Consider the following 115,343-nt stretch of genomic DNA (forward strand, 5'->3'; position numbering starts at 1 on the left):
GTGATTGCGGCAGCAGGATCAGTAACGCCGCCGCCATGACCAGGCAGACGATCCCCCATAACAGCGCGGGGCGTTTACTGGGCGGCAAAACGTTGGCGTTCGTCATCGGTCAGTTGCGCTGGCGTCAGTTGATGTTGAGTGAGAGCGATATCGGTGCGGTCGCCCTGCTTATCATTAAGCTGAATGCGCTCCAGATAGGTTTGCCCGGCGAGATCGATAGTGTTGAAAATTTTATCCAGCGGCGTGGTGGTCGGCGTCAGGCGCAGCGTCCAGCGGCCTTCGCCTTTGTCAGCAAATTCGACGCGGAAGTTTTGTTCCAGCACTTTGCGATCGGCCTGGAACAGCGCGCGCAGCAGGTGGTTAAACTGGAACATCTGCGGGTTGTTTTCTGCTGTGATGATTTGCGGTGGCTGACCGTTGATCACCTGCACCATGCGTTTATCGTCGAGCAATAGCTGCATGGGGAAGGGTGAGGTTTGATCCCACAATAACCCATGGTCGCGGGCGATCAACATCTGGCCCTGCGATCGCAGCGGCTGCGGCAGAGCTTTAATCGTCCGGGTTTGATCAAAATGGGCGCGGATCACCGGTTGTTCGGTAAAGCGTTGCTGAAGATCGTCCAGGGTCAGGGCGCTCACAAACGGGCTAATCAGCAGCGCCAGCAGCGGCAAAAATTTCATGGTTTGACTCCCATGCGTTCAAACAGAATATCGGGGCTGACAAAGCACAGTTCGCGGCTTTGCTCGTCTACTGCGACCTGGATGGTGTATCCGGTGGTGGCGCGTTTTCCCGTTTCGGCATCGAAAATCTGATAGCCAATCCGCAGACGGTTTTCGAACTCTTCGATATGCGCACGCACGCGGATGCGTTGCTCAAAGGTGAGGGCGTGGCGATATTTCACCCGCGCATCGACCACTGGCCACAAATAACCGGACTCTTTCATCTGCCGATAGCCGTAATTGAACTGGTTGAGCAGCGCCTCGCGGGCCACTTCAAAGTAGCGAAAATAGTTACCGTGCCAGGCCACGCCCATCATATCGACGTCGTGAAAGGGAATGGTCAGCTCGACTTCAGCGGTAAATCGGGGATCGTTAAGCACCCTTTACTCCTTGTCCTGAATTTCCGGCAGTTGCCAGAAATCGAAAAAATTAAACCAGTCGAGGGGCGACTGGAGCGCGTAATGTTCCAGACGCGCGGCGTAGTGGTCGATAGCGTTTTGCAGCGCCTGTTGGCGTTCGCCACGCGGCAACAGCAGCGGGTCGGCAAAGGTTTCGCAGTGAATATGCAGCTTGCCGTGCTGGCGTAGGGCGAAAATCAGATTCACCGGGCAGCGCAAAATAGAGGCGAGAATAAACGGCCCCTGTGGGAAGGGCGCAGGCTGGCCCATAAACGGACTCCAGCAGACGCGCCAGTCGCCGCCGCGTTGCGGGTTGACGGCGATGCGGTCTCCGACAATCGCCACCCATTCGCCGTTATCCAGCTTCTCTTTGAGCAAGATGGCGGTTTCCGGGCCGATATCCGTCACCGGCATCAGGTTAATGCCTGCCTGCGGAGCCATCTCCTGCATTATCTGTTTAAAGCGTTGGGCGTTTTCGCTAAACACCAGCGCGTTAATGGTTTTGTAGCCCTGAATTTTTGCCAGCGCCCGGCACACTTCCACATCGCCAAGATGCGAGGCCAGCAGCAATTTGCCGCGCGGATCGCGGACGTCAAGCGCCGCTTCTGCGCCTGGCGCAAACAGCACATCGCGCCCCAGTTGTAGCTCGCCGCGCCAGCTGGCGATTTTGTCGAGCATGGCGTTACCGAAACGTAGAAAGTGCTGATAGCTGTTGAGTTTTACTGCCTGTGGTTGATGCTGGCGCACGCGGGCGAGCCAGTCTTGTGATGCTTTGCGCGCCCGGCTGGCAGTGAGCCAGTAGACGCCCACCACCGGGTAAAGCAGCGCGCTAAACGCAGTTCTTCCCAGCAGACGCCAGACCAGCAGCATCAGGCGCATTCCCCATAACCCTTTCACCTCACTCTGCCGCGCCCAGTGGCTGGAAGAGCGGCGCATCAGCAGCGAAGGAATACGCGGCAACATGCCGAAAAACAGACGCGTGTGCATTAGCGAGATGCGGACGTTATCTTTCAGGGCATCAAAATGCGAAAGCCCGTCCAGCGGATAGGTGACGCGGGTCGGCACGAAATAACTGGTATTTCCCTGCCAGTAGAGGCGCACCATCACTTCGGTGTCGAAATCCATCCGCTTGCCGATGGTGGCGTGTTTTGCCAGTTGCAGCGTTGGCGCAACCGGATAAACGCGAAAGCCGCACATGCTGTCTTTCAGTTGCAGGGAGAGCGTTTCGATCCATACCCAGACGTGGGTGACCCAGCGCCCGTACAGCCGTGAGCGGGGGATGGAGTCATCGTAAATTGGCTGGCCGGAGATCAGCGCCGCAGGGTGCTGTTCGGCAAGTGCCAGCAGTTTAGGGATATCTTCAATCGCGTGCTGACCGTCAGCATCCACCTGTACCGCATGGCTGAACCCTGCGTCTGCCGCCGCCTGTAAGCCACGCATCACCGCCGCGCCTTTACCTGCGTTTTCTGCTAAGCGAATTAAGGTCACGCCAGGCTGTTCGCTAACCAGCTTATCCAGTTGCTGTTGCGTGGCGGCATCGCTGCCGTCATCCACCACAATACAGGACAGATTAAATGGCTTAAGACGCGCCAGCACGCCCGGCATCATTGCGCCGTGGTTGTAGCAGGGGATCAACACGCAGGGAGAAAAGTTTACCGACATAGGCGGATCTTCCCGCTACTGGCGGTGTGGCGGGCGTCACCGTCGTGACGTTGATAGCTAAAGCTCAGAATCTGGCGATCTTCCTGCCAGTTAAGCGTGAGCGTGACGCGGTTATCTGGCAGCAACGGAGACTGGAATTTTATGTTCTGAATGGAGTGAAAACGCCAGCCGGGCGCGAGCAGAGTGAGCGCGTAGCTCATCGCCCAGTCGATTTGCGCCACGCCGGGGAGTAATGGTTGCACGGCGAAATGACCGCGAAACCAGAACAGATCTGCCCTGAGATGCAAAACAATCTCAAGGTGATTCGCTTGTGCCTGATGGCGCTCGATTTCATGGGGCTTCATGAAATAACTCCTGTAATTGCGCATAGACACGCTTGTTCATACTGTTTACTGGCATTTCATCAATAACGCGCCAGTAACGCGGAATGGCAACTGGCTCCAGCGTCGGGCGCAGTAATCGCCGCCAGGTCATTTCCTGGCGATGCCCGCCGCCGTTCTGCCATTGCAGATGAGCTTCGTCATCCAGCACCAGTAAAACGGCAATGCACTGACGCCCGCCGCGCATAACGGGAACTGCCGCCACCTCGCGAATACCGTCCAGCGCCAGCAGACGTTGTTCCACTTCCTGCAGAGAAATACGTTTTTCTTCAATCTTAACGATGCGTCCGCGACGCCCCATCAGATGGAACTGACCGTCTTCGGTAAACTGCAAGATATCGTCGAGTAACAGGCCGTTATCATCCGCCATCAGCGGTGAAAAGAGGCGAAAAACATCACCTTCTGCCTGGAACTGCATGCCTGGGAAGGGTAGCCAGCGGCGTTGCTCTTGTTCGCGGTAACGCCAGGCGATAACGCCGGTTTCCGTGCTGCCGTAGATTTCATCAGGCCAGACGCGCAGCCAGCTCGCAGTGTGTTGTACGTCCTGCCACGGTAGCTCACCGCCAGCAGACAGAAGCACCTGAACAGGCGGCGGGGATAACTGAGCATCCAGACGCTTCAAAAATGCCGGGCTGCTGATGAAGATATAGCGATGCTGGTGACTCAACGCGGCAAACTGTTCGACATACCAGAGCATGGCGGCGTGCAGCGGTAATCCCAGCGCCATTGGCAGGAAAACGCGAAAAGTCAGGCCGTACAAATGCTGTGGCAATACGGAACCGACCACCCGACAACCCGCCAGACGTGCGCCTAATCGTTCAGCCAGCAGTTGTGCTTCACGGTCCAGCAAATAAACAGGTTTAATCACCCGCTTCGGCTGCCCCGTAGAACCGGAGGTAAACAACTCGATATAAGCATCTGGTGCTATGGCGGCAAAGGTGAATGATTGTGTCGCGACTTGTGGGGAACTTGCTACCAACAGTAATGAACCTTGCCAGTTAAGTTCGCTGTCGCTAAGTACACCATCGAACAGTTCACGTTGCTCATTAAGCTGGTTAACACGGTTATGCCCAGGAAGCACCGGCGTTTTTCCAGCGTGTAGCGTGGCGAGCAGGGCAACGATAAACAGATAGCTGTTCTCAAAGCATAGCGCCCAGCGTTTCCCGGGCCGTTGCTGCAAACGGCAGATAAGTTGCGCGACATCGTGACGCAAATCGCCCAGCGTCCAGGAGCTTTCGTCCAGCCACGCAATGGGCGTGTCATCAGGGCGTGGCGCAGTCAGCCAGCGTGCAAGCGGTAAGGTCTGCTTCATGAGCGATCTCTTTTCATCACCTGACGGCGCACCAGCCATTCACCAGCCATTAACGTCCCCATCAACAAATAAGCAATCATGCCGTTCCATGCAGTCCATAACGACATATCGCCATGCAGCGCGGTAAAGAGGGCAATTCCGCCGTTGATGATGAAAAAGCCGCACCAGATTTGCGTGACGTGGCGGGTATAGCGCACGCCCTTTTCCGGAAGGTCTGGCTCCTGCAAACGCGCCAACCGCTCAACTATCGGCATTGCCGACCACAGCGAACCGCCAAAAACCGCCAGCATTACCGTATTAACCACTACCGGGTAAAACAGCAGTAGCTGGTGCGTTTTCAACGCAAAGCTGGCGACACACAAGGCGATGCCTACGACAGCGACGATTTGTGTGACGGCTTGTAGCGGCCCCGCCTGGCCACGGGTCTGGCGCAGGCGCAACAAAAGCAGCAGCGCCATCAGCGGCAACAGCCAATGCAGGCCGTTATGTGCCAAGCCAAGCCAAATCACAAACGGCCAGGCGAGCAGCAATAATCCGGTCAGCAGCTTAATAATCGGTAGCGAGCGAATGCCCGACATCAGATCAGGCTTCTTGTAGCAGGCGTTCTACGGCCTCTACGACATCCTGGACTGTACGCACTGCTTTAAACTCTTCCGGCTTGATTTTCTTACCGGTTTTCTTTTGCAGATGCACAATCATGTCAACGGCGTCGATGCTGTCCAGTTCCAGATCTTCGTACAGGCGCGCTTCAGGTTTGATGTCCTGCGGATCGATTTCAAACAGCTTAACCAGCAGGGCAGAGACTTCCTGATAGACGGTTTGTTGTTCTGTCATGATGGCTTTCCTCAGGCACGTTGCGCAGCAATGAAAGAGGCCAGAGTGGCGACGGAGAAAAAGTGCTGACGCATCTCTTCACTTTCCGCAGAAAGTACAACGCCATATTCATTTTTCACTGCCAGCCCCAGTTCCAGGGCATCGATGGAATCCAGCCCTAAACCGTCGCCGAACAGCGGCGCATCGGTATCGATATCATCAGGAGTCAACTCGTCGAGATTGAGGGTGCTGATGATGAGATTTTTAATTTCCAGATAAAGCGCTTGCATTATTTATTCCTGAGAGAGGTAAACAACCTTGTTGTAATTGAAGCAAAAGATGCCGGTTTAACCGCCTTGCTGCCAGCGCCGGTTCTTGTGAAGTTGCATCGTAAAATTTATTGATTTCTACCCGCCCACGGACTTCAACCGTAAAAAACGGCCTGGCAGGCGGAACGTCATACCATTTACTTTGTTTATCCAGCAGATGCTCGCTACAGCCGATCGTCACGATGCGTAAATCGCTGGCGCAGCGCACGGCAATATTCGCCGCCCCGCGCTGCAACGTCATTTTTTCACCGGGCTTCGTTCGCGTGCCTTCGGGGAAAATCAGGATAGTGTCACCCTGTGCCAGTCTCTGTTGGCAGCGGGGTAACAGGGTTTCAGCTTCGCTGTTGATTAAATAATCTGCCGCCCGCACGACGCCGCCAAGAAAAGGATTTTTTAACAGCGCGCTTTTCACCAGGCAGTCAGTTTCTGGCATGACTGACGCCAGCAGTACGTAATCGATCAGTGTGGGATGATTGGCTACGACGAGGCAACCGCGTTCCTGACGTAAGATTTCAGCCCCATTAATCCGATAATCCAGCACGCCAAGCCCTTTTGCGACTGTTAAAAACAGGCGAAAACTGGCGGCAATGCTGCGACGCGCCAAACGACGGCGGCGGGAAGTATCCCACACCAAAACCAACAATACGTTAAACCACACTACAGAGAGCAGTAGTCCGCCGAGGCCAAACAGGGCAAAACACAACCCGGTCATAACCAGTCGCCATGTCCACTCAAGGCGCGACATCAGCTTACTCATCTGCGGCTCCAGCGCCATTGCACGCGCTCGCCAGGCAGTGAAAATTTATCAACGTTTTGTAAAAAGTGCTGTAAAAACAACATGCTTTGCGGCAGTGATGTTTCATTGCCCGCAATGACTGGCTGTGTTTCACATTGCCAGTCATCGCCAGCTTCAATCACCAGCGCGACGGCGTACGGCCAGGTCGGCATTTCTGCTGGCAGTTGTGGGTGATAGAACTCAGGCAGAAAGCCATCAAAATCGACCATCAACACGCGCTGGTATCCCGCTTGTAACAGGCTAAGCACTTCACACAAACCTTGCTGGAAACTGTCGCGACCAGCCGAAAGCGATGATGAAACGATCGGTTGTTTGGCCGCAATGGTCAGGTTACCCACGGAAGAGTTGTGTACGGAGAGCGCGAAGTCTGTCGGAGAGAGTGCCTGTTCGGTTGCCAGTGCATGAACAATGCGGTAATTGCGTTCCAGTTCGCCATGACGACTGGTATACAAAACGGCGCCTGGCTGATGGCGGCGTAGCATTGCCAGACCGCACTCCACGGCCAGTTTGCTGCCAGAACTGAGACGGCGGGCGGTCATCATTGGCAATTCGCATAATTTTGCCAACGGTGCAGCAGGGTCAACCGCCCACGGCTGGCGCGACCATGCTTGCCATTGCTGGGCTTCGCTAAGTCCAGGCGCCAGTGCCTTCCAGTCGGTAATATTTAATGTAAATTTCATCAACGCGCGCCCGCGGTAAACCAAAATTATTAAGTGACGATTATTTCTTTTGGCATATCAATAATGTATGCCCAACGCCTAAATTATCGTGGCGCTCTGCTACCTGAAATCCTGCTTTATTCAGATAGTCGTAAAATTTCTCTGCGCTATAGAAACGGCTGTTACCGTTTGCCATGCAGGTGAAATAAAGTGAGGAGGCATTCAGGCTAAACGATGCCGCTTCAAACCGCTGCGCATCCCAGAACAACTCCATAATGCAAAGTTTTGCGCCGGGCTTCATTACGCTGGCAACTTTGCTGAGTATGCTAATTATTTGTTCGGGTGAAAAACAGTCTAAAAATTGACTCATCCACCAGATATCAGCCTCGCCCGGTAACGGCGCATCGCTTAGCATATCCACAGCATGGAAATCTATACGATCAGAAAAGCCTGCATTCGCGATATTTTCTTTGGCGAGCACGATTTGTTGTGGCAGATCTAATAACGTAACGGTGATGTTTTCGTTGTATTTACAGCAGCGCAAAGCCCACTTACCGGTATTGCCGCCTACATCGTACAAGGTTGTGGGGTTGTTGGCGAATACATAAGGCAGTGCGGCGTTAAATGCGCCATCTGAATAGTAATGATCAAACGCGAACCAGCTTTCACGGGCGGCATCCGGTAATTGTGAAAGTGCCGGATATATCGTCGGCCAGTCGCCAAATACTTTTAACCCGGAAGGTTTGCCTTCATTGAGTGAATCGGCGAGGAAGAATAGCCCCTGATAACAGACATCCTGGGTGAAATCCATATTCACGCGCGTCATGGTGTCATGCAGGAGGTAATGACCGATTTTCGCCAGGTAATAAATTCCCTCTTTGCAGGTAATAATTCGCCCGCTTAAGCCCATATCTAACAGAACGCTGGCAGCATATTCGTTGATATGACTATTTTCGGTGATATCAGACAGCGTTGCGCCATGTTTGCCTTGCCGATCCAGATAAGAAAGTACACCCGCATTACGCAGGCAGAGAGCTGTTTGAAAAAGCATGGGGGCAAAGGCAATGCGTTGAGCTTCGGTAATCGCATCCAGTGCGCTAAGAGAATCCTGTTCGTACATGTTGGGCACAACCTGTTAAGAGGGAATTAAATTATTATCGGACCGAAGCGGCCCGACTTTAGGGGAAATTACAAATCTGCGCCAGCCGACAAATTCAGTTGAATATCTTTGTCGAGATTGCGGACCCAGCGATTATAGTTTTTATGAATTTGTCCGCCTGATGCTTGCAGGTTCTGACTATTTTCATAATTGATATCGTAGCTGGATGCCGTGTAGTTAATGCGAATTTCTGCTGAATGATCGCGTGACTGTTGACGTGCTTTAATTACGCCTTGTCCGGCTTCGGACATAATCCATTTGCGTTCAACGCCAGCTTTCAGAATCGCTTTTTTAACTTGATCCTGAGTATGACCGGCGCTGACGGTTGAGTGAACTTGATCAATAGGCACAGTACGCGCACAACCCGCTAAAGCACCCACAACAGCAATAGCAGCAAACCATTTCATGTAGTGTTTCATTATAACCCCATTAAAGTATTGTTTTTACGAGTAAAGCAGGATTTAACTGTAATTGCTGGTCTCACTATTCTTTATTTAGCGAAAAATTTACTTATGAGATAAGTCAGTAAGTGCACATCAGAACAAATCATTTTGAGATGACTAAATTACTGCCAGCGGGGACCAACTATAAGTGAGTGAGAAAAATGAGGCAATAAAAATAACACAATATAATCAGTGCGTTCTCTGGGATGGGAATTTAATAATTATTCGGTGTTTATATATATTTGACTTAAGGAGTGGTTTTTAGAAATTAATTTTCTGAATAATATTGCATCATTTTCTCGAATCAAATGGCCACCGTTAGATAAACGGTGGCCATTGTCTGATCAGGGTGCGCTATTACCCCGGTAACCGACTTTTCGGTCTGCCTGGCCCCAGTAAAATCGCCAGTTTGCTACCGCCTTTAGTGGTTTCCATCCAGATTTTACAGACGCTGGTTAATGGCACCGAGAGTAGCATTCCTACCGGACCGAGCAGCCATCCCCAAACCAACAACGAAAGAAATACCACCATGGTGGACATCCCCAGGCGATGGCCCATCATCCGTGGTTCTAAAATATTGCCGATGACCATATGGACAACTAAAAACAATGCGCCGACCAGAATACATTCGTAAACACCATTAAACAGCAGCACCTGAATCATTGGCGGTACGGCGGAAATTACCGCGCCGATATTGGGGACGTAGTTGAGTAAAAACGCCAGTACCGCCCACATTAGCGCAAACTGCACGCCCATCAGCGCCAATCCCAGCCAGACGATAACGCCCGTCCATAAACTTAGCAGCGTTTTTAATGCCAGATAATGCGAAACCCCTTTTAATGCGCGGTGTAATCCGGCGATGTGAATCTGTGGGTTATTCAACGCAAAGCGCATTTTGTAAGGGACGTGGCGTACTTCAAACAGCATAAAAACAACGGTCATCACCAGCAGAAGTACGCTCGCCATTGCCCCGGAAAGCCCGGTCATTAAAGCGGTGGTGAAGGTAACCACTTTTTCTGAATCCATCCGCTGCAACATTCGTTCCGGTGACATATGCAAATTAAGAAAAGGTAGCATCTCCTGCAATTTAAAAAGCTTGCGCGTCAGCTCCTTATTAAACTTCGGCAGCATAGAGATGAACTCGTTAAACGATGCGGCCAGCACACCGACCAGCGCAGTAAGCGCAATCAACATCACTACGACCACAATCGTAATGGCAACGGGACGCTGAACTCCGCGACGAATAAACCAGGTCACCAGTGGATTGAGGACGATGGCGAAAAACAGCGCCAGTAACAATTGCACAATGATATCTGCCGCTGCGTGAATACCCGCGAGGATTACTACCAGTGAAGCCAGCTTGAGTAGAATGTGCATACCCGTTTTATCGGGTTGAGATGTTTCCATTGGGGCTTCCTTATGACTTTTTGTATTAAGTGTAGCGGGAGTCACGCCAGCAATATTCTGATTCTTCTTGCTGATTTACACGCCACCACGTGGTAAAAATGAAACACTGTTGTAAAAATGTGGTGCTCCTCATGCCCGTACCTGTTGCCGAACCGGCGCTTAACGGAATGCGCCTGAATTTGCGCATTGTCTCCATTGTCATGTTTAACTTCGCCAGCTATCTGACCATTGGGTTACCGCTCGCCGTGCTACCGGGCTATGTCCATGATGTGATGGGCTTTAGCGCCTTCTGGGCGGGGTTGGTTATCAGTCTGCAATATTTCGCCACGTTGCTGAGTCGTCCTCATGCCGGGCGTTATGCTGATTTGCTGGGGCCAAAAAAGATTGTCGTCTTCGGTTTGTGCGGCTGCTTTTTGAGCGGGCTGGGTTATCTGGTGGCTGGGTTAACCGCCAGTCTGCCAATTATCAGTCTGTTATTACTTTGCCTGGGGCGCGTGATTCTTGGGATTGGGCAAAGTTTTGCCGGAACGGGGTCGACACTGTGGGGCGTTGGCGTGGTCGGTTCGCTGCATATCGGACGAGTGATTTCGTGGAATGGCATTGTCACTTACGGAGCGATGGCGATGGGCGCGCCGTTAGGTGTGGTGTTTTATCACTGGGGCGGTTTGCAGGCGTTAGCATTAATCATTATGGGCGTGGCGCTGGTGGCTATTTTGTTGGCAATACCGCGTCCTACGGTGAAAGCCAGTAAAGGCAAACCTCTGCCGTTTCGCGCGGTGCTTGGGCGCGTCTGGCTGTACGGTATGGCGCTGGCGTTGGCTTCCGCCGGGTTTGGCGTTATCGCCACCTTTATCACGCTGTTTTATGACGCTAAAGGCTGGGACGGTGCGGCCTTCGCGCTGACGTTGTTTAGCTGTGCGTTTGTTGGAACGCGATTGTTATTCCCTAACGGCATAAACCGCATGGGTGGCTTAAACGTGGCGATGCTCTGTTTTAGTGTAGAGATAATCGGCCTGCTGCTGGTTGGCGTGGCGACTATGCCGTGGATGGCGAAAATCGGCGTCTTACTGGCGGGGGCGGGCTTTTCGCTGGTGTTCCCGGCATTGGGCGTAGTGGCGGTCAAAGCGGTGCCGCAGCAGAATCAGGGGGCGGCGCTGGCAACCTACACCGTATTTATGGATTTATCGCTTGGCGTGACCGGACCACTGGCAGGGCTGGTGATGAGTTGGGCGGGCGTACCGGTGATTTATCTGGCGGCGGCGGGGCTGGTCGCAATCGCGTTATTGCTGACGTGGCGATTAAAAAAACGGCCTCCGGTGGAAGCACCAGAGGCCGTTTCGTCATCTTAAAACTTACTGAATAACCAGCGTGTTAATGATGTTTTCTGCGGTGGTCTGCGCTTTTTGCTGATCGTCAGCAGGCAGTGTGATTTGCATTGTCAGCAGTTGGTTGCCCACGTTACCCAGAATGACGGAAGAGTACGCCGTCTGGCCTTTAGCAGAGATAACGCTGTCTAACTGCTGCATTTTGTGACCTTTCAGCTCAATGGCTTTGTTGGTCACCACTTGCAGCTGTGGATCGCGGCTACGTTGCTGATCTTCCAGACGCTTCGCCAGCACAGCCAGGTCTTCTTTCGGATCATCGCCCATAATAACAATCACCGCTTTCTGCCCGGTGGCGTCGGACCAGACGTGCATGTTATTGGCCTGTGTTCCCAGCTTACCGCTCTGGTCGGTCATATCCGCTGGCAGCGAGAAGCTTAACTTGCCATCAAGCAGGTTGACGGGATTCGCGGTAGCGTTACTTTCCGCGACTGTACCTTCCGCTGTAGTGTTAGTGTCTTTATCATCACAGGCCGCAAGCCCCATAACCAGCAGGCCAATTCCGACATATTTAACCAGATTGCGCATTGACATCTTCCTTTCGATAAACGGCCATAACGGCTCATTCATCCATCTTATCACAAGTCTGATAACGAACCTTTAACTGGCCTGCAAAGCGTTGATTTCGGATTTATCTGCCAGTCTTTTCAATAGCATATTGAGTAATACGCCATACATTGGCAGGAAAAAAACGATGCTGATTAACACTTTGAAACAGTAATCAACCAGCGCGATTTCCATCCAGTGTTCGGCCATAAAGGCATCCGGACTCCGCCAGAAAGCAATGAAGAAGAATGCCAGTGTATCGCTGACGTTACCAAACAGTGTGGACGCCGTCGGCGCCAGCCACCAGCGACGACTCTGACGCAGGCGGTTAAAGACATGCACGTCGAGGATCTGCCCCAGCGCGTAGGCCATAAAGCTGGCGGTAGCGATACGAGCGACAAACAGGTTGAAGTGGGCGAGAGCACCGAATCCCTGCCATGAACCCATATAGAACAGCGACGAGATGACATAGGAGATCAATAACGCCGGGATCATCACCGCAAAGATGATACGACGGGCCAGCGGTGCGCCAAAAATACGCACGGTCAGGTCGGTAGCAAGAAAAATAAACGGAAAGCTAAACGCGCCCCAGGTGGTATGAAAACCAAAAATGGAGACCGGAAGCTGAACCAGATAGTTACTGGAGGTGATCACCAGCAGATGAAATAACGATAACCAGAACAACGCCTTGTAGCGCAGTGGTTGTGTTGAAACGTTCATATTTTACCTTTTTGATTAACCATTGGGGTGAGGGAACCCAATACGTACGACACGCTATTTTACCTTGATTAAATAACGTTCTTACCCTTTTTTCGAGCCGCCGCATGATACTGCTTTACGTTGACAATGCAATGGTTAATTTTCACGCAATCGTTAACCTGGTTTGCTTACGGACTCACAGAGCGTAAACTAGCGCCGTTTTTTTATGTGATGAGAAGAAAATGACCGATCTCTTTTCCAGCCCTGACCACACACTCGACGCGCTTGGCCTGCGCTGCCCGGAACCGGTGATGATGGTGCGCAAAACCGTGCGCAATATGCAGCCTGGCGAAACGTTACTGATTATCGCCGATGATCCAGCCACGACCCGAGATATTCCTGGGTTTTGTACCTTTATGGAACACGAACTGGTTGCTAAAGAGACGGATGGCTTGCCTTATCGTTATTTGATTCGTAAAGGCGGTTGATAGGGGCTGATTGGCTTCGATGCCGCCTTTTCCTCACCCCCTAACCCTCTCCCCAGAGGGGCGAGGGGACCGATCGCGCTCAATGTTGCGGCTTGCAACTGGTTTGGTAGGACGGATAAAGCGTTCAAGCTGCATCTGCGAAACGGTGCACAATGCCTGATGCGACGCTGTCGCGTCTTATCATGCCTACGAGTTCGATGCTCTGTGTAGGCCAGATAAGGCGTTCACGCCGCATCCGGCATGCAGGTGTAATGGAATGCACAAATGGATTATTTAATTCCAGTTTGTCTGGGATTGCTGGGATTGCTCGCGATATTCGCCCCCAATTGGCTGATGCCTGTTTTTATCATCATGGGGGGATGGCTGGGGGTACTTGCCTGGGGTTGGCTCTGGCTAATGATATTTTTACCTTTACTTAACGGTGTCGGGCTTGCTTATGCCCTGTGGTTGATGTTCAAAAGGCCATCATTAGCATCCCGCCTGGTTGCTGCATTCAGTGTTATCTCCGTCATTCTGATGTTAGCGCTATATTACGCTTTCCTGACCATGCCGCCGTTCCCGCCTCAGCACTAAGCCTGATAGCCAGAGGCTATCAGGCAACACCTTTATCTCCTGCGCAACAACCTTAACGCATTCGCCGTTACCAGCACCGTCGCACCCGTATCTGCCAGCACCGCCAGCCACAGGCCGGTCATCCCTAACAGCGTCGTGACGAGGAAGATCCCTTTCAGCCCAAGCGCAATGGTGATGTTCTGGCGGATATTGGCGTGAGTGGCGCGCGCCAGTTCAATCATTTGCACCAGGCCGCGCAGGTGGTTATGGGTTAATGCAGCATCGGCGGTTTCCAGCGCCACGTCTGTGCCGCTGCCCATTGCAATCCCGATGGCGGCGGCTTTCATCGCTGGCGCGTCGTTAATACCGTCACCGACCATCGCCAGCGGCGCATGTTGATTCAGCTCGGTTACCGCTTTGACTTTATCTTCCGGCAATAGGCCCGCTTTAAATTCCAGCCCCAGTTCCCCGGCGATTGCCGCCGTTGCGCGTGGATTATCGCCAGTAAGGATCACCCCTTTGACGCCCAGCGCGTTCAGTTCATTGATAGCAGTTGCGGCATCGGCGCGCAGGGTGTCCTGCAATGCAATGACACCAAGTACGTCATCGTTACGTACCACCAGCACTACCGTTTGCCCGGCGCTTTCCAGTTCATTAATCAAACCAGCAAATGCATCAGCAGGATGTTTTCCGGCAGCGCAAATCAATACGCGCTCACCGTTAACCTGCGCTTCAATGCCAGACCCGACCAGCGCCCGCTGTGACTCGGCGGCGGGAATGGCGAGTGCAGCGACCTGCGCTTCACGAACTATGGCTTGCGCAAGTGGATGCGTGGCGCCTTGCTCGACCGCCGCCGCCAGTGTCAGCAGTTCAGATTCGCTAATACCCGTTGCCGGATGAATCGCGGTAACGCGCGGTTTACCGACGGTCAGCGTACCGGTTTTATCAAACGCCACCTGGGTAACGCGACCTAGCTGTTCCAGTGCCGCGCCACCTTTAATCAATGCCCCACGACGTGCCGCCGCCGCCAGCCCGGAGGTAATCGCCGCAGGCGTGGAGATAACTAACGCACACGGGCAACCAATCAGCAGCAGCGTCAGCCCTTTATAAATCCACTCTTGCCAGCTGGCGGCAAACAGCAGCGGTGGCACCAGCGTCACCAGCAGAGCGACAGCCATAATCGCGGGCGTATAGATACGGCTGAAACGATCGATAAACCGCTCAATGGGTGCGCGACGCTCTTCGGCCTCTTCGATCAGTTTCAGAATCCGGTCAATGGCGCTGGCACCCGGTTCTGACAGCACTTCCAGCGTCACCAGACGGTCTACGCTGGTGGCGCCTGCAGGAACTTTATCGCCCGTTGCGCGCTCCACCGGAATGGATTCGCCGGTCAGGGCGCTTTCATCAAAACTGGCAAACGGTGAGAGCAGTTTACCGTCGGCAGGCAAACGCCCACCTGCCGCAACTTCAATCACATCGCCAGGACGCAGGCTGTTTATTGCCACCTCTTCCCGCTCACCGTTACGCAGGCGCGTGGCGGTTTCTGGTTTCAGCGCCATTAACGCGCTGACCCCTTGACGTGCGCGGCTGGCGGCCCAGCCTTCCAGTCGTTCGCCAATCAAAAACAGCAGCAACACCATCGCAGCTTCAGCCGTTGCGCCAATAAACAGCGCACCAATGGCGGCTACGCTCATTAACGTTTCAATAGCAAAGTAACTGCCGGATTTGATCAGCCGTAATGCCTGACGAGCAATTGGGTACAGCCCAACCAGCGTGGTCGCGATAAACGCCAGTTGACCAAACGGATGATTGAACTGCTCCAGTCCCCAACTGATTGCCATCATCACGATAAGCGTAATCAGCGGCAGATTCTCTTTCAGGCGTGATTCTTGTGGTTCGTCGGTGGCCTGTTCATCGCGCAGGGAATAGCCTGCTTTTTGCACCGCAGATTCAACTTGTGCGCGGATGTCATTGTCGGCATCAACCACCAGCTTCTCGGTGGCAAACAACACCTGCACCTGATTCACGCCTGCAAGCTGGCGCACGGCATTTTCTACCTTGCGCGCACAGGCGGCACAGTCCATACCGCTGACTTTCCAGCTATAGCGATTGCCGGAGACGTTTTCAGAAAGGGGGGGCGTACTGGAACATGCGCCGTCGCAGCAACAGTCGTTGGCGTTCTTTACCGGTGTTAGCGGTTTGAACGCAGCAAATTGGGGGGCTTTCTTGCCGAGATTGTCAGGAGTCGACATGGCATCCTCCGGTTAAGTTTTTTCTCATTAACCGAAGGATACACTCTGGAGTTGACTCCAGAGTCAAGTTTTATCAGAGATACAGCGAGCGGACGATGAGGAAGTGACCGGCAAAGTAGCAGGCAGCAGCAATGGCGTTATCGGCCCGGAAGCGGCGGCGATAGTGGCTACCCAGCCAGACAAAGTTGCTGATAAACAGTAACGAAGCGCCGACAAACGCAGAGAGCGCCGGAGCGGTCGGACGGAAGAACCACAGTTCACCTGCCAGCCACACCATCACCAGCGTCATACCGACAAAGGTACAAATGGGCCAACGTAACTCTTCCAGGCGTGTCCAGATAATGGCCAGCAACAGCGCGCCCAGTACCAGCAACACCAGCGGCAATGGCCAGAAGAAAGAGAGCGTCATCTGGCTGGCGAAATAGATGGTGTACAGCAGGTGAGAGAGGAAAAATGCGCCAATGGCGTACATCAGACGCTGACGTGGTAATAGCGTTAGCGCATCGCCCAACAGCGACGCACATAGCCCCGCCAGTACCAGATAGCTAATGGCGTCGAACATCGGCGCTTGCCAGGCCAGTAATAGCAGGAGAAGAAGAGTTAACGGTTTAAACACCCAGCGTTGCCAGGTTGAACCACGATAGGAGGCATCCACAGATAGCCATGCGGAAAGACAGACAGCGATAAACGACCAAAGCATCTTAGTTCCTTGAATTCGTTATTATTTAGTAAGCGGAATGCCTACAGTCTTGCTATTCAGTTTAGTGGCGAGGGCGGACAGATGACAACACCATAACGGGCAGGGTATGCTTATTTCCGCATTTTCCGATAAGGTACAAAGATGAGTAAACCACCTCTTTTCTTTATTGTTATCATTGGCTTAATTGTTGTCGCTGCATCGTTTCGCTTTATGCAGCAGCGGCGGGAAAAAGTTGATAATGATATGGCACCGCTCCAGCAAAAGCTGGTGGTGGTGAGTAACAAGCGGGAAAAACCAATTAACGATCGCCGTTCGCGCCAGCAGGAAGTGACTCCGGCTGGCACCAGTATGCGCTATGAGGCAAGCTTCAAACCGCAAAGCGGTGGACTGGAGCAGACGTTCCGCCTCGACGCCCAGCAGTACCACGCCCTGACAGTGGGCGATAAAGGTACGCTGAGCTATAAAGGCACGCGTTTTGTCAGCTTTGTTGGCGAACAATAAGGTTATTTTTTAACTTTAAATTTCTTCTGCCAGGCCAGCAGTTCAAACACGCCGAAAAGGAAAATACGCACCTTTTCGGCGGTGGTAAGCTGCGGACCATCCTTCGGCAAAGTGGATTTCAATAGCGCCAGCTGCATACCATGCATCAGCACGGTAAAAATCAGCGCCACGTTAACGAAAATATTCAGCGGTCGCGGAAATGGCTGAACAAGATTGAGGATTAAAAATCCCCATACGCAAAGCATTAACAAACGTCCAATATTAATCAGCATCACTTTCTCCTTGTGTTTCACGCTGATACAACCGATAAGCAACTTGACCCGCCACTTTTTCCCGATATAACGACCAGTTTGCCGGAACTGTAGGCAGACCGTTTTCGACTTCGCTCTCGACATATATCCAGGCTTCGTCAGCCAGCCAGCCGTTGTCTTCCAGTAAATTAATGGTTTCTTCCAACAAGCCTCGGCGGAATGGCGGATCGACAAACACGATATTATGCGGTGTGCCTTTTTGCGCCAGGAATGACATTGCATTGCTGTTAACCACCCGCGCATTATCTGCTTTCAGGGTTGCCAGATTCTTGATTAATTGCTGATGCACCGCACGATCCATCTCAATCAGCGTGGCGCCCGCAGCGTAGCGAGACAAGGCTTCCAGCCCCAGCGCGCCGCTACCGGCGAAGCAATCCAGACATTGCGCATCGACGATAACCGGAGCCAGCCAGTTAAATAACGTTTCGCGCACGCGATCGGTGGTGGGGCGCAGGCCTGGGCTGTCCGGAACCGGGAGTTTACGGCCTCGCCACTGCCCGCCAATAATGCGGATTTGGCCGCTACCGGAATGATTCGGTTTTTTCATGATAAATTGCTCAATCCGCCAGATAACACATAATTGCAGGCGGTGATGTGTATTCAGTTAAGTGATAGACTATTTCATCATTTTTTTAGCTGCTATGTACATAGCGTTAACGCTGTGCCATGAAGCAACAGCGAGGAGTGTAGTCGCAGATGGCGAAAGAAAAAAAACGTGGCTTTTTTTCCTGGCTGGGCTTTGGTCAAAAAGAGCAGACCCCGGAAAAAGAGACAGAAGTCCAAAATGATCAATCGGTTGTAGAAGAAACTGTCCAGGCTGAAGAGCCTGCGAAGGTTGCTGAACAACCTGTTGAGGAGTTGCCGCAGGCCCATACTGAAGCCGAGGCGGAAACTTTTGCTGCCGAAGTGGTGGAAGTGACTGAACAGGTTGTCGAAAGCGAGAAAGTGCAGCCTGAAGCTGTTATCGAAGCGGAAGTCAGTGCGCAGCCAGAACCCGTAGTGGAAGAATCGCCAGCACCGGTAGTTGAACCTGAAGTTACGCCGGAGCCAGTGGCTATTGAACGTGAAGAGCTGCCATTGCCGGAAGACGTCAACGCCGAAGAGGTTTCGCCAGAAGAGTGGCAGGCCGAAGCGGAAACCGTGGAGATTGTCGAAGCGGCGCAAGAAGAAGCGGCTAAAGAAGAAATCACCGACGAAGAGCTGGAAGCACAGGCGCTGGCTGCCGAAGCGGCAGAAGAGGCGGTGATGGTGGTTCCTCCGGCAGAAGAAGAGCAGCCGGTGGAAGAAATTGCCCAGGAGCAAGAAAAACCGACCAAAGAAGGTTTCTTCGCGCGCCTGAAACGCAGCCTGTTAAAAACCAAAGAAAATCTCGGTTCCGGATTTATCAGCCTGTTCCGCGGTAAAAAAATCGACGATGATCTGTTTGAAGAGCTGGAAGAGCAGCTTTTGATCGCCGATGTGGGTGTGGAAACCACGCGTAAAATCATCACCAATCTGACGGAAGGCGCATCCCGCAAGCAGCTTCGTGACGCCGAGGCGCTCTATGGCCTGCTGAAAGAAGAGATGGGCGAGATTCTGGCGAAAGTCGATGAACCACTGAACGTCGAAGGCAAAGCGCCGTTTGTGATCCTGATGGTGGGCGTCAATGGCGTGGGGAAAACCACGACGATTGGCAAGCTGGCGCGTCAGTTTGAACAGCAAGGTAAATCTGTGATGCTGGCGGCGGGCGATACTTTCCGTGCGGCAGCAGTTGAGCAGCTTCAGGTCTGGGGTCAGCGCAACAATATCCCGGTGATTGCCCAGCATACAGGTGCGGATTCCGCCTCTGTTATCTTCGACGCCATTCAGGCTGCGAAGGCGCGTAATGTTGATGTTCTGATTGCCGATACCGCCGGACGCTTGCAGAACAAATCGCACTTGATGGAAGAGCTGAAGAAAATCGTCCGCGTGATGAAGAAACTCGACGTTGAAGCCCCGCATGAAGTTATGCTGACTATCGACGCCAGCACCGGGCAGAATGCGGTAAGCCAGGCCAAACTGTTTCACGAAGCGGTTGGCTTAACCGGCATCACGTTAACGAAACTGGACGGCACGGCGAAAGGCGGGGTAATTTTCTCGGTGGCTGACCAGTTTGGTATTCCTATCCGCTATATTGGTGTCGGCGAACGTATTGAGGATTTGCGTCCGTTTAAAGCGGACGACTTTATAGAGGCACTTTTTGCCCGAGAGGATTAACAATGATTCGCTTTGAACATGTCAGCAAGGCTTATCTCGGTGGGAGACAGGCGCTGCAGGGCGTTACGTTTCATATGCAGCCGGGTGAGATGGCGTTTCTGACCGGTCATTCCGGTGCAGGGAAAAGTACCCTCCTGAAGCTGATCTGTGGGATTGAGCGGCCAAGCGCCGGGAAAATCTGGTTTAGCGGCCATGACATCACGCGTCTGAAAAACCGTGAAGTTCCGTTTCTGCGCCGCCAGATCGGCATGATTTTCCAGGATCACCATCTACTGATGGACCGTACTGTCTATGATAACGTGGCGATCCCGTTGATTATCGCCGGTGCCAGCGGTGACGATATTCGTCGCCGTGTATCGGCGGCGCTGGACAAAGTCGGGCTACTGGACAAAGCGAAAAACTTTCCAATACAGCTTTCTGGCGGTGAACAGCAGCGCGTTGGCATTGCCCGCGCGGTGGTGAACAAACCTGCGGTACTGCTGGCGGACGAACCGACCGGTAACCTGGATGATGCGCTGTCAGAAGGGATTTTACGTCTGTTTGAAGAGTTTAATCGCGTTGGGGTAACAGTATTGATGGCAACACACGACATCAACCTGATTTCACGACGTTCCTATCGCATGCTCACCCTGAGCGATGGTCACTTGCATGGAGGCGTGGGCCATGAATAAGCGCGATGCAATCAATCATATCCGGCAGTTTGGCGGGCGTCTTGATCGCTTCCGTAAATCGGCTGGCGGCTCTGGCGACGGTGGGCGTAACGCGCCGAAACGCGCGAAGTCCTCGCCAAAACCGGCAAATCGCAAAACCAACGTTTTCAACGAACAGGTGCGCTATGCGTTCCACGGCGCTTTGCAGGATCTGAAAAGCAAACCGTTCGCCACGTTTCTAACCGTGATGGTCATCGCCATCTCCCTGACGCTGCCAAGCGTCTGTTATATGGTGTACAAAAACGTTAACCAGGCGGCGACGCAGTATTATCCGTCACCACAAATCACCGTTTATCTACAAAAAACACTGGATGATGACGCCGCTGCGGGCGTGGTGGCGCAGCTACAGGCCGAGCAGGGCGTGGAGAAAGTGAACTATCTTTCTCGTGAAGACGCACTGGGCGAGTTCCGTAACTGGTCTGGTTTTGGTGGTGCGCTGGATATGCTGGAAGAAAACCCACTTCCGGCAGTGGCAGTGGTAATCCCGAAACTCGATTTCCAGGGGACGGAGTCACTGAATACGCTGCGCGATCGTATCACGCAGATTAACGGCATTGACGAAGTGCGGATGGATGACAGCTGGTTTGCCCGTCTGGCGGCGTTGACCGGGCTGGTCGGGCGCGTTTCGGCGATGATCGGCGTATTGATGGTGGCGGCCGTGTTCCTCGTCATCGGCAACAGCGTACGTCTGAGCATCTTTGCTCGCCGTGACTCCATCAACGTGCAGAAACTGATTGGTGCGACGGATGGTTTCATCCTTCGCCCGTTCCTGTACGGCGGTGCACTGCTGGGATTTTCTGGCGCATTGTTGTCATTAATTTTGTCAGAAATTCTGGTACTGCGTTTGTCGTCAGCGGTGGCGGAAGTGGCGCAGGTTTTCGGAACTAAGTTTGATATCAATGGCTTATCGTTCGATGAATGTCTGCTTTTGCTGCTGGTGTGTTCGATGATTGGCTGGGTGGCAGCCTGGCTTGCCACGGTACAACATTTACGCCATTTTACGCCTGAATAATAAAAGCGTGTTATACTCTTTCCCTGCAATGGGTTCCGTAGCAGGGAAAGAGACCCCGTTGTCTCTTCCCGGTATTTCATCTCTATGTCACATTTTGTGCGTAATTTATTCACAGCGTTGCATTGAACTTGTGGATAAAATCACGGTCTGATAAAACAGTGAATGATAACCTCATTGCTCTTAAGCTCTGGCACAGTTGTTGCTACCACTGAGGCGCCAGAAGATATCGATTGAGAGGATTTGAATGACTGACAAAATGCAAAGTTTAGCTTTAGCCCCAGTTGGCAACCTGGATTCCTACATCCGGGCAGCTAACGCGTGGCCGATGTTGTCGGCTGACGAGGAGCGGGCGCTGGCTGAAAAGCTGCATTACCATGGCGATCTGGAAGCAGCTAAAACGCTGATCCTGTCTCACCTGCGGTTTGTTGTTCATATTGCTCGTAATTATGCGGGCTATGGCCTGCCACAGGCGGATTTGATTCAGGAAGGTAACATCGGCCTGATGAAAGCAGTGCGCCGTTTTAACCCGGAAGTGGGTGTGCGCCTGGTCTCCTTCGCCGTTCACTGGATCAAAGCAGAGATCCACGAATACGTTCTGCGTAACTGGCGTATCGTCAAAGTTGCGACCACCAAAGCGCAGCGCAAACTGTTCTTCAACCTGCGTAAAACCAAGCAGCGTCTGGGCTGGTTTAACCAGGATGAAGTCGAAATGGTGGCCCGTGAACTGGGCGTAACCAGCAAAGACGTGCGTGAGATGGAGTCGCGTATGGCGGCACAGGACATGACCTTTGACCTGTCTTCCGACGACGATTCCGACAGCCAGCCGATGGCTCCGGTGCTCTATCTGCAGGATAAATCATCTAACTTTGCCGACGGCATTGAAGATGATAACTGGGAAGAGCAGGCGGCAAACCGCCTGACCGACGCGATGCAAGGTCTGGACGAGCGTAGCCAGGACATCATCCGCGCGCGCTGGCTGGACGAAGACAACAAGTCCACGTTGCAGGAACTGGCTGACCGTTACGGTGTTTCCGCTGAGCGTGTGCGCCAGCTGGAGAAGAACGCGATGAAAAAACTTCGCGCTGCTATTGAAGCGTAACTGCACAACGCGTTAAGTTGTCACAGATAACCCCTGGATTTGAGTCCGGGGGTTTTTGTTTACGCTATCTTGTAGGACAAGAGATACATCCGGCATTTGTTCTTTACAGGAAATTATAGCCTTTCAACATTTCCTTGATGTCTTCAACGATCGCGTCGTTTGGCATATGAATTGGTCTACGGGTAATACCGGCCTTCACCCCCATCAGGTTTAATGCTTCTTTCATTACTGCAGGTGCGGTCATTTTCTTGATCGTCATGCGCAGTGCATCCATTTTATTACGCTCTTCCTGCGCTTTATCCAGTTCACCGGCCATGAAGTAGTTATATAAATTGACTTCAATAGTAGGCAGAACATTCGATGTTGCAGCGACAGCAGCCACAGAACCTTCTTTAAATGCATCCAGCATTAACGAGTCAGAGCCGTTTAATACCTTAAAGTTTTTATGTTTAGCGATTTCCAGATACTGTTTCTGGACTTCGAATTTACCGCTACTGTCTTTTATCGCTACGATATTTTTGATATCGGCTAAACGATTTGCCGTTTCGTATTCAATGCTTAATCCTGTCTGGCCCGGCAGGTTATAGAGAATGATGGGCGCCGTTGTGCTGAAGGCAATATCATAATAGTGACGGTATAAATCTTCCTGATTTGGTACAAGATAGTACGGCGTGACAACAGAAATATAATCGGCGCCCGCATCAACTAAACGCTTAGTCAATTCGATAGTTTGTTTTGTGCTGCAGCACCCAGCACCTGCACAAATGGTAACTTCATTACCGACCTCTTCAACGACGGCTTTTGTTAACTCAACTTTTTCGTCATCGGAAAGCAAATGAAATTCACCATTAGTTCCGCAAATGAATAAGCCATGAACACCTTTGTCAACTAACCAGCGCGCCATTTTTTTCGCCGCCGCGATATCCATTTTTTCCATTTCATCGAAAGGTGTTACCATTGCGGTAATAATCCCTTTTAGCTCTTTCATTACTCTTTCTCCAGTTCCTGTAATACGTTTTTAATAGAAATTTGCATAGTGTTATGGTCGGCCTCATCAGTAAATGAAGCGGCATGAGGGGTAATAGAGTAGTTTTTAAGTTCTGTGAGTTCTTTTGAACGTTCTTTCAGTTCAATATCTTCACTGGCAAAAGCAATTTTCTGATTGCTAAGTGCGGTATATAAACTTTCCTCATCGACCAATCCCCCCCTGGCAGTATTGATTAAAATGGATGAAGACTTCATTTTCTCAAATACAGAGTCGTTAATTATATTGCGAGTGCTGCCCAGTAAAGGTAAATGCAGAGAAATGATATCGCTGTACTGATATATTTCATCAGGTGATTTAAGTTCTATATAGGATGGAACTTTGTTTTTATCAATATAGGGATCATGAGCAGTAATTGTCATTCCCATAGAATGAGCAATATGGGCAACATGTTGACCAATTGCACCAAGTCCAATTAATCCCAGAGTTTTTTGATGGAGCTCATAACCGACAAGTCTGACGTCCTTTCCATTTCTTGCCTGACTCTCAATTTCAACATATTTTCTGGAACTGGAGAGCATCATCAGGATTGCCATTTCTGCAACAGAAATAGAGTTAGCATTAAGAGCTTTATGTACAACGATGCCTTTACTGTTTGCGTAATCGACATCTATGTTGTCTAACCCTACTCCATATTTTGAAATAACCTTCAGGTTTTTAGCCTGATCAATGACTTCTCTGTCCAGAGGATCGTTTCCGGTGATAATAGCATTTGCGTCTTTAATTTTCTCGATGAGTTCTTCCTTGCTATATCGACCTCCACTGTTATTACATTCAACGTGATAACCTGCGGATTTTAATTTATCAATATAGACCTTGCCTTTACCCACAAAAGGCCGGGGAGTGATAATTATCTTTTTCATTTTATAAAAGGCCAAAGAAAGAAAATGCCAGACTCAAAACAAGAATAGTGACCAGAATACGTAAGAAATGTGGGCCACATTTCTGTATGTAAAAATAAATACCCAACACGGCAATAAGTGGCAACATGTTAGGGACAATTTTATCTAGCATATCCTGTAAAACGATGGTATTGCCACCGCCGGTTGTGATGTGTAATGGTGTCTTAATTTTTACATATGTTGCTGAAAGTGCCCCCATCATCAACAGCCCGAACATTCCAGCACCTTCAATAATTCGATGTATGCTCCCGGAATGCAAAATTTCCAGAATTGATTCTTTCCCTTTTTTATAGCCGATATTAAGTGCAAATCGACTGGCGAAGAACATATAACTAACCTGGTAAATCAGGGGGAGAAGTGCGGCAATAACATATCCCTGAATAACAAACGGGATACAGACACCAATAACAATGGGGCGCAATGTACCAAAGTCTAACGTGTCACCAATACCCGAGACAGGCCCCATAAGACCGGTTTTTAAACCCGTAACAAGTTGTGTTGTTGATTCACGTTGTTCTTCTGATTCTTGGGCCGCTTTTTCCTCCAGCGCAATACTAATACCAGCGATAACCGAGCCCCAGTTAGCCTGTGTGTTGAACATGGTTAAATGGCGCTGTAAGGCTTTGGCGAGATCTTTTTCATCCGGGTATAGCTTCGCCAATACGCCGGTCATTGCATTGCAAAATGCCAGTGCTTGTAAACGTTCAAAGTTCAACGATGTTTCAGAGAACGCGTGCCATTTTAGCCAAACAATCTGAACATCTCTTTTCGTAATAGGGGAGGATTCTGAGTATCCTGACTCAATTATATTATCCATTTTTAGTTCCTTTTGTATTTTGTGACTGCATATATAAGAGGACGGCACACAGTCCAAAAATAGAGATGCCAATGGTATTCAAGCCTGAATAGGTCACGAGGAAAAAGCCAATAATGAACAGAGGGATGTATTGTTTCTTACCGATAACAATGATGGTTATCGCAAAACCAAGTGCGGGCAGAATATTACCGGCAATTGCCAGGCCATTCGTCGACCAGGTGGGAAGCAGGTTTACAAAAGAGGCAATGGCATCCGGGCCATACAGGCAGGCGATGAATACCGGTACAAAACGCATCGGAAAGGCTAACAGGAGAGGATATATTGTGGCTGCGCGTTGGATGCCTTTGATATCTCCTTTTTCTGCGTAGCGATCAGCCATGTGGACAAATGTGGTATTCAGTGTTTTGCGTACGTTTTCCAGAACCACGCCGAGCAATCCCAGTGGAATAGCCAAAGAGATAGCAATTTCTGGTTTAATACCTGCGGTAAGTGCAATTGGAATTGCTATACACGAGGCTAGACCTTCATCTGCAGGAGGATTTCCACCCGGGGCAATACTCCCGATATAGATCATCTGTAAGGTGGCTCCAACAGATAAAGCAGTTGGCATATCATTAAAGATTAGCCCCATAATAGGTGCTATCGATAATGGCATACGCATAATAGAAAAGCCGTACCATACTTTTGCTTGGGATATCCAATATACCAGGGCAATCATTGCTGCTGTAAAAATAGACATAAGCTCCTCTCCTTAATTAAGGTAACTTATTTTTGATTTTTTGTAGGCTGGCAGGATCTTCTTCAGGAATAGTTTGGAAATAAACTTTGATATTCTTATCTTCGATGATTTGAAGTTTGTCGGCATCTTCGTGATTGAGTGATATTTGGTTGAAAACTATTTTTCTTCCTGGAGTATTTTCAACACCACCGACTTGTAATTCTTCTAACATCAAACCACCTTGTATGGTTTTTAATGCAGAATCGATCGATTTGAAAAGAATTAGTAATTTACCTTCGTAGAAACTATTGCTGTTCCAGCGTTGTAACGTATCTTCAATGGAGGTCATTATAACTTCAACACCACTTGGCGCTGCCATCTTATAGACTTCAGCCAGGAAAGGATCGCGTGACAAGGGATCATCAATAACAATTATTTTATTTGCATCACTCCTTTTTAGCCATTTTGTTATGACTTGTCCATGAATTAAACGGTAATCAATACGGGCATGTACTATACTCATAGTTTATCATCCTTTATTAAAACAATAAGTTTGAATCATCTCTTTACCAGCATCATGTACATGCTGAATATATTCATCAAAGGACAGTTCTTCGTCAGAATCCTGTAACATGTTGGCTTCAATTAACATTGCCAGATTGACACCGCTGATGCAGCGAATGGGAAATTCTCGGGAAAGAAGGTAGGCGATATTTGAAGGTGTACCGCCATAAATATCCGTAAATATGATTGTTTCTACATCAGGATTGAGTATGGCTTTTACTTGTTGCATAAGCGTTTCAGGTGACATCCCCGGCATCAGAGAAATAGCTGTGGTATGCGGTGTTTTACCTACAATCATTTCGCTGCTGGCGAGTAAAGCATTCCCTGCCTCACCGTGTGTCAGAATTATAATATTGAACTGATTCAAATGATAAATTCCTTTTAATATATACAGAGGACAGATAAGAGATAATATTCAATATATGAATGTTTTTATCTTTCCGAAAAGTAGTCTTTGGTCTGTGATTTATATTATTTTTTCTTTGACGATAATGTTAGCAAGATCACAGTTGATAGCATTAGCGAAAATTGCTAATAAATTGTTTGTAATAAAAAAACAGGACTTATAACGTGTTATCCATCATAATTAATGATAATTTAATGTATTTATATTCATTTAATGAATGAGTTATCGTGAACCAAAAATACGTCGAATAAATAAATCAATACTTATGATTTATAAAAATTATATATAAGAAAGAGAACGTACAACGCTTAAAGAAGATAGATTTTATGCTAATTATCTATATTTAAAGCTTGTTTTAAATTTCAGGATAGGAAAAGGGATATGCTCAATCTGGAAAAAACACAATTGAGCTATAGCCGTTTCTACTAATAAATTAAATGCTATAGAGCAACATTCGGGGAGGTTATGGGTATGAGGAATATTTGAAACCAGACGACATGTCAGGGAAAAATGTTCAAGGGAGGTCCATTCCAAAACTGAGTACAGGCCAGTTATCAGCAATGTTTATTGCCGTTATTTTGTTTATTTGATTGCGGGAATTGTGATGTATTTTGCTCGGTAAGCTTTATCGTGTTCAGGTTTGAGGTATGCGTGATAGCATCATCATTTGATGTACCAGGCTATTTTTGCAGCAACGCTTGTTTAGGCGAATTTCTTCTTGTGGCAAACGCCAACCTTCCCGCAGATTGTTAATAAACTGTCAAAATAGCTATTCCAATATCATAAAAATGGGGTATGTTTTAGCAGAGTATGCTGCTAAAGCACGGGTAGTCATGCATAAAACGAAATAAAGTGCTGAATCACAACACCACAACACACGTAATAACCAGAAGAATGGGGATTCTCAGGATGAATATAAAGGGTAAAGCGTTACTGGCAGGATGTATCGCGCTGGCATTCAGCAATATGGCTCTGGCGGAAGATATTAAAGTTGCGGTCGTGGGCGCGATGTCTGGTCCGGTGGCCCAGTACGGTGACCAGGAGTTTACTGGCGCAGAACAGGCGGTTGCGGATATCAATGCCAAAGGCGGCGTTAAAGGTAACAAACTGCAAATCGTAAAATACGACGATGCTTGTGACCCGAAACAGGCGGTCGCGGTGGCGAACAAAGTCGTTAACGACGGCATTAAATACGTGATTGGTCACCTCTGTTCTTCATCAACGCAGCCAGCGTCTGATATCTACGAAGACGAAGGCATTTTAATGATCACCCCTGCGGCAACCGCACCAGAGCTGACCGCGCGTGGCTATAAGTTGATTATGCGCACCACCGGCCTGGACTCCGACCAGGGGCCGACGGCGGCGAAATATATTCTTGAGAAAGTGAAACCGCAGCGTATTGCTATCGTTCACGACAAACAGCAATACGGCGAAGGTCTGGCGCGTGCGGTGCAGGATGGCCTGAAAAAAGGTAATGCTAACGTGGTGTTCTTTGATGGCATCACCGCCGGGGAAAAAGATTTCTCAACGCTGGTGGCGCGTCTGAAGAAAGAGAATATCGACTTCGTTTATTACGGCGGTTACCACCCGGAAATGGGGCAAATCCTGCGTCAGGCACGCGCGGCAGGGCTGAAAACTCAGTTTATGGGGCCGGAAGGCGTGGCTAACGTTTCGCTGTCTAACATTGCGGGCGAGTCAGCGGAAGGGCTGCTGGTGACCAAGCCGAAGAACTACGATCAGGTTCCGGCGAACAAACCCATTGTTGACGCCATCAAAGCGAAAAAACAGGACCCAAGCGGCGCGTTCGTCTGGACCACCTACGCTGCGCTGCAATCTTTGCAGGCGGGTCTGAATCAGTCTGACGATCCGGCTGAGATCGCCAAATACCTGAAAGCGAACTCGGTTGATACCGTGATGGGGCCGCTGACGTGGGATGAGAAAGGCGATCTGAAAGGCTTTGAGTTCGGCGTATTTGACTGGCACGCCAACGGCACGGCGACTGATGCGAAGTAATCATTAATCGGCAACTTTGGGTTGCCGCCAAATTGCTAATATCGAGTACGTTGCTTCATGCCGGATGCGGCGTAAACGCCTTATCCGGCCTACAAGATCCAAAGAAATCAGTAAATTGCAACACACATTGTTGGCCTGATAAGCGTAGCGCATCAGGCAATTTCTCGTTGGTCATCACTTTTGAAATCAAACTTGACGATTAACGCTTCTCCCAGCCGCCCTTTTGCGCCGTAAACCCCAGTGCCTGCATAAACGCTGTCATCACGCCGCGATCTTCCACGCCAGCATCCGCCATCCACCAGCATGAAACGCCAGGATTGCTACGCAAAACTTCTTCCAGCAGATATTGCCCTACACCGCGACGGCGGGTGACTTCCCGCACGCGCAGGGAATCCAGTGCTCCCTCGGTGCCGCTTAAGGTTACCCGCACGGCCGCGAGCAGGCGCTCGTTAAAACGCGCGGCGTAGATACGGTGGTTATCGTCAACCTGTAACGAGGAAGGGGAATACTCCGGCCAGATCTTTTGCAGGTCAATCCGGTCCTGGTCGCTAAAGTTTTCTAATCGAATGATGGTCAGCTTCATGGGTAACCCGTGTAAATCACAAAAGTGGAACCAGTGTAGCGAAATAATTTAATCGGAGGCTTTCTCTTTTTTATTTCTTTTGGCAGGTGATTAATTTTTTTTCAGCAATAATTACAAAGTTAAAACATTAGAGAATGAAAATTGTCCAGCATAATCCCCTGAATGGTAGTGAATTATTCCGCCCTTTATGCCGTTATTTTATGCTGACAACGACGCTTTTTTCTGTTTATCTATCAGCACATTCAGAATATTATCTGTTCTTAATCGACTGAAAAATAGGGATTTTAATCGCTATTATCACAATATGCTGTGCTAAACCCTTAATCAGACAGGTAAAAACAGTGCAGTATAAAAAAAGGACAGTCTGATTTGTTAACACATAAAAACAAAGCAACACAACATTACGAGTGGGGATTTTGAATAATGAAACGGAATGCGAAAACTATCATCGCAGGGATGATTGCACTGGCAATATCACACACCGCTTTAGCCGACGATATTAAAGTTGCCGTTGTCGGCGCGATGTCTGGCCCGGTTGCCCAGTGGGGCGATATGGAATTTAACGGCGCGCGTCAGGCAATCAAAGACATCAATGCCAAAGGGGGAATTAAGGGCGACAAGCTGGTTGGCGTGGAATATGACGACGCCTGCGACCCGAAACAAGCCGTTGCGGTCGCCAACAAAATCGTTAACGACGGCATTAAATACGTTATTGGTCATCTGTGTTCTTCTTCTACCCAACCTGCGTCAGATATCTATGAAGACGAAGGTATCCTGATGATCTCGCCGGGAGCGACCAACCCGGAGCTGACTCAACGCGGTTATCAACACATCATGCGTACTGCCGGGCTGGACTCTTCCCAGGGGCCAACGGCGGCAAAATACATTCTTGAGACGGTGAAGCCCCAGCGCATCGCCATCATTCACGACAAACAACAGTATGGCGAAGGGCTGGCACGTTCGGTGCAGGACGGGTTAAAAGCGGCTAACGCTAACGTCGTCTTCTTCGACGGCATTACCGCTGGCGAGAAAGATTTCTCCGCGCTGATCGCCCGCCTGAAAAAAGAAAACATCGACTTCGTTTACTACGGCGGTTACTACCCGGAAATGGGGCAGATGCTGCGCCAGGCCCGTTCCGTTGGCCTGAAAACTCAGTTTATGGGGCCGGAAGGTGTGGGTAATGCGTCGCTGTCGAATATTGCTGGCGATGCTGCTGAAGGCATGTTGGTCACCATGCCAAAACGCTATGACCAGGATCCGGCAAACCAGGGCATCGTTGATGCGCTGAAAGCAGACAAGAAAGATCCGTCCGGGCCTTATGTCTGGATCACCTACGCGGCGGTGCAATCTCTGGCAACTGCCCTTGAACGTACCGGCAGCGATGAGCCGCTGGCGCTGGTGAAAGATTTAAAAGCAAACGGTGCAAACACCGTGATTGGGCCGCTGAACTGGGATGAAAAAGGCGATCTTAAGGGATTTGATTTTGGTGTCTTCCAGTGGCACGCCGACGGTTCATCCACGGCAGCCAAGTGATCATCCCACCGCCCGTGAAAAACGGGCGGGTTTAGAAAGGTTACCTTATGTCTGAGCAGTTTTTGTATTTCTTGCAGCAGATGTTTAACGGCGTCACGCTGGGCAGTACTTACGCGCTGATTGCCATCGGCTACACCATGGTTTACGGCATTATCGGCATGATCAACTTCGCCCACGGCGAGGTTTATATGATCGGCAGCTACGTCTCATTTATGATCATCGCCGCGCTGATGATGATGGGCATTGATACCGGCTGGCTGCTGGTGGCGGCGGGATTCGTCGGCGCGATAGTCATCGCCAGCGCCTACGGCTGGAGTATCGAACGGGTGGCCTATCGCCCGGTGCGTAACTCTAAGCGCCTGATTGCGCTCATCTCGGCAATCGGCATGTCCATCTTCCTGCAAAACTACGTCAGCCTGACCGAAGGTTCGCGCGACGTGGCGCTGCCCAGCCTGTTTAACGGTCAGTGGGTGGTGGGCCATAGCGAAAACTTCTCTGCCTCTATTACCACCATGCAGGCGGTGATCTGGATTGTCACCTTCCTCGCCATGCTGGCGCTGACGATTTTCATTCGCTATTCCCGCATGGGTCGCGCCTGTCGTGCCTGCGCGGAAGATCTGAAAATGGCGAGCCTGCTTGGCATTAACACCGACCGGGTGATTGCGCTGACCTTTGTGATTGGCGCGGCGATGGCGGCAGTGGCGGGCGTGCTGCTCGGTCAGTTCTACGGCGTAATTAACCCCTACATCGGCTTTATGGCCGGGATGAAAGCCTTTACCGCTGCGGTGCTCGGCGGGATTGGCAGTATTCCAGGGGCGATGATTGGCGGCCTGATCCTGGGGATTGCGGAGGCGCTCTCTTCTGCCTATTTGAGTACGGAATATAAAGATGTGGTCTCATTTGCCCTGCTGATTCTGGTACTGCTGGTGATGCCGACCGGTATTCTGGGTCGCCCGGAGGTAGAGAAAGTATGAAACCGATGCATATTGCAATGGCGCTGCTTTCTGCCGCGATGTTCTTTATCCTCGCTGGCGTCTTTATGGGCGTGCAGCTGGAGCTGGACGGCACCAAACTGGTGGTCGATAGCGCTTCGGATGTCCGTTGGGAGTGGGTGTTTATCGGCACGGCGGTGGTCTTTTTCTTCCAGCTTTTGCGACCTGCTTTCCAGAAAGGGCTAAAAAGCGTTTCCGGACCGAAGTTTATTCTGCCCGCGATTGATGGCTCCACGGTGAAGCAAAAGCTGTTCCTCGTGGCGCTGCTGGTGCTTGCGGTGGCGTGGCCGTTTATGGTCTCACGCGGGACGGTGGATATCGCCACCCTGACCATGATCTACATTATTCTCGGCCTCGGGCTGAACGTGGTGGTGGGGCTTTCCGGCCTGCTGGTGCTGGGGTACGGCGGCTTTTACGCCATCGGCGCTTACACCTTTGCGCTGCTCAATCACTATTACGGTCTTGGGTTCTGGACCTGTCTGCCGATTGCCGGGTTAATGGCAGCGGCGGCGGGCTTCCTGCTCGGTTTTCCGGTGCTGCGTCTGCGCGGTGATTATCTGGCGATCGTTACCCTCGGTTTCGGCGAAATTGTGCGCATATTGCTGCTCAATAACACCGAAATTACCGGTGGTCCGAACGGTATCAGCCAGATCCCGAAACCGACGTTTTTTGGCCTTGAGTTCAGTCGTACCGCCCGTGAAGGTGGCTGGGACACCTTCAGTAATTTCTTTGGCCTGAAATATGATCCCTCTGATCGCGTCATTTTCCTCTACCTGGTAGCGTTGCTTTTGGTGGTGTTTTCTTTATTCGTCATTAACCGCTTACTGCGGATGCCGCTGGGCCGCGCGTGGGAAGCGTTGCGTGAAGACGAGATCGCCTGCCGTTCGCTGGGCTTAAGCCCGCGTCGTATCAAGCTGACCGCCTTTACCATCAGCGCCGCGTTTGCCGGTTTTGCCGGAACGCTGTTTGCTGCGCGCCAGGGCTTTGTTAGCCCGGAATCCTTCACTTTTGCCGAATCGGCGTTTGTGCTGGCGATAGTGGTGCTCGGCGGTATGGGCTCGCAATTTGCAGTGATTCTGGCGGCAGTTCTGCTGGTGGTGTCGCGCGAGTTGATGCGTGATTTCAACGAATACAGCATGTTAATGCTCGGTGGTTTGATGGTGCTGATGATGATCTGGCGTCCGCAGGGCTTGCTGCCCATGACGCGCCCGCAACTGAAGCTGAAAAACGGTGCAGCGAAAGGAGAGCAGGCATGAGTCAGCCATTATTATCTGTTAACGGCCTGATGATGCGCTTCGGCGGCCTGCTGGCGGTGAACAACGTCAATCTTGAACTGTACCCGCAGGAAATCGTCTCGTTAATCGGCCCTAACGGTGCCGGAAAAACCACGGTCTTCAACTGCCTGACCGGATTCTACAAACCCACTGGTGGCACCATTTTACTGCGCGATCAGCACCTGGAAGGTTTGCCCGGTCAGCAAATTGCCCGCATGGGCGTGGTGCGCACCTTCCAGCATGTGCGTCTGTTCCGTGAAATGACGGTAATTGAAAACCTGCTGGTGGCGCAGCATCAGCAACTGAAAACCGGGCTGTTCTCTGGCCTGTTGAAAACGCCTTCTTTCCGTCGCGCCCAGAGCGAAGCGCTCGACCGCGCCGCGACCTGGCTTGAGCGCATTGGTTTGCTGGAACACGCCAACCGCCAGGCGAGCAACCTGGCCTATGGCGACCAGCGCCGTCTGGAGATCGCCCGCTGCATGGTGACGCAGCCGGAGATTTTAATGCTCGACGAACCGGCGGCGGGTCTTAACCCGAAAGAGACGAAAGAGCTGGACGAACTGATTGCCGAACTGCGTAACCATCACAACACCACTATCTTGTTGATTGAACACGATATGAAGCTGGTGATGGGAATTTCGGACCGAATTTACGTGGTCAATCAGGGGACGCCGCTGGCAAACGGTACGCCGGAGCAGATCCGTAATAACCCGGACGTGATCCGTGCCTATTTAGGTGAGGCATAAGATGGAAAAAGTCATGTTGTCCTTTGACAAAGTCAGCGCCCACTACGGCAAAATCCAGGCGCTGCATGAGGTGAGCCTGCATATCAATCAGGGCGAGATTGTCACGCTGATTGGCGCGAACGGGGCGGGGAAAACCACCTTGCTCGGCACGTTATGCGGCGATCCACGCGCCACCAGCGGGCGAATTGTGTTTGATGATAAAGACATTACCGACTGGCAGACGGCGAAAATCATGCGCGAAGCGGTAGCGATTGTCCCGGAAGGGCGTCGCGTCTTCTCGCGGATGACGGTGGAAGAGAACCTGGCGATGGGCGGCTTTTTTGCCGAACGTGATCAGTTTCAGGAGCGCATAAAGTGGGTGTATGAGCTGTTTCCACGTCTTCATGAGCGTCGTGTTCAGCGGGCGGGCACCATGTCCGGCGGTGAACAGCAGATGCTGGCGATTGGTCGCGCGCTGATGAGCAACCCGCGTTTGTTGTTGCTTGATGAGCCATCGCTCGGTCTTGCGCCGATTATCATCCAGCAAATTTTCGACACCATCGAGCAGCTGCGCGAGCAGGGGATGACTATCTTCCTTGTCGAGCAGAACGCCAACCAGGCGCTGAAGCTTGCTGATCGGGGCTACGTGCTGGAAAACGGCCATGTGGTGCTCTCCGATACCGGCGATGCGCTACTGGCGAACGAAGCGGTGAGAAGTGCGTATTTAGGCGGGTAAATTATCAATAACCCGGCAGCCTGCTTCTGCCGGGTTATTCGTCCGTTTACAGACTTGTTTCGACTGACCGGGAGGATTAAAACCAGACCACTTATTTGCCACGGAAAGGTTCCCTCCCATGCATTATGCCGTTGTCGCCATGCTTGAAATGCTTTGCTGTATCCACGCTTACCGTACCGGACAAGAGCGATATTGGTTTTTTATCATCTTCTGTTTTCCGGTGATTGGCTGCGTGGCGTATTTCGTCATGGTGATGCTGCCTGAAACGGGCGCTGACCGTCACGGGCGTACCTTTCTGATGCGCCTGCAGGACAAAATCAATCCGGAACGTCACCTGCGCAAATTAACCGAAGAGCTGGCGATTGCCGAGACCAATCAAAACCACTATCAACTTGCCAACGAGCTGGCGCGCCTTGGGCGTTATCACGAAGCCGTTCCCCATTATCAGCAGGCGTTAAGCGGGATATTCGCCCATGAAGCGGCAATGATGTTAAGCCTGGCGCAGGCGCAGTTTGCCATCCAGGAGTTCGCCGCCTGTCAGCAGACGCTGGAAGATGTGATGCGTTATAACCCCGATTTTCAGTCGGCAGACGGGCATTTGTTATTCGCCAGAACCTTAGCCGCACAAGAAAAATACGCAGATGCGGAAAGTGAGTTTGACGTGTTGGTTTCTTATTACCCTGGCCCGCAGGCGCGTATTTACTATGCGGAAATGCTGGCGAAAATGAGTCGGTTACGTGAAGCCAACGAGCAGTATGTTGCTGTAGTTGATACGGCTAAACGCTCAAGACCTCATTATAGAAAACACCACCGGGAATGGATTAAGACCGCCAATGAACGGCTGAAGCAGAGTGTGGTGCGATGAAAATCTTCTTTGCCGTTAGACCAGTGTAGCGGCAATCTATTGTTAAAATTGAAAAATGTACTTCTCATCGGGCAGCAAAACTGGACGCAGAATTTGCTGCCATTTTTGCTCTTCATGGTAAGGCGTTCTGGCGATTAGCTGGTCGTTAATCGCCTCTTTTCAGTGCATTCTCGGGATATCCGTGCCCCATCTCCCATTTTCCCTCACCCACGCCGTCACCGCCTTGTCATCTTTCTGACACCTTACTATCTTAAAAATGTAACAAAAGAGTTATTTTTCTGTAATTCGAGCATGTCATGTTACCCCGCGAGCATAAAACGCGTGAATTCGCGCATTCGGTACAACAAGAGAGATAAACGATGAAACCGTTACATTATACAGCTTCAGCACTGGCGCTCGGACTGGCGTTAATGGGCAATGCGCAGGCAGTGACAACTATTCCGTTCTGGCATTCTATGGAAGGGGAACTGGGTAAAGAGGTTGATTCTCTGGCCCAACGTTTTAACGCCGAAAACCCGGATTACAAAATTGTACCGACCTATAAAGGCAACTACGAACAGAATTTAAGCGCGGGGATTGCCGCATTCCGTACCGGCAACGCGCCGGCTATTTTGCAGGTTTATGAAGTTGGCACCGCCACCATGATGGCGTCGAAAGCCATTAAACCGGTGTATGACGTGTTTAAAGAGGCGGGGATTCAATTCGATGAGTCGCAGTTTGTGCCGACGGTTTCAGGTTACTACTCCGACAGCAAAACGGGCCACTTACTCTCCCAGCCGTTCAACAGCTCGACCCCCGTTCTCTATTACAACAAAGACGCCTTCAAGAAAGCTGGGTTAGACCCGGAACAGCCGCCGAAAACCTGGCAGGATCTGGCTGACTATGCCGCGAAACTGAAAGCCTCCGGCATGAAGTGCGGCTACGCCAGCGGCTGGCAGGGCTGGATCCAACTGGAAAACTTTAGCGCCTGGAACGGTCTGCCGTTTGCCAGCAAAAACAACGGCTTTGACGGCACAGACGCGGTGCTTGAATTCAACAAGCCGGAGCAGGTGAAACACATCGCCATGCTCGAAGAGATGAACAAGAAGGGCGACTTCAGCTACGTCGGGCGTAAGGATGAATCCACCGAGAAGTTCTATAACGGTGATTGCGCAATGACCACTGCCTCTTCTGGTTCTCTTGCCAACATTCGCGAGTACGCCAAATTCAACTACGGCGTAGGCATGATGCCTTACGACGCCGATGCGAAAGATGCGCCACAAAACGCCATTATCGGCGGGGCCAGCCTGTGGGTGATGCAGGGCAAAGATAAAGAAACGTATACCGGTGTGGCGAAGTTCCTCGACTTCCTCGCGAAGCCAGAAAACGCTGCCGAGTGGCATCAGAAAACCGGTTATCTGCCAATCACCAAAGCGGCGTATGACCTGACGCGTGAGCAGGGCTTTTACGAGAAAAACCCAGGGGCGGATACCGCGACGCGTCAGATGCTGAACAAGCCGCCGTTGCCGTTCACCAAAGGGCTGCGTCTGGGCAATATGCCGCAGATCCGCGTGATTGTGGATGAAGAGCTGGAGAGCGTGTGGACCGGTAAGAAGACGCCACAGCAGGCGCTGGATACCGCCGTTGAGCGTGGGAATCAGTTGCTGCGCCGCTTTGAGAAATCGACGAAGTCTTAACCAGTGAAATGTCGGGTGCGCTTCGCTTATCCGACCTGCCATCGTGTGTAGGCAGAATAAGCGAAGCGTATCCGGCACAGTTCAGGAATTAACCGTAATGTCATCATCCCGTCCGGTGTTTCGCTCGCGCTGGCTGCCTTATTTGCTGGTCGCGCCGCAGCTCATCATCACCGTTATCTTTTTTATCTGGCCTGCGGGCGAAGCGTTGTGGTACTCGCTACAAAGCGTCGATCCGTTTGGTTTCTCCAGCCAGTTTGTCGGCCTGGATAACTTCGTCACGCTGTTCCATGACAGCTACTATCTCGACTCCTTCTGGACGACGATAAAATTCAGTACCTTTGTCACCGTCAGCGGTTTGCTGGTGTCGCTATTCTTCGCGGCGCTGGTGGAGTACATCGTGCGCGGCAGCCGTTTCTATCAAACCTTAATGCTGCTGCCGTATGCCGTGGCTCCCGCCGTTGCCGCCGTATTGTGGATCTTCCTGTTTAACCCCGGTCGCGGGCTGATCACTCATTTTCTCGCAGAGTTCGGCTACGACTGGAACCACGCGCAAAACAGCGGTCAGGCGATGTTTTTGGTGGTGTTTGCCTCGGTGTGGAAGCAAATCAGCTACAACTTCCTGTTCTTCTATGCCGCGCTGCAATCCATTCCCCGTTCGTTGATCGAAGCTGCAGCCATCGATGGCGCAGGGCCGATTCGCCGCTTCTTTAAGATTGCGCTGCCGCTTATTGCGCCAGTGAGTTTCTTCCTGCTGGTGGTGAACCTGGTGTATGCCTTCTTCGACACCTTCCCGGTGATCGACGCCGCCACGTCCGGCGGGCCGGTTCAGGCCACTACGACGCTGATTTATAAGATCTACCGCGAAGGCTTTACCGGACTGGATCTGGCTTCGTCTGCCGCGCAGTCGGTAGTGTTGATGTTCCTCGTCATCGTGCTGACGGTGGTGCAGTTCCGCTATGTTGAAAGCAAGGTGCGTTACCAATGATTGAGAACCGTCCGTGGCTGACAATATTCAGCCATACCATGTTGATCCTCGGGATCGCGGTGATCCTATTCCCACTGTACGTGGCGTTTGTCGCGGCGACGCTGGATAAACAAGAAGTATACGCCGCGCCGATGACGCTTATTCCCGGCACGCATCTGCTGGAAAACATCCACAACATCTGGGTGAACGGGGTAGGCACGAATAGCGCGCCGTTCTGGCGGATGTTGCTTAACAGCTTTGTGATGGCGTTTAGCATTACGCTCGGCAAAATTACCGTCTCGATGCTCTCGGCATTTGCCATTGTCTGGTTTCGTTTTCCACTACGTAACCTCTTCTTCTGGATGATTTTTATCACTCTGATGTTGCCGGTTGAAGTGCGTATCTTCCCGACGGTGGAAGTCATCGCCAACCTGAAAATGCTCGACAGCTACGCCGGTTTAACGCTGCCGCTGATGGCCTCGGCGACCGCTACCTTCCTGTTCCGCCAGTTCTTTATGACGCTGCCGGATGAGCTGGTGGAAGCGGCGCGGATCGACGGCGCATCGCCAATGCGCTTCTTTTGCGACATCGTTTTTCCGTTGTCCAAAACTAATCTGGCGGCGCTGTTTGTGATCACCTTTATCTACGGCTGGAACCAGTATTTGTGGCCGTTGTTGATTATTACCGACGTTGATCTCGGCACCACTGTGGCAGGGATTAAAGGGATGATCGCCACTGGCGAAGGCACCACGGAATGGAACTCGGTGATGGCGGCGATGTTGTTAACCCTGATCCCACCAGTAGTGATTGTTTTAGTGATGCAGCGTGCCTTCGTGCGCGGCCTGGTCGATAGTGAGAAATAAGATGGCAGGACTGAAATTACAGGCAGTAACCAAAAGCTGGGATGGCAAAACCCAGGTCATTAAACCGCTGACCCTTGATGTGGCGGATGGCGAATTTATCGTGATGGTCGGGCCGTCTGGCTGCGGGAAATCGACGTTATTGCGCATGGTGGCCGGTCTGGAGCGGGTGACGGAAGGCGATATCTGGATCAACGACCAGCGGGTGACCGAAATGGAGCCGAAAGATCGCGGGATTGCGATGGTGTTCCAGAACTACGCGCTTTATCCGCATATGAGCGTCGAAGAAAACATGGCGTGGGGGCTGAAAATTCGCGGCATGGGCAAGCAGCAAATAGCCGAGCGCGTTAAAGAAGCGGCGCGCATTCTGGAGCTGGACGGCCTGCTCAAACGTCGCCCTCGTGAGCTTTCCGGCGGTCAGCGCCAGCGTGTGGCGATGGGACGCGCGATTGTGCGCGATCCGGCGGTGTTCCTGTTTGATGAGCCACTCTCTAACCTCGATGCCAAGCTGCGCGTACAGATGCGTCTTGAACTGCAACAGCTGCACCGTCGCCTGAAAACAACTTCACTCTACGTTACCCACGATCAGGTTGAAGCGATGACTCTCGCTCAGCGGGTGATGGTGATGAACGGCGGCGTTGCCGAACAGATTGGCACACCGGTTGAAGTCTACGAAAAGCCCGCCAGCCTGTTTGTGGCGAGTTTTATCGGCAGTCCGGCGATGAACCTACTGGCTGGCCGCGTGAATAACGAAGGCACGCATTTCGAACTGGATGGCGGTATTGTGCTGCCGCTAAACGGTGGCTACCGTCAGTATGCCGGGCGTAAAATGACTCTCGGCATTCGCCCGGAACATATAGCGCTAAGTTCGCAGGCAGAAGGTGGCGTGCCACTGGTGATGGACACGCTGGAGATCCTCGGCGCTGATAATCTGGCGCACGGACGCTGGGGCGAGCAGAAGCTGGTGGTGCGACTGGCGCATCAGGAGCGCCCGACGGCAGGCAGCACGCTGTGGCTGCATCTGCCGGAAAATCAGCTGCATCTTTTTGATGGTGAAACAGGACAACGAGTATGAGTAACTGGCCTTATCCCCGCATCGTCGCCCACCGTGGCGGCGGTAAGCTGGCTCCGGAAAACACCCTGGCAGCAATCGATGTGGGGGCAAAATACGGTCATAAGATGATCGAATTTGACGCGAAGTTATCGAAAGATGGCGAGATCTTCCTACTCCATGACGATAATCTCGAACGTACCAGCAACGGCTGGGGCGTTGCTGGCGAGCTGAACTGGCAGGATTTACTGCGCGTGGATGCAGGCAGTTGGTACAGCAAAGCGTTTAAAGGTGAGCCGCTGCCGTTGCTTTCGCAGGTGGCGGAACGCTGTCGCGAACATGGGATGATGGCGAATATCGAAATCAAACCCACCACTGGCACCGGGCCATTAACGGGCAAAATGGTGGCGCTGGCGGCACGCGAACTGTGGGCCGGTATGACGCCGCCGCTGCTGTCATCGTTTGAGATTGATGCTTTAGAAGCCGCACAGCTGGCGGCACCGGAACTGCCGCGTGGTTTGTTGCTGGATGAGTGGCGCGACGACTGGCGCGAACTGACCACGCGGCTGGGCTGCGTCTCTATTCATCTCAATCATAAGTTGCTCGATAAAGCGCGAGTGATGCAGTTGAAAGACGCCGGACTGCAGATTCTGGTGTATACCGTCAACAAACCCCAGCGCGCGGCAGAGTTGCTGCGCTGGGGCGTGGATTGCATCTGTACCGATGCGATTGATGTAATTGGTCCGAACTTTACGGCCCAATAGTTTTCAACGGAATGTCAGGCTGCGACGTGCTGGGCGGATTCAGCATGTCGCCGTTTTTCCTCTCTTGCAGCATATGCTGCTGATTTAGCGAACTATCCGGATTATGGTTACTGTTTAACATCCCGCCGTTGGTGTTGGGCAGCATTTGCTGCCGGGCGGGATTTAGCTCCCCCGGCTGCGACTGCAATACCCGTTGCGAGTTACTGTTAATCTGATTTTCTAAATGCTGCTGTTGCAATTGCGTCTGAGTTTTCAGTTGCTGATTCAGCATCCCTTTTTGCTGGATTTGCTGCGTTTGCATTTGAGTTTGCATCCGCTGCTGGCTGGGGATTTGATATCCCGGCTGGTTGGGGTTGTTCAGAGTATTAATGGGCTGTGCAAAGCCGACAAACGGCAGGAGTGCCGTCAAAAGCAGAAGTCGTTTCATCGCGTATCCTCCTCTGAAGATATCCTTTAAGTTTACTCGCTTCCCGGCAAAACGATGATTAATTCAGAGTTATATACCAGGCTTAGCTGGGGTTGCCCCACACATAACTGGAGAATAACGATGATAAAACCGACGTTTTTACGCCGGGCGGCGATTGCAGCTTTGCTTTCAGGATGTTGTTTTAGTGCGGCAGCCGCGCCACCTGTTTCTTATGGTGTGGAGGAAGATGTCTTCCATCCGGTACGCGCAAAGCAGGGGATGGTGGCGTCTGTAGATGCTACTGCCACTCAGGTGGGGGTGGATATCCTCAAGGAGGGCGGGAATGCTGTTGATGCTGCCGTGGCGGTGGGCTACGCGCTGGCGGTAACGCATCCGCAGGCGGGGAATCTGGGCGGTGGTGGTTTTATGTTAATCCGCTCGAAAAATGGCAATACCACGGCTATCGATTTCCGCGAAATGGCGCCGGCCAAAGCGACCCGCGATATGTTCCTTGATGATCAGGGCAACCCGGACAGCAAAAAATCACTCACTTCGCATCTGGCTTCCGGCACGCCCGGTACGGTAGCAGGTTTCTCGCTGGCGTTGGATAAATACGGCACCATGCCGCTGAACAAAGTGGTGCAGCCAGCGTTTAAACTGGCACGCGATGGTTTTATCGTTAACGACGCGCTGGCAGACGATCTCAAAACCTACGGTAGCGAAGTGTTGCCGAATCACGAAAACAGTAAAGCTATCTTCTGGAAAGAGGGCGAGCCGCTGAAAAAGGGCGACAAGCTGGTGCAGGCGAACCTGGCAAAGAGCCTGGAGATGATTGCCGAAAACGGCCCGGATGAATTCTATAAAGGCACGATAGCGGAACAGATTGCCCAGGAGATGCAGAAAAACGGCGGCTTGATCACGAAAGAAGATTTAGCGGCGTATAAAGCGGTCGAACGTACACCGATAAGCGGCGATTATCGCGGGTATCAGGTTTACTCCATGCCACCGCCATCTTCCGGCGGTATTCATATCGTACAAATCCTCAATATTCTGGAAAACTTCGATATGCAGAAATACGGCTTTGGCAGCGCCGATGCGATGCAAATCATGGCAGAAGCTGAGAAATATGCCTACGCCGACCGCTCGGAATATCTTGGCGACCCGGATTTTGTCAAAGTCCCGTGGCAGGCGCTGACCAATAAAGCCTATGCCAAATCCATTGCCGATCAAATCGATATCAATAAAGCGAAGCCATCCAGCGAGATTCGCCCTGGCAAGCTTGCGCCTTATGAGAGTAATCAAACTACCCATTACTCAGTGGTGGATAAAGACGGTAACGCGGTGGCGGTGACCTATACGCTGAACACCACCTTCGGTACGGGCATTGTCGCGGGCGAGAGCGGTATTCTGCTCAATAACCAGATGGATGATTTCTCCGCCAAACCAGGCGTGCCGAACGTTTATGGGCTGGTGGGTGGCGATGCCAACGCCGTCGGGCCGAACAAACGCCCGCTGTCGTCGATGTCGCCGACTATTGTGGTGAAAGACGGTAAAACCTGGCTGGTCACCGGAAGCCCAGGCGGTAGCCGGATTATCACCACCGTGCTGCAAATGGTAGTGAACAGCATTGATTATGGCATGAATATCGCCGAAGCGACCAATGCGCCGCGTTTCCACCATCAGTGGTTGCCGGACGAGCTGCGTGTCGAGAAGGGGTTTAGCCCGGATACGATCAAGCTGCTGGAAGCAAAAGGTCAGAAAGTGGCGCTGAAAGAGGCGATGGGCAGTACACAAAGCATTATGGTTGGGCCTGACGGTGAGTTGTACGGTGCATCCGACCCGCGCTCGGTGGATGATTTAACGGCGGGGTACTAATATCTTAAGCCCTCTCCCGGTAGGTGAGGGCTTAAATGACAAACTTAGATTGCAAATTTTCTATTTCACCCGCGCCATATAATACGCATCAACATATTCACCATTACGTAATGCGTACTTCTTGCCAGTCCCTTCAATCTCAAAGCCGAATTTTTTATAGACCTTAATTGCTGGCGCGTTATCGACGAACACCGTTAGTTCAATACGATCTACCCGCAACCAGTTGTCGCACATTTCAATCATCTCTCGCATCAGGGCGCTGGCGACGCCGCGATTCTTCCAGCGGGCGTCGACACAGATACCAAAATCGGCAACATGACTGCGGCGTGGGCGTTGCTGTACATCAATGGTGAGATGGCCTACTACAGTTCCATCAATACAGGCGACGAGTTGCTTGATGCCGGGGCGAGCGGTGAGTCGCTCCTGCCACATTGGCTCTGACGGATGAGGCACCTGTAGTGTGTTGTAATACACCTCCGGCTGGGCGTGGATATGCCGAATGGCCTCATAATCGCGCGTTTCTGCGTGGCGTATTACTATCTCACTCATTCCTCTGTCCTCTTTAGGGTAAATGTCCCTTTCAACATCATTGACTTTCAAATACGAGTCAAATGGATTTTTTTGCAAAAAGTGTTGGACAAGTGCGAATGAGAATGATTATTATTGTCCTGCGTTCAGGAAGACCCTCGCGGAGAACCTGAAAGCACGACATTGCTCACATTGCTTCCAGTATTACTTAGCCAGCCGGGTGCTGGCTTTTTTTTTTGCTTTCGTACTGGTTTGTTTGCCAGTTTGTCCACGGGAAGTGTTCCTCGTGTTGAGACAAATGCAAAATTGCCTGATGCGCTACGCTTATCAGGCCTACAAACCGATGCCATTTGGTGTAGGCAGGGTAAGGCGTTCACGCCGCATCCGGCATGAATAAAGTGCACTTTGCCAACAATCTGACGTACTGAAGCCCAGGCATAGGAACCACGTCCGCTTTGCGCTAAGGTGTAAATAACCACCTTAAAAAGGACGAAATCATGGTCATCAACTGCGCCTTTATTGGCTTCGGCAAAAGCACCACCCGTTACCATCTGCCGTATGTACTTAACCGCAAGGATAGCTGGCATGTCGCGCATATTTTTCGCCGCCATGCGAAGCCGGAAGAACAGGCCCCCATTTATTCCCATATTCATTTCACCAGCGATCTCGACGAAGTGTTAAACGATCCCGATGTTAAGCTGGTTGTCGTCTGCACCCACGCGGACAGCCACTTCGAGTACGCGAAGCGCGCACTGGAAGCCGGGAAAAATGTACTGGTCGAAAAACCGTTCACCCCGACGCTTGCGCAGGCGAAAGAGCTGTTTGCGCTGGCGAAAAGCAAAGGGCTGACCGTCACGCCGTATCAGAATCGTCGCTTTGACTCCTGCTTCCTGACGGCAAAAAAAGCGATTGAAAGCGGCAAGCTGGGAGAGATTGTCGAAGTGGAAAGCCATTTTGACTATTACCGCCCAGTGGCAGAAACCAAACCTGGACTGCCGCAGGATGGCGCGTTCTATGGGCTTGGTGTGCATACCCTGGACCAGGTTATCTCGCTGTTTGGTCGCCCGGATCACGTCGCTTATGACATCCGCAGCCTGCGTAATAAAGCCAATCCTGACGATACCTTTGAAGCGCAGCTGTTTTATGGCGACCTGAAAGCGATCGTTAAAACCAGTCATCTGGTGAAAATCGATTATCCGAAATTTATCGTTCACGGTAAGAAAGGTACATTTATTAAATACGGCATCGACCAGCAGGAAACCAGCCTGAAGGCTAATATTATGCCGGGCGAACCTGGATTTGCGGCGGATGATTCGGTCGGTGTGCTGGAGTATGTCAATGACGAGGGCGTGACGGTCAGAGAACAGATGAAGCCGGAGATGGGCGACTATGGACGTGTGTATGATGCGTTGTACAAAACCATCACCAGCGGTGCGCCAAATTACGTCAAGGAATCTGAAGTTCTTACTAATCTGGAAATCCTTGAACGCGGTTTTGAACAAGCCTCTCCCTCCACAGTGACTCTCGCGAAGTAAGTTTGATGGCCCCTCGAATAGTTCAATTTTTTTGAACAGAGGGGTCAATTTTCACCCTCTATCATCCCAGGCAGATCGGGTCCACACTAAGCCCATCGAAATCATTCAGGGGGCGAATACAAATGATCTACTTACGCAAAGCAAATGAACGTGGTCATGCTAATCATGGCTGGCTGGACTCCTGGCATACTTTCTCTTTTGCCAACTATTACGATCCGAACTTTATGGGCTTCTCCGCGCTGCGCGTGATTAACGACGACGTGATTGAAGCAGGGCAGGGCTTCGGCACTCATCCGCATAAAGATATGGAAATTTTGACCTACGTGCTGGAAGGTACTGTTGAGCACCAGGACAGCATGGGCAATAAAGAACAGGTTCCGGCAGGCGAGTTCCAGATTATGAGTGCGGGTACGGGTATTCGTCACTCAGAGTACAACCCAAGCAGCACCGAGCGTCTGCATCTGTATCAGATCTGGATCATGCCGGAAGAAAACGGCATTACGCCGCGTTATGAACAGCGTCGCTTCGATGCCGTGCAGGGTAAACAACTGGTGCTCTCGCCGGATGCGCGTGACGGTTCGCTGAAAGTGTATCAGGATATGGAACTGTACCGCTGGGCGCTGGTAAAAGATGAGCAGTCGATACATCAGATTGCCGCTGAACGCCGCGTCTGGATCCAGGTGGTGAAAGGTAATGTCACTATTAACGGCGTAAAAGCCTCGACCAGCGATGGTCTGGCGATTTGGGATGAGCAGGCGATTTCCGTCCACGCTGATAGCGACAGTGAAATCCTGCTGTTCGATTTACCGCCAGTCTAAATTTATCTCACAAACCTTCCTGAGGAATCAGGAAGGTTGTGATGCGTCCGTGGTAAACTAAAGGAATCTATCCCTTTTGTACCTTTCAGGACGATGAAAAAGAAAAGACCCGTACTTCAGGATGTGGCTGACCGTGTAGGCGTGACCAAAATGACGGTCAGCCGCTTTTTGCGTAACCCGGAGCAAGTTTCCGTCGCTCTACGTGGCAAGATTGCCGCCGCTCTTGATGAACTGGGTTATATTCCCAATCGTGCGCCCGATATCCTCTCTAACGCCACCAGCCGGGCGATTGGCGTCCTGTTACCTTCTCTCACCAACCAGGTTTTTGCGGAAGTATTACGCGGTATCGAAAGCGTCACCGACGCGCACGGTTATCAAACCATGCTGGCGCACTACGGTTATAAGCCGGAAATGGAGCAAGAACGCCTTGAATCGATGCTCTCCTGGAATATCGATGGCTTGATCCTTACCGAACGCACCCACACGCCACGCACCTTAAAGATGATTGAAGTGGCGGGTATTCCGGTGGTGGAGCTGATGGACAGCCAGTCGCCGTGTCTCGATATCGCTGTCGGTTTTAATAACTTTGAAGCGGCACGCCAGATGACCGCTGCCATTATTGCTCGCGGGCATCGTCACATTGCTTATCTCGGCGCACGTCTCGACGAACGTACTATCATCAAACAGAAGGGATATGAGCAGGCGATGCTGGATGCAGGCCTGGTGCCATATAGCGTGATGGTTGAACAATCTTCTTCTTACTCTTCCGGTATTGAACTGATTCGTCAGGCGCGGCGGGAATATCCACAGTTGGATGGCGTGTTCTGTACCAACGATGACCTGGCGGTCGGCGCGGCGTTTGAATGTCAGCGTCTGGGGTTGAAAGTTCCTGACGATATGGCGATTGCCGGTTTCCACGGTCATGACATTGGCCAGGTGATGGAGCCACGGCTGGCAAGTGTGCTGACGCCGCGTGAGCGGATGGGCAGCATTGGCGCTGAACGCCTGCTGGCGCGTATTCGTGGCGAAGCGGTGACGCCGAAAATGTTAGATTTAGGTTTCACCTTGTCACCGGGTGGATCTATTTAAGCCTACAAATTTGAAGTAGCTCACACTTATACACTTAAGGCACGGATGGATATTGCTTCTGTTTTTGTCCGGCTGGAGAATGTTACCGATAACAGTTACCCGTAACATTCTTAATTCTTGTACTGTGGGGGCACCACTTTGAGCACGACTAATCATGATCACCACATTTACGTCTTAATGGGCGTATCGGGCAGCGGCAAATCTGCGGTCGCCAGTGAAGTGGCGCATCAACTTCATGCCGCGTTTCTTGATGGCGATTTCCTCCATCCGCGCCGCAATATCGAAAAAATGGCGTCTGGTGAACCGCTGAATGACGACGATCGCAAACCGTGGTTGCAGGCGCTGAACGACGCCGCGTTTGCCATGCAGCGTACCAATAAAGTGTCGCTGATCGTATGTTCTGCACTGAAAAAACACTATCGCGACCTGCTGCGTGAAGGTAATCCGAATCTCTCTTTCATCTACCTGAAAGGCGATTTTGATGTGATTGAAAGCCGCCTGAAAGCGCGCAAAGGCCATTTCTTTAAAACCCAAATGTTGGTGACGCAGTTTGAAACGCTGCAGGAGCCGGGTGCGGACGAAACCGATGTACTGGTGGTGGATATCGATCAACCGCTGGAAGGTGTTGTGGCAAGCACCATTGAGGTTATTAAAAAAGGCAAATAAGTAGTGACTACATTAACGCTTGTTTTAACAGCAGTAGGGTCTGTTTTACTGCTGCTGTTTTTAGTCATGAAGGCGCGTATGCACGCTTTCCTGGCTTTGATGGTGGTGTCTATGGGGGCTGGCCTTTTTTCCGGTATGCCGCTCGATAAAATCGCAGCGACGATGGAAAAAGGGATGGGAGGCACCCTCGGCTTCCTGGCGGTGGTTGTCGCCCTGGGAGCCATGTTTGGCAAGATCTTACATGAAACCGGCGCAGTCGATCAGATTGCCGTCAAAATGCTCAAATCCTTCGGTCACAGCCGCGCGCATTATGCCATCGGCCTTGCGGGGCTGGTCTGCGCGCTACCGCTGTTCTTTGAAGTGGCGATTGTTCTGCTGATTAGCGTTGCTTTCTCAATGGCGCGCCACACCGGCACGAACCTGGTGAAACTGGTAATCCCATTGTTCGCGGGCGTGGCGGCAGCGGCGGCATTTCTGGTGCCTGGACCAGCGCCGATGCTGCTGGCATCGCAGATGAATGCCGACTTTGGCTGGATGATCCTGATTGGCCTGTGTGCGGCAATTCCGGGGATGATCATCGCCGGGCCGCTGTGGGGTAACTTCATAAGCCGTTACGTTGAGCTGCATATTCCTGACGACATCAGCGAACCGCATCTCGGCGAAGGCAAAATGCCGTCTTTTGGATTCAGCCTGTCGCTGATCCTGCTGCCGCTGGTGCTGGTAGGTCTTAAAACCATTGCTGCGCGTTTTGTACCAGAAGGATCAACTGCTTACGAATGGTTTGAGTTTATCGGTCATCCGTTTACTGCGATTCTGGTTGCTTGTCTGGTAGCGATTTATGGCCTGGCAATGCGTCAGGGCATGCCAAAAGACAAAGTGATGGAGATTTGCGGTCACGCGCTACAACCAGCGGGGATTATTCTGCTGGTGATTGGTGCAGGCGGCGTGTTCAAACAGGTGCTGGTTGACTCTGGCGTAGGTCCGGCGCTGGGCGAAGCGTTAACCGGCATGGGCCTGCCGATTGCTATCACCTGCTTCGTGCTGGCAGCTGCAGTGCGCATCATTCAGGGGTCTGCCACCGTTGCCTGTTTAACGGCGGTGGGGCTGGTGATGCCGGTCATTGAACAATTGAATTACTCTGGTGCGCAAATGGCGGCACTGTCGATTTGTATCGCCGGTGGTTCGATTGTCGTCAGCCACGTTAACGACGCTGGTTTCTGGTTGTTCGGTAAATTTACCGGCGCGACTGAAGCCGAAACGCTGAAAACCTGGACCATGATGGAAACCATCCTCGGTACTGTTGGTGCCATCGTCGGGATGATTGCGTTCCAGCTGTTGAGTTAAGTTTGTTCGCCCGGTAGTTCTGACGCTACCGGGCTCCTTCCTGGTAATGCCTCTCGTTACCCCTTCATCCACATCCGAATGCCGTCGAGGAACATCTGGGTTGCCATCATCACCAGAATCAATCCCATCAGGCGTTCAAGTGCATTCACTCCTTTCTCGCCCAGCAGACGTAAAAATAGCGAAGACTGAAGCAGGATGACAAAGGTGCCGCCCCAGGCCAGCAGCAGAGCAATTACCAGATGTCCCATCTGATTCGGGTACTGGTGAGACAGCAACATTAATGTGGCGAGAATAGTCGGCCCTGCTACTAATGGGATTGCCAGCGGCACAATAAATGGCTCTTCACCTGCCGGAAGCCCACTGCTATTGCCTGAAGCACTGGGGAAAATCATCTTAATGGCGATCAGAAAGAGAATGATGCCGCCAGAAATGGAGACGGTTTCCGCCCGCAGGCTAAGAAATGCCAGAATTTTCTCACCCGCAAACAGGAACACCAGCATCACCATGAGAGCAATAAGCAACTCTCGCACCATGATTGCCCGACGTCTTTTCGGTTCTGTATGTTTCAGTACGGACATAAAAATAGGTAGGTTTCCGAGCGGATCCATAATCAAGATCAATAAAACTGCTGCAGAAATGATTTCATTCATAACTCAAGTTCCCTGATAATTGCCGTGGACTTTCTGCGTGCTACGAAAGCAGGATAAGTCGCATTACTGATGGCTTCGCTATCATTGATTAATTTCACTTGCGACTTTGGCTGCTTTTTGTATGGTGAAAGATGTGCCATGAGGACACCGGCACATATATACAGCACACATCTTTGCAGGAAAAAACGCTTATGAAAAATGTTGGTTTTATCGGCTGGCGCGGTATGGTCGGCTCCGTTCTCATGCAACGCATGGTTGAAGAGCGCGACTTCGACGCCATTCGCCCTGTCTTCTTTTCGACTTCACAGTCTGGTCAGGCTGCGCCTTCCTTTGGCGGTGCTTCTGGCACACTTCAGGATGCCTTTGATCTGGAGGCGCTGAAGGCTCTCGATATCATCGTAACCTGTCAGGGCGGCGAGTATACCAACGAAATCTATCCAAAGCTCCGTGAGAGCGGATGGCAAGGTTACTGGATTGACGCAGCATCGTCTCTGCGCATGAAAGATGACGCCATCATCATTCTTGACCCAGTCAATCAGGACGTCATTACTGATGGATTAAATAAAGGCATCAGGACTTTTGTTGGCGGTAACTGTACCGTAAGCCTGATGTTGATGTCGTTGGGCGGTTTATTCGCCAATGATCTTGTTGATTGGGTTTCCGTTGCAACCTACCAGGCGGCTTCCGGCGGTGGTGCGCGACATATGCGTGAGTTGTTAACCCAGATGGGCCAACTGTATGGCCATGTGGCGGATGAACTCGCGACACCGTCCTCTGCTATTCTCGATATTGAACGCAAAGTCACGACCTTAACCCGCAGCGGCGAGTTGTCAGTGGATAACTTTGGCGTGCCATTGGCAGGCAGCCTGATTCCGTGGATCGACAAACAGCTTGATAACGGTCAGAGCCGCGAAGAATGGAAAGGTCAGGCGGAAACCAACAAGATTCTCAACACATCTTCCGTTATTCCGGTAGATGGTTTGTGTGTGCGTGTCGGGGCGTTGCGCTGCCACAGCCAGGCATTCACCATCAAATTGAAAAAAGATGTGTCTATTCCGACCGTGGAAGAACTGTTGGCGGCCCATAACCCGTGGGCAAAAGTGGTTCCAAACGATCGCGAAATCACTATGCGTGAGCTAACCCCAGCTGCCGTCACCGGTACGCTGACCACGCCGGTAGGCCGTCTGCGTAAGCTGAATATGGGACCTGAGTTCCTGTCAGCCTTTACCGTGGGCGACCAGCTGCTGTGGGGGGCCGCGGAGCCGCTACGCCGGATGCTTCGTCAACTGGCGTAATGTTTATTCATTAAATTTGGGGCGTAATGCTGCCCCTTTTAGTGCGTAGTACAGGAGTAAGCGCAGATGTTTCATGATTTACCGGGAGTTAAATAGAGCATTGGCTATTCTTTAAGGGTGGCGGGATACATACGTATTCAATGCCTTACCTGAAGTGAGGACGGCGTAGAGAGGATGCACAGAGTGCTGCGCCGTTCAGGTCAAAAAAATGTCACAACCAGATGTCAAAAATTAGTTGGATGGGGTGACACAATAAAACAGGAAGACAAGCATGTCCGATCGTATCGATAGAGACGTGATTAACGCGCTAATTGCAGGTCATTTTGCGGATCCTTTTTCCGTACTTGGAATGCATAAAACCACAGCGGGACTGGAAGTCCGTGCCCTTTTACCTGACGCCACCGATGTGTGGGTAATTGAACCAAAAACTGGACGCAAAGTCGCTAAACTGGAGTGTCTCGACTCTCGTGGATTCTTCAGCGGCGTCGTTCCTCGGCGTAAAAATTTTTTCCGCTATCAGTTGGCGGTTGTCTGGCATGGCCAGCAGAATCTGATTGATGATCCTTACCGTTTTGGCCCTTTAATCCAGGAAATGGACGCCTGGCTGTTATCTGAAGGTACCCACCTGCGCCCGTATGAAACCTTAGGTGCGCACGCAGATACTATGGATGGCGTTACCGGCACGCGTTTTTCTGTCTGGGCGCCAAATGCCCGCCGTGTCTCGGTTGTTGGGCAATTCAACTACTGGGATGGTCGTCGTCACCCGATGCGCCTGCGTAAAGAGAGCGGCATCTGGGAACTGTTTATCCCTGGCGCGCATAACGGTCAGCTCTATAAATACGAAATGATTGATGCCAATGGCAATCTGCGTTTGAAGTCTGATCCTTATGCCTTCGAAGCGCAGATGCGCCCGGAAACCGCTTCCCTTATTTGCGGACTGCCTGAAAAGGTCGTGCAGACCGAAGAGCGCAAAAAAGCGAATCAGTTTGATGCGCCAATTTCTATCTATGAAGTTCACCTGGGGTCATGGCGTCGTCACGCCGACAACAACTTCTGGTTAAGCTACCGCGAACTTGCCGATCAGTTGGTGCCTTACGCGAAATGGATGGGCTTTACCCACCTCGAACTGTTGCCAATTAACGAACATCCATTCGATGGCAGTTGGGGCTATCAGCCGACAGGTTTGTATGCGCCAACTCGCCGTTTTGGCACTCGCGATGATTTCCGCTATTTCATTGATGCCGCCCACGCAGCAGGTTTGAACGTGATTCTCGACTGGGTGCCGGGTCACTTCCCAACAGATGACTTTGCACTTGCCGAATTTGACGGCACAAATCTGTATGAACACAGCGATCCGCGTGAAGGCTACCATCAGGACTGGAACACCCTGATTTACAACTATGGCCGCCGTGAAGTCAGTAACTTCCTCGTTGGTAACGCGCTGTACTGGATCGAGCGTTTTGGTATCGATGCGCTGCGCGTCGATGCGGTTGCTTCGATGATTTATCGTGATTACAGCCGTAAAGAAGGCGAGTGGATCCCGAACGAGTATGGTGGACGCGAGAATCTGGAAGCGATTGAATTCCTTCGCAATACCAACCGTATTATCGGTGAGCAAGTACCGGGCGCAGTGACGATGGCGGAAGAGTCTACCGACTTCCCGAACGTTTCCCGCCCGCAGGATATTGGTGGTCTGGGCTTCTGGTACAAGTGGAACCTCGGCTGGATGCACGACACTCTGGATTACATGAAGCTCGACCCGGTTTATCGTCAATACCACCACAATAAACTCACCTTCGGGATGCTCTACAACTACACTGAAAACTTCGTCCTGCCGCTGTCGCACGACGAAGTGGTGCACGGCAAAAAATCGATTCTCGACAGGATGCCAGGCGATGCATGGCAGAAGTTTGCCAATCTGCGAGCCTACTATGCCTGGATGTGGGCGTTCCCGGGCAAGAAACTGTTGTTCATGGGTAACGAATTTGCCCAAGGGCGTGAGTGGAACCACGATGCCAGCCTCGACTGGCATCTGCTGGAAGGTGGCGACAACTGGCACCACGGTGTCCAGCGACTGGTACGCGATCTGAACCATACTTATCGTCACCACAAAGCTCTGCACGAGCTGGATTTCGACGCCTACGGCTTTGAATGGCTGGTGGTGGATGACCATGAGCGCTCGGTGCTGATCTTTGTGCGTCGCGATAAAGAGGGTAACGAAATTATCGTTGCCAGCAACTTTACGCCGGTGCCGCGCCATGATTATCGCTTTGGCATTAATCAGCCAGGTAAGTGGCGTGAGATTCTCAACACCGATTCCATGCACTACCACGGCAGCAATGCTGGCAATGGCGGCGCGGTACATAGCGATGAGATCGCCAGCCACGGTCGTCAGCATTCATTGAGCCTTACTCTACCACCGCTGGCCACTATCTGGCTGGTGCGGGAGGGAGAATGACACAACTCGCCATTGGCAAACCTGCTCCCCTTGGCGCGCACTATGATGGCCAGGGCGTCAACTTCACGCTCTTTTCTGCTCATGCTGAGCGGGTAGAGCTATGTGTGTTTGACGCTCAGGGCATAGAACACCGGTATGACTTGCCAGGACGCAGCGGCGATGTCTGGCACGGTTACTTGCCGGATGCGCGCCCGGGTTTGCACTATGGGTATCGCGTACATGGCCCCTGGCAACCTGCCGTGGGGCATCGCTTTAACCCGGCGAAGTTGTTGATTGATCCTTGCGCGCGGCAAATTGAGGGTGAGTTTAAAGATAACCCGCTGCTGCATGCAGGCCATAATGAACCTGATTATCGTGACAACGCCGCCATTGCGCCGAAATGCGTGGTGGTGGTCGATCACTATGACTGGGAGGATGACGCCCCGCCGCGTACGCCGTGGGGCAGCACCATCATTTATGAAGCCCATGTCAAAGGATTAACCTATCTGCATCCGGAGATCCCGGTTGAGATCCGCGGCACCTATAAAGCGCTCGGCCATCCGGTGATGATCAACTATTTAAAACGGTTGGGCATTACCGCGCTGGAACTGTTGCCAGTGGCGCAGTTTGCCAGTGAACCGCGCCTGCAACGCATGGGGCTAAGTAACTACTGGGGCTACAATCCGGTGGCGCTGTTTGCACTGCATCCGGCATATGCCAGCTCGCCCGAAACGGCGTTGGACGAGTTCCGCGACGCAGTGAAAGCCCTGCACAAGGCGGGTATTGAAATCATTCTCGACATCGTACTCAACCACAGTGCGGAACTGGACCTGGACGGCCCGGTATTCTCACTGCGCGGGATCGACAACCGTAGCTATTATTGGATAAGAGACGACGGCGATTATCACAACTGGACTGGTTGTGGTAATACGCTCAATTTGAGCCATCCGGCGGTAGTGGAGTACGCCAGCGCCTGTCTACGCTACTGGGTAGAAACCTGCCACGTTGATGGCTTCCGCTTCGATCTCGCAGCAGTCATGGGACGAACACCGGAGTTTCGTCAGGATGCGCCGCTGTTTATGGCTATCCAGAATTGCCCTGTGCTTTCGCAAGTGAAGTTAATTGCCGAACCGTGGGATATCGCGCCCGGCGGCTATCAGGTGGGCAATTTCCCACCGCTGTTTGCCGAGTGGAATGATCATTTCCGCGACGCCGCACGCCGTTTCTGGCTGCACTATAACCTGTCGCTGGGTGAGTTTGCCGGGCGTTTTGCCGCCTCCAGCGATGTTTTTAAACGTAATGGCCGTCTGCCGAGCGCTGCGATTAATCTCGTCACTGCGCATGACGGTTTTACGCTTCGCGACTGCGTTTGTTTCAACCATAAACACAATGAAGCAAATGGAGAAGAAAATCGCGACGGGACCAACAACAATTACAGTAACAATCATGGTAAAGAAGGGCTAGGCGGTACTCTTGATTTGATTGAACGGCGGCGCGACAGCATTCACGCCCTGTTAACGACGTTGTTGCTCTCCCAGGGTACGCCGATGTTACTGGCAGGTGATGAACATGGTCACAGCCAGCATGGCAATAACAATGCCTACTGTCAGGATAACCAATTAACGTGGTTGGACTGGTCACAGGCAAGCAGTGGGTTAACGGCGTTTACCGCCGCGTTAATCCATCTGCGCAAGCGCATTCCTGCTTTGGTAGAGGATCGCTGGTGGGAAGAAGGCGATGGCAACGTCCGTTGGCTGAATCGATATGCTCAACCTTTAAGCTCGGATGAGTGGCAAAACGGGCCAAAGCAGCTGCAAATTTTGCTTTCGGATCGTTTTTTGATCGCAATAAACGCCACGCTTGAGGTAACAGAGATTGTTTTACCTGCTGGGGAGTGGCACGCCATTCCCCCATTCGCTGGAGAGGATAACCCAGTGATTACGGCTGTCTGGCCGGGACCTGCACACGGATTGTGTGTGTTCCAGAGATGATAAAAAAGGAGTTAGTCATGGTTAGTTTAGAGAAGAACGATCACTTAATGTTGGCGCGCCAGCTGCCATTGAAATCTGTTGCCCTGATACTGGCGGGAGGACGTGGTACTCGCCTGAAGGATTTAACCAATAAGAGAGCAAAGCCTGCCGTACACTTCGGCGGTAAGTTCCGCATTATCGACTTTGCGCTGTCCAACTGCATCAACTCTGGGATCCGTCGTATGGGCGTGATCACCCAGTACCAGTCTCACACCCTGGTGCAGCATATTCAGCGCGGCTGGTCGTTCTTCAATGAAGAAATGAACGAGTTTGTCGACCTGCTGCCCGCGCAGCAGAGAATGAAAGGGGAAAACTGGTATCGCGGTACCGCAGACGCGGTCACTCAAAACCTCGATATCATCCGCCGCTATAAAGCGGAGTATGTGGTGATTCTGGCTGGTGACCACATCTACAAGCAAGACTACTCGCGAATGCTTATCGACCACGTCGAAAAAGGTGCGCGTTGTACTGTTGCTTGTATGCCAGTACCGATTGAAGAAGCCTCTGCATTTGGCGTTATGGCAGTCGATGAAAACGATAAAATTATCGAATTTGTTGAAAAACCGGCTAACCCGCCATCAATGCCAAACGATCCGAGCAAATCTCTGGCGAGTATGGGTATCTACGTCTTTGACGCCGACTATCTATATGAATTGCTGGAAGAAGACGATCGTGATGAAAACTCCAGCCACGACTTTGGTAAAGATTTGATTCCAAAAATCACCGAAGCAGGCCTGGCTTATGCGCATCCATTCCCTCTCTCTTGCGTACAGTCTGACCCAGACGCCGAGCCGTACTGGCGCGATGTGGGTACGCTGGAAGCTTACTGGAAAGCGAACCTTGATCTGGCCTCTGTGGTGCCAGAACTGGATATGTACGATCGCAACTGGCCAATTCGCACCTACAATGAATCATTGCCACCAGCGAAATTCGTTCAGGATCGCTCCGGTAGTCATGGGATGACCCTTAACTCACTGGTTTCCGGCGGTTGTGTAATCTCTGGTTCAGTGGTGGTGCAGTCCGTTCTGTTCTCACGCGTTCGTGTTAATTCATTCTGCAACATTGATTCCGCCGTATTGTTACCGGAAGTATGGGTAGGTCGCTCGTGCCGTCTGCGCCGCTGTGTCATTGACCGTGCTTGTGTCATTCCGGAAGGCATGGTGATCGGTGAGGATGCAGAGGAAGATGCACGTCGTTTCTATCGTTCAGAAGAAGGCATCGTGCTGGTTACGCGCGAAATGCTACGGAAGTTAGGGTATAAACAGGAGCGATAATGCAGGTTTTACATGTATGTTCAGAGATGTTCCCGCTGCTTAAAACCGGCGGTCTGGCTGATGTTATTGGGGCATTACCCGCAGCACAAATCGCAGATGGCGTTGACGCTCGCGTACTGTTGCCTGCATTTCCCGATATTCGCCGTGGCGTGACCGATGCGCAGGTGGTATCTCGTCGTGATACCTTTGCCGGGCATATCACGCTGCTGTTCGGACATTATAACGGGGTTGGTATTTACCTGATTGACGCGCCGCATCTCTACGATCGTCCCGGAAGCCCGTATCACGATACCAACTTATTTGCCTACACTGACAACGTGTTGCGTTTTGCGCTGTTGGGGTGGGTCGGGGCAGAAATGGCCAGTGGGCTGGACCCATTCTGGCGCCCTGATGTAGTGCACGCGCACGACTGGCATGCAGGCCTTGCGCCTGCGTATCTGGCGGCACGCGGGCGTCCGGCGAAGTCTGTGTTTACTGTGCACAATCTGGCCTATCAAGGCATGTTTTATGCACATCACATGAATGACATCCAATTGCCATGGTCATTCTTTAATGTTCACGGGCTGGAGTTCAACGGGCAAATCTCTTTCCTGAAAGCCGGACTGTATTACGCTGACCATATTACAGCGGTTAGTCCGACCTACGCTCGCGAGATTACTGAACCACAGTTTGCCTACGGTATGGAAGGTTTACTTCAGCAGCGTCATCGTGAAGGACGACTTTCCGGCGTACTGAACGGCGTGGATGAGAAAATCTGGAGTCCAGAGACGGACTTACTTTTAGCCTCGCGTTACACCCGCGATTCATTGGAGGATAAAGCGGAGAATAAGCGCCAGTTGCAAATCGCAATGGGGCTTAAGGTTGACGATAAAGTGCCGCTTTTTGCAGTGGTGAGCCGTCTGACCAGCCAGAAAGGCCTGGATCTGGTGTTAGAAGCCTTACCGGGCCTTCTGGAACAGGGCGGACAACTGGCGCTGCTCGGCGCGGGCGATCCGGTATTGCAGGAAGGTTTCCTTGCTGCAGCAGCGGAACACCCCGGTCAGGTTGGTGTACAGATTGGTTATCACGAAGCATTTTCGCATCGCATTATGGGCGGCGCGGACGTCATTCTGGTGCCCAGTCGTTTTGAACCGTGCGGTTTAACACAACTTTATGGATTGAAGTACGGCACGCTGCCTTTGGTGCGGCGTACCGGTGGGCTTGCTGATACAGTCTCTGACAGTTCTCTAGAGAACCTCGCAGATGGCGTCGCCAGTGGGTTTGTCTTTGAAGATAGTAATGCCTGGTCGCTGTTACGGGCTATTCGACGTGCTTTTGTACTTTGGTCCCGTCCTTCACTTTGGCGGTTTGTGCAACGTCAGGCTATGGCAATGGATTTTAGCTGGCAGGTCGCGGCGAAGTCGTACCGTGAGCTTTACTATCGCTTGAAATAGTTTTCAGGAAACGCCTATATGAATGCTCCGTTTACATATTCATCGCCCACCCTTAGCGTAGAAGCGCTTAAGCACTCTATCGCTTATAAGCTGATGTTTACGATTGGAAAGGATCCTGTCGTTGCCAATAAACATGAGTGGCTGAACGCAACGTTATTTGCTGTGCGCGATCGTCTCGTGGAGCGTTGGTTGCGCTCGAACCGTGCCCAACTGTCGCAAGAAACTCGTCAGGTTTACTACCTGTCGATGGAGTTTTTGATTGGCCGTACTCTCTCCAACGCCATGTTGTCGTTAGGTATTTATGACGATGTTCAGGGGGCGCTGGAGTCGATGGGGTTAAATCTCGAAGAGTTGATTGATGAAGAAAATGACCCGGGCCTCGGGAACGGTGGTCTGGGACGCCTGGCAGCTTGCTTCCTGGATTCACTGGCGACTTTAGGGTTGCCAGGTCGCGGCTACGGTATTCGTTACGACTACGGCATGTTCAAGCAGAACATCGTTAACGGCAGTCAGAAAGAGTCACCGGACTACTGGCTGGAATACGGCAACCCGTGGGAATTTAAACGACACAATACGCGCTACAAAGTGCGTTTTGGTGGACGTATTCAGCAAGAAGGCAAGAAAACTCGCTGGATTGAAACTGAAGAAATTCTGGCCGTTGCTTATGACCAGATAATCCCCGGCTATGACACTGACGCAACTAATACCCTGCGTTTGTGGAGCGCACAAGCCAGTAGCGAAATTAACCTGGGTAAATTCAACCAGGGTGACTACTTCGCGGCGGTGGAAGACAAAAACCACTCCGAGAACGTATCCCGCGTACTGTACCCGGACGACTCCACTTATTCCGGGCGTGAACTGCGTCTGCGTCAGGAATACTTCCTGGTTTCCTCGACCATTCAGGACATTTTAAGCCGCCATTATCAGCTGCATAAAACCTACGATAATCTGGCAGATAAAATCGCGATTCATCTCAATGACACCCATCCGGTGCTGTCGATTCCTGAGCTGATGCGTCTGCTGATTGACGAGCATAAATTCAGCTGGGATGACGCTTTTGAAGTGTGCTGCGAGGTCTTCTCTTACACCAACCACACGCTGATGAGCGAGGCGCTGGAAACCTGGCCGGTCGATATGCTGGGTAAAATTCTGCCGCGTCACTTGCAGATAATCTTTGAAATCAATGACTATTTCCTGAAAACCTTGCAAGAGCAGTATCCGAACGACACTGACCTGCTGGGACGGGCGTCAATCATTGATGAATCCAACGGGCGTCGTGTGCGGATGGCCTGGCTGGCGGTTGTCGTGAGTCATAAAGTTAACGGTGTTTCAGAGTTGCACTCTAACCTGATGGTGCAGTCGCTGTTTGCTGATTTTGCGAAAATCTTCCCGGGTCGTTTCACCAACGTTACCAACGGTGTGACGCCGCGTCGCTGGCTGGCGGTAGCGAACCCATCGCTTTCAGCTGTGCTGGACGAACACCTGGGCCGTAACTGGCGCACCGACCTTAGCCTGCTGAGCGAGCTGCAACAGCATTGTGATTTCCCGATGGTCAACCATGCGGTGCATCAGGCGAAGCTGGATAACAAAAAACGTCTGGCCGAATACATCGCCCAGCAGTTGAATGTGGTGGTGAATCCGAAGGCGCTGTTTGATGTGCAGATCAAACGTATTCACGAATACAAACGTCAATTGATGAATGTGTTGCACGTTATCACTCGTTATAACCGTATCAAGGCTGATCCGGATGCTAATTGGGTGCCGCGCGTGAATATTTTTGGCGGCAAGGCTGCTTCGGCTTATTACATGGCGAAGCACATTATCCATTTGATCAACGATGTGGCTAAAGTGATCAACAACGATCCGCAGATTGGTGACAAGCTGAAAGTGGTGTTTATCCCGAACTACAGCGTTAGTCTTGCGCAGTTGATCATTCCGGCGGCCGATCTGTCTGAACAGATTTCGCTGGCGGGGACGGAAGCCTCCGGCACCAGTAACATGAAGTTTGCCCTTAACGGCGCGCTGACTATCGGTACGCTGGACGGTGCGAACGTCGAAATGCTGGATCATGTCGGTGATGACAATATCTTTATCTTTGGTAACACAGCGGAAGAAGTGGAAGAACTGCGTCGTCAGGGTTACAAACCGCGTGAATACTACGAGAAAGATGAAGAGCTGCATCAGGTGCTGACGCAAATCGGCAGCGGTGTATTCAGTCCGGAAGAGCCGGGACGCTATCGCGATCTGGTTGATTCGCTGATCAACTTCGGCGATCACTACCAGGTACTGGCGGATTATCGCAGCTATGTCGATTGTCAGGATAAAGTCGACGAACTCTACGAGCGTCAGGAAGAGTGGACTGCAAAAGCGATGCTGAACATCGCCAATATGGGCTACTTCTCTTCAGACCGTACGATCAAAGAGTACGCCGATCATATCTGGCATATTGATCCAGTGAGATTGTAAGTTCGTAAAGTGGTAACTGCCGTGTGTTCCCTGAAAGCTATCGTTAATGGGCACACGGCATTTTTATATCAGATAAACGATATGTCATGACAATTTACAGACAGTATCGATATATAATTCATATTTATTAATTCTTAATAATAATTCTCATCTGAGTATGTATCATACAATAAACATTATAAGTAACTAATAAATTATTTATTATATTTATATATTACTCCATTCTTCAGCTATCCTGTCTAAAATAAATCTCTTTGTTTTCAAATAACTGTATTTTTATATAAAGTCAATCATTGCGAGCATGGATTCTTTTAGTTATATTACCAAGCAGCTCATATAATATTTTCCAGCCATTCTATCTCTTATTTTTTCTGTGGTTAACTACACCAGCTTTATTCATTTAAATAATGTGACTTGTTAAAGCTGAATGTAAAAATAATCGCCAATATTGCTTGGATTTTTTAACAAAAGGAAAGGTATAAATGAAATTCAATCTATCTAATTTATCCGCAGTTTTACTCGCATCAGGTATGCTGATGTCAACTGCGGTAACCGCTGCGCCAGGCGATGCATCACAATTTGGTGGTGCGGATACAGACTGGAGCACCGTTGATTATCCAAAACTCACCGATATGGATAGCAACACCGATGCAATGGGCGGAAACATCCGCTTTACTGGTCGTGTGGTTAAAGCGACGTGTAAGGTTGCTACAGAATCGAAACAGATTGAAGTGGTACTGCCAGTCGTACCTTCTAACGCTTTCACGGGCATGGATACTGAAGCAACGGGCGCCAGTAACCAGACTGACTTCAACATTAAACTGACCGACTGTAGCAATACGGACAGTCAAAACATTGAATTTCGTTTTACTGGCGTAGCAGACAGTGCCAACCAGACGCTTGCCAATGAGGTTGAAGGGTCCGCTGATGCCGATGGTAATGGCGAAGCAGGTGCAACAGGTGTAGGGATTCGTATTTATTCTAAAAATACGACAACTACTGGCCTGATTAAACTGAATACACAAACTCCTCAGGGGAGTAGTTCTTCGGCAGCCTACGTGATTCCTGGCGATGCAGCCACTCATGATTTTACTGCGGCATTTACCGCGGGCTATGCGCAGAACGGTAGTACCGTTGCACCAGGTCTGGTGAAATCGACGGCAAGTTTCGTCGTGCTGTACGAATAATTACAGCAAGATAATTTCAGGTTACAGTTAATTGTAGCCTGAAATTAATATTACGTGTTTATTTATAATAAATAGACACGTATTAGTAATTACAATTAATTTCATCTACAAGGATGCAGTATGAGATGGATTTCAAAAAATAAATGTTTTACGAATAGAAACATTAATCCTTTGCAGAAGGCTCATTATGTCATAAGGGCCGGTGCTCTATTTTTACTATCCGCCATATCTATCAATGCTATTGCTGCGGGTGGCTTCGGTCTTGGTTCTACGCGTCTGGTTTATCCATCTGACAGTCAGCAAATTACGTTAAGTGTACAGAATGGTGGGGCTAACACCAGCTATTTAATCCAGTCATGGATTGATGACAATCAAAGCAGTAAAAAAAGTCAGGATTTTGTGGTTACGCCTCCTTTATTTATGTTGCCAACGCGAAAAGAAGCCTCATTGAGGATAATGTTTATTGGTAAATCACAGTTACCGACTGATCGCGAAACATTATTCTGGATGAATGTGAAAGCGATTCCACCAACGGATGAGAAGAATACCCAGAAAAACACGTTACAACTGGCGTTACAAAACAGAATTAAATTATTTTACCGTCCGACTAATTTACCCGTTCAAGCTGGTAAAGCACGGGATATGCTGCGATTTAAATACGAAGGTAAACAGCTGAGAGTCATTAACCCTTCTCCCTATTATCTGACGGTGACTGGAATCAGGGTGCAAGGGGCAAAATTACCTAATGCGTTTGTTCCACCGAAAAGTGACGTAACAGTGTCTTCACCAGTGACGTTAGCCGGTGAAATTACTTATCAAACTATCAATGATTACGGTGCCACAACGGCCAGGCAAAAGGGAACGATGCAATAAACCTGGAAGATTAAAACGTTAAAGCAACTCAGGTCAGGGATATGAACCTAAAGCTCAGAAAACTCGAACACAGGATGGCAAGGCACAAGCAGATGAGGCGGTGTATGCTGCTTCTACTGACACTTTTGCCTACATGTTCAGTGGCGGGTATGCGCTTTAACCCTGCATTCCTGTCGGGTGATACTGAAGCTGTTGCTGATTTATCTCGTTTTGAGAAAGGGATGACGTATCTTCCGGGTAGCTATGAGGTTGAAATATGGGTCAATGATTCGCCTTTGACATCACGTAAGGTTACTTTCAAAGCTGATGATCAGAATCAGTTGATCCCCTGTTTTTCGCTCGATGAGTTAGTTACTTTAGGAATTAACAAAAGTGCATTGCCGGAGCAGGCGCAAGCAGAGGGGAATAATTGTCTCGATTTACGTATATGGTTTGCAGAAGTTCAATATACTCCTGAACTGGATGCGCAACGACTCAAACTGACCTTTCCGCAGGCAATATTAAAGCATGAAGCACGTGGTTATATTCCACCTGAGGAATGGGATAATGGTATCCCAGCCATTCTTATTAATTATGATTTTTCTGGCAACAGCGATCGTGGAGACTATGCGTCTGATAGTTATTATTTAAATCTTCGTTCAGGTTTAAACTTAGGAGCGTGGCGTTTTCGTGATTATTCTACATGGAGTCGTTCAGGTAATTCACCGGGTAAAATTGCACATGTGAGTAGTACGTTACAACGGGTCATTATTCCGTTCAAAAGTGAATTAACACTGGGTGATACCTGGTCTTCATCAGATGTTTTCGACAGCGTGAGTATTCGGGGTGTCAAACTTGAGTCCGATGAAAACATGCTGCCGGATAGCCAAAGTGGCTTTGCCCCGACTGTGCGCGGCATTGCTAAAAGTAATGCCCAGGTCACGATTAAACAAAATGGCTATGTCATTTATCAGACATATACTCCCCCTGGGCCTTTTGAAATCAACGATCTGAACCCTACGTCTTCCGCAGGGGATTTAGAAGTTACGATCAAAGAGTCTGATAATTCCGAAACTATCTATACCATTCCTTACGCTGCTGTACCCATCCTTCAACGCGAAGGACATATTAAATATTCCGCAACTGCCGGTAAATATCGTAGTAATAGCTATAATCAAAACAATCCGAATATCTTTCAAGGAGATTTGATTTGGGGGTTACCCTGGGATATTACCGCCTATGGAGGAATACAATACTCTAATAATTATCGGGCCATAGCACTCGGGCTTGGGTTCAACCTTGGTATGTTTGGTGCGACCTCATTTGATTTGACGCAAGCCAATAGCACACTTGCTGATGGCAGTAAACATCAAGGGCAATCGTACCGTTTTCTATACTCAAAATCGTTAGTGCAAACAGGTACGGCTTTTCAGATTATTGGTTATCGCTACTCGACGGAGGGGTTTTATTCGTTGAGTGATACCACATACAAACAAATGTCGGGTACGGTTATCGATCCAGATACCCTTAATGAAAAAGACTATGTTTATAATTGGAATGATTTTTATAATTTACGTTATAACAAAAGAGGAAAGTTTCAGGCAAATATATCGCAACCATTGGGCGAATATGGCTCTATGTATTTGGCAGCGAGTCAACAATCTTACTGGAATACGAATAATAAAGATACCTTATACCAGGTTGGCTATAATACGAGTGTGCATGGGGTTTATTTAAACATTGCTTATAATTACAGCAAATCACCAGGTTCAGATGCGGACAGAATCTTATCCGTCAATATCTCATTGCCGATCAGTAATTGGTTATCACCAGCAGTTGATGGGCGCACTGCGACAAATTCTATGACAGCGACCTATGGTTACAGTCAAGATAATAGCGGTCATGTAAATCAGTATGCTGGAGTATCTGGATCGCTTCTGGAACAACATAATCTCAACTATAATATTCAACAAAATTTTGCCAACCAGAATAATGGCGAAAATGGCTCGGTAGGGTTAAATTACCGCGGTACATATGGTTCACTAAATTCTGGATACAGCTACGATAATAATGGTAACCAGCAATTTAACTATGGTTTAAGCGGTGCCATGGTTGTTCACGAAAATGGTTTAACGCTAAGTCAGCCGTTAGGTGAAACAAATATACTGATAAAAGCACCAGGAGCAAACAATGTAAATGTGGAGCGCGGAACGGGGGTTAAAACAGACTGGCGTGGCTATGCTGTCGTACCTTATGCCACGGAATATCGGCGTAATAATATCTCTTTAGACCCTATGTCTATGAGTATGCATACAGAATTAGATGCCACTACTATGGAAGTGATACCCAGTAAAGGTGCTTTAGTTCGCGCTGAGTTTAATGCACATGTCGGTATTCGTGGTTTATTTAATCTTCACTATCGTAATAAACCAGTTCCATTTGGTGCGACGGCCAGTGTACCCACTGAGGGGACCACTCAGATTACAGGAATAGTGGGTGACAGTGGGCAGGTTTATCTCTCCGGTTTGCCTTTACGAGGCATAATAAATATACAGTGGGGAGAAAGTTCTTATCAGCAATGTCAGGCAAGCTATCAATTACCGGAAAGCGAGCTGGATAATGCCATTAGCTATGCAAATCTGGAGTGCCGCTAATGAATATATTACAGAAATTTATTCTATTAATTTTTACATCATTGTTCATGATGGTGATTTCATGTAACGCACTGGCTAACGATACCGTAGTAGTCACATTTACAGGACAATTATTAGCAAAAACGTGTGATATTACAGCTGGAAGCAAAGACCAGCCAGTAAATATGGGAACTTATGACGTCAATGATTTTTTGAATGTAGGGGATGTTTCTGGCAGCCATACATTTACGATTAATCTGGAAGGATGTCCTACAACAACCAGTACTGTGTATAGTTCAGGAGTAAGTGCTAATGTGAGGTTTACTGGAGATACTGATGCTATTAATACCACTTTATTACGCCTTACTTCCAGTGCAGATAGTGCAACTGGAGTGGGCGTCGAAATTTTAGATAGCAATGATAAAATTATAGCGATTAATAGTGAGTCAGGGTTCAAAGAATTAATTTTAGATAATAATGGCGATGCCAGTTTAGCCTTTAAACTCCGCTATAAGTCAACTCAGCAAAACGTACATGCGGGGCAGGCGAATGCACTGTTGTACTTTGATATAGACTATCAGTGAGGATAATATGGCGCGCTATTGGAACTTAATTGCTCTGTTATTCTCTGTGATATCAATACCATCCATTGCTGATGATACAACACATGCAGGTATTGTACGTATAGAAGGAATAATAACGGCAAAGACTTGTATTGTTGCCGATGAGTCTAAAAATTTCACAGTTAACATGCCTGATGTTCCCAGTTATATGGTGAGAAATTCAGGGAGTGTTACTGAAAAAATTGGCTTCTCTGTAAAGTTAACCCGTTGTGGCAGTGATGTCAGTAATGCCAATGTCACGTTTGATGGAACATCAGTCAGTGAAGACGCGGCCCTATATAAACTGGAAGAGGGCTCAGTCGAGGGGTTAGCACTGGCTATTTTTGATAACAACAGACAAAGTATTAGTAATGGTATAAAGAGTACAAGTTATGCCCTTACACCATTGGTAGATAATACATTGCATTTTTTTGCTGCTTATAAAGCTATAAAAAATGATGTACAACCAGGAGATGCGAATGCATCAGTTTCCTTTATCGTCACTTATGATTAATGTGCTGATACCCCTTTTAATATGTTGCACAAATGCGCAGGCAGGGGTTGTCGTTGGTGGTACTCGTTTTGTTTACCCAGAAAAGCAGTCATCAATTTCGGTCGGGCTTAAAAATACTGGCAGTAAAGATATGCTGGTTAAAGTTTCCGTGGCACCTGATGATGGCCGCCAGTTAAAAGGCACACTGGAATCCCAGCCTTTACTTCCAGATAAGGCGTTTATTGCCACACCACCATTATTGGTACTTAAACCAGATAAAAATACCAAAATAAGAATTAATCGCGTGGGTGATCAGTTACCTGCAGATCGTGAGAGTTTATTTATACTCAATGTTGCAGCGTTACCTGCTCAGGAACAAAACTCACAGCTTAAGAATGAAAATCAACTCCAGATAGCTGTACGCAATAGGATGAAAATATTTTATCGCCCGGAGACGTTATCAGGTAACCCACTTGATGCTTATCAACAGTTACGCTGGTCGCGACACAATGAAGCTGTCACCATTTTTAACCCTACGCCCTGGTATGTGACACTCTATAATTTATCTATTGATGGTAAAAGCATAAATGGTGGCATGGTCGCACCATTTAGCCATCGTCAACAGAATTGGTGTCAGCGGCAAGGAAATTGTGAGATTAACTGGCAAACGTTGGATCTTTACAATAATGCTTTACCTGTTTGGAGCGTAAAATTAAATGTTTTACAAAATAATGCTGTGGGTGCAGTAGCGATACATGGATAACCGGAGATGCATGATGCTTACTTATTTTTGGGGAAATATAAAAACAATTTGTATATTGTTTATTCTTTTAGTCAGTAGCTGCTATAACATCGTATATGCTGAAGATATGGGACGGGATCGCGCTTTTTGTTATCCTGGTGCACCAGGTAATAATACTACTCCTGCGACATTTTCTTATAACTTTGGTACGGTGACTGTCTCAGATGTTAATAACAACTCTCCCGGAACAGTATTACCAGCGCAGAACTGGAAAATAGGGCGTTATAAGGCTTATTGTAATTCTCTGGATGATTATGAAATTTATTTTTCTGGTGTGTCTGGAATTGATCCGTCGGGAGCGGCTGGTGATCATCAGGGGAGCGATATATTTATACCATTGACACATGAGATATCTGTTTCGACACATATTAAACTTTATAATAAAAACGGCACAATGACAGATAAGACGGTACCTTTTGAGAACTATAGCACCAATTATCCAGCGGACAGAAGTAAACCAGATAATTGGTCCTCTGGAACAGAAGGTTATATAAAAATCAGACTTGATAAAAAAATAATATCCGATATATCGATAAATAACGTATTGCTGGTTTCTTTGTATGTCAGCCAATTCCCAACAGAGCACGGACCAATTCCCGTATTTAATGCTTATATTGGTAACTTAAATATTGAGGTTCCACAAGGCTGCACAATTAATGAGGGCACCAGCTTTACCGTTAATATGCCGGATGTTTGGGCCAGTGAGTTAAGTCGTGCTGGCGCCGGAGCAAAGCCAACAGGTGTTTCTCCAGTTGCAACCACTATTCCGATAAATTGTACGAATAAGGATATTGATGCCGTAATGACGCTGGTTTTTGATGGCAATATCTCATCAACGAGAGATGTTAATGGCCGGCAAAGCATTATTCAGGCGGAGGATAACCCAGACGTTGGCATTATGATTATGGATAGCCAACAGGAATCCGTAGACTTGAACGCCCTTGCTGCGCATGTTGGTGTGCCATTTAAGTTAATTGAAAACCGAGCTGAGTCAGCTCAGACGGCAGACGTAACTTTTCTGTCTCTCCCCGTTAGTACCACAGGGCGACTACCCGCTGCGGGTCGTTATAATGCCCTGGCTGTTTTGCGGGTGGAATACCAGTGATGTATGAGTCAGTGCAGAAACGGATTAGCCCGCTTTTAGCCATCGGTGCAAAATAAAGCACAGTAACAGCAAGGATGAATAATATGCAAAACAGAAAATGGATTTTGACCTCGCTGGTAATGACTTTTTTCGGCATCCCCATACTGACGCAATTTTTGGCAGCGGTGGTTGCCATGCTGGGGGCCGGGCTTGCCGCCATTCTTGAAGTTTGCAATTTACTCTTCACGCCAACAATTTACCTTCTGCTTAACATTTTTATGTTGGCGCTGGGTGCGATAATGCTATTTTTCTCGGGGCGAGTATGGGCGGGCGATAGTGCACCAGAAAAAAGAGAAATAGCCGCCTGGCGGCAATGTCTTTTTTTAGTTCCCGCTTTATTAACCCTGATTGGCTGGATAATCACGCTGCATCTGGCAGATTATCAATTTCGCCAGATGGGATCAGGTTGCTTGGCAGACCTTATGCTCCCCTGGCTGGGCGTTTTGTTAGTCTCATTAGTCGGTGGTGAGTACTGGTGGGTAGTCATTATTCCCGTTGGGGCACATATCAGTTTTTCGCTGGGATACAGCTGGCCAACCAGACATTCTTTAACCGGCACATCCGGGCTACGTTGCCGTAATTCTCTCCTGTTTATCCTTCTCATGCTTGGTTTTGTCGCTGGTTATCAGGCTTATTTATATAAACAGCTCAATCCCGGCGTTGGTGTACGCGAAAATATTGATACCTGGGCCTGGCAACCCGATAAACTCAATAATCAACTGACGCCACTGCGTGGTAAACCGCAAATTCAGTTCACGCAAAACTGGCCGCGACTCGATGGCGCCACGGCAGCGTACCCAATTTATGCTTCTGCCTTTTATGCGTTAAGCGTAATACCAGAGGATTTTCACGTCTGGGAATATCTGGATAACTCTCGTACCCCCGAAGCATATAATAAGATTGTTAAAGGTGATGCCGATATTATCTTTGTGGCTCAACCTTCCGGTGGGCAGAAAAAACGCGCTGAGGAATCGGGCGTCACTTTGCTGTACACGCCTTTTGCCCGTGAAGCGTTTGTTTTCATCGTCAATGCGGATAACCCGGTTAATTCCCTGACTGAACAACAAGTGCGTGACATCTTCAGTGGTGCAATTACCAACTGGCGCACGGTTGGCGGTAACGATCAGGAGATCCAGACTTGGCAACGCCCGGAAGACTCTGGCAGTCAGACGGTGATGCAATCACAGGTCATGAAAAATGTCCGCATGATCTCACCACAGGAAACTGAGGTGGCTAGCATGATGGGAGGAATGATTAAAGTTGTTGCCGAATACCGTAATACAAACAACGCAATAGGCTACACCTTCCGCTATTACGCGACGCAAATGAATGCTGACAAAAATATTAAATTATTATCGATTAACGGTATTACACCGACTGCGGAAAACATCCGTAACGGCAAATATCCGTATATCGTCGATGCCTTTATGGTAACGCGGGAAAATACGACGTCAGAGACACAAAAATTGGTGGAATGGTTTTTAACTCCGCAAGGGCAGAGCCTGGTGGAAGATGTGGGATATGTGCCGATGTATCCAACAATGAAATAACCCTCGAGGGAAAGGAATCAGCGCGATGAATAAATTCACAGGCGTTTTACTGTTAGGTGCAGTATTACTGGCGGGATGCGCCGACCGGGAAGGGTACTATAACAGCGTCAGGGAAGAAGAGAGCCATGGCCTGACGTCTCTGCGGGGACAGCCTGAATTACGTTACAGCGAAGATTGGACAAGATGGCCGAGAGTGTACGGTGCAACAGCTTTATACCCGCTGTATGCTTCTGCATATTATGAATTAGTACCGGAGCCGAAAGATGCGGATCAAACCTCGCTGGCCTGGCAGGCGTATGGTTTACAGCAAACCCGAACAGCTGAAGCCTACGATAGTCTGATTAAAGGTACTGCGACTGTTATTTTTGTCGCGCAACCTTCTGAAGGGCAGAAAAAACGTGCAGAAGAAGCGGGTGTTAAGCTGAAATATACCGCCTTCGCTCGCGAAGCCTTTGTCTTTATCGTTGATATCAAAAACCCGGTGAATTCACTCAGCGAACAGCAGGTCAAAGACATTTTTAGCGGTAAAGTGAGTCGCTGGAATAAAGTGGGCGGCAGTGACGAAAGTATAAAAGTCTGGCAGCGGCCAGAAGATTCTGGAAGCCAAACGGTTATGAAGGGACTGGTTATGCAAGATACTCCAATGCTGCCAGCTAAAAAATCCACTGTTATCGATCTTATGGGCGGTTTAATTACCGAAGTCGCCGACTACCAAAATACACCATCTTCCATTGGATACACCTTCCACTATTACGTCACACGTATGAATGACAATATGCTCAAAATGCGCAAACAGATCAAACTGCTGGCTATAAATGGCGTTGCGCCTACAGAGGAAAATATCCGTAACGGCACTTATCCGTACATAATTGATGCTTATATGGTGACGCGCGAAAACCCCACACCGGAAACGCAGAAATTTGTTGACTGGTTTTTAAGCCCGCAGGGACAGCAATTGGTAGAGGATGTAGGCTATGTGCCGCTGTATAAAACGTTATCCGATATTAAATAATAAAGTAAACAGGGGGCAGATATGGATATGAAGATTTTATTACCTATCAGCAGTTGCTTACTCTTTCTTCCTGAGAGTAATGCTGCACACCAGAGTATTTCACCACTCTTCCAGCATTACTCATTAGCTTGTGAAAGAGAGCAAATTAACCCCGGAATTAATTTATCTGAGTATTATTCAGAAAATGAATTTGACTTGTACCAATATTATGCTTTTCGTTGCCCGGATATAGAGAATCAAGTCAGAGGACCATCAGTTTCTGTTTTATTGAGAGTGAGAGCGAAAAGTCCGTTTGAGGACAGGTTAAATATTTCAACATCATATGCAGTTTACCCTGATTATAATATCGATAAATCAATTGACTGGAGTGACGATGGCAACAGGGAGAAATCAACGCTAAACGACTCTGTTAATGTTACTCAATAAAGATACTAAAAATTATGCTAAAGCGATTATTTGCTATTATCCTGATTTTATCTGTGCTGGGGTGTTCTGTTGTTGACACATCCCTGGAGAAAAATGATCTGTATAATTTATCAGTGTATGAAGATAATATTGGTGGCGCTTCAGTATTAGTAACAGTTTTCGCAAATCATGGTAATAGTGCATTGGTTGTCAGGAAAATAGTACAAAGTAGAACAGCATCCTCCACAATTAATATTCATGTTTATTTATCATTACCTATGTTTGCGGATAAAGGAAGCCCCAGTCAAATTTCTTATAGTGTAATAGTGCCAGCGGACATCAATAAAGTTACTATAGGTGATGATGAGCAAATCATCTGGGTAAGATCGAATGAGTAAAAGTGACCAGGTTTATATACATGAAACAAATAATAGAAAAAGCTTTAACAGTTTTGCTTATGATTTACGCCGGGTCCGCAGCTGCCGAAGGCAAAGTGAACGATTTATGCCACATAGGTAATCGTGTAGATAAACTAGAGATTACAAATTATCCGCAGGGATACACTTCGCCAGTTTCAATTGATGAGGGACGGCTGAATGAAATTTATAAATACAAGGTTGAAATCACTGATCTTGATGATAAAGAAAGTAAAAAAATTGTTGAGCTATTACAGATGGATTATGCTGAACAAGAGGAAAATGTTACTAATCTGAGGTGGCGCGTGAATATCACCTCATATCAAAATAAAAAATGTGATATCTATTTTGATGGTTTTGGTTTATGTGGGAAAATTAACGGTGAGAATGTCTGCTTCAGGCATAATGAAATGATACGATGGATAGAGTCCCATATTTCTGTGTTTCTACATAGCGTTAATGAATGAACGTTATGAAATAATGTATTTATCAACAAAACCCTCACATTCTCAATAGACTTGCACAGTGTTTTATTATTTATTGCACGGATTTTGAATAGATATCATCTGTAGGATAGGTTTATCCTGACAGCTTAAACTGTCAGTTAATAATAAAGGACAACCAAATGGAATTAGTTGATGCGTTATTTGCAAGCCCCGCCATGCAGGCATTAATTGAGCAGATATATCATATTTTTCGTCGTTATCCGGTGCCGTCGAGATTTCATGTTTGTTGTCCTTACTGCTTTAGCGAAGAACAACAACAAGCCTTAAGAGGGGGTTCACTGCGTGCCATACCTTTCCCTTTATTACATGCCTGGGGAACAAGTATTGGCCCTAACCCACAAAATGATGATGAGATTCGCTATTTATTACCCAGATTGTTTGAATTTATTGCCCAAAGGCAATTTCCAGGCATTTATGAAGGCTGCTGTTTACAGAGAATAGCAGAGGCAGATAGCCAGAACTGGCGAGCGGATGAACTACAAATAATTAGCGATTTCGCTTACTTATATATGCAGGATTGGGTGTCGGCTAAGAAAGTTGTGGAACTGGAAATAATATTAGAAATGTTTTATCGCGGTGGTATAAAGATTGAACCCTTACTTGACGCCATTATGTCCATTTCCGGTTACTGGCCGACGGCGTCTATGGCATGTTTGCTCTGGCGTAACAGTAAAGAATGCATCGAAAATAGCGAGTTTGAGCAGAGTGATGATGAAAAAACCATTACCACCCAAATCAATACCTGGGCTAGAAATAATCATCCCTTGCTGAAAGAAAGAGCGCGGCAAGCGATTGAGAATCCGCTAAAACAGCCCGAACCAATGACAGAATATCAGGTCTGGGAAGAGAATTGGATGATTGATGAGTGTTTATGCGCGATGTATGACGCATCATCCGAATCACCAGGGCAATAAAGATGAATAAAATCAGACTTTATATTCCACCGCTAATTCTCGGCTTTGTTATTGTACCGTTGTTGGTGTGGCCGACGGTGGTTGCGCTGGCTGCCTGTGTAATCACGATGAGTTTTCTGGGAGAAATACTGTTCTCAATCCCGCTCATGCACAGGCGTATTTCCCTTCTGCAATTACAACTATGGTTATCGGCTGAATATGCGCTTTTCTTCTGTGCAATGGTGGGCGTTGGTTGGCAATTTGCGCGCAGAACACCACCTGAATTGAAAAGCAGACTGCATTGTTGGCTGGTATTTGCACCAGTTTATTTCTGGTTGCTCCTGTGGAATATCATTTTTTATGTCGCGCCAACGCAAATTGCTTTGCTCGAAAATATGCGCAGTTTCTTTCTGACAGTTGTCTGGCTCCCACTGAATTTTTCGCCATTTTGGTCTCAACCGTGGATCGACTTTGTCGGTCCGATAAGTGCACAGCTTGGTTTTGCGTTGGGATATTATTGCCAGTGGCGTAGCAAAAATAGAAGCCAGAGGAAGAAGTGGGGCGAGTGGGTAATGTGTCTGAGTTTTGTTACGTTGGGTATGATGGCGTGGGCTTTGCGGTAATTCCTTGAATCAAAAAGTAGGTTAGATTGAAAATTGACCTCAGATTGTTGACAAAGTGCGCTTTGCTCATGCCGGATACGGCGTGAACGCCTTATTCTGCCTATAAAACCATGTAAATTCAATATATTGCATAAACCACGTAGGCCTGATAAGCGTAGCGCATCAGGCAGTTTTTTTGTTTATCATCAGTCTCAGGTCAGATTGAAATCTGACCTGGCCACCTTACGTTAATTTACGACGCCAGCGACAACTTCTGCTGCGTATACTCCACCAGCCACTGACTCACACGAGACTGTTGTTCCGCATTCAGCCACATGCCTTGTTTTGTGCGACGCCACAGGGCATCGTCGGCGCGGCGGACCCATTCGTGATCCACCAGATATTTCAGCTCCGCTTCGTAGAACTCATGACCGAAATCCTCCCCGAGGTCGCTTATCGCCCCCGCATTGCCGAGCAGCAGCTCGCTGTTGCTGCCGTAAGTGCGCGCATAATGACGTGCCAGCGATTCGGTCAGGAACGGGTAACGGCGGCGCAGACGAGCTGCGTAATCGTCGCGGTCGCCTTCAATGGCACCACCCGGCAGCACGCTCTCTTTCGTCCACGCCGGGCCAATACCCTGATAATACGGCGTCAGTTTTTCCAGCGCATGTTCCGCCAGTTTGCGGTAGGTGGTCAGCTTACCGCCGAATACCGACAACAGCGGCGCTTTGCCGTTTTCATCATGGATATCAAGGGTGTAATCACGGGTGATTGCCTGCGGTGAGTCGGATTCATCATCACACAGCGGGCGCACGCCGGAGTAGGTCCAGACGATATCGTCACGGCTTAGCTGCTTTTTAAAGTGCGCGTTATACACTTTCAGCAGGTAATTGAGTTCGCTCTCTTCAATCTTCACTGCTTTCGGATCACCTTTGTATTCCACATCGGTGGTGCCGATGATGGAAAACTCGTCCATCCATGGGATCACGAACACAATACGTTTATCTTCGTTTTGCAGAATGTAGGCTTGCTTCTGGGTATGCACGCGTGGCACCACAATATGGCTGCCTTTGATAAGGCGAATGCCATAAGGCGAAGGCAGATGCATCCCGTCGTCGAAGAACTGCTTCACCCACGGGCCGGTGGCGTTCACCAGGCCGCGTGCCTGCCAGCTGTATTTTTTACCGGTATCGATATCTTCCGCTTCCACAATCCACAGGCCGTTTTCGCGGCGAGCAGAAGTGGCACGAGTACGAGTAAGCACTTCGCCGCCTTTACGCACCACCATCTGGGCGTTGGCGAGTACCAGACGGGCGTCGTCTACCCAACAGTCGGAATATTCGAATCCGCGCTTAATTTCCGGTTTTAACACTGAATTTGCGCCAAAACGCAAACCGGTTGATCCCGGCAGGCTGGTGCGTTTACCCAGATGATCGTACATAAACAGACCAATACGAATCATCCACGCCGGGCGCAGATGCGGACGATGCGGCAAGCGAAAACGCATCGGGAAGGCGATATGCGGCGCCATTTTCAGTAGCACTTCACGTTCGGCCAGCGCCTCGCTGACCAGTCGGAATTCATAGTGCTCAAGGTAGCGCAGGCCACCGTGAATGAGTTTTGAGCTGGCGGAAGAGGTCGCGCAAGCGAGATCCTGCGCCTCCAGCATCAGCACGGATAAACCGCGTCCAGCGGCGTCTGCCGCGATACCAGCACCATTGATGCCGCCACCTATCACAATCAGATCTTTGGTTTCCATGCTGCCCTCATTCACTTTCGTTAAAGCTCATAAATGCTCGTTATCGAACATATTAGCAAAGAATCGCGCTTTGGGTAACATTGAAAAAACATTTTAGAGTGATATGTATAACATTATGGCGTTTATCTGCCGCTTCGACGTAAACTGTGCGGTAAATTTGCCCACTTGTTTGTAAAGAAAGAGAGACGCATGGATCAGTTCGAATGTATTAACGTTGCCGACGCGCACCAGAAGTTGCAGGAAAAAGAGGCGGTGCTGGTCGATATTCGCGATCCACAGAGTTTCGCAATGGGGCATGCGGCGCAGGCTTTCCATTTGACTAACGACACGCTGGGCGCGTTTATGCGTGATAACGACTTCGATACACCGGTGATGGTGATGTGTTACCACGGTAATAGCAGCAAAGGCGCGGCGCAGTATCTGCTGCAACAGGGCTACGATGTGGTCTATAGCATTGATGGCGGCTTTGAAGCCTGGCAGCGTCAGTTTCCTGCAGAGGTGGCGTACGGCGCGTAACGCTTTATACTGTCCCCTTTTGTGTGGAATAAGCGACAGCAACGATGTTGATGATTACCTCTTTTGCTAACCCCCGCGTGGCGCAGGCGTTTGTTGATTATATGGCGACGCAGGGTGTTATCCTCACGATTCAACAACATAACCAAAGCGATGTCTGGCTGGCGGATGAGTCCCAGGCCGAGCGCGTGCGGGCGGAGCTGGCGCGTTTTCTCGAAAACCCGGCAGATCCGCGTTATCTGGCGGCCAGCTGGCAGGCGGGCCATACCGGCAGTGGCCTGCATTATCGCCGTTATCCTTTCTTTACTGCCTTGCGTGAACGCGCAGGTCCGGTAACCTGGGTGATGATGATCGCCTGCGTGGTGGTGTTTATCGCCATGCAAATTCTCGGCGATCAGGAAGTGATGTTATGGCTGGCCTGGCCATTCGATCCAACACTGAAATTTGAGTTCTGGCGTTACTTCACCCACGCGTTAATGCACTTCTCGCTGATGCATATCCTCTTTAACCTGCTCTGGTGGTGGTATCTCGGCGGTGCGGTGGAAAAACGCCTCGGCAGCGGTAAGCTAATTGTCATTACTCTCATTAGCGCCCTGTTAAGTGGCTATGTGCAGCAAAAATTCAGCGGGCCGTGGTTTGGCGGGCTTTCTGGCGTGGTGTATGCGCTGATGGGCTACGTCTGGCTACGTGGCGAACGCGATCCGCAAAGTGGCATTTACCTGCAACGTGGGTTAATTATCTTTGCGCTGATCTGGATTGTCGCCGGATGGTTTGATTTGTTTGGGATGTCGATGGCGAATGGAGCACACATCGCCGGGTTAGCCGTGGGTTTAGCGATGGCTTTTGTTGATTCGCTCAATGCGCGAAAACGAAAATAATTCCAGGGATTTATAAATGAAACAAACACAACGTCACAACGGTATTATCGAACTGGTTAAACAGCAGGGTTATGTCAGTACCGAGGAACTGGTGGAGCATTTCTCCGTCAGCCCGCAGACTATTCGCCGCGACCTCAACGAGCTGGCGGAGCAAAACCTGATCCTGCGCCATCATGGCGGCGCGGCGCTGCCTTCCAGTTCGGTTAACACGCCGTGGCACGATCGCAAGGCCACCCAGACCGAAGAAAAAGAGCGCATCGCCCGTAAAGTGGCGGAGCAAATTCCCAATGGCTCGACGCTGTTTATCGATATCGGCACCACGCCGGAAGCGGTGGCGCACGCGCTGCTTAATCACAGCAATTTGCGTATTGTCACCAACAATCTCAACGTTGCTAACACGCTGATGGTGAAAGACGATTTTCGCATCATTCTCGCCGGTGGCGAATTACGCAGCCGCGATGGTGGGATCATTGGCGAAGCGACGCTCGATTTTATCTCCCAGTTCCGTCTGGACTTTGGCATTCTGGGGATCAGTGGCATCGATAGCGACGGCTCGCTGCTGGAGTTCGATTACCACGAAGTTCGCACCAAACGCGCCATTATTGAGAACTCGCGTCACGTTATGCTGGTTGTCGATCACTCGAAATTTGGCCGTAATGCGATGGTCAATATGGGTAGCATCAGCATGGTTGATGCCGTCTACACCGACGCCCCGCCGCCAGCGGGCGTGATGCAGGTGCTGACGGACCATCATATTCAACTGGAGCTGTGCTGATCCTGCACGGCTTCCCACGTCAGACCAAAACGCGCCAGGTATTTGCGTAGCCGATCCGCGTCGTTGACGCTGGCTTTGCCCTGGCGCGAAACATCAAAAAGCTGTCGTCCGGCAGCAGAAAGCGACTTTGCCTGGCGGCAGATAGCGATAACGTGTTCCAGTTGCAGCCGATCAAAGAGGTCGATATTTTCCGCTTCAGCGCCCAACAGCTGTGCAAGCAGGGAAGGGCGACTTTCCTGCCAGTTATAGCGCAGACGGTTTATCTCATCTTCAACCACGTTCAGAGTGATGCGTCCGCTAGTGGCAAAGGTTGCCATTCGCGTGACGCTGGCAGAAAGCTCGCGAAAGTTACCGCGCCATGTTGCCTGGGGAGATGTCGCAAAGGCCAGCCAGGCGCGCCGCGCTTCGGTGTTAAAACGCACGCTGTCGCCGGTGAGTGAAGCGTGGCGCTCCACTTCATAATCCAGGTTAGGTTCAATATCTTCCTGACGCTGGCGCAGCCCCGGCAGGGTGAAGGTCCAGAGATTGATCCGCGCGTACAGATCTTCGCGAAATTTGCCTTCGGCAACCAGCTGGCGTAAATCGCGCACCGTTCCGGCGATAAGCTGAAAATCACTGCTCACCTGGCGATCGCTGCCAAATGGGTAAAAGGTTTTCTCTTCAATGGCTTTCAGCAGCATTGCCTGTTCGTCTGCGCCCAGTTCGCCAATCTCATCAAGAAACAACATTCCACCGTTGGCGCTGCGTAATAATCCTTCACGCGATTCCCGCGCCCCGGTAAACGCGCCTTTTACATGACCAAACAGCGTCGACATGGCGGTATCGCCGCGCAGGGTGGCGCAGTTCACTTCCACAAACGCGCCGCTAAACTGATGCCGTGCCTGTTTTAACTCGAAGATGCGTCGCGCCAGAAATGACTTGCCCGCACCGGTCGGGCCGTTAAGCAGGATCGGTGCGCGGGATTTGATCGCCACTTTTTCGATCTGCTCAATCATGCGGTTGAAGTGGGGGTTACGCGTGGCAATGCCGGACTTAAGAAAATCAAGCGTTTGCTGGCGTTCCTCGGCAAAGCGGCTGGCGATGGCGTTATAACGGCTTAAATCGAGATCGATAATCGTCACCGCGCCTGGACTATCGGGCTGTTCTTTTTTGCGTGGAGGCGAGGTCTGCGCCAGCCGGGCGGGCAGGTAACGCGCTTCCGCCAACAGAAACCAGCAAATCTGCGCGACGTGGGTGCCGGTGGTGATGTGAATTAAATAGTCTTCTTTATCAGGTTGGAACGCGTAACCACGGGCGAAATCATGCAGGCAGGCGTAAACCTCTTCGAAATCCCACGGGTTATGCAGCTCAATCTCAACGCCCACTACTTCTGTTTCTGGCGAAACGCTGGCGATATCGCGTTTAAGTGTTTCAAATAGCGAGCGCGAGCGGGCGTCGTGCAATAATTCCAGTCGATCGATGACTAACGATTCTTGCTGGCATAAACAAAGCGTCGGACGCCATTTCGACCAGCGCTGACTGCCGCGCCCGGCATAATCCAGCACCGTTCCGACAAAGCCAAAAGCCACTGTTTTATGCATCTTAGATATCCTTATAAAAGACGATATTTCATTATCGGTAAATTGGCTTTGCGGGAAATCTCCGTTTACGGACGTAAAGATTTTATCTATTTAAAAACAATGAATTAAAAAATTAAGCTGCTTATTTAATTTTCTGGCACGACGGTTGCAATTATCAGGACATACCAACGAAAAGAGAAAAACAAAATGAATTACGAATTACTGACCACTGAAAATGCCCCGGTAAAAATGTGGACCAAAGGCGTGCCGGTAGAAGCCGATGCGCGTCAGCAACTTATTAATACGGCGAAGATGCCGTTTATTTTCAAACATATTGCGGTAATGCCTGATGTACACCTGGGTAAAGGTTCCACCATTGGTAGCGTGATCCCGACCAAAGGGGCGATTATTCCGGCGGCGGTGGGCGTGGATATTGGCTGCGGAATGAACGCGCTGCGTACCGCGTTAACGGCGGCGGACCTGCCTGAAAACCTGGCGGAGCTGCGTCAGGCAATTGAAACTGCCGTGCCGCACGGGCGTACTACCGGGCGTTGTAAACGTGATAAAGGCGCATGGGAAAACCCGCCTGTTAACGTCGATGCGAAATGGGCTGAGCTTGAAGCCGGTTATCAGTGGTTAACGCAAAAATATCCCCGTTTCCTTAACACTAACAACTATAAACACCTGGGAACGCTGGGAACGGGTAACCACTTTATTGAAATCTGCCTTGATGAGTCGGACCAGGTGTGGATTATGCTGCACTCCGGTTCACGCGGAATTGGTAACGCCATCGGGACTTACTTTATCGATCTGGCGCAAAAAGAGATGCAGGAAACGCTTGAAACGTTGCCATCGCGCGACCTGGCGTACTTTATGGAAGGTACGGAATACTTTGATGATTACCTGAAAGCCGTGGCCTGGGCGCAACTTTTTGCCAGCCTTAACCGCGATGCGATGATGGAAAACGTGGTAACGGCGTTGCAGAGCATTACGCAGAAAACGGTAAGACAGCCACAAACGCTGGCGATGGAAGAGATCAACTGTCACCACAACTATGTGCAAAAAGAACAGCACTTTGGCGAAGAGATCTATGTGACGCGTAAAGGCGCGGTGTCTGCGCGTGCTGGTCAATATGGAATTATTCCCGGTTCGATGGGAGCGAAAAGCTTTATCGTCCGTGGGCTGGGAAATGAAGAGTCGTTCTGTTCATGCAGCCACGGTGCCGGGCGGGTAATGAGCCGTACTAAAGCGAAAAAACTGTTCAGCGTGGAAGATCAAATTCGTGCCACCGCGCATGTGGAATGCCGTAAAGATGCCGAAGTGATCGACGAAATCCCGATGGCGTATAAAGATATTGATGCGGTGATGGCGGCACAAAGCGATCTGGTGGAAGTTATCTACACCCTGCGTCAGGTGGTGTGCGTAAAAGGATAAATGATGAAAAGGATGATTGCGCTGGATGGCGCACAGGGCGAAGGCGGCGGGCAGATCCTGCGTTCGGCGCTGAGCCTGTCGATGATAACCGGCCAGCCATTTACCATCACCGGCATTCGTGCCGGGCGGGCGAAACCGGGGCTGTTGCGCCAGCATCTGACCGCGGTAAAGGCGGCGACGGAAATTTGCGGAGCAACGGTGGAAGGCGCGGAGCTGGGATCGCAGCGTCTGGTCTTCCGGCCTGGTACCGTGCGCGGCGGCGATTACCGCTTTGCTATCGGTAGCGCCGGAAGTTGTACGCTGGTGCTGCAAACGGTGCTGCCCGCGCTGTGGTTTGCCGATGGGCCTTCGCATGTTGAAGTGAGCGGCGGCACCGATAACCCGTCGGCCCCGCCTGCGGATTTTATCCGCCGGGTGCTGGAGCCGCTGCTGGCGAAAATAGGAGTTCATCAGCAAACCACACTATTACGCCACGGTTTTTACCCTGCCGGAGGCGGTGTGGTGGCAACGGATGTCTCGCCCGTGGCATCGTTTAACACCTTGCAACTTGGCGAGCGCGGGAACATTGTGCAGATGCGTGGTGAGGTGCTATTAGCTGGAGTGCCGAGGCATGTCGCTGAACGTGAAATCGCTACGCTGGCGGGTAGTTTTTCCCTGCATGAACAGAATATTCATAACCTGTCACGCGACCAGGGGCCGGGTAATACCGTCTCGCTTGAAGTCGAAAGTGAAAATATTACCGAACGCTTTTTCGTCGTCGGTGAAAAGCGCGTCAGCGCCGAAGTGGTCGCGGCACAACTGATAAAAGAGGTGAAGCGCTACCTGGCAAGCCCGGCGGCGGTGGGGGAATATCTCGCTGACCAGTTGGTTCTGCCGATGGCGCTGGCGGGCGCGGGACAATTTACGGTCGCCCATCCCTCATGCCATCTGCTGACCAATATTGCCGTGGTGGAGCGTTTCTTGCCCGTGCAGTTCAGTCTGACAGAAACAGACGGCGTAACGCGAGTGAGCGTTGAATGATGCAGAGATGTAAGCCGGATCTGGCGCGTTATCCGGCTAAATTCACACTCCATACCCCATCATCTTCAGCAGCTTCTGCGCGTGTTGTACCGCAGCCTGGCGGTGGGCGACGCCGAGTTTTTGGTACAGATTGCGGATATGCGTTTTGATGGTGGTCGCTGCGACTTCCAGTTCACCGGCAATTTGTTCGTTGCTGTAACCGGAGTAAATCAACCCCAGTACCTGCCATTCACGTTGTGTCAGCGGGCTGGTGCGGATAAGTTCTGGCACTTCCGGATGATTTAGCAGACGTTCAACGAAACTCTCATCGAAATGGGCGAATTTATGTCGATGATGTTGATTGATTTCCCGCAGAATACGCTGCGCGCGGTGCTGTTCCAGTTCCGGCAACGTATTGAGTTGAATCAGCTGACGTAACTGCTGCGCCATCGCTTCGCCTTCAATAACAAAATGACTGATAAATCCAGTGCGGTTTGCCAGTTTTAATGCATCCAGCAGCACACGCTGGGCGTCGCTTTTACGCCCGGCTTGCCAGTACAACTGATTGAGTAAAAGCAGGTTACGGTTGAGGTCGCTCATCAACCGCAGACTGCGGGCGTTTTCGTTCAGTTCTTCGAGGACAATTTCCGCTGGTTCAAACTCTCCCAGCAAGATTTGTGCGCGGGCAATGTTGCGCCATTGACCTTGCAGGAAGTGATTGTTCGCAAACTCTGGTTTCGCAGTATGGCTTAGCCAGTTGGCGGCAGCCGCTTTATCTCCGGTCATCTGCCAGTAAATCACGCGAACTTTGTTGGCGTTAGAGATCCAGTCGCTGTGATATTTGCCATTCCCCAGCAAGTTTTCCAGACGGTTAAGCTGGCTACGGGCGTTATCCAGATCGCCACGGGCCAGCGAGCATTGAATCAACATTGCCAGGCACTGAAGCTGTTGCTGCGGCTGATAAGACGACAAGACTTCAATCCCGCTACGCGCCGACGCTTCGGCTTCATCCAGCCGCGCCCAGGCCCATAGCAGCTGTGCACGGATGCGCACCAGAAACTCATGCATCGGCAACTGTTCCAGATGCTGCTCGTTTATCAACTGGAACGCTTTTTCCTGTGTTTCCCATGCGGTTTGCAGGAACCCTTGGGCAAACAGAATTTCACTTTGCTGAATCAGACTCCACAAGGCGTAGTGCCAGACATCGTGCTGGCGCGCCATTTGTTCGGTTTGCTGCATTAACGCCAGTGAACGGGTCAATTCGCCTTTGCAGTGCAACACTTCGCCAAGCACGGATGTCGCGACAATGCGGCTGTAGAACCAGCCCGGCGGCAGTTCTTCCAGCGCCAGTTTTGCCAGCCGCTCGGCTTCATCCGGATTGCCGTCGTTAATAGCCACCTGGGCGCGCAGAGCGTTAAATTCTGCGTGCATGGTACCTTCTCTGATGTCCTTGATCTCATGCTCGGCACGCGCCAGCAGGGTGTTCACTTCGCCATAGCGATGTTGGCTTTGCATCAGCCACGCCTGCAACAACACCAGCTGTGGGTTTTCCAGCAGGCTGTCCCACGGCAGGGCGTTGAGCGACTCTTCCAGCAGTGACAGTTCGCTATGGTTGAACAAACTCCAGGCGTGATTAAGCAGAATATCGCGCAGCATCAGCGCGTCGCCCGCGGCCAGCGCATGATGAATAGCTTCGCTGGGAAAACCTTGCGCCATCCAGCTTTCTGCGGCAGCACGGTGAATTTCCGGCAGTTCCGCCGCCAGTTCCCACTGGCAGCGCTGGCGCAGGAAGTTGCCAAACAACGGGTGATAGCAGAACCACTCGCCGGTATCATCCATCCGTTGCAAAAACAGTCCCTGACGCTCAATTTCTTCGAGGCGCATTTGCCCGTTGTCTTCACCGGTCACGCGGGTGATTAGCGCATCGTTCATCGAGCGTAAAATGGCACTTTTCAGTAGAAAATGGCGTGTCGCCAGATCAACGTTATCCAACACTTCATCGACCAGATAATCAGAAAGATGGCTGGCATTAATGCCCGCCAGGCGACGTGCGGATTTGTGCGCAGAGTGGGTATTCTGTCGGACAGAGAGGGCGATTAATTGTAAAGCCGTTGCCCAACCAGAAACGTCATCGCAAATCCGGCTACTTTCAGCGGCTTCAATGGGCGAAGACAGACGGCAATCAAAAAACTGCTTGGCTTCCTGATGGGTAAACGCCAGTTGCTGGCTGCCTATTTCCAGCAGTTGGTCACGTACACGCAAATTGGCAATACCCAGTTGCGGAAGATTGCGCGACAAAACCACCAGGGTCAGATTTTCTGGTTGATGACGAATAAAGAAGCGCATTGACTCGTGAATCACTGGGTTAGTGATCAGATGATAATCGTCAATAACCAGGTAGAGCGGCTGGTGCCACTCTGCCAGTTCGATAAACAGTTGGGCAAAAAGTGAGGATAGACTGGCATATTGCCGCTTTTGCGCCATCACTTCACTGGCGGGGCAATGCCCGTTGGTGGCCTGTTGAATTGCGGCAATCAGGTAGCTGGCGAAACGTTCTTGCTGGTTATCGCCGTCATCCAGCGAGTACCAGCCCAAATCGTTTTTGCCTGCCGCCCATTGGGATATGAGCGTTGTCTTTCCGTAGCCCGCAGGACTTGTGATCAGCACCAGCCTGAAGTTGTTCGCGCCGGAAAGTTTAGCCAGCAGGCGCTCACGAACCACGGTATGGTCGAGTCGAACCGGACGACTTAATTTTGACGGAATCAGCATAGTTAATCACTTCACTGTGGAAATTGAGGAAATATTATTTTTTTTGCGCTTCGTAATTAATGGTTATAAGGTCGGCCAGAAATCTGTGCAATGCAAGCGATGACGGTTTTTTATGTGTCTGAATTTGCACTCTGTCACAATTCAAAACCTTTATTAATGGTTCACCTAAAAACTACGCTGATTCAGCGTAGATACTGGATCTTATGGTGTTTTCTCGTGGTTCAAAAGCGTTATTAAAGCAATGATGCTTCCTTAATTCATGATGAAAGGTCTATCTAAAAAGATGATCTTAATAAATCTATTAAGAATGAGATGAATCACGATTGGTATTTCATTACTGAAACTATTTCGCTGCTTTACTTAATTTATAGAGTGACATTCCGCTTTTTGATAATACGCAACGGCCCTTTCTTACTGTTAATAGTCAGTTTTTTGCGCCCTTTGGCACTGGGCCAGTGCTTTTGCAGTTGATTGCACTACCTTTAAGTGTTCGCGATCACATTTTCTTGCTCATCCCCGTCACTCCTCCCCGCCTAATCCCCAGTAGGATGAGGAAGGTCAACATGGAGCCTGGCAAACTAACGATAACGTTGTGTTTAATGTCTAAGAAAACTGGAACTCCTATGTCACAACCCATTTTTAATGAAAAGCAATTTCAGGAAGCCCTGTCACGTCAATGGCAGCGTTATGGTTTAACTTCTGCAGCTGAGATGACTCCTCGCCAGTGGTGGCAGGCAGTGAGTGAAGCGTTGGCGGAAATGCTGCGCGCCCAGCCTTTTGCCAAATCGACGGCGAATCAGCGCCATGTCAACTACATCTCAATGGAGTTTTTGATTGGTCGTCTGACGGGTAACAACCTGTTAAATCTCGGTTGGTATCAGGCTGTTCAGGATTCGCTGAAGTCTTATGACATCAACCTGACAGATTTGCTGGAAGAAGAGACTGACCCGGCGCTGGGCAACGGCGGTCTGGGCCGTCTGGCGGCATGTTTCCTCGACTCAATGGCGACCGTCGGACAGTCCGCAACAGGCTATGGTCTGAACTATCAATATGGTCTGTTCCGTCAGTCATTTGTTGACGGTCAACAAATGGAAGCGCCAGATGACTGGCATCGCGGTAACTATCCGTGGTTCAGCCATAATGAAGCGCTTGACGTGCAGGTTGGGATTGGTGGCAAGGTCACGAAAGACGGACGTTGGGAGCCCGCATTTACCATTACCGGCCAGGCGTGGGATTTACCTGTGTTGGGCTACCGAAATGGTGTGGCGCAGCCGCTGCGTTTATGGCAAGCGACACATGCGCATCCGTTTAACCTCACCAAATTCAACGACGGCGATTTCCTGCGTGCTGAACAACAGGGCATTGACGCTGAAAAACTGACTAAAGTGCTCTATCCAAACGACAATCATACTGCCGGTAAAAAACTGCGTCTGATGCAGCAATATTTCCAGTGTGCTTGTTCGGTTGCCGACATTCTGCGTCGTCACCATCTGGCGGGGCGTAAACTGCACGAGCTGGCAGATTACGAAGCCATTCAACTGAACGATACCCACCCGACTATCGCTATTCCAGAGCTGCTTCGTGTGTTAATCGATGAGCACCAGATGAGTTGGGATGACGCATGGGCAATCACCAGCAATACCTTTGCTTATACCAACCATACCCTAATGCCAGAAGCACTTGAGTGCTGGGATGAGAAACTGGTAAAAGCCCTGCTGCCACGCCATATGCAGCTAATCAACGAAATCAACAACCGCTTTAAGAAGCTGGTGGAAAAAACCTGGCCGGGCGATAAAGCGGTATGGGCGAAGCTGGCGGTGGTGCATGACAAACAAGTTCGCATGGCCAATATGTGCGTGGTAAGCGGCTTTGCGGTGAACGGTGTGGCGGCGTTGCACTCGGATCTGGTGGTGAAAGATCTGTTCCCGGAATATCACCAGCTATGGCCGAACAAATTCCATAACGTCACCAACGGTATTACTCCACGTCGTTGGATCAAACAGTGCAACCCGGCACTGGCGGATCTGTTGGATAAATCACTGAAAAAAGAGTGGGCTAACGATCTCGATCAACTGATTAATCTGGAAAAATTCGCTGATGACGCGAAATTCCGTCAGCAATATCGCGAGATCAAACAGGCGAATAAAGTTCGTCTGGCGGAGTTTGTGAAAGTTCGTACCGGTATTGAAATCAATCCTCAGGCGATTTTCGATATTCAGATCAAACGCCTGCACGAGTACAAACGCCAGCACCTGAATCTGCTGCATATTCTGGCGTTGTACAAAGAAATTCGTGAAAACCCGCAGGCTGATCGCGTACCGCGCGTCTTCCTCTTCGGCGCGAAAGCGGCACCGGGCTACTACCTGGCGAAGAATATTATCTTTGCGATCAACAAAGTGGCTGACGTGATCAACAACGATCCGCAGGTGGGCGACAAGCTGAAGGTTGTGTTCCTGCCAGATTATTGTGTATCTGCTGCGGAAATGCTGATCCCGGCGGCGGATATCTCCGAGCAGATCTCCACCGCAGGTAAAGAAGCTTCTGGTACTGGCAATATGAAACTGGCGCTTAACGGTGCGCTCACTGTCGGCACGCTGGATGGCGCAAACGTGGAGATCGCCGAGAAAGTCGGTGAAGAGAATATCTTTATCTTTGGTCATACTGTCGAGCAGGTTAAGGCGCTGAAAGCGAAGGGCTATGACCCGGTGAAATGGCGGAAGAAAGATAAGGTCCTTGATGCGGTATTGAAGGAGCTGGAAAGCGGCAAATATAGCGATGGCGATAAACACGCGTTTGACCAGATGCTGCATAGCCTCGGTAAGCAGGGCGGCGATCCGTATCTGGTAATGGCGGACTTTGCGGCTTATGTTGAAGCGCAAAAACGCGTGGATGTGCTGTACCGCGACCAGGAGGCCTGGACTCGTGCGGCGATCCTCAATACCGCCCGCTGCGGTATGTTCAGCTCGGATCGCTCAATCCGTGATTATCAGGCTCGTATCTGGCAGGCAAAACGCTAAGGAAGCGCGATGGAAAGCAAACGTCTGGATAAAGCCGCGTTGGCGGCGGGGATCAGCCCCAATTACATCAATGCCCACGGAAAACCGCAGTCGATTAGCGCCGAAACCAAACGGCGTTTGCTTGATGCGATGCATCAAAGTACCGCCACGAAAGTGGCGGTAACACCAGTGCCAAATGTCATGGTGTATACCGCCGGGAAAAAAATGCCAATGGCGGTAGAGGGCAGCGGCGAATTTAGCTGGTTGCTGACAACCGAAGAAGGTACGCAGTACAAAGGCCACGTGAGCGGTGGTAACGCGTTCAATCTACCGACTAAGCTGCCGGAAGGTTATCACACGCTGACGCTTACCCAGGATGAACAGCGTGCTCATTGTCGGGTGATTGTCGCCCCGAAACGCTGCTACGAACCGCAGGCATTGCTCAACAAGCAAAAGTTGTGGGGCGCCTGCGTTCAGCTTTATACGCTGCGCTCGGAAAAAAACTGGGGTATTGGGGATTTTGGCGATCTCAAAGCGATGCTGGTGGATGTGGCGAAACGTGGTGGAGCGTTTATCGGCCTGAATCCGATTCATGCGCTCTATCCGGCAAACCCGGAAAGCGCCAGCCCATATAGCCCGTCTTCTCGCCGCTGGCTGAACGTGATTTATATCGACGTCAACGCCGTTGAAGATTTTCAGCTTAGCGAAGAGGCGCAAACCTGGTGGCAGATGCCGACGACGCAGCAGACGCTGCAACAGGCGCGGGATGCCGACTGGGTCGATTACTCCACGGTTACCGCCTTAAAAATGACAGCATTGCGCATGGCGTGGAAAGGTTTCGCGCAACGTGATGATGAGCAGATGACCGCGTTTCGCCAGTTTGTTGCAGAGCAAGGCGACAGCCTGTTTTGGCAGGCAGCCTTTGATGCGCTACATGCCCAGCAAGTGAAAGAAGACGAAATGCGCTGGGGCTGGCCAGCATGGCCCGAGATGTATCAGAACGTGGATTCGCCAGAAGTGCGTCAGTTCTGCGAAGAACATCGCGATGACGTCGATTTTTATCTCTGGTTGCAGTGGCTGGCTTACAGCCAGTTTGCCGCCTGCTGGGAGATAAGCCAGGGCTATGAAATGCCGATTGGCTTGTATCGTGACCTGGCGGTTGGTGTAGCAGAAGGTGGGGCAGAAACCTGGTGCGACCGTGAACTGTATTGCCTGAAAGCGTCGGTTGGCGCGCCGCCGGATATCCTCGGCCCGCTGGGGCAGAACTGGGGATTGCCGCCGATGGACCCGCATATCATCACCGCGCGCGCCTATGAACCTTTTATCGAACTGCTGCGCGCCAATATGCAAAACTGCGGCGCATTACGAATTGACCATGTGATGTCGATGCTGCGTTTGTGGTGGATACCGTATGGCGAGACGGCGGATCAGGGGGCATATGTTCACTATCCGGTGGATGATCTGCTCTCGATTCTGGCACTTGAAAGTCAGCGCCATCGCTGCATGGTGATTGGCGAAGATCTCGGCACTGTACCAGTAGAGATTGTCGGTAAACTGCGCAGTAGCGGTGTTTACTCCTATAAAGTGCTCTATTTCGAAAGCGACCACGAGAAGACATTCCGCGCGCCGAAAGCGTACCCGGAGCAGTCGATGGCAGTTGCGGCGACACACGACCTGCCAACGCTTCGCGGTTACTGGGAGAGCGGTGATTTAACGCTGGGCAAAACGCTGGGGCTGTATCCGGATGAAGAGGTGCTGCGCGGTCTGTATCAGGATCGCGAACTGGCGAAGCAGGGGCTGCTGGATGCACTGCATAAATACGGTTGTCTGCCTAAACGCGCCGGGCATAAGGCGTCGCTGATGGCGATGACGCCGACGCTTAATCGTGGTTTGCAACGCTACATTGCCGACAGCAACAGCGCCATGTTAGGGCTACAGCCGGAAGACTGGCTGGATATGGCGGAACCGGTAAATATTCCTGGAACCAGCTACCAGTACAAAAACTGGCGACGCAAGCTTTCCGCAACGCTTGAGACGATGTTTGCCGATGATGGGGTGAACAAGTTGATTAAGGATCTGGACAAGCGGCGCAGGGCGGTAGCGAAGAAGAAGTAGAGTGCGGTTGATGCCGGATGCGACGCTTGACGCGTCTTATCCGGCCTACTAATTAATGCCGAATCGTAGGCCGGATAAGGCGTTCACGCCGCATCCGGCCATCAGTATTATCAAATCACCATATTCAGCAGCAGACAGCCTACCAGACCGCACACCGAGATAATGGTTTCCAGCATCGACCAGGATTTGATGGTCTCGCCGATAGTCAGGTTAAAGTACTCTTTGAACAGCCAGAAGCCCGGATCGTTCACGTGAGAGAAAATCACACTACCAGAACCAACCGCAATAACCATCAGCTCTGGGCTAACGCCTGTCGTTGCAATCAGCGGTGCCGCGATACCACCCGCAGTGATTGCCGCAACGGTTGCGGAACCCAGCGCGATACGCAGTACGGCAGCAATCGACCATGCCATCAGCAGCGGAGAAATGTTGGTTTCGTGCATCATGGAAGCAATGTATTTGTCCACGCCGCTGTCTACCAGCACCTGCTTGAACGCACCGCCACCGCCGATGATCAACAGCATCATCGCGATGATTTTGATGGAAGAAACCAGCGTGTCGTTAATCTGATCCATTGAACGGCCACGGTTCAGACCAAAGGTGAACATCGCAATCAGCACAGCAATCAGCGTTGCCATTACCGGGTCACCGAGGAACTCCGCCACCGGCAGGAAAGCGTGACCTTTCGGCAAGATCATTTCGGCAATCGCACGCATCGCCATCAGCACAACTGGCACCAGAGAAGTCCAGACGCTGACGCCAAAGCTCGGCATCTCTTCTTCACTGAAGGTTTTCGCGCTGTACAGACCTTCCGGGATTGGCTTATCGATACCTTTCAGCACGCGAGCGTAAACCGGACCAGCAAGAATAACGGTCGGGATTGCCAGAATGGTGCCGTACAGCAGGGTTTTACCCATGTCGGCCTGGAAGATGGTGGCAATCGCAGTCGGACCCGGATGCGGCGGCAGGAAACCGTGAGTAACAGACAGCGCAGCAGCCATCGGTACACCAACGTACAACAGTGGAATATTCGCCGCTGCAGCGATAGTGAACACCAGAGGCAGCATCAGTACGAAACCCACTTCATAGAACAGGGCAAAACCAACGGTGAAACCGGTCAGTACCACTGCCCACTGGATGTGCTTTTTACCAAATTTGGCAATCAGCGTGGTGGCGATACGTTGTGCACCACCGCAGTCTGCCAGCATTTTGCCCAGCATCGCGCCAAAACCCATGATCAGGGCAAGGCTGCCGAGCGTACCGCCGACACCGGCTTTGATAGAGCCAATAACTTTATCCAGTGGCATACCTTGCATTAATCCAACAGCAAGCGCCACCAGGACGAGAGCGATGAAACCGTTCATTTTGAAGCGGATCATCAGGAGTAATAACAAGATTACACCGATAGCAACAATGACTAATGGCATGATTTACCTGGCCTTTCATTTGTTATGGGTAACGTCAGGCTTCTGACGATAAATTCTGATCGTCCCAACTGGGAACAGAGATATAACAGCACCATGGCTGACGACTTCTAAAACTAATTAGTGTAGTCAGATGTTATGAGTGTGTTTGGTGCCCATGCAAATGATACGGGTAACATTGTGTGCTTGAGAATCACCAGAGCGGGGTAAATTTAAATTATGAGAGGTTGGTCATATTATCGCGGGGAAACGAAGGGATGGATTTGCCGAGCCAATGTAGAGCCAATGCCTGGCAGACGGCCCGATAAGGCGCTTTAGCGTCGCATCGGGCTATCTACAAAAGAGGGGATAACTTAGTAGTAAGAGTGCTCGCCGCGCTGGTGTTCGGTGAGATCGCGTACACCTTTCAGCTCCGGGAATTCGTTCAGCAGCTGCTTCTCGATCCCTTCTTTCAGCGTCACATCGACCATAGAACAACCGTTACAGCCGCCGCCGAATTGCAGAATGGCGTAACCGTCTTCGGTGATTTCCATCAGCGAAACGCGACCACCGTGACCGGCAAGTTGCGGGTTGATCTGCGATTGCAGCATATACTCCACACGCTCCATCAGCGGCGCATCGTCAGCCACTTTACGCATTTTGGCGTTCGGGGCTTTCAGTGTTAACTGGGAACCCAACTGGTCGGTAACAAAGTCGATCTCTGCATCTTCCAGGTATGGCGCGCTTAACTCATCAACATACGCAGTCAGCAGGTCAAATTTCAGGGCGGTGTCGGTGGCTTCCACAGCGTCCGGCGGACAATAAGAAACGCCACATTCAGCGTTAGGCGTGCCAGGGTTAATCACAAATACGCGGATTTGTGTCCCTTCTTCCTGGTTTGCCAGCAGTTTGGCAAAGTGCGCTTGTGCAGCATCGGAAATACGGATCATAGTAATGGCCTAATAGTTGACTATTTTAGTTGGTTATAATACGCCCATCATCGAGGCTCTACAAGGTTCGACAAAGGCACCAGACCTGGACTGTCGCCGCACCATTGCGTAAAAGCAGCTGCGCAATCTCTGCGACGGTACTTCCGGTGGTAACGACATCATCCACAATCACCATATGGCGACCTTGCACAGGCAATTCAAGGCGAAAAGCATTTTTCAGGTTGAGCTTGCGCAGCCGGGCACTGAGAAAATGCTGGATAGCGGTGGCCCGTGTTCGTACGACGGCTTCGCTATCCCACTGGCAGTGCAACCAGCGTGATAACGGCTGACACAGCAAATCGCTCTGATTAAATCCCCGACGCCAGTGACGCCGCTGCCATAACGGAACGCTGATGATGCGATCCGGCAGTTGTAATCCGGTAGTCCGACGGGCGTGTAAGACTTCCAATAGTAACAGACGTGCCAGGGCGCTGGCGATTTCGCTGCGCCGGGAAAACTTAAGCTGGTGGATGAGCGGACTTAATGGCGGCGCATAGTTGGCGACCGTGACCAGTCTTTGCCAGGGCGGCGGTTTTTGCAGGCAGCGGCCGCAAGGAAGATGTGAGTGTGTGGCAGGTAATCCACATTGTGGGCATAACGTTTTATCTGTACGGGCGGCGCGTGAACAGACCGAACAAATCCCCCAATGACCTAACGCCAGCGGCATTCGGCATAGCCAGCATAATCCCGGTACTGTTAGCATATGTTCATCCTTGTAAGTCAAAAGAGAACAATAGCGGATGAATAACATCTGGTGGCAGACCAAAGGTCAGGGGAATGTTCATCTTGTGCTGCTGCACGGATGGGGACTGAATGCCGAAGTGTGGCGTTGCATTGACGAGGAACTTAGCTCGCATTTTACGCTGCACCTTGTTGACCTGCCCGGCTTCGGGCGTAGCCGGGGATTTGGTGCGATGTCGCTTGCTGAGATGGCAGAAGTCGTGCTGCGACAGGCACCAGATAAGGCCATCTGGCTGGGCTGGAGTCTCGGCGGGCTGGTGGCAAGCCAGATTACGTTAACCCATCCCGAGCGTGTTCAGGCGTTGGTTACCGTGGCATCGTCACCGTGTTTCAGTGCTCGTGACGGCTGGCCTGGGATAAAACCGGACGTGCTGGCAGGTTTCCAGCAGCAACTGAGTGAAGATTTTCAGCGCACAGTAGAACGGTTCCTTGCGTTACAAACCATGGGTACAGAAACGGCACGCCAGGATGCGCGAGCGCTGAAGAAAACCGTTCTGGCGTTACCGATGCCGGAGGTTGACGTGCTTAATGGTGGGCTGGAAATTCTGAAAACGGTCGATCTCCGTCAGCTGTTGCAAAACGTACCTATGCCGTTTTTGCGATTGTATGGCTATCTCGACGGTCTGGTGCCGCGCAAAGTGGTGCCGATGCTGGATGAAGCCTGGCCGCACAGCGAGTCGTACATTTTCGCCAAAGCGGCCCATGCGCCGTTTATTTCGCATCCGGATGAGTTTTGTCACCTGCTGGTGGCATTGAAGCAGAGGGTGTAGGCAGGAAGTGAGGGTTACTGTTGTGGGTCGATTATATTCACCAGTTTACCGATCACCTCACTAATCAATGCTTCATCGGCAACAGTATGAAATTTAGCGCCACGGGCAATAAGATCGACGGCTTTCAGCTGGTGACAAAGCACAACGCCATGCAGGTTACCGGTTTGCGTATCATGGGGGAGGACGTTCACCGTCACCCCTGTGGAACGTGCTGCATTTGCCTCTGTTGAAATCGGACAGCACATAGCAACTTTTAAAACATTGTTGAGTTCTTTGTCTGTTACCACAATGCAATAATGTGGCCCCCGAAGTTCATGCCCGGCAACCGGATCAGGGTTAAAATACCAGATCTCACCACGATGTGGCGTCCGTGCCTTTACCATGCTTCATTACCTTTTTTCCCTTCAGCCCATCCTTCTGTGGACTGATTTAGCTCCGTAATTTCGCTTTCATCGATCTGGCTCAACAACTGCGCGACGGTAAGACGCCCACGTGGTTTGTGCTCTGTTGCGCGCAAATTAACGCTATCGCCTTTTTTCTCCACGGTAAGCTCTGTGCCCGGTGACCAGCCAAGATCGGTGGCAAGATCTCGTGGGATAGTAACGATCATGGCTCCTCCTTGTTGCCGTAATTTCACTGTCTGCATATCAGTTCCTAAGTGCTACTTTGTGTTACACGTAAGATAGCACAAAGTAGCACTTAAGCAGGGGATAGTGTCTACTGACTCGCCGCAGCCAACTCTTCTTCTGACAGCCCGGTAAATCGTATGATGTCCGCAAGAGGGACACCGGATTCAAGCATTATTTTGGCTATATGCAGGGCTTTGGATTGTTCCCCTTCCTGCCGCAATCTTTCCGCAATAGTCATTAAACTCTCCTTGTGTTTCGGTGAACGTTCGGCAACACCGTCGATAAAATCGTTAAAACGCACCGCATCGCCGGTTTGCAATATGTAATTAAACAGCCCTTTGATTTGTCTGTCATTAGCGTATCCACTACTTAATAAGCAGGCCATTTGCTCTACCAGCCCCATCAGGTCGCGTTGACGAATATGTTTTTGAATTAACTCCAGCAGCGCCATGCGTCGGTGCTGCATGATTTCATCATCAGGCATGACGGTGACATCAATCAGCGGAAATGCAGAGGCGTAGAGCTGCCTTGCCAGGTTGGGATCGGCGAAACAATCCAGCCAACATAGCGAATAGGGATAGGGGCTTTCAATGCCGTGGTAAAACAACAACGGCACCACCATCGGCAACGTTTTGTATCCGGCATCAAGGTGGTTTTGCATTGCGGCAATGGCGTAGCGCATCATGCGAAATGCGATCAGTTTGTTTGAGGTACTTTGATGTTCAATCAGGCAATAGATGTATCCTGGTCCTTGCTCGGTTTTCACCGACCACAGCACGTCGGAGTAGCTTTCACGCAGATCGTCATCAATAAAACTGCTCGACTCCAGCTTGAGGGTTTTCATATCACAGAGCGCGTGAATGGGGGCCGGTAAATGGAACGCAAGAAAATCGCGTGCCGTGTCCGGTTGGCGTAAAAAGAGTTTGAACAGTGCATCGTGTGGGGTGGAACTCTGCTTTTTGCTCATGGCGTTCCTTCACCTGTTGTTTGAATGCCGCGACTCTACGCGCCACTCCACACCTGTGCATTAGCCAGTTTTCATCCTTGCGAGACACTTTCAGAGGAACTTCCGTCGTGCTGCAAGAATTGCATTTTTATGGAAAGCCGCACGCAAAAAAGCCCGGATGCAAATGCATACCGGGCTTTTCAAAACAGGCGATGGAGTATGGTTAACGCAGCGCCCACCACTCGCGCAGACAGGCTTTTCCTTCCGGGCAGCTTTTACAACTGCCAGAGAGGCAGCCGTCAGGTTCTTCCTGAATCCGCACGGCTTTGCCCATACTTTCCAGCTGTTGCAGCATGGCGTTAATCATTGGCTGCGGAGTGTTCAATGTCTGGCTTATCTGGGCCGCTTCCATACGGCCCCGTAATGCCAGCAAATCGCGTACCTGAATAAGTGAAGCCATTAATGGCAATCACCGGTGGTGCTGGCTGCGCAGCAACTGCTTACCGATTTGCGCGTTGCCAGCAGTTCGATATCCACCCGGCTACGCGCGCGGCGCAGCAAACCGATAACCACGATGTTAAACAGGATAACCGCCAGAATGCATACCAGACTGTAGGTTGGATGCTGGCTGTAGCTGGCGACTTGATAGAACAATGTTGCCAGCGAGTAAGCGATATTCAGCCCCCACAGGATGGAGAAGCCCATCCATCCACGGCTTGATTCACGCGCGATGGCTCCCATCACCGAGATGCACGGTACATACAGCAGGACGAAAATCAGGTAGCTGTATGCGGCAGCTGCGCTACCGAATTTCTGATCCATCACGCCCATCGCTCCGGTACCCATTTCGCCGTCGCCTTTGCTTGCTTCAATCGGGTTCATCAGTACGCTAAGGCTGAAGGTGTCTTTCAGGCTCTGCCAGGTTTCATCTACCGCGCTGAACAGCTCTTCACCGAGGTTAAATTCTGCCGGATTGAACTCTTCGTCCTGAATATTTTCTGCGGTGTAGAGGGTGTTGAGCGTACCCACCACCACTTCTTTCGCCATTGCGCCCGTGAACAGGCCAACCGTTGCCTGCCAGTTATCTTCATGTACGCCAATCGGCTTGAAGACCGGAGTGATCACACGGCTGACGGAAGCCAGCGCCGAGTCGTTGATGTTATCGACGATTTTCCCGCTCAACGAGAAGCTGTTGAAGGCGCTCAGGAAAATGCTGACGATGATGATCACTTTACCTGCGCGCATCACGAAGCCTTTCAGACGCTGCCAGGTCTGGATAATCAGACTCTTAACGTGTGGTACGTGATAGACCGGCAGCTCCATGACGAACGGCGTCGCTTCACCGCGCATGATGGTGTACTTGAGCATCAGGCCAGTCAGCACCGCCATCACGATACCCAGCATATACAGCGAGAAGACCGCCAGCGCGCCGTTCTGCCCGAAGAAGGCAGCCGCAAATACTGCGAAGATAGCCAGACGTGCGCCGCAGGACATAAACGGTGCCATCATAATGGTCATCAGGCGTTCACGCGGAGCATCAAGAGTTCGCGCGCCCATTACCGACGGTACGTTACAACCGAAACCAACGATCAGCGGTACAAAGGATTTCCCCGGCAAGCCCAGCGCCTGCATCAGACGGTCCATCACAAACGCCGCACGCGCCATATAACCGGAGTCCTCGAGGAAGGAGAGGAACAGGTACATCATGCCGATCTGCGGCACCAGTGGCAGCACGGTGTTAATACCGCCGCCCAGACCCTGGGCGAGGAAGATAGTCAGCCAGTCCGGGAAGTGGAGCGTGTAGCCAATCCATTGAATACCATGCACAAATAGCGCCACGGAGCCGACGTCAAACAGCGGCTGTAACGCCCCGCCGATGTTGATAGCCAGCAGGAACATCAGGTACATCACAAAGAGGAAAATTGGCAGACCGAGGAAACGGTTGAGCACGATTTTATCTACCGCAGTGGTGAAACGGCTGGGTTCTGCCGTCAGCGTGTTGCTTACCACATCGCAGATAGCAGCAATACACTGGTAACGCGCATCGGCAATATGCAGTGCCGGATCGTCCATCTCATTACGCAGACGGGCAAGGGCGGCATCCAGATGCTGCGACGCTTCACCGGCGTAGGCGCGGCTGTAAATATCGCCTTCCAGCATTTGCAGGCCCAGCCAGCGACGTTGTTTCAGCGGGATGTCGGACGGCATCACTTTCGCCAGCGAGTCGGCTTCATTGATTAGCGGCTGGGCGTAATGCACCAGTTCTACATTGTCGTTGGCTTTGTAGCGGTCAATCGCCAGTTTCAGAGCTTCGATACCGCGACCACGCGTGGAAACCAGTGGAACTACCGGGCAGCCAAGACGCGCCGACAGCGCATCAATTTCGATGCGAATATTTTGTTTCTCGGCAATGTCGAGCATGTTCAGCGCCACGATGCAGGGAATGCCGAGTTCCAGCAGCTGTAGCGTCAGGTACAGGTTACGCTCAAGGTTAGACGCATCTACCACGTTAATCAGCAGATCGGCGTCGCCACTCAAAATGTAGTGGCAGGCGATTTGCTCGTCCAACGACGTCTGCGATGAAATAGTAGTCAGAGAATAAGTACCGGGCAGATCCACCAGCGTGACCTGATGATCGGTGGTGGAAAACTGACCCTCTTTACGTTCGACGGTAACGCCAGCCCAGTTACCTACACGCTGACGTGCGCCAGTGAGCTGGTTAAATAAGGTTGTCTTGCCAGAATTTGGATTACCAATTAAGCCAATGGTTAATTTTTTCATTGTTGTTATCACCGTATTAACAGGAAACCGCTTCCACTTCTAATAAGGCCAGATCTTTTTTGCGTAATACCAGGCTTACACGACGGGTTTCGATATGAATGGGGTCGCCGAGTGGAGCGACGCGCACCACATTAAAAGAGGAGCCAGGTAACATGCCAAGAGAAAGCAGTTTTTGGCGATATGCCGGGCTGATTTCACGGGAAAAGCCAGTGATTTTCCACGCAGTATCTGGAGTGTATTGCATAGGTGCCTACTTGTTTCTCATTAACTGGATAACTACCTCATGGGGCGTTTGACAGCGACATGAGACCAGATGATTTGCCAACGAAGGAGAGATTAAATAATCAACAGTACAATGATAATGAGAATGGTTTCTATCAGCAATACTTAAAATGTGTGCGAATGTTGGTTTAGATAATAATCTCACTCAATGTTGATGTGGCTCAAGGTTATATCGCAGCCAAAATATAATTCGAATGACGAATTATTAGGGCGGGTTAATGTTTAATTAAGGTTTTGGTTGTTAATGAGGTGATAAATATTAGGGGATGTATTGTGGGATTGGCTGTGGAATAACAATGCCGGAGAATATCTCCGGCATATTTATGTCAGGCAAGGCGTTCGTTGCCAGATGCGGCGTGAACGCCTTATCTGGCCTACGATTTCGTGCAAATTTGAACCGTAGGCCAATTAGGGTGTTTAACGCTTTTTACCCATTGCTGCCGCCAGCGCATCCATCATCGCGCTATTACCGGCAGGCTGCGCTTCACGCCCACGCGGTTTGGCTGCCGGGCGGTTGTTTTGCGGGCGATCGTTACCGCCGCCGCGACGAGCGTTGGTTTCGCCAGGCTGCTCGTCCAGACGCATGGTCAGGGCGATACGTTTACGCTGAAGATCCACTTCCAGCACTTTCACCTTCACAATGTCGCCTGCTTTCACCACGGTATGCGGATCTTCCACAAACTTGTTCGACAAAGAAGAGATGTGAACCAGGCCGTCCTGATGTACGCCGATATCAACAAAAGCACCAAAGTTGGTGACGTTGGTCACCGCGCCTTCGAGGATCATACCCGGTTGCAGGTCGTTCATTGTCTCGACGCCATCGGCAAACTGAGCGGTTTTAAATTCCGGACGCGGATCGCGACCCGGTTTTTCCAGCTCTTTGATGATGTCGGTTACCGTCGGCACACCGAATTTCTCATCGGTAAAATCAGACGCTTTCAGGTTACGCAGTTCGCTGCTGTTACCCATCAGATCTTTCAGCGCCTGCTGCGTTGCTGCCAGAATGCGTTCCACCACCGGATAGGCTTCCGGGTGAACGGTAGACGCGTCCAGCGGGTTATCGCCGTGGTTAATGCGCAAGAAGCCCGCACACTGCTCGAAGGCTTTCGGCCCCAGACGGCTCACTTTTAACAGTTGCTGACGATTCTGGAACTGGCCGTTCTCATCGCGCCAGGCCACGATGTTTTGCGCCATCATGCGCGTCAGGCCCGCCACGCGAGTTAACAGCGGAACGGAAGCAGTGTTGAGATCGACGCCAACGGCGTTTACGCAGTCTTCCACCACTGCGTCCAGTTTGCGGGCCAGCTGCGTCTGGCTGACGTCATGCTGATACTGACCCACGCCGATAGATTTCGGATCAATTTTCACCAGCTCCGCCAGCGGATCCTGCAAACGACGGGCGATAGACACCGCGCCACGCAGCGAAACGTCGAGATCCGGGAACTCCTGTGCTGCCAGCTCGGAAGCCGAGTAAACCGACGCGCCTGCTTCGCTGACGATCACTTTCTGCGCGGTCACTTTCGGGAACTGCTTCTGCACGTCGAGATAGAAACGCTCAGTTTCGCGGGAAGCTGTACCGTTGCCGATCGCCACCAGTTCAACATTATGTTTTTCACATAGGGCGGCAACGGCCATCGCCGCCTTTGCGGCCTGTCCGGTGTGCGGATAAATGGTATCGGTTGCCACCAGTTTGCCCGTTGCGTCGACCACCGCTACTTTTACCCCGGTACGCAGACCCGGATCGAGGCCCATCGTCGCGCGCAGCCCGGCAGGGGCCGTCATCAGCAGATCGTGCAGGTTACGGGCAAAGACGTTGATTGCTTCATCTTCCGCACGTTCGCGCACGGTGCCCATCAGTTCGGTTTCCAGATGCATCAGCACCTTGATGCGCCACGTCCAGCTCACCACGCCTTTGCGCCAGCTATCCGCCGGGGCATTGTTCAGGCGCAGGCCGAGATGATCCATGATGATTTGCTCGCAATAGCTCTCTTTTGGCGGCTCGTCGAACTGCGGATCGGCATTCAGCGAAAGCTGGAGTATGCCTTCGTTACGCCCACGGAACATCGCCAGCGCACGGTGCGAAGGCACCGTTGACAGCGGTTCGTGATGATCGAAATAGTCGCGGAATTTCGCCCCTTCCTCTTCTTTACCGCTCACCACCGTAGAAACCAAATGCGCGTTTTTCCACAGATAATCACGCACTTTTGCCAGCAGCGCGGCATCTTCGGCAAAGCGTTCCATCAGGATATAACGCGCGCCGTCCAGCGCGGCTTTGGTATCTGCCACGCCTTTATCGGCATCAACATATTGTGCAGCGGCGACTTCTGGCGTGTGTGACGGATCGCTCCACAGCAGGTCAGCCAGTGGCTCAAGACCTGCTTCAATGGCGATTTGCCCGCGGGTACGACGTTTAGGTTTGTAAGGCAGGTAGAGGTCTTCGAGTTCGGTTTTGCTCAAGGTAGCGTTAATGGCATTCGCCAGCTCGTCGGTGAGTTTACCTTGCTCAGAAATGGACTTGAGAATAGCCTGACGTCTCTCTTCCAGCTCGCGCAGATATCCCAGACGTGTTTCCAGATTACGCAGCTGCGTGTCATCCAGACCGCCGGTGATTTCCTTACGATAACGTGCGATAAACGGCACGGTATTCCCTTCGTCAAGCAGGCGAACGGCAGCGTCAACCTGTTCCGGGCGCGCCTGAATTTCACCCGCAATAATGCGGCAGAACGAATCATTCATCATGGTTTGAGTTCATCTTTTCGGATCAAAAATCAGGGGATAGTTATACGGACTGGCTGGCAAAAATGCCAGCCATCGGCAGGAGGTTAAGACTCTTCCTTACGGTTTCACGTACTCGATAGCATTAACATACCAGCTCGCTTCCCCGGCAGGGGTATTCACCACCGCCAGATCGCCGACTTCTTTTTTCAGCAATGCGCGGGCCATCGGGGAATCGATAGAGATGTAGTCTTTACGGCCAAAGATTTCATCATAGCCGACGATACGGAAACGGTGAGTCACGCCATCGTCGTTTTCAATCTCTACCCACGCGCCAAAGAAAACTTTGCCTTCCTGCTGGGGCGAGTAATCGACGATTTTGAGATTTTCCATGCATTTAGTGAGATAGCGCACACGACGGTCGATTTCACGCAGGCGCTTTTTATTATACTGATAGTCAGCATTTTCGCTGCGGTCGCCCAGACTTGCGGCCCAGGTCACCTTCTTTGTGACTTCCGGGCGCTCTTCACGCCAGAGATAATTTAGCTCTTGTTTGAGTTTTTCATACCCTTCCCGGGTAACCAGGGGCGTTTTCATCTCGTTGATTCCCTTTGTCTGTTTGATAATGCGCACATTGGGTATAACGTGATCATATCAACAGAATCAATAATGTTTCGCTGAATAAATTGTATACTTAAGCCGCTGTTTAATATGCTTTGTAACAATTTAGGCTGAAATTCATACCAGATTTAGCTGGTGACGAACGTGAGCTTTTTTAAGAATACACGCTTACAAATTGTTGCGAACCTTTGGGAGTACAAACAATGCAAGAGAACTACAAGATTCTGGTGGTCGATGACGACATGCGCTTGCGTGCGCTGCTGGAGCGTTATCTCACCGAACAAGGCTTCCAGGTTCGAAGCGTCGCTAATGCAGAACAGATGGATCGCCTGCTGACTCGTGAATCTTTCCATCTTATGGTACTGGATTTGATGTTACCTGGTGAAGATGGTTTGTCGATTTGCCGACGTCTTCGTAGCCAGAGTAACCCGATGCCGATCATTATGGTAACGGCGAAAGGGGAAGAAGTTGACCGTATCGTTGGCCTGGAAATTGGTGCTGACGATTACATTCCAAAACCGTTTAACCCGCGTGAATTGCTGGCCCGCATCCGTGCGGTGCTGCGTCGTCAGGCGAATGAACTGCCGGGCGCGCCGTCACAGGAAGAAGCTGTGATTGCTTTCGGTAAGTTCAAACTTAACTTGGGGACGCGTGAAATGTTCCGCGAAGATGAACCGATGCCGCTGACCAGCGGTGAATTTGCGGTCCTGAAGGCGCTGGTCAGCCATCCGCGTGAGCCGCTCTCCCGCGATAAGCTGATGAACCTTGCCCGTGGCCGTGAATATTCCGCAATGGAACGTTCCATCGACGTGCAGATCTCTCGTCTGCGCCGCATGGTGGAAGAAGATCCGGCACATCCGCGTTACATTCAGACCGTCTGGGGTCTGGGCTACGTTTTCGTGCCGGACGGTTCTAAAGCATGAGGCGATTGCGCTTCTCGCCACGAAGTTCATTTGCCCGCACGTTATTGCTCATCGTCACCTTGCTGTTTGTCAGCCTGGTGACGACTTATCTGGTGGTGCTGAACTTCGCGATTTTGCCGAGCCTCCAGCAGTTTAATAAAGTCCTCGCGTACGAAGTGCGTATGTTGATGACCGACAAACTGCAACTGGAGGACGGCACGCAGTTGGTTGTGCCTCCCGCTTTTCGTCGGGAGATCTACCGTGAGCTGGGGATCTCTCTCTACTCCAACGAAGCTGCCGAAGAGGCCGGGCTGCGTTGGGCGCAACACTATGAATTCTTAAGCCATCAGATGGCGCAGCAGCTGGGCGGTCCGACGGAAGTCCGCGTCGAGGTTAACAAAAGCTCGCCTGTTGTCTGGCTGAAAACCTGGCTGTCGCCCAATATCTGGGTACGCGTGCCGCTGACCGAAATTCATCAGGGCGATTTCTCCCCGCTGTTCCGCTATACGCTGGCGATTATGCTGATGGCGATTGGCGGGGCGTGGCTGTTTATTCGTATTCAGAACCGACCGTTGGTCGATCTCGAACATGCTGCTTTGCAGGTCGGTAAAGGGATTATTCCGCCGCCGCTGCGTGAATATGGCGCTTCGGAGGTGCGTTCGGTTACCCGCGCCTTCAACCATATGGCGGCTGGTGTTAAGCAACTGGCGGATGACCGAACTTTGCTGATGGCGGGGGTAAGCCACGACTTGCGTACGCCGCTGACGCGTATTCGCCTGGCGACCGAGATGATGAGCGAGCAGGATGGCTACCTGGCAGAATCGATCAACAAAGATATCGAAGAGTGCAACGCCATCATTGAGCAGTTTATCGACTACCTGCGTACTGGTCAGGAGATGCCAATGGAACTGGCGGATCTTAATGCGGTGCTTGGTGAGGTGATTGCCGCGGAAAGTGGCTATGAGCGTGAAATTGATACCGCGCTTTATCCTGGCTGCATAGAAGTGAAAATGCATCCGCTGTCAATCAAACGTGCGGTGGCGAATATGGTGGTGAACGCTGCCCGCTATGGCAATGGTTGGATCAAAGTCAGCAGCGGAACGGAGCCGAATCGCGCCTGGTTCCAGGTGGAAGACGACGGTCCGGGTATCGAGCCTGAACAGCGTAAGCATCTGTTCCAGCCTTTTGTCCGCGGCGACAGTGCGCGCACCATTAGTGGCACGGGACTAGGCCTGGCGATTGTGCAGCGTATCGTGGATAACCATAACGGGATGCTGGAGCTTGGCACCAGCGAGCGGGGCGGGCTTTCCATTCGCGCCTGGCTGCCATTACCGGTAACGCGGGCGCAGGGCACGACAAAAGAAGGGTAAATAAACGGGAGGCGAAGGTGCCTCCCGTTTTTAGATTGTTTTCAATTGATTGATAATGAAAGGATTCGCTTGCAAAAGCAGGAGCAATTTTCGAGGTGCTCCGGTAGGTTGACGGCGTTTGGTTTCCCAGCTTTTTACCAGGTCGTAACTCACCCCCACGGCGACAGCGAAATCTTGCTGACGTAAGCCAGTTGCTTCACGGATCGCTTTTACATCGATTTCGCTAAAAGTATGGACGTGTTCTGGCTCAGGCGTTTTTTCACCCTTTTCGATGCGTACCATTTCTTCTGCGCTGGCAAGAAGATCAGCAAATAATTCGTCTTTCATCTATTTCCAATGCCTCCGTTGGCGTTGCGGCCGTGATGGGATTTGTTGAGCTTCAACATTAAAGCAGCTTTTCGGACAATAGTTTCAATGCCTTTCTTTGTTCTTCTGTTAAATCATCCTGTTCATTTTTAGGATAAATCAATGCCAGATAAATTCGGCCATTGCGTGTCACGTTGTAATAAATTATCCGAATGCCGCCCCGTTTCCCCATTCCAGAACGGTTCCAGCGAATTTTTCTGAAACTGCCTGTGCCCGCGATAATGTCACCGGCAGATGGATCTTGAATGAGTAGTTCCTGAAAAGCCCGGAACTCATCATCAGGCAACAATAGCTGGCGGCGTTTGCTAAATCCTTGTAGTTCAATAAACGTGAACATAGTGCATCCTGCGGTCTATTGATAATTATAAGTGTACCGTGTACATATTGGTAGCCAATTAGATATAAAAAAACCCCTTATCCGTTTGGATAAGGGGTCAGTGAAATATTAACCGATTACAGCTTAGGACCAGCTGCTACCAGCGCGGCACCTGCAGGGGTGTCGGTGTATTTATCGAAGTTGTCGATAAACAGTTTCGCCAGCGTTTCAGCTTTTTCCTGCCACTGTTCCGGGGAAGCGTAGGTGTTACGCGGATCGAGGATCTTCGTATCAACACCCGGCAGCTCGGTCGGGATCGCCAGGTTAAACATCGGCAGAGTGAAGGTTTCTGCGTTATCCAGCGAACCGTTGAGGATGGCGTCGATAATGGCGCGGGTATCTTTAATGGAGATACGTTTGCCAGTGCCGTTCCAGCCAGTGTTAACCAGATATGCCTGCGCGCCCGCTGCCTGCATACGTTTTACCAGCACTTCTGCGTACTGAGTTGGGTGCAGCGACAGGAACGCCGCGCCGAAGCAGGCAGAGAAGGTTGGCGTCGGTTCGGTGATGCCACGCTCTGTACCAGCCAGTTTGGCGGTGAAGCCTGAGAGGAAGTGGTACTGAGTTTGATCGGCAGTCAGGCGAGAAACCGGTGGCAGTACGCCAAAAGCATCTGCGGTCAGGAAGATAACTTTAGTCGCGTGGCCCGCTTTGGAAACTGGCTTAACGATGTTATCGATGTGATAGATCGGATAAGAAACGCGGGTGTTCTCGGTTTTTGAACCATCATCAAAGTCGATGGTGCCATCTTCACGTACAGTGACGTTTTCCAGCAGTGCATCGCGACGGATAGCGCCATAGATTTCTGGCTCTGCTTCTTTCGACAGTTTAATGGTTTTCGCGTAGCAGCCGCCTTCGAAGTTAAACACACCGTCATCGTCCCAACCGTGCTCGTCATCGCCAATCAGACGACGTTTCGGGTCGGTGGAAAGGGTTGTTTTACCGGTGCCGGAAAGGCCGAAGAACACCGCAACATCGCCTTTCTCGCCAACGTTGGCGGAGCAGTGCATAGAAGCGATACCTTTCAGCGGCAGCAGGTAGTTCATCATTGAGAACATCCCTTTCTTCATTTCGCCGCCGTACCAGGTGCCACCAATCAGCTGCATGCGCTCGGTGAGGTTAAACGCCACGAAGTTTTCAGAGTTCAGACCCTGTTCTTTCCACTGCGGGTTGGTGCACTTCGCGCCGTTCATGACGATAAAGTCAGGTTTGAAACCTTCCAGCTCTTCATCACTCGGGCGAATAAACATGTTCTTGACGAAATGCGCCTGCCAGGCCACTTCGGTGATGAAACGGACGGAAAGACGAGTATCCGGGTTAGCGCCACAGAAAGCATCAACCACGAACAGGCGTTTGCCGGAAAGCTGTTTGGTCACCAGGCCTTTCAGATGCTGCCAGGTTTCCGGAGAGAGAGGTTTGTTGTCGTTCTTACCTTTGCCTTTGTCTGCCCACCAGAAAGTATCGCGAGTGGTATCGTCACGGACGATATACTTATCTTTTGGTGAACGCCCGGTGAAGATCCCGGTATCCACGGCAACGGCACCCAGATTAGTTAACACCCCGCGCTCATAACCTGTCAGGCTCGGATCGAGCTCTTCCTGATACAGTAGGTCGTAGCTTGGGTTGTAAACGATATCATGAACGTCACTGATACCATAAGCCTCGAGTTCTTGCGGGGTCAAACCATTGTTAACGCGCATTTCACTGCTCCTTAGCCAATATGTATTGCCTGAATAGTAAAGTCTTTTTGGGGGTGTTAACCGCGACAAGGCTCATAGATTTACGCATCTGGAGAAATTCATATTTGACAAAAAACTCCGTGATTCCTGTCACGAAACGGTTGCTATTATCGCAGAAATGGCATTCCAGGTGTGGAAAATGTTCCTAAAAGGTTAAAAGTTAGTTTAATTGGCCATTATAATGTGAGTTAAATCTCATTCCTGATTGAAATTTATGCAAAATCAATCAGTAAAGTATCGATTCACCACCGCAAAATTTTTTGTAAATTTTTCTTAAAATAAATATTAGTACTGCCTGAATGCAATAATTAACCTTCCTTTTGATTCCGGATCACGAACATGGATAACGTTGAACTGTCACCTGAAACACGGTGGGGAATGGTCGCCACTGGATTAATCCAGGGGCTGGTTTGCTATTTTCTGATAACCTGGCTGGCTGTGGACAATAACAACTGGCTTGTTTACGGCATTCCTGCGACCGTGGCGCTTTCATCCGTTTTGTTATTCACCGTGGAATCCTTCAAACAGAAGCGTTTGTGGGGGTGGCTGGCGCTGGTATTTATTGCCACGCTGGCGATGAGCGGCTGGCTGAAATGGCAAATTGATGGCATGAGTCCCTGGCGAGCGGACCAGGAACTCTGGGAATTTGGTTGTTATCTGCTGTTAATGGCGATGTTGTTATTGCCCTGGATACAACTGAATTTGCACGACAGAAAAGAGCAAACGAACTATAGCTTTTTTTACCAGTCAGCGTGGCATAACGCTCTAATATTGATGGTGATTTTGATCACTAATGGTCTGACATGGCTGGTACTTTTACTGTGGAGTGAGTTATTTAAACTTGTTGGCATCACGTTTTTCAGTACCCTCTTTTTTTCAACCGACTGGTTTATTTATCTTACGCTGGGCCTGGTTACCGCGCTGGCAGTCATTCTTGCGCGGACTCAATCGCGGTTAATCGCCTCTATTCAAAAGCTCTTCACGTTAATCGCCACAGGTTTGCTACCACTGGTTTCACTGCTGACGCTGCTGTTTATTATCACTTTACCCTTTGCTGGTTTGAATGCGATTTCCCGCCACATCTCCGCCGCTGGGCTGCTTTTAACTCTGGCCTTTTTGCAGTTGCTCTTAATGGCCATTGTCCGCGATCCGCGAAAAGCATCGCTTCCCTGGACTGGCCCGTTGCGTTGCCTGATAAAAATGTCTCTGCTGGTGGCGCCGCTCTATGTGCTGATCGCCGTCTGGGCTATATGGATGCGGGTCGCTCAATACGGCTGGACTACCGAACGCTTGCACGGCGCACTGGCGGTGGTGGTGTTACTGGTCTGGTCGCTGGGGTATTTCGTCAGTATTGCCTGGCGTAAAGGGCAAAATCCCCTTGTTCTTCAGGGCAAAGTGAACCTTACGGTTTCGTTATTGGTGCTGGTGATACTGGTGCTTCTTAATTCGCCGGTGCTGGACAGTATGCGCATTAGCGTGAACAGCCATATGGCGCGTTATCAGAGTGGCAAGAACACGCCAGACCAGGTAAGTATCTACATGCTCGAACATAGCGGTCGCTATGGACGTGCAGCGCTTGAGTCGCTGAAAAGCGATGTCGAGTATATGAAAGACCCGAAACGCAGGCGGGGTCTGCTGATGGCGTTTGATGGAGTGCAACGTCTTCAGCAGCAGATATCGGAAAAAGCATTAGCTGATAATGTATTTATTGCCCCGGGTTCTGGCAAACCGGATACGACATTCTGGTCGGCAGTGATGAAAAATCGCTATAACGCAATGATATGTATTGAAAAAGATGCCTGCGTGCTGGTAGAGCAAGATCTGAATAGTGATGGTAGGGCAGAGTGGATCCTGTTTGCCTTTAATGATGAAAGATACATTGTCTATGGTATTGATCCTGCCGGGAAAGAATGGAAAGAGATTACGATGAGTTCACTCCCGCGTGTAATAACGAAAGAGAAATTACTCACAGCGGCGAAGAATGGAAAACTGGGGACGAAGCCTAAGGTGTGGCGCGATCTTACGGTGGATGGTGAAACGCTGGATTTGAATCTGAATGAGTGACAGCGCGTTTGGATGCTGCGCCTTATCTTACCTGCGATAAATTGCATTTAATCCGTAGGCCAGATAAGCGCAGCGCATCAGGCAATTTAGTTATGATATCCGGCAGAGTCACCTCTGCCGGACATGGCGATTAATGTACCTGCGGATCTGCCGGAGACGCATTGTTGCGGATCTCGGCAATATCCATTGCATTGAACAGATAGTGGTTACCACAGTAATCACAATGCATGTCAATTTCGCCTTCTTCCGCGAGGATGCTATCAACTTCTTCATCCGGCAGCGTTTTCAGCGCGCCTGCGCAACGTTCACGTGAGCAGGTGCATTTGAATTCAACATCCTGCGGATCGTAAACCGTCACCTCTTCTTCGTGGTACAAGCGCCACAAAACTTCGTTTGCCGGTAACGTCAGCAGCTCTTCAGTTTTGATGGTTTCGGTCAGCGTCGCCAGGTGGTCGAAGTCGTCTTGCTGGGCATTTTGCGCAGGCATTACCTGCAACAACATACCGCCCGCAGCCGGTTTGCCATCTACGTCGCCGGTGCGAATAAACAGGCGCGTCGGCAGCTGTTCAGAACGCATAAAGTAATCTTCCAGGCAAGCCGCCAGGGTATCACCTTCCAGACCAACTACGCCCTGATAGCGTTCGCCTTCGCTCGGGGTAATGGTGATCACCACGTAACCATTGCCGACCAGCGTTTTCAGGTCGGCATTTTCTGGAATTTCGCCCTGCACGCGCGCCACACCGCGCATCTGCTGTTTGTTGTTACCGTTAATAACCGCCAGATTCATCGGACCGTCGCCTTGCAGCTGTACGGTGATATCACCATCAAACTTCAGCGTAGCGGTCAACAGGCTGGTCGCGACCAGCAGTTCTGCCAGCACGTTTTTCACGGGCTGCGGATAATCGTGATTCTCAAGGATCTGTTGCAGGGTTTCCGAAACGGTTACCAGTTCGCCGCGAACGGCAAAGTTTTCAAACAGATAGCGATGTAATTGGTCATGTTGCGGCATAATCATCTCTCTTGCAGGTGACAGTTATTCACTGTCGCCGTGTTTAAATCGTAACAGGTCGCGGCGCTCTTTTTTGTCCGGGCGCCGGTCCGGGTGCGGCATGGTTAAGGCATTAAGTTTACGTGCCAGCGCCATTTTTTCGCGTTTCTCTACACTTTCCGCAGTCTCTTCATACAGCAAGACCGCCTCGCTGGCGGGGCGACGCTGTTCAGTAATCGCCTTTACAATCACCGTTCGTTCGTCATTTCCCTGGCGCAGCGTGAGCGTGGCATTCAGCTCGACGACTTTACTCGGCTTGCTGCGTTGCCCGTTGTAATGCACCTTACCGCCTTCAATCATTTCGCGGGCCAGCGCGCGGGTTTTATAAAAACGGGCGGCCCATAGCCATTTATCCAGTCGAACCTCAACAGCCGGTTTTTCTTTCATGGCGTCTCCTTCACATTAGCGAGGGGATCAGGCGGCGGTAGTCATTCAGTGACGGATGGCGTTCATACTGTTTTTCGGCTATTCCAGAGTCAGGGTTGGTGACGCCGAGACAGTAACGAATACCAAATTGCGCGGCAGCATCGAGAATGGCTTCGCTGTCATCAATAAACAGCGTTCTTTCAGCTTTCAGACCCGTAGCTTCGGCCACCGCATGCCATAACCGCTGATCCTCTTTCGGATAACCAAATGTGTGGGTGGAAAGTAATAAATCAAGGTGTGCGTCCAGACCCGTATGCTCAAGTTTAACGGCCAGGTTATGTGGATGGGCGTTAGTGAGCAAAATTCGCTGCTTGCCGCTGGCCTTCAGCGCTTCGAGAAACGGAATAGTATCTTCACGCAACACAGCACGTGGCCCCATCTCGGTGGTCATCGCACAGATATCCAGACCCAGTTGCTCGCTCCAGTAATCAAGACAGTACCAGTTTAGCGTATGCTGCACGTCGTGATATTGCTGGCGCATATATTCCATTGCTTCCTGTGGCGTAACACCGTTTTGCGCGCCCCATGTTTCAGGCACCAGCTTTTGCCAAAAATAGTTATCGAAGGCGAGGTCGAGCAACGTGCCGTCCATATCCAGCAGAACGGTGTCTACGTCCTGCCAGGCAATGTTGATATGCATGGGGGAAATCTCCAGAGTGAAGCAATTTGCGCGACAGGGTAGCATAACCTGCCGCGCAAACGTGTTATTCGATGAGGCTTTCTGAAGACGTGAGCAGCGTCGGATTCAGGCAGCTTTCGTAATATTCCTTAATCTCCATCATGCGAGTGCGATGACGCTGGTAACGACGCCAGGCCTGCACGCCATTATAGATGGCACAGCCGAACATCGTCAGTAGCAGTAATGTGGTGCCGAGATAGCGCCACAGGCCAGAACGGTCCGGAATCGGGTGCAAGCTGATATGCTGCGTGCCGTTGGCATCGGTGAAAATATTGGTGACGATCCCCTCGGCGTTAAACGGTGTATGCATCAACATTTGCGCCAGCTTCTGGAAAGCGTTCCATTGTTCTTGCGCCGGGTAGTCATAAAGCGAGGCTGCTGGCCACGGTTGATCGACAAAATCGCTGCCTTCGTCGCTGACAATCAGGAAGCCGCCAGGCGCTGGGCTATTCAGTGATTGTGCCGCTCGCGCCGTTTCATGAGTGATAAACGGTGCGGTGGAAGTCGCCACCAGATTATCCAGCGATTCTGCGCTCACCGGGCGGAGTAATACATTCACACCATCAAGTTTTCCTGCGTTGGCGCGTTTCACCAGTGCGTCCCAGTCCTTACTGTTGCCAAGATTCACCAGGGCGTTTTTTAAGCGCACACAATCATCTTTGGCTGCACAGAGATCTGCGGTCTTCAGTACGATGTCGCCAAAGTCATCAAGCAAAACCATGCCGGATTTCTGAATCGCAGAACGTAATGAGGCACTGACGCGCGATTCATCTTCCGGTTTAGGGTGCAGTTGACGGTTTACTGCTTCGGTCAACGCCGTAGCTTTGTTAACCAGTTCCGATTCCGGTAATGGCAATGAACGGGCGTCATTCCAGATGATTTGCGAGCAGTCAAACGGCAAAAACGGTGAATTGGTTTTCGCACTCCAGGTGCCGGAAGTGCGGATATTACACATGCCTGTACCACTTAGATGTAAGGTATCGCCTACGCGTACGCCAGCGTCCGCAAGTTGTTTAACACTGGTGGCCTCAATAGTCTGCGCGCCTTTCATCCACGAGAGAGTGAATTTCAGCGGCATATCCAGTGGGATCCAGAACAGCAGCATAAACAAGACTATCAGCGAACCGGCTGCGATTACCGTGCTGCGTAGCCAGTGTTGCAACGGGAAGTTTTTTACTTCGTCATGCAGCGAAAGATAGCGCCCCTGGCGCACGACGTGACGGTCGAGGTAGATATCGATATCGGTTTGTTGTCCGAGATCCTGGGCAATGTAAGGTTGCCAGTGCGCGGGGTAGACCAGATCGATAATACCAAGCGAAATATTGTTAATCTGTTCCTGAGAGTTTTCACCAAACAGCCCCCAGCGACGCGGTGTCCCGCGCAGGCAGTGGATTTCCCTTAGGGAGGATTTGGCAGGTGGCGCATATAATCCCCACAGGCCCGCGCCCAACAGCAGTAGCGCGCCGCCAACCAACCACGGGACAAATACATCTGGGGTCACCAGGCAGAAATAGAACATCAGGAATGAGGCGACAATCAGCAGCGCTTCCCGCAATCCTCGTGGGCGACTAAGTGCATACTCTTCGTGCGTTTCCTGGCGAATGTTGAGCAACTCAATTTGTTCGCTCTCTTCACCGCGAATCGATGCCTGTGTTGATGGAATAGGTTGTAACGTGTAACCGCGAGTCTCCTGCATATACTCTTGCAGCGTATGGCCGTTGAGTGAAATGACTAATGGGAGTGAGTCGGTATAAATCAGTTCAACGGTGTTTTCGTCGTTGATGTACTGCTCCCAGAAAGGCGGCAGGTGGACTTCTACCGAGTCAAGGTAGTAGCGCCATTTATTGGGATCGTCGGTAGAGATGCCATAACGTGTGATAGCGTGCGTCAGCATCATCACATTATTGCTTTCGGCGTTCAGCGTCAGAGAGACAGGCGCCGTGCTGGCACCCGTCGGGCCGGGAACCTGCAAAATCTGCGTCAGGCTCTCGAGATAATTTTCAACAGCGCTACGTTCTTCCGGAGTGAGTTTGCGCGTTTGCGCATCAGCGAAGGCGTTAGCCCAGGGCAATTGTCGCCGCCTGGTGCGGGTTTTTATCAGCCATCCCGCAAGTAGTGAGCAGGCCAGCAAAGCAGCTAAAAAAATCACAATGGTGCTCATGCTTTCCCCATCTTACTTAATTTGTCAGGCGTGATTATTCGCACCCTGGACACAATATAGGATTCTGCGGTTGGCTATCGGCAAGCGTGGAGTTGAACTTGAGCATCATTAAGCGCATCCCAGTAACCGCTGATCATAGCAAACCCTCTGAGGGCGGAATATCAGCAAATTCCTGGAGTTATTTCAACCTATTGACTTTTAATTTGATTTGAGAACGATTATTTATCAGGTTGCATAAATGTAAATAACATGCAATTCACATTGCCGAAACGGTGTCCGATATCGCACAATAAATACTGATTTCACTGCAAAGATTCCACAATGAGAAAATCATTACAAAAACCCACCATTCTGAATGTTGAAACTGTAGCCCGTTCCCGACTGTTTACCGTCGAAAGCGTGGATCTGGAGTTCAGCAATGGCGTGCGGCGTGTTTATGAACGAATGCGTCCAACCAACAGGGAAGCGGTGATGATTGTGCCTATTGTGGACGACCATCTGATCCTGATTCGTGAGTACGCGGTGGGAACTGAATCCTACGAGTTAGGGTTTTCGAAAGGGCTGATTGATCCCGGTGAAAGCGTCTACGAAGCAGCTAACCGTGAGCTAAAAGAAGAAGTGGGATTTGGTGCGAACGATCTGACTTTTTTGAAGAAACTCAGCATGGCGCCGTCTTACTTTTCCAGCAAAATGAATATCGTGGTAGCGCAGGATCTCTACCCGGAGTCGCTGGAAGGCGATGAGCCAGAGCCGCTACCGCAGGTTCGCTGGCCGCTGGCGCATATGATGGATTTGCTCGAAGAGCCTGACTTCAATGAAGCGCGCAATGTCAGTGCGCTGTTCCTCGTGCGCGAGTGGTTGAAGGGGCAGGGGCGGTTGTAAAGCCCCTGGTTATGCAGGCTGGCGTGACTGGGCGAGTTTTTCGTGAATAAACGCCAGTGCTTCCTCTTCTTTATCACTCAGCCATATAAAACTTGACTTGTTCATAACCAATACAAATATATCTTTATAGGGGATAAGGTCATTTATCTCTGACCAGACACAAAAGCTGTGGGTGCCGGATTTTTTCCAGCATTTAACACCAGTCTCATCGATTTGAAAGTTCAATCCTTCCGTTATTGCGTTTTGATTGTAGATATCAGACTGTGCTTTTTTCTGCTTATACCTTGTCCAGTAGGTCTTTACTGAAAAAAACATACCATGTAGCCAAAATACGATAACTAATACTTTGTTTTTATTGAGGATAAACAGAAGGTCATCGGTGACGTTATTCCAGACTGATAATTCAATTTCTATATTAAATATCCCTAAAATCACGAGAGATGCAGGGAATAGCAAGAAAAACGTGACAGCAATGATGTCATAGAGAGCCGCTTTGTGTAGGCGTGGCAGTTTATCGGGATGATACCTTCGTAAAACAAGGCCGTAGATGGTTAGAAAATCAGTCTGGTTAAGGCTGAATGGGGCATATTGCCGGGTGAACTGACGATTACTTTCGCTGCAATTCTCCGAAGGAGAAGGAGAGTGACTTTCCATTTTCATCGACATCTTCCATAGTAAAAGCCCGGCAACATTAACGCTGCCGGGCGTCGTTTTTAGAACAATTCCTGTGCTTCACCATTATCGATAATGGTCGTTCCCACCTCGCGCACCGCCTGCTGTGTAGGCTGTGTACCTTCAATGAAGTACTCTTCGCGGCTGTTGCCGCCGCTGGCCAGTTGCCCAGTGCTGCGATCGATATTCACCGTCACAATACCCGGCGGCGGCGTCAGCGGTTGTTCCGGTACGCCTTCCAGAACGGCTTTCATATAAGCGTCCCATGCAGGCTGCGCGCTTTTAGCACCACCTTCATAACCAAAGATCTGATCTTTAATTGCCCCGGAAGCCGTGGTATGACCGAGATTACGACGGTGATCGTCAAAGCCAATCCATACTGAGGTTACTACGCCTGGTCCGTAACCCGAGAACCATGCATCCTTCGAGCTGTTGGTGGTCCCGGTTTTCCCGCCGATATCATGACGTTGCAAATCACGACCTGCGCGCCAGCCAGTACCTTGCCAGCCTGGTTCACCAAAGATATTGGTGTTCAGTGCGCTCTTAATCAGGAATGCCAGCGGAGTGCTGATAACGTGCGGTGCATACTCCTGCGCGCCGGTCTTCGCGACTAATGTCTGATTAGCTTGCTCTAGTTGCGGCATCGGCACCGAAACATTTTGCTGCTCGCGGGAGATAGCCACGTCTTCAACGTCGTTATTTTCCAGCACGTTCGATTTTTGCGTATCGCCGTAAATCACCGGGATATCGCATTCCGGGCAAGCTACTTTCGGTTTCGCTTCGAAAATCACGCCGCCCTGGTCGTTTTCAATTTTGCTGATAAACCACGGATCCACCAGGAAGCCACCGTTCGCCATTACTGCGTAGCCGCGCGCCACCTGCAGCGGCGTGAAGGACGCGGAACCCAGCGCCAGCGATTCGGTATGAACAATGTTTTGCGCCGGGAAGCCGAAGCGTTGCAGATACTCTGCAGCGTAGTCAACGCCCAT

At 50.7% G+C, this 115,343-nt stretch carries 111 protein-coding genes (2 of these 111 running past the window's edge); 58 read left to right on the forward strand and 53 right to left on the reverse strand.

The window, feature by feature from the left end:
• From FEK47_RS17980 to FEK47_RS18045, 14 genes are all read right to left on the reverse strand, one after another.
• Positions 1 to 106, reverse strand: the 5' end (the start) of a protein-coding gene (locus tag FEK47_RS17980) for an MMPL family transporter (protein WP_138183309.1). It extends 2,213 nt beyond the left edge of the window; 106 of the gene's 2,319 nt are visible here — the first part of the coding sequence; the start codon lies at positions 104 to 106; the stop codon falls past the left edge of the window.
• Positions 75 to 680 (reverse strand): outer membrane lipoprotein carrier protein LolA, encoded by a 606-nt coding sequence (locus FEK47_RS17985; RefSeq protein WP_135487107.1) that lies wholly within the window; start codon positions 678 to 680, stop codon positions 75 to 77. Before FEK47_RS17985 ends, FEK47_RS17980 begins: the two co-directional genes overlap by 32 nt.
• Positions 677 to 1,099, reverse strand: a complete 423-nt coding sequence (locus FEK47_RS17990; protein ID WP_000930891.1) for a thioesterase family protein — start codon at positions 1,097 to 1,099, stop codon at positions 677 to 679. Before FEK47_RS17990 ends, FEK47_RS17985 begins: the two co-directional genes overlap by 4 nt.
• Positions 1,100 to 1,102: 3 nt before the next feature.
• On the reverse strand, positions 1,103 to 2,779 hold the full coding sequence (locus FEK47_RS17995) for a glycosyltransferase (RefSeq protein WP_138183310.1): 1,677 nt from the start codon (positions 2,777 to 2,779) through the stop codon (positions 1,103 to 1,105).
• Complete coding sequence (locus FEK47_RS18000; RefSeq protein ID WP_135487109.1) at positions 2,770 to 3,123, reverse strand: 3-hydroxyacyl-ACP dehydratase FabZ family protein; 354 nt, start codon at positions 3,121 to 3,123, stop codon at positions 2,770 to 2,772. Before FEK47_RS18000 ends, FEK47_RS17995 begins: the two co-directional genes overlap by 10 nt.
• A complete protein-coding gene (locus FEK47_RS18005; RefSeq protein WP_135487110.1) occupies positions 3,110 to 4,471 on the reverse strand; it encodes an acyl-CoA synthetase in 1,362 nt (453 codons plus the stop codon). Before FEK47_RS18005 ends, FEK47_RS18000 begins: the two co-directional genes overlap by 14 nt.
• Positions 4,468 to 5,049 carry a hypothetical protein gene (locus tag FEK47_RS18010; protein WP_135487111.1) on the reverse strand — a complete coding sequence of 194 codons (582 nt, stop codon included), beginning with the start codon at positions 5,047 to 5,049 and terminating at the stop codon, positions 4,468 to 4,470. Before FEK47_RS18010 ends, FEK47_RS18005 begins: the two co-directional genes overlap by 4 nt.
• A 4-nt stretch (positions 5,050 to 5,053) precedes the next feature.
• Complete coding sequence (locus FEK47_RS18015; protein ID WP_000139646.1) at positions 5,054 to 5,305, reverse strand: acyl carrier protein; 252 nt, start codon at positions 5,303 to 5,305, stop codon at positions 5,054 to 5,056.
• A gap of 11 nt (positions 5,306 to 5,316) precedes the next feature.
• Positions 5,317 to 5,574 (reverse strand): phosphopantetheine-binding protein, encoded by a 258-nt coding sequence (locus FEK47_RS18020; protein ID WP_047643688.1) that lies wholly within the window; start codon positions 5,572 to 5,574, stop codon positions 5,317 to 5,319.
• Complete coding sequence (locus FEK47_RS18025) at positions 5,549 to 6,370, reverse strand: lysophospholipid acyltransferase family protein (RefSeq protein ID WP_135487112.1); 822 nt, start codon at positions 6,368 to 6,370, stop codon at positions 5,549 to 5,551. The genes FEK47_RS18020 and FEK47_RS18025 overlap by 26 nt, the downstream gene beginning before the upstream one ends.
• The gene (locus tag FEK47_RS18030; protein WP_130217766.1) at positions 6,367 to 7,089 is read right to left on the reverse strand and encodes a beta-ketoacyl synthase chain length factor; all 723 of its coding nucleotides are present in this window, start codon (positions 7,087 to 7,089) and stop codon (positions 6,367 to 6,369) included. The genes FEK47_RS18025 and FEK47_RS18030 overlap by 4 nt, the downstream gene beginning before the upstream one ends.
• 40 nt (positions 7,090 to 7,129) lie before the next feature.
• Positions 7,130 to 8,188 carry a methyltransferase gene (locus FEK47_RS18035; protein ID WP_135410751.1) on the reverse strand — a complete coding sequence of 353 codons (1,059 nt, stop codon included), beginning with the start codon at positions 8,186 to 8,188 and terminating at the stop codon, positions 7,130 to 7,132.
• Positions 8,189 to 8,256: 68 nt separating this feature from the next.
• Positions 8,257 to 8,634, reverse strand: a complete 378-nt coding sequence (locus FEK47_RS18040) for a hypothetical protein (protein ID WP_130221417.1) — start codon at positions 8,632 to 8,634, stop codon at positions 8,257 to 8,259.
• Positions 8,635 to 9,027: 393 nt separating this feature from the next.
• A complete protein-coding gene (locus tag FEK47_RS18045) occupies positions 9,028 to 10,077 on the reverse strand; it encodes an AI-2E family transporter (RefSeq protein ID WP_130209100.1) in 1,050 nt (349 codons plus the stop codon).
• Between the two features lie 98 nt (positions 10,078 to 10,175).
• Here FEK47_RS18045 and FEK47_RS18050 point away from each other — a divergent pair, with 98 nt between their 5' ends.
• On the forward strand, positions 10,176 to 11,426 hold the full coding sequence (locus FEK47_RS18050) for an MFS transporter (protein ID WP_135405466.1): 1,251 nt from the start codon (positions 10,176 to 10,178) through the stop codon (positions 11,424 to 11,426).
• Positions 11,427 to 11,429: 3 nt separating this feature from the next.
• Here the strand turns inward: FEK47_RS18050 and dcrB are convergent, their stop codons facing one another.
• Both dcrB and FEK47_RS18060 read right to left on the reverse strand, forming a co-directional pair.
• Positions 11,430 to 11,987 (reverse strand): phage sensitivity protein DcrB, encoded by a 558-nt coding sequence (dcrB, locus tag FEK47_RS18055; RefSeq protein ID WP_130221346.1) that lies wholly within the window; start codon positions 11,985 to 11,987, stop codon positions 11,430 to 11,432.
• 72 nt (positions 11,988 to 12,059) lie between these two features.
• On the reverse strand, positions 12,060 to 12,725 hold the full coding sequence (locus FEK47_RS18060) for a 7-cyano-7-deazaguanine/7-aminomethyl-7-deazaguanine transporter (RefSeq protein ID WP_130221347.1): 666 nt from the start codon (positions 12,723 to 12,725) through the stop codon (positions 12,060 to 12,062).
• 221 nt (positions 12,726 to 12,946) lie between these two features.
• On the opposite strand from FEK47_RS18060, the gene tusA reads away from it, so the two are divergent.
• A complete protein-coding gene (gene tusA, locus FEK47_RS18065; protein WP_000130621.1) occupies positions 12,947 to 13,192 on the forward strand; it encodes a sulfurtransferase TusA in 246 nt (81 codons plus the stop codon).
• A gap of 264 nt (positions 13,193 to 13,456) precedes the next feature.
• Complete coding sequence (locus FEK47_RS18070; RefSeq protein ID WP_130221348.1) at positions 13,457 to 13,765, forward strand: hypothetical protein; 309 nt, start codon at positions 13,457 to 13,459, stop codon at positions 13,763 to 13,765.
• A 32-nt stretch (positions 13,766 to 13,797) separates the two neighbouring features.
• On the opposite strand, the gene zntA is transcribed toward FEK47_RS18070, so the two are convergent.
• Positions 13,798 to 15,996 carry a Zn(II)/Cd(II)/Pb(II) translocating P-type ATPase ZntA gene (gene zntA / locus FEK47_RS18075; protein WP_135487113.1) on the reverse strand — a complete coding sequence of 733 codons (2,199 nt, stop codon included), beginning with the start codon at positions 15,994 to 15,996 and terminating at the stop codon, positions 13,798 to 13,800.
• A gap of 73 nt (positions 15,997 to 16,069) precedes the next feature.
• Complete coding sequence (locus FEK47_RS18080; RefSeq protein WP_064527705.1) at positions 16,070 to 16,696, reverse strand: lysoplasmalogenase; 627 nt, start codon at positions 16,694 to 16,696, stop codon at positions 16,070 to 16,072.
• A 141-nt stretch (positions 16,697 to 16,837) separates the two neighbouring features.
• On the opposite strand from FEK47_RS18080, the gene FEK47_RS18085 reads away from it, so the two are divergent.
• Positions 16,838 to 17,197, forward strand: a complete 360-nt coding sequence (locus FEK47_RS18085) for a DUF2500 domain-containing protein (protein WP_130258728.1) — start codon at positions 16,838 to 16,840, stop codon at positions 17,195 to 17,197.
• Between the two features lie 2 nt (positions 17,198 to 17,199).
• On the opposite strand, the gene FEK47_RS18090 is transcribed toward FEK47_RS18085, so the two are convergent.
• Positions 17,200 to 17,469: a DUF1145 family protein gene (locus FEK47_RS18090; protein ID WP_089635439.1), complete on the reverse strand. Its 270-nt coding sequence runs from the start codon at positions 17,467 to 17,469 to the stop codon at positions 17,200 to 17,202.
• A complete protein-coding gene (gene rsmD / locus FEK47_RS18095) occupies positions 17,459 to 18,055 on the reverse strand; it encodes a 16S rRNA (guanine(966)-N(2))-methyltransferase (protein ID WP_130209084.1) in 597 nt (198 codons plus the stop codon). The genes FEK47_RS18090 and rsmD overlap by 11 nt, the downstream gene beginning before the upstream one ends.
• A gap of 149 nt (positions 18,056 to 18,204) precedes the next feature.
• Here rsmD and ftsY point away from each other — a divergent pair, with 149 nt between their 5' ends.
• The 4 genes from ftsY to rpoH all read left to right on the forward strand — a co-directional run bounded on the left by ftsY (position 18,205) and on the right by rpoH (position 22,564).
• Positions 18,205 to 19,743: a signal recognition particle-docking protein FtsY gene (ftsY, locus tag FEK47_RS18100; protein WP_138183311.1), complete on the forward strand. Its 1,539-nt coding sequence runs from the start codon at positions 18,205 to 18,207 to the stop codon at positions 19,741 to 19,743.
• A 2-nt stretch (positions 19,744 to 19,745) separates the two neighbouring features.
• Positions 19,746 to 20,414, forward strand: a complete 669-nt coding sequence (gene ftsE / locus FEK47_RS18105; RefSeq protein WP_000617723.1) for a cell division ATP-binding protein FtsE — start codon at positions 19,746 to 19,748, stop codon at positions 20,412 to 20,414.
• The gene (ftsX, locus tag FEK47_RS18110; protein WP_130209080.1) at positions 20,407 to 21,465 is read left to right on the forward strand and encodes a permease-like cell division protein FtsX; all 1,059 of its coding nucleotides are present in this window, start codon (positions 20,407 to 20,409) and stop codon (positions 21,463 to 21,465) included. The genes ftsE and ftsX overlap by 8 nt, the downstream gene beginning before the upstream one ends.
• 244 nt (positions 21,466 to 21,709) lie before the next feature.
• The gene (gene rpoH, locus FEK47_RS18115) at positions 21,710 to 22,564 is read left to right on the forward strand and encodes an RNA polymerase sigma factor RpoH (protein ID WP_000130217.1); all 855 of its coding nucleotides are present in this window, start codon (positions 21,710 to 21,712) and stop codon (positions 22,562 to 22,564) included.
• Between the two features lie 103 nt (positions 22,565 to 22,667).
• On the opposite strand, the gene dapA is transcribed toward rpoH, so the two are convergent.
• Genes dapA through FEK47_RS18145 form a run of 6 tightly spaced genes read right to left on the reverse strand, consistent with a single transcriptional unit; the run spans position 22,668 to position 26,977 of the window.
• Entirely contained in the window at positions 22,668 to 23,552 is an 885-nt protein-coding gene (gene dapA / locus FEK47_RS18120) for a 4-hydroxy-tetrahydrodipicolinate synthase (protein ID WP_135487115.1), read from the reverse strand.
• Positions 23,552 to 24,472: a phosphoglycerate dehydrogenase gene (locus FEK47_RS18125; RefSeq protein ID WP_135487116.1), complete on the reverse strand. Its 921-nt coding sequence runs from the start codon at positions 24,470 to 24,472 to the stop codon at positions 23,552 to 23,554. Before FEK47_RS18125 ends, dapA begins: the two co-directional genes overlap by 1 nt.
• A gap of 1 nt (position 24,473) precedes the next feature.
• Positions 24,474 to 25,328 (reverse strand): PTS system mannose/fructose/sorbose family transporter subunit IID, encoded by an 855-nt coding sequence (locus FEK47_RS18130; protein ID WP_000368745.1) that lies wholly within the window; start codon positions 25,326 to 25,328, stop codon positions 24,474 to 24,476.
• A complete protein-coding gene (locus tag FEK47_RS18135) occupies positions 25,321 to 26,067 on the reverse strand; it encodes a PTS sugar transporter subunit IIC (RefSeq protein ID WP_135487117.1) in 747 nt (248 codons plus the stop codon). The genes FEK47_RS18130 and FEK47_RS18135 overlap by 8 nt, the downstream gene beginning before the upstream one ends.
• A gap of 16 nt (positions 26,068 to 26,083) precedes the next feature.
• A complete protein-coding gene (locus FEK47_RS18140; protein WP_000029256.1) occupies positions 26,084 to 26,569 on the reverse strand; it encodes a PTS sugar transporter subunit IIB in 486 nt (161 codons plus the stop codon).
• A gap of 6 nt (positions 26,570 to 26,575) precedes the next feature.
• Positions 26,576 to 26,977, reverse strand: a complete 402-nt coding sequence (locus tag FEK47_RS18145; RefSeq protein ID WP_135487118.1) for a PTS sugar transporter subunit IIA — start codon at positions 26,975 to 26,977, stop codon at positions 26,576 to 26,578.
• Between the two features lie 948 nt (positions 26,978 to 27,925).
• On the opposite strand from FEK47_RS18145, the gene livJ reads away from it, so the two are divergent.
• A complete protein-coding gene (livJ, locus tag FEK47_RS18150) occupies positions 27,926 to 29,029 on the forward strand; it encodes a branched chain amino acid ABC transporter substrate-binding protein LivJ (protein ID WP_130209078.1) in 1,104 nt (367 codons plus the stop codon).
• A gap of 199 nt (positions 29,030 to 29,228) precedes the next feature.
• Here livJ and panM read toward each other — a convergent pair whose 3' ends face one another.
• Positions 29,229 to 29,612 carry an aspartate 1-decarboxylase autocleavage activator PanM gene (panM, locus tag FEK47_RS18155; protein ID WP_135487119.1) on the reverse strand — a complete coding sequence of 128 codons (384 nt, stop codon included), beginning with the start codon at positions 29,610 to 29,612 and terminating at the stop codon, positions 29,229 to 29,231.
• Between the two features lie 423 nt (positions 29,613 to 30,035).
• Between panM and livK the strand changes: the two genes are divergently transcribed.
• The 11 genes from livK to ugpQ all read left to right on the forward strand — a co-directional run bounded on the left by livK (position 30,036) and on the right by ugpQ (position 41,052).
• Positions 30,036 to 31,145, forward strand: a complete 1,110-nt coding sequence (gene livK / locus FEK47_RS18160) for a high-affinity branched-chain amino acid ABC transporter substrate-binding protein LivK (RefSeq protein ID WP_130260963.1) — start codon at positions 30,036 to 30,038, stop codon at positions 31,143 to 31,145.
• Between the two features lie 47 nt (positions 31,146 to 31,192).
• Positions 31,193 to 32,119: a high-affinity branched-chain amino acid ABC transporter permease LivH gene (gene livH / locus FEK47_RS18165; RefSeq protein WP_001295111.1), complete on the forward strand. Its 927-nt coding sequence runs from the start codon at positions 31,193 to 31,195 to the stop codon at positions 32,117 to 32,119.
• The gene (livM, locus tag FEK47_RS18170; RefSeq protein WP_135487120.1) at positions 32,116 to 33,393 is read left to right on the forward strand and encodes a branched chain amino acid ABC transporter permease LivM; all 1,278 of its coding nucleotides are present in this window, start codon (positions 32,116 to 32,118) and stop codon (positions 33,391 to 33,393) included. The genes livH and livM overlap by 4 nt, the downstream gene beginning before the upstream one ends.
• Entirely contained in the window at positions 33,390 to 34,157 is a 768-nt protein-coding gene (livG, locus tag FEK47_RS18175; RefSeq protein ID WP_000082101.1) for a high-affinity branched-chain amino acid ABC transporter ATP-binding protein LivG, read from the forward strand. The genes livM and livG overlap by 4 nt, the downstream gene beginning before the upstream one ends.
• A gap of 1 nt (position 34,158) precedes the next feature.
• On the forward strand, positions 34,159 to 34,872 hold the full coding sequence (gene livF, locus FEK47_RS18180) for a high-affinity branched-chain amino acid ABC transporter ATP-binding protein LivF (RefSeq protein WP_000416895.1): 714 nt from the start codon (positions 34,159 to 34,161) through the stop codon (positions 34,870 to 34,872).
• Positions 34,873 to 34,990: 118 nt separating this feature from the next.
• On the forward strand, positions 34,991 to 35,737 hold the full coding sequence (locus FEK47_RS18185) for a tetratricopeptide repeat protein (RefSeq protein WP_135487121.1): 747 nt from the start codon (positions 34,991 to 34,993) through the stop codon (positions 35,735 to 35,737).
• Positions 35,738 to 36,096: 359 nt separating this feature from the next.
• Complete coding sequence (ugpB, locus tag FEK47_RS18190) at positions 36,097 to 37,413, forward strand: sn-glycerol-3-phosphate ABC transporter substrate-binding protein UgpB (protein ID WP_000803190.1); 1,317 nt, start codon at positions 36,097 to 36,099, stop codon at positions 37,411 to 37,413.
• Between the two features lie 97 nt (positions 37,414 to 37,510).
• Entirely contained in the window at positions 37,511 to 38,398 is an 888-nt protein-coding gene (gene ugpA / locus FEK47_RS18195) for a sn-glycerol-3-phosphate ABC transporter permease UgpA (protein WP_000099289.1), read from the forward strand.
• Entirely contained in the window at positions 38,395 to 39,240 is an 846-nt protein-coding gene (gene ugpE / locus FEK47_RS18200) for a sn-glycerol-3-phosphate ABC transporter permease UgpE (protein WP_000572183.1), read from the forward strand. The genes ugpA and ugpE overlap by 4 nt, the downstream gene beginning before the upstream one ends.
• 1 nt (position 39,241) lies before the next feature.
• Complete coding sequence (gene ugpC / locus FEK47_RS18205) at positions 39,242 to 40,312, forward strand: sn-glycerol 3-phosphate ABC transporter ATP binding protein UgpC (RefSeq protein WP_042063475.1); 1,071 nt, start codon at positions 39,242 to 39,244, stop codon at positions 40,310 to 40,312.
• Positions 40,309 to 41,052 carry a glycerophosphodiester phosphodiesterase gene (gene ugpQ / locus FEK47_RS18210; RefSeq protein ID WP_135487122.1) on the forward strand — a complete coding sequence of 248 codons (744 nt, stop codon included), beginning with the start codon at positions 40,309 to 40,311 and terminating at the stop codon, positions 41,050 to 41,052. Before ugpC ends, ugpQ begins: the two co-directional genes overlap by 4 nt.
• Here the strand turns inward: ugpQ and FEK47_RS18215 are convergent.
• Positions 41,039 to 41,479: a DUF2756 family protein gene (locus FEK47_RS18215; RefSeq protein WP_130209058.1), complete on the reverse strand. Its 441-nt coding sequence runs from the start codon at positions 41,477 to 41,479 to the stop codon at positions 41,039 to 41,041. The genes ugpQ and FEK47_RS18215 overlap by 14 nt on opposite strands.
• A 120-nt stretch (positions 41,480 to 41,599) precedes the next feature.
• Here FEK47_RS18215 and ggt point away from each other — a divergent pair, with 120 nt between their 5' ends.
• Positions 41,600 to 43,333, forward strand: a complete 1,734-nt coding sequence (ggt, locus tag FEK47_RS18220) for a gamma-glutamyltransferase (protein WP_135487123.1) — start codon at positions 41,600 to 41,602, stop codon at positions 43,331 to 43,333.
• Between the two features lie 60 nt (positions 43,334 to 43,393).
• On the opposite strand, the gene yhhY is transcribed toward ggt, so the two are convergent.
• Positions 43,394 to 43,882 carry an N-acetyltransferase gene (gene yhhY / locus FEK47_RS18225; protein ID WP_135487124.1) on the reverse strand — a complete coding sequence of 163 codons (489 nt, stop codon included), beginning with the start codon at positions 43,880 to 43,882 and terminating at the stop codon, positions 43,394 to 43,396.
• A 476-nt stretch (positions 43,883 to 44,358) separates the two neighbouring features.
• Between yhhY and FEK47_RS18230 the strand changes: the two genes are divergently transcribed.
• From FEK47_RS18230 to gntU, 5 genes are all read left to right on the forward strand, one after another.
• Complete coding sequence (locus FEK47_RS18230; RefSeq protein WP_135487125.1) at positions 44,359 to 45,396, forward strand: oxidoreductase; 1,038 nt, start codon at positions 44,359 to 44,361, stop codon at positions 45,394 to 45,396.
• 122 nt (positions 45,397 to 45,518) lie between these two features.
• Positions 45,519 to 46,214, forward strand: coding sequence for a quercetin 2,3-dioxygenase (yhhW, locus tag FEK47_RS18235; RefSeq protein WP_130209049.1), 696 nt, complete (start codon positions 45,519 to 45,521; stop codon positions 46,212 to 46,214).
• A gap of 93 nt (positions 46,215 to 46,307) precedes the next feature.
• Positions 46,308 to 47,303 (forward strand): gluconate operon transcriptional repressor GntR, encoded by a 996-nt coding sequence (gene gntR / locus FEK47_RS18240; RefSeq protein WP_130209047.1) that lies wholly within the window; start codon positions 46,308 to 46,310, stop codon positions 47,301 to 47,303.
• Between the two features lie 138 nt (positions 47,304 to 47,441).
• Complete coding sequence (gene gntK / locus FEK47_RS18245; RefSeq protein ID WP_000108330.1) at positions 47,442 to 47,969, forward strand: gluconokinase; 528 nt, start codon at positions 47,442 to 47,444, stop codon at positions 47,967 to 47,969.
• 3 nt (positions 47,970 to 47,972) lie between these two features.
• Positions 47,973 to 49,313, forward strand: coding sequence for a gluconate transporter (gntU, locus tag FEK47_RS18250; RefSeq protein ID WP_000210111.1), 1,341 nt, complete (start codon positions 47,973 to 47,975; stop codon positions 49,311 to 49,313).
• 56 nt (positions 49,314 to 49,369) lie between these two features.
• Here the strand turns inward: gntU and yhgN are convergent, their stop codons facing one another.
• The gene (gene yhgN, locus FEK47_RS18255) at positions 49,370 to 49,963 is read right to left on the reverse strand and encodes an NAAT family transporter YhgN (protein ID WP_130217718.1); all 594 of its coding nucleotides are present in this window, start codon (positions 49,961 to 49,963) and stop codon (positions 49,370 to 49,372) included.
• Positions 49,964 to 50,154: 191 nt separating this feature from the next.
• Between yhgN and asd the strand changes: the two genes are divergently transcribed.
• From asd to FEK47_RS18355, 20 genes are all read left to right on the forward strand, one after another.
• The gene (gene asd / locus FEK47_RS18260; protein ID WP_130217716.1) at positions 50,155 to 51,258 is read left to right on the forward strand and encodes an aspartate-semialdehyde dehydrogenase; all 1,104 of its coding nucleotides are present in this window, start codon (positions 50,155 to 50,157) and stop codon (positions 51,256 to 51,258) included.
• A gap of 271 nt (positions 51,259 to 51,529) precedes the next feature.
• Positions 51,530 to 53,716 carry a 1,4-alpha-glucan branching enzyme gene (gene glgB / locus FEK47_RS18265; RefSeq protein ID WP_130209043.1) on the forward strand — a complete coding sequence of 729 codons (2,187 nt, stop codon included), beginning with the start codon at positions 51,530 to 51,532 and terminating at the stop codon, positions 53,714 to 53,716.
• Positions 53,713 to 55,686, forward strand: a complete 1,974-nt coding sequence (gene glgX / locus FEK47_RS18270; RefSeq protein ID WP_135487126.1) for a glycogen debranching protein GlgX — start codon at positions 53,713 to 53,715, stop codon at positions 55,684 to 55,686. Before glgB ends, glgX begins: the two co-directional genes overlap by 4 nt.
• Positions 55,687 to 55,703: 17 nt before the next feature.
• Positions 55,704 to 56,999, forward strand: a complete 1,296-nt coding sequence (glgC, locus tag FEK47_RS18275) for a glucose-1-phosphate adenylyltransferase (protein WP_130217714.1) — start codon at positions 55,704 to 55,706, stop codon at positions 56,997 to 56,999.
• Entirely contained in the window at positions 56,999 to 58,432 is a 1,434-nt protein-coding gene (gene glgA / locus FEK47_RS18280) for a glycogen synthase GlgA (protein WP_130217712.1), read from the forward strand. Before glgC ends, glgA begins: the two co-directional genes overlap by 1 nt.
• An 18-nt stretch (positions 58,433 to 58,450) precedes the next feature.
• Positions 58,451 to 60,898, forward strand: coding sequence for a glycogen phosphorylase (gene glgP, locus FEK47_RS18285; RefSeq protein ID WP_135385391.1), 2,448 nt, complete (start codon positions 58,451 to 58,453; stop codon positions 60,896 to 60,898).
• A gap of 482 nt (positions 60,899 to 61,380) precedes the next feature.
• A complete protein-coding gene (locus FEK47_RS18290; protein WP_135487127.1) occupies positions 61,381 to 62,085 on the forward strand; it encodes a fimbrial protein in 705 nt (234 codons plus the stop codon).
• A 120-nt stretch (positions 62,086 to 62,205) separates the two neighbouring features.
• The gene (locus FEK47_RS18295) at positions 62,206 to 62,958 is read left to right on the forward strand and encodes a fimbria/pilus periplasmic chaperone (RefSeq protein WP_135487128.1); all 753 of its coding nucleotides are present in this window, start codon (positions 62,206 to 62,208) and stop codon (positions 62,956 to 62,958) included.
• A 41-nt stretch (positions 62,959 to 62,999) separates the two neighbouring features.
• A complete protein-coding gene (locus FEK47_RS18300) occupies positions 63,000 to 65,591 on the forward strand; it encodes a fimbrial biogenesis usher protein (RefSeq protein ID WP_167854657.1) in 2,592 nt (863 codons plus the stop codon).
• Positions 65,591 to 66,154, forward strand: coding sequence for a fimbrial protein (locus tag FEK47_RS18305; protein ID WP_135487129.1), 564 nt, complete (start codon positions 65,591 to 65,593; stop codon positions 66,152 to 66,154). The genes FEK47_RS18300 and FEK47_RS18305 overlap by 1 nt, the downstream gene beginning before the upstream one ends.
• Positions 66,155 to 66,161: 7 nt before the next feature.
• Complete coding sequence (locus FEK47_RS18310) at positions 66,162 to 66,686, forward strand: fimbrial protein (RefSeq protein WP_135487130.1); 525 nt, start codon at positions 66,162 to 66,164, stop codon at positions 66,684 to 66,686.
• Complete coding sequence (locus FEK47_RS18315; protein ID WP_135487131.1) at positions 66,652 to 67,428, forward strand: molecular chaperone; 777 nt, start codon at positions 66,652 to 66,654, stop codon at positions 67,426 to 67,428. The genes FEK47_RS18310 and FEK47_RS18315 overlap by 35 nt, the downstream gene beginning before the upstream one ends.
• A gap of 13 nt (positions 67,429 to 67,441) precedes the next feature.
• Entirely contained in the window at positions 67,442 to 68,572 is a 1,131-nt protein-coding gene (locus FEK47_RS18320; protein WP_135487158.1) for a fimbrial protein, read from the forward strand.
• Positions 68,573 to 68,655: 83 nt separating this feature from the next.
• Positions 68,656 to 70,161, forward strand: coding sequence for a PstS family phosphate ABC transporter substrate-binding protein (locus FEK47_RS18325; RefSeq protein ID WP_138183312.1), 1,506 nt, complete (start codon positions 68,656 to 68,658; stop codon positions 70,159 to 70,161).
• 25 nt (positions 70,162 to 70,186) lie between these two features.
• Complete coding sequence (locus tag FEK47_RS18330) at positions 70,187 to 71,173, forward strand: PstS family phosphate ABC transporter substrate-binding protein (RefSeq protein ID WP_135487132.1); 987 nt, start codon at positions 70,187 to 70,189, stop codon at positions 71,171 to 71,173.
• A gap of 21 nt (positions 71,174 to 71,194) precedes the next feature.
• Complete coding sequence (locus FEK47_RS18335) at positions 71,195 to 71,599, forward strand: hypothetical protein (protein ID WP_135487133.1); 405 nt, start codon at positions 71,195 to 71,197, stop codon at positions 71,597 to 71,599.
• Positions 71,600 to 71,613: 14 nt separating this feature from the next.
• Positions 71,614 to 71,976 carry a hypothetical protein gene (locus tag FEK47_RS18340; protein WP_135487134.1) on the forward strand — a complete coding sequence of 121 codons (363 nt, stop codon included), beginning with the start codon at positions 71,614 to 71,616 and terminating at the stop codon, positions 71,974 to 71,976.
• Positions 71,977 to 71,996: 20 nt separating this feature from the next.
• Complete coding sequence (locus tag FEK47_RS18345; protein WP_138183313.1) at positions 71,997 to 72,461, forward strand: hypothetical protein; 465 nt, start codon at positions 71,997 to 71,999, stop codon at positions 72,459 to 72,461.
• A gap of 158 nt (positions 72,462 to 72,619) precedes the next feature.
• Positions 72,620 to 73,414 carry a hypothetical protein gene (locus tag FEK47_RS18350; protein ID WP_135487135.1) on the forward strand — a complete coding sequence of 265 codons (795 nt, stop codon included), beginning with the start codon at positions 72,620 to 72,622 and terminating at the stop codon, positions 73,412 to 73,414.
• 2 nt (positions 73,415 to 73,416) lie between these two features.
• On the forward strand, positions 73,417 to 74,016 hold the full coding sequence (locus tag FEK47_RS18355) for a hypothetical protein (RefSeq protein WP_135487136.1): 600 nt from the start codon (positions 73,417 to 73,419) through the stop codon (positions 74,014 to 74,016).
• Positions 74,017 to 74,248: 232 nt separating this feature from the next.
• Here the strand turns inward: FEK47_RS18355 and glpD are convergent, their stop codons facing one another.
• Positions 74,249 to 75,754: a glycerol-3-phosphate dehydrogenase gene (gene glpD / locus FEK47_RS18360; protein ID WP_135487137.1), complete on the reverse strand. Its 1,506-nt coding sequence runs from the start codon at positions 75,752 to 75,754 to the stop codon at positions 74,249 to 74,251.
• A gap of 189 nt (positions 75,755 to 75,943) precedes the next feature.
• Here glpD and glpE point away from each other — a divergent pair, with 189 nt between their 5' ends.
• The 3 genes from glpE to FEK47_RS18375 are packed head-to-tail and all read left to right on the forward strand — an operon-like array spanning position 75,944 to position 77,920.
• Complete coding sequence (gene glpE, locus FEK47_RS18365) at positions 75,944 to 76,270, forward strand: thiosulfate sulfurtransferase GlpE (RefSeq protein ID WP_000371924.1); 327 nt, start codon at positions 75,944 to 75,946, stop codon at positions 76,268 to 76,270.
• Between the two features lie 44 nt (positions 76,271 to 76,314).
• Positions 76,315 to 77,145, forward strand: a complete 831-nt coding sequence (glpG, locus tag FEK47_RS18370; RefSeq protein WP_032223910.1) for a rhomboid family intramembrane serine protease GlpG — start codon at positions 76,315 to 76,317, stop codon at positions 77,143 to 77,145.
• Positions 77,146 to 77,161: 16 nt separating this feature from the next.
• The gene (locus tag FEK47_RS18375) at positions 77,162 to 77,920 is read left to right on the forward strand and encodes a DeoR/GlpR family transcriptional regulator (protein ID WP_021550071.1); all 759 of its coding nucleotides are present in this window, start codon (positions 77,162 to 77,164) and stop codon (positions 77,918 to 77,920) included.
• Here the strand turns inward: FEK47_RS18375 and rtcR are convergent.
• Complete coding sequence (rtcR, locus tag FEK47_RS18380) at positions 77,902 to 79,500, reverse strand: DNA-binding transcriptional regulator RtcR (RefSeq protein ID WP_135487138.1); 1,599 nt, start codon at positions 79,498 to 79,500, stop codon at positions 77,902 to 77,904. The genes FEK47_RS18375 and rtcR overlap by 19 nt on opposite strands.
• Positions 79,501 to 79,686: 186 nt before the next feature.
• Between rtcR and rtcB the strand changes: the two genes are divergently transcribed.
• The gene (gene rtcB, locus FEK47_RS18385; protein WP_001105466.1) at positions 79,687 to 80,913 is read left to right on the forward strand and encodes an RNA-splicing ligase RtcB; all 1,227 of its coding nucleotides are present in this window, start codon (positions 79,687 to 79,689) and stop codon (positions 80,911 to 80,913) included.
• A 3-nt stretch (positions 80,914 to 80,916) separates the two neighbouring features.
• Positions 80,917 to 81,933 (forward strand): RNA 3'-terminal phosphate cyclase, encoded by a 1,017-nt coding sequence (rtcA, locus tag FEK47_RS18390; protein ID WP_135487159.1) that lies wholly within the window; start codon positions 80,917 to 80,919, stop codon positions 81,931 to 81,933.
• Between the two features lie 42 nt (positions 81,934 to 81,975).
• Here the strand turns inward: rtcA and malT are convergent, their stop codons facing one another.
• A complete protein-coding gene (gene malT, locus FEK47_RS18395) occupies positions 81,976 to 84,681 on the reverse strand; it encodes an HTH-type transcriptional regulator MalT (protein WP_130217682.1) in 2,706 nt (901 codons plus the stop codon).
• A 623-nt stretch (positions 84,682 to 85,304) separates the two neighbouring features.
• Between malT and malP the strand changes: the two genes are divergently transcribed.
• Together malP and malQ are read left to right on the forward strand one after the other, a co-directional pair.
• Positions 85,305 to 87,698, forward strand: coding sequence for a maltodextrin phosphorylase (malP, locus tag FEK47_RS18400; protein ID WP_135487139.1), 2,394 nt, complete (start codon positions 85,305 to 85,307; stop codon positions 87,696 to 87,698).
• Positions 87,699 to 87,707: 9 nt separating this feature from the next.
• Positions 87,708 to 89,792, forward strand: a complete 2,085-nt coding sequence (gene malQ, locus FEK47_RS18405; RefSeq protein ID WP_135487140.1) for a 4-alpha-glucanotransferase — start codon at positions 87,708 to 87,710, stop codon at positions 89,790 to 89,792.
• A gap of 110 nt (positions 89,793 to 89,902) precedes the next feature.
• On the opposite strand, the gene gntT is transcribed toward malQ, so the two are convergent.
• From gntT to gntX, 3 genes are all read right to left on the reverse strand, one after another.
• Positions 89,903 to 91,219, reverse strand: coding sequence for a gluconate transporter (gene gntT, locus FEK47_RS18410; protein WP_001131744.1), 1,317 nt, complete (start codon positions 91,217 to 91,219; stop codon positions 89,903 to 89,905).
• Between the two features lie 350 nt (positions 91,220 to 91,569).
• On the reverse strand, positions 91,570 to 92,145 hold the full coding sequence (gene nfuA, locus FEK47_RS18415; RefSeq protein ID WP_000619389.1) for a Fe-S biogenesis protein NfuA: 576 nt from the start codon (positions 92,143 to 92,145) through the stop codon (positions 91,570 to 91,572).
• A gap of 58 nt (positions 92,146 to 92,203) precedes the next feature.
• Positions 92,204 to 92,887 carry a DNA utilization protein GntX gene (gntX, locus tag FEK47_RS18420; RefSeq protein WP_135487141.1) on the reverse strand — a complete coding sequence of 228 codons (684 nt, stop codon included), beginning with the start codon at positions 92,885 to 92,887 and terminating at the stop codon, positions 92,204 to 92,206.
• A gap of 37 nt (positions 92,888 to 92,924) precedes the next feature.
• Between gntX and bioH the strand changes: the two genes are divergently transcribed.
• Positions 92,925 to 93,695: a pimeloyl-ACP methyl ester esterase BioH gene (bioH, locus tag FEK47_RS18425; RefSeq protein ID WP_135487142.1), complete on the forward strand. Its 771-nt coding sequence runs from the start codon at positions 92,925 to 92,927 to the stop codon at positions 93,693 to 93,695.
• A gap of 14 nt (positions 93,696 to 93,709) precedes the next feature.
• Here the strand turns inward: bioH and FEK47_RS18430 are convergent, their stop codons facing one another.
• The 8 genes from FEK47_RS18430 to greB all read right to left on the reverse strand — a co-directional run bounded on the left by FEK47_RS18430 (position 93,710) and on the right by greB (position 101,645).
• A complete protein-coding gene (locus FEK47_RS18430) occupies positions 93,710 to 94,078 on the reverse strand; it encodes a type II toxin-antitoxin system PemK/MazF family toxin (protein ID WP_135487143.1) in 369 nt (122 codons plus the stop codon).
• Positions 94,072 to 94,341: a hypothetical protein gene (locus FEK47_RS18435; protein ID WP_032218497.1), complete on the reverse strand. Its 270-nt coding sequence runs from the start codon at positions 94,339 to 94,341 to the stop codon at positions 94,072 to 94,074. The genes FEK47_RS18430 and FEK47_RS18435 overlap by 7 nt, the downstream gene beginning before the upstream one ends.
• A 71-nt stretch (positions 94,342 to 94,412) precedes the next feature.
• Positions 94,413 to 95,291 (reverse strand): recombination-promoting nuclease RpnA, encoded by an 879-nt coding sequence (gene rpnA, locus FEK47_RS18440; protein ID WP_135487144.1) that lies wholly within the window; start codon positions 95,289 to 95,291, stop codon positions 94,413 to 94,415.
• A 202-nt stretch (positions 95,292 to 95,493) separates the two neighbouring features.
• Positions 95,494 to 95,730 (reverse strand): [Fe-S]-dependent transcriptional repressor FeoC, encoded by a 237-nt coding sequence (feoC, locus tag FEK47_RS18445; protein ID WP_000157586.1) that lies wholly within the window; start codon positions 95,728 to 95,730, stop codon positions 95,494 to 95,496.
• On the reverse strand, positions 95,730 to 98,051 hold the full coding sequence (gene feoB, locus FEK47_RS18450; RefSeq protein ID WP_130217666.1) for a Fe(2+) transporter permease subunit FeoB: 2,322 nt from the start codon (positions 98,049 to 98,051) through the stop codon (positions 95,730 to 95,732). Before feoB ends, feoC begins: the two co-directional genes overlap by 1 nt.
• A gap of 16 nt (positions 98,052 to 98,067) precedes the next feature.
• A complete protein-coding gene (feoA, locus tag FEK47_RS18455; RefSeq protein WP_001200455.1) occupies positions 98,068 to 98,295 on the reverse strand; it encodes a ferrous iron transporter A in 228 nt (75 codons plus the stop codon).
• A 455-nt stretch (positions 98,296 to 98,750) separates the two neighbouring features.
• Positions 98,751 to 101,072, reverse strand: coding sequence for a Tex family protein (locus tag FEK47_RS18460; protein ID WP_135487145.1), 2,322 nt, complete (start codon positions 101,070 to 101,072; stop codon positions 98,751 to 98,753).
• Positions 101,073 to 101,168: 96 nt separating this feature from the next.
• Positions 101,169 to 101,645 carry a transcription elongation factor GreB gene (gene greB, locus FEK47_RS18465; protein ID WP_000856744.1) on the reverse strand — a complete coding sequence of 159 codons (477 nt, stop codon included), beginning with the start codon at positions 101,643 to 101,645 and terminating at the stop codon, positions 101,169 to 101,171.
• A 227-nt stretch (positions 101,646 to 101,872) separates the two neighbouring features.
• Between greB and ompR the strand changes: the two genes are divergently transcribed.
• Together ompR and envZ are read left to right on the forward strand one after the other, a co-directional pair.
• Complete coding sequence (gene ompR / locus FEK47_RS18470; protein ID WP_001157751.1) at positions 101,873 to 102,592, forward strand: two-component system response regulator OmpR; 720 nt, start codon at positions 101,873 to 101,875, stop codon at positions 102,590 to 102,592.
• On the forward strand, positions 102,589 to 103,941 hold the full coding sequence (gene envZ, locus FEK47_RS18475; RefSeq protein WP_130217662.1) for a two-component system sensor histidine kinase EnvZ: 1,353 nt from the start codon (positions 102,589 to 102,591) through the stop codon (positions 103,939 to 103,941). The genes ompR and envZ overlap by 4 nt, the downstream gene beginning before the upstream one ends.
• Positions 103,942 to 103,971: 30 nt before the next feature.
• Here the strand turns inward: envZ and nadS are convergent, their stop codons facing one another.
• From nadS to pckA, 3 genes are all read right to left on the reverse strand, one after another.
• On the reverse strand, positions 103,972 to 104,268 hold the full coding sequence (nadS, locus tag FEK47_RS18480; protein WP_130208987.1) for a NadS family protein: 297 nt from the start codon (positions 104,266 to 104,268) through the stop codon (positions 103,972 to 103,974).
• 58 nt (positions 104,269 to 104,326) lie between these two features.
• The gene (locus tag FEK47_RS18485) at positions 104,327 to 104,644 is read right to left on the reverse strand and encodes a type II toxin-antitoxin system RelE/ParE family toxin (protein ID WP_130208985.1); all 318 of its coding nucleotides are present in this window, start codon (positions 104,642 to 104,644) and stop codon (positions 104,327 to 104,329) included.
• A 116-nt stretch (positions 104,645 to 104,760) separates the two neighbouring features.
• The gene (pckA, locus tag FEK47_RS18490; RefSeq protein WP_130208983.1) at positions 104,761 to 106,383 is read right to left on the reverse strand and encodes a phosphoenolpyruvate carboxykinase (ATP); all 1,623 of its coding nucleotides are present in this window, start codon (positions 106,381 to 106,383) and stop codon (positions 104,761 to 104,763) included.
• A 378-nt stretch (positions 106,384 to 106,761) separates the two neighbouring features.
• Here pckA and FEK47_RS18495 point away from each other — a divergent pair, with 378 nt between their 5' ends.
• Positions 106,762 to 108,486 (forward strand): DUF4153 domain-containing protein, encoded by a 1,725-nt coding sequence (locus FEK47_RS18495; RefSeq protein ID WP_135487146.1) that lies wholly within the window; start codon positions 106,762 to 106,764, stop codon positions 108,484 to 108,486.
• A 130-nt stretch (positions 108,487 to 108,616) separates the two neighbouring features.
• Here the strand turns inward: FEK47_RS18495 and hslO are convergent, their stop codons facing one another.
• From hslO to igaA, 4 genes are all read right to left on the reverse strand, one after another.
• Positions 108,617 to 109,495: an Hsp33 family molecular chaperone HslO gene (hslO, locus tag FEK47_RS18500; protein ID WP_130208979.1), complete on the reverse strand. Its 879-nt coding sequence runs from the start codon at positions 109,493 to 109,495 to the stop codon at positions 108,617 to 108,619.
• Between the two features lie 24 nt (positions 109,496 to 109,519).
• The gene (gene hslR, locus FEK47_RS18505; RefSeq protein ID WP_000660493.1) at positions 109,520 to 109,921 is read right to left on the reverse strand and encodes a ribosome-associated heat shock protein Hsp15; all 402 of its coding nucleotides are present in this window, start codon (positions 109,919 to 109,921) and stop codon (positions 109,520 to 109,522) included.
• Between the two features lie 10 nt (positions 109,922 to 109,931).
• The gene (gene yrfG / locus FEK47_RS18510; protein WP_130221392.1) at positions 109,932 to 110,600 is read right to left on the reverse strand and encodes a GMP/IMP nucleotidase; all 669 of its coding nucleotides are present in this window, start codon (positions 110,598 to 110,600) and stop codon (positions 109,932 to 109,934) included.
• A gap of 64 nt (positions 110,601 to 110,664) precedes the next feature.
• Positions 110,665 to 112,800, reverse strand: coding sequence for an intracellular growth attenuator protein IgaA (gene igaA, locus FEK47_RS18515; RefSeq protein ID WP_138183314.1), 2,136 nt, complete (start codon positions 112,798 to 112,800; stop codon positions 110,665 to 110,667).
• A 321-nt stretch (positions 112,801 to 113,121) separates the two neighbouring features.
• Between igaA and nudE the strand changes: the two genes are divergently transcribed.
• A complete protein-coding gene (gene nudE, locus FEK47_RS18520; RefSeq protein ID WP_105268146.1) occupies positions 113,122 to 113,682 on the forward strand; it encodes an ADP compounds hydrolase NudE in 561 nt (186 codons plus the stop codon).
• A gap of 9 nt (positions 113,683 to 113,691) precedes the next feature.
• On the opposite strand, the gene FEK47_RS18525 is transcribed toward nudE, so the two are convergent.
• Positions 113,692 to 114,342 (reverse strand): hypothetical protein, encoded by a 651-nt coding sequence (locus tag FEK47_RS18525; RefSeq protein ID WP_135487147.1) that lies wholly within the window; start codon positions 114,340 to 114,342, stop codon positions 113,692 to 113,694.
• Between the two features lie 53 nt (positions 114,343 to 114,395).
• On the reverse strand, positions 114,396 to 115,343 hold the 3' portion of the coding sequence (gene mrcA, locus FEK47_RS18530; RefSeq protein WP_135487148.1) for a peptidoglycan glycosyltransferase/peptidoglycan DD-transpeptidase MrcA. Its footprint extends 1,605 nt past the window's final position; 948 of the gene's 2,553 nt are visible here — the last part of the coding sequence; its start codon lies off the right edge, out of view; its stop codon occupies positions 114,396 to 114,398.

It is taken from the genome of Escherichia sp. E3659, from assembly GCF_005781135.1.
Lineage (GTDB): Bacteria > Pseudomonadota > Gammaproteobacteria > Enterobacterales > Enterobacteriaceae > Escherichia.

Coding starts and splice junctions, on each gene's coding strand:
- FEK47_RS18495 (WP_135487146.1), top strand. CDS start 106,762: ATGGATAACGTTGAACTGTCACCTGAAACACGGTGGGGAATGGTCGCC.
- panM (WP_135487119.1), bottom strand. CDS start 29,612: ATGAAGCTGACCATCATTCGATTAGAAAACTTTAGCGACCAGGACCGG.
- envZ (WP_130217662.1), top strand. CDS start 102,589: ATGAGGCGATTGCGCTTCTCGCCACGAAGTTCATTTGCCCGCACGTTA.
- asd (WP_130217716.1), top strand. CDS start 50,155: ATGAAAAATGTTGGTTTTATCGGCTGGCGCGGTATGGTCGGCTCCGTT.
- FEK47_RS18140 (WP_000029256.1), bottom strand. CDS start 26,569: ATGAGTATAGTACATGCCCGTATTGATTACCGTTTAATTCATGGACAA.
- FEK47_RS18315 (WP_135487131.1), top strand. CDS start 66,652: ATGCATCAGTTTCCTTTATCGTCACTTATGATTAATGTGCTGATACCC.
- FEK47_RS18345 (WP_138183313.1), top strand. CDS start 71,997: ATGAAACAAATAATAGAAAAAGCTTTAACAGTTTTGCTTATGATTTAC.
- FEK47_RS18030 (WP_130217766.1), bottom strand. CDS start 7,089: ATGAAATTTACATTAAATATTACCGACTGGAAGGCACTGGCGCCTGGA.
- ugpE (WP_000572183.1), top strand. CDS start 38,395: ATGATTGAGAACCGTCCGTGGCTGACAATATTCAGCCATACCATGTTG.
- rpnA (WP_135487144.1), bottom strand. CDS start 95,291: ATGAGCAAAAAGCAGAGTTCCACCCCACACGATGCACTGTTCAAACTC.
- malQ (WP_135487140.1), top strand. CDS start 87,708: ATGGAAAGCAAACGTCTGGATAAAGCCGCGTTGGCGGCGGGGATCAGC.
- FEK47_RS18085 (WP_130258728.1), top strand. CDS start 16,838: ATGAGTAAACCACCTCTTTTCTTTATTGTTATCATTGGCTTAATTGTT.
- FEK47_RS18040 (WP_130221417.1), bottom strand. CDS start 8,634: ATGAAATGGTTTGCTGCTATTGCTGTTGTGGGTGCTTTAGCGGGTTGT.
- yhhW (WP_130209049.1), top strand. CDS start 45,519: ATGATCTACTTACGCAAAGCAAATGAACGTGGTCATGCTAATCATGGC.
- rsmD (WP_130209084.1), bottom strand. CDS start 18,055: ATGAAAAAACCGAATCATTCCGGTAGCGGCCAAATCCGCATTATTGGC.
- ugpB (WP_000803190.1), top strand. CDS start 36,097: ATGAAACCGTTACATTATACAGCTTCAGCACTGGCGCTCGGACTGGCG.
- rtcR (WP_135487138.1), bottom strand. CDS start 79,500: ATGCATAAAACAGTGGCTTTTGGCTTTGTCGGAACGGTGCTGGATTAT.
- FEK47_RS17985 (WP_135487107.1), bottom strand. CDS start 680: ATGAAATTTTTGCCGCTGCTGGCGCTGCTGATTAGCCCGTTTGTGAGC.
- FEK47_RS18050 (WP_135405466.1), top strand. CDS start 10,176: ATGAAACACTGTTGTAAAAATGTGGTGCTCCTCATGCCCGTACCTGTT.
- glgP (WP_135385391.1), top strand. CDS start 58,451: ATGAATGCTCCGTTTACATATTCATCGCCCACCCTTAGCGTAGAAGCG.
- livK (WP_130260963.1), top strand. CDS start 30,036: ATGAAACGGAATGCGAAAACTATCATCGCAGGGATGATTGCACTGGCA.
- malT (WP_130217682.1), bottom strand. CDS start 84,681: ATGCTGATTCCGTCAAAATTAAGTCGTCCGGTTCGACTCGACCATACC.
- livM (WP_135487120.1), top strand. CDS start 32,116: ATGAAACCGATGCATATTGCAATGGCGCTGCTTTCTGCCGCGATGTTC.
- FEK47_RS18010 (WP_135487111.1), bottom strand. CDS start 5,049: ATGTCGGGCATTCGCTCGCTACCGATTATTAAGCTGCTGACCGGATTA.
- FEK47_RS18090 (WP_089635439.1), bottom strand. CDS start 17,469: ATGCTGATTAATATTGGACGTTTGTTAATGCTTTGCGTATGGGGATTT.
- glpD (WP_135487137.1), bottom strand. CDS start 75,754: ATGGAAACCAAAGATCTGATTGTGATAGGTGGCGGCATCAATGGTGCT.
- FEK47_RS18350 (WP_135487135.1), top strand. CDS start 72,620: ATGGAATTAGTTGATGCGTTATTTGCAAGCCCCGCCATGCAGGCATTA.
- zntA (WP_135487113.1), bottom strand. CDS start 15,996: ATGTCGACTCCTGACAATCTCGGCAAGAAAGCCCCCCAATTTGCTGCG.
- gntX (WP_135487141.1), bottom strand. CDS start 92,887: ATGCTAACAGTACCGGGATTATGCTGGCTATGCCGAATGCCGCTGGCG.
- ugpA (WP_000099289.1), top strand. CDS start 37,511: ATGTCATCATCCCGTCCGGTGTTTCGCTCGCGCTGGCTGCCTTATTTG.
- FEK47_RS18130 (WP_000368745.1), bottom strand. CDS start 25,328: ATGGATAATATAATTGAGTCAGGATACTCAGAATCCTCCCCTATTACG.
- FEK47_RS18025 (WP_135487112.1), bottom strand. CDS start 6,370: ATGAGTAAGCTGATGTCGCGCCTTGAGTGGACATGGCGACTGGTTATG.
- nudE (WP_105268146.1), top strand. CDS start 113,122: ATGAGAAAATCATTACAAAAACCCACCATTCTGAATGTTGAAACTGTA.
- glpG (WP_032223910.1), top strand. CDS start 76,315: ATGTTGATGATTACCTCTTTTGCTAACCCCCGCGTGGCGCAGGCGTTT.
- FEK47_RS17995 (WP_138183310.1), bottom strand. CDS start 2,779: ATGTCGGTAAACTTTTCTCCCTGCGTGTTGATCCCCTGCTACAACCAC.
- nadS (WP_130208987.1), bottom strand. CDS start 104,268: ATGAAAGACGAATTATTTGCTGATCTTCTTGCCAGCGCAGAAGAAATG.
- bioH (WP_135487142.1), top strand. CDS start 92,925: ATGAATAACATCTGGTGGCAGACCAAAGGTCAGGGGAATGTTCATCTT.
- FEK47_RS18435 (WP_032218497.1), bottom strand. CDS start 94,341: ATGCAGACAGTGAAATTACGGCAACAAGGAGGAGCCATGATCGTTACT.
- glgB (WP_130209043.1), top strand. CDS start 51,530: ATGTCCGATCGTATCGATAGAGACGTGATTAACGCGCTAATTGCAGGT.
- FEK47_RS18215 (WP_130209058.1), bottom strand. CDS start 41,479: ATGAAACGACTTCTGCTTTTGACGGCACTCCTGCCGTTTGTCGGCTTT.
- FEK47_RS18300 (WP_167854657.1), top strand. CDS start 63,000: ATGAACCTAAAGCTCAGAAAACTCGAACACAGGATGGCAAGGCACAAG.
- glpE (WP_000371924.1), top strand. CDS start 75,944: ATGGATCAGTTCGAATGTATTAACGTTGCCGACGCGCACCAGAAGTTG.
- livH (WP_001295111.1), top strand. CDS start 31,193: ATGTCTGAGCAGTTTTTGTATTTCTTGCAGCAGATGTTTAACGGCGTC.
- FEK47_RS18125 (WP_135487116.1), bottom strand. CDS start 24,472: ATGAAAAAGATAATTATCACTCCCCGGCCTTTTGTGGGTAAAGGCAAG.
- malP (WP_135487139.1), top strand. CDS start 85,305: ATGTCACAACCCATTTTTAATGAAAAGCAATTTCAGGAAGCCCTGTCA.
- glgC (WP_130217714.1), top strand. CDS start 55,704: ATGGTTAGTTTAGAGAAGAACGATCACTTAATGTTGGCGCGCCAGCTG.
- tusA (WP_000130621.1), top strand. CDS start 12,947: ATGACCGATCTCTTTTCCAGCCCTGACCACACACTCGACGCGCTTGGC.
- igaA (WP_138183314.1), bottom strand. CDS start 112,800: ATGAGCACCATTGTGATTTTTTTAGCTGCTTTGCTGGCCTGCTCACTA.
- pckA (WP_130208983.1), bottom strand. CDS start 106,383: ATGCGCGTTAACAATGGTTTGACCCCGCAAGAACTCGAGGCTTATGGT.
- FEK47_RS18430 (WP_135487143.1), bottom strand. CDS start 94,078: ATGGTAAAGGCACGGACGCCACATCGTGGTGAGATCTGGTATTTTAAC.
- FEK47_RS18335 (WP_135487133.1), top strand. CDS start 71,195: ATGGATATGAAGATTTTATTACCTATCAGCAGTTGCTTACTCTTTCTT.
- nfuA (WP_000619389.1), bottom strand. CDS start 92,145: ATGATCCGTATTTCCGATGCTGCACAAGCGCACTTTGCCAAACTGCTG.
- livF (WP_000416895.1), top strand. CDS start 34,159: ATGGAAAAAGTCATGTTGTCCTTTGACAAAGTCAGCGCCCACTACGGC.
- FEK47_RS18020 (WP_047643688.1), bottom strand. CDS start 5,574: ATGCAAGCGCTTTATCTGGAAATTAAAAATCTCATCATCAGCACCCTC.
- hslO (WP_130208979.1), bottom strand. CDS start 109,495: ATGCCGCAACATGACCAATTACATCGCTATCTGTTTGAAAACTTTGCC.
- ugpQ (WP_135487122.1), top strand. CDS start 40,309: ATGAGTAACTGGCCTTATCCCCGCATCGTCGCCCACCGTGGCGGCGGT.
- FEK47_RS18310 (WP_135487130.1), top strand. CDS start 66,162: ATGGCGCGCTATTGGAACTTAATTGCTCTGTTATTCTCTGTGATATCA.
- FEK47_RS18355 (WP_135487136.1), top strand. CDS start 73,417: ATGAATAAAATCAGACTTTATATTCCACCGCTAATTCTCGGCTTTGTT.
- feoC (WP_000157586.1), bottom strand. CDS start 95,730: ATGGCTTCACTTATTCAGGTACGCGATTTGCTGGCATTACGGGGCCGT.
- FEK47_RS18330 (WP_135487132.1), top strand. CDS start 70,187: ATGAATAAATTCACAGGCGTTTTACTGTTAGGTGCAGTATTACTGGCG.
- yrfG (WP_130221392.1), bottom strand. CDS start 110,600: ATGCATATCAACATTGCCTGGCAGGACGTAGACACCGTTCTGCTGGAT.
- FEK47_RS18460 (WP_135487145.1), bottom strand. CDS start 101,072: ATGATGAATGATTCGTTCTGCCGCATTATTGCGGGTGAAATTCAGGCG.
- hslR (WP_000660493.1), bottom strand. CDS start 109,921: ATGAAAGAAAAACCGGCTGTTGAGGTTCGACTGGATAAATGGCTATGG.
- FEK47_RS18325 (WP_138183312.1), top strand. CDS start 68,656: ATGCAAAACAGAAAATGGATTTTGACCTCGCTGGTAATGACTTTTTTC.
- FEK47_RS18230 (WP_135487125.1), top strand. CDS start 44,359: ATGGTCATCAACTGCGCCTTTATTGGCTTCGGCAAAAGCACCACCCGT.
- ugpC (WP_042063475.1), top strand. CDS start 39,242: ATGGCAGGACTGAAATTACAGGCAGTAACCAAAAGCTGGGATGGCAAA.
- rpoH (WP_000130217.1), top strand. CDS start 21,710: ATGACTGACAAAATGCAAAGTTTAGCTTTAGCCCCAGTTGGCAACCTG.
- dapA (WP_135487115.1), bottom strand. CDS start 23,552: ATGAAAGAGCTAAAAGGGATTATTACCGCAATGGTAACACCTTTCGAT.
- dcrB (WP_130221346.1), bottom strand. CDS start 11,987: ATGCGCAATCTGGTTAAATATGTCGGAATTGGCCTGCTGGTTATGGGG.
- ftsX (WP_130209080.1), top strand. CDS start 20,407: ATGAATAAGCGCGATGCAATCAATCATATCCGGCAGTTTGGCGGGCGT.
- yhhY (WP_135487124.1), bottom strand. CDS start 43,882: ATGAGTGAGATAGTAATACGCCACGCAGAAACGCGCGATTATGAGGCC.
- rtcA (WP_135487159.1), top strand. CDS start 80,917: ATGAAAAGGATGATTGCGCTGGATGGCGCACAGGGCGAAGGCGGCGGG.
- FEK47_RS18000 (WP_135487109.1), bottom strand. CDS start 3,123: ATGAAGCCCCATGAAATCGAGCGCCATCAGGCACAAGCGAATCACCTT.
- FEK47_RS18340 (WP_135487134.1), top strand. CDS start 71,614: ATGCTAAAGCGATTATTTGCTATTATCCTGATTTTATCTGTGCTGGGG.
- FEK47_RS18525 (WP_135487147.1), bottom strand. CDS start 114,342: ATGAAAATGGAAAGTCACTCTCCTTCTCCTTCGGAGAATTGCAGCGAA.
- FEK47_RS18070 (WP_130221348.1), top strand. CDS start 13,457: ATGGATTATTTAATTCCAGTTTGTCTGGGATTGCTGGGATTGCTCGCG.
- FEK47_RS18320 (WP_135487158.1), top strand. CDS start 67,442: ATGCTTACTTATTTTTGGGGAAATATAAAAACAATTTGTATATTGTTT.
- livG (WP_000082101.1), top strand. CDS start 33,390: ATGAGTCAGCCATTATTATCTGTTAACGGCCTGATGATGCGCTTCGGC.
- FEK47_RS18060 (WP_130221347.1), bottom strand. CDS start 12,725: ATGAACGTTTCAACACAACCACTGCGCTACAAGGCGTTGTTCTGGTTA.
- FEK47_RS18015 (WP_000139646.1), bottom strand. CDS start 5,305: ATGACAGAACAACAAACCGTCTATCAGGAAGTCTCTGCCCTGCTGGTT.
- ggt (WP_135487123.1), top strand. CDS start 41,600: ATGATAAAACCGACGTTTTTACGCCGGGCGGCGATTGCAGCTTTGCTT.
- FEK47_RS18005 (WP_135487110.1), bottom strand. CDS start 4,471: ATGAAGCAGACCTTACCGCTTGCACGCTGGCTGACTGCGCCACGCCCT.
- gntT (WP_001131744.1), bottom strand. CDS start 91,219: ATGCCATTAGTCATTGTTGCTATCGGTGTAATCTTGTTATTACTCCTG.
- ftsY (WP_138183311.1), top strand. CDS start 18,205: ATGGCGAAAGAAAAAAAACGTGGCTTTTTTTCCTGGCTGGGCTTTGGT.
- FEK47_RS18305 (WP_135487129.1), top strand. CDS start 65,591: ATGAATATATTACAGAAATTTATTCTATTAATTTTTACATCATTGTTC.
- gntR (WP_130209047.1), top strand. CDS start 46,308: ATGAAAAAGAAAAGACCCGTACTTCAGGATGTGGCTGACCGTGTAGGC.
- greB (WP_000856744.1), bottom strand. CDS start 101,645: ATGAAAACGCCCCTGGTTACCCGGGAAGGGTATGAAAAACTCAAACAA.
- FEK47_RS18375 (WP_021550071.1), top strand. CDS start 77,162: ATGAAACAAACACAACGTCACAACGGTATTATCGAACTGGTTAAACAG.
- FEK47_RS18045 (WP_130209100.1), bottom strand. CDS start 10,077: ATGGAAACATCTCAACCCGATAAAACGGGTATGCACATTCTACTCAAG.
- FEK47_RS18080 (WP_064527705.1), bottom strand. CDS start 16,696: ATGCTTTGGTCGTTTATCGCTGTCTGTCTTTCCGCATGGCTATCTGTG.
- glgX (WP_135487126.1), top strand. CDS start 53,713: ATGACACAACTCGCCATTGGCAAACCTGCTCCCCTTGGCGCGCACTAT.
- FEK47_RS18290 (WP_135487127.1), top strand. CDS start 61,381: ATGAAATTCAATCTATCTAATTTATCCGCAGTTTTACTCGCATCAGGT.
- feoA (WP_001200455.1), bottom strand. CDS start 98,295: ATGCAATACACTCCAGATACTGCGTGGAAAATCACTGGCTTTTCCCGT.
- FEK47_RS18035 (WP_135410751.1), bottom strand. CDS start 8,188: ATGTACGAACAGGATTCTCTTAGCGCACTGGATGCGATTACCGAAGCT.
- FEK47_RS18485 (WP_130208985.1), bottom strand. CDS start 104,644: ATGTTCACGTTTATTGAACTACAAGGATTTAGCAAACGCCGCCAGCTA.
- ompR (WP_001157751.1), top strand. CDS start 101,873: ATGCAAGAGAACTACAAGATTCTGGTGGTCGATGACGACATGCGCTTG.
- FEK47_RS18135 (WP_135487117.1), bottom strand. CDS start 26,067: ATGTCTATTTTTACAGCAGCAATGATTGCCCTGGTATATTGGATATCC.
- glgA (WP_130217712.1), top strand. CDS start 56,999: ATGCAGGTTTTACATGTATGTTCAGAGATGTTCCCGCTGCTTAAAACC.
- yhgN (WP_130217718.1), bottom strand. CDS start 49,963: ATGAATGAAATCATTTCTGCAGCAGTTTTATTGATCTTGATTATGGAT.
- ftsE (WP_000617723.1), top strand. CDS start 19,746: ATGATTCGCTTTGAACATGTCAGCAAGGCTTATCTCGGTGGGAGACAG.
- livJ (WP_130209078.1), top strand. CDS start 27,926: ATGAATATAAAGGGTAAAGCGTTACTGGCAGGATGTATCGCGCTGGCA.
- FEK47_RS18295 (WP_135487128.1), top strand. CDS start 62,206: ATGAGATGGATTTCAAAAAATAAATGTTTTACGAATAGAAACATTAAT.
- feoB (WP_130217666.1), bottom strand. CDS start 98,051: ATGAAAAAATTAACCATTGGCTTAATTGGTAATCCAAATTCTGGCAAG.
- rtcB (WP_001105466.1), top strand. CDS start 79,687: ATGAATTACGAATTACTGACCACTGAAAATGCCCCGGTAAAAATGTGG.
- FEK47_RS18185 (WP_135487121.1), top strand. CDS start 34,991: ATGCATTATGCCGTTGTCGCCATGCTTGAAATGCTTTGCTGTATCCAC.